We start from the raw sequence: 115,108 nt of genomic DNA, 5'->3' as shown, positions 1-115,108 counted from the left end.
GATCAACGTCGCGGGCGCGATCCGCATGGCGCGGGACATGGGGCCGGGGCATACCATCGTGACGGTGCTATGCGATTACGGCACGCGCTATCAGTCCAAGCTGTTCAACCCGGCGTTCCTGCGCGAAAAGGAACTGCCCGTTCCCGATTGGCTGGACCGGGACGCACCGGCACTGCCGACCGTGTTCGAGGACGCCTGATGAGCCCCGCCGCGGCCTTCCGGGCGGTGCGGCACGCGCTGGCGCTGGTCGGGCTGTTGCTGGCGTTGGTGGCCGGTCCTGCGCTTGCGCAACAACCGCTGCAGCCACCGCCCGAAGCCAACAGCGCGGCCGACCAGCAGCGCCCCGATTACGAGGAATGGTCGCGAACGGCCAACCGCGCCGAAGAGGCGATACAGGCGGGCCGTGCCTCGAACGTGGCGTTCGAGGCGCTGCGCGCACAGATCGCCGATTGGCGGCAGGTGTTCTTGGATGCGCAGAACGCCAACAAGGCGCGCATTGATACGATCAAGCAGCAGATCGATGCACTTGGCCCCGCGCCGGGGGAGGGCGAAAGCGAACCCGCCGAGATCGCCGAGCGCCGCAAGGAGCTGAACGCGCAGCTTGAGAAACTGCGCGCGCCGGTTGTCGCCGCCGAAGAAGCCTATGCGCGGGCCAATGGCCTGGTGTCCGAGATCGACAGGATCATTCGCGACCGCCAGTCGCGCGAATTGCTGTCGCGCGGGCCATCGCCGCTCAACCCCGTGCATTGGCCCGGCGCCCTGACCCAGGTGTCGGGCGCGTCGGGCGCGGTGATCCGCGAAGTGGCCAATGGATGGGGCAACACCGTGCAGCGCGACGCGGTCAAATCCGAGCTACCCAAGACGCTGGTGCTGGCGCTGGTGGGGATCGTGCTGCTGCTGCGGGGGCGGGCCTGGGCCAAGCGCATCGGCGAGCGGGCGCATCGCCAGCTGCACCGTGGGCGTGGCGTGTGGGAATTCCTGATCTCTCTGGGGCAGGTGGTGTTGCCGCTGCTGGGGATCGTGGTTCTGGAAGAGGCGCTGTTCTCATCAGGCCTGATCGGGTTGCGGAGCACTGTCATCGTTGACGGGCTGTCACGCTGGGGTGCGACGCTGTTGATCGGGTGGTGGCTGGCCGGGCGGCTGTTTCCCGAAGGGGACAAGCAGGCCGCGGTCAATATCGGCGAGGGATACCGGGCGGGGATCCGCTTCAACATCGAGGCGCTGTCGGTTCTGCTGGTGGTGCAGGACGTGATCGAACGCGTGGGGGAGGCCGTCGATTTCACCCCCGAAACCGACGCTGTTGCGGGGTTTCCTGTCATTGTTGTGTCCGCGCTGCTGCTATACCGGCTGACGCATGGCCTGCGGCTGGGGATCAGCGAGGTGTTCGGCGAGGATACCGAGGCCTCGGAAACCGCTATCGAGCAAAATTACCGCCTGCGCATCATTTCGGTGCTGTCGCGGCTGGGGATCCTGGTGGCCTATGCGGCGCCGCTGATGGCGGCGACCGGGTATGGCGCGGCGGCCACTGCCCTGATTTATCCTTCGATCCTGACCCTGGCCCTGTTTGGTGCGGTGCTGATCCTGCAACAGCTGGTGACTGACCTTTATTCGCTGGTGATGAAAACCGACGATGGCGCGGGCGAGGCCCTGCTGCCGGTGATCGTGGGGTTCATCCTGACGCTGGCGGCGCTGCCTGTTGTTGCGCTTGTCTGGGGCGCGCGGCTGACTTCGCTGTTGGAGATATGGACGCAATTCCGCGAAGGGTTCGTGATTGGCGATACGCGCATTTCGCCTACTGATTTCCTGACATTCGCCCTGGTGTTTGCCATGGGCTACGTGTTGACGCGGATGATGCAGGGGGCGTTGCGGGGCTCTGTCCTGCCGAAGACCAAGATAGACCAGGGCGGGCAGAACGCCATCGTCGCCGGCATGGGCTATGTTGGCATATTCCTGGCCGCCGTGATCGCGATCACGGCCGCGGGGATCGATCTGTCGTCGCTGGCGATCGTGGCCGGGGCGCTGTCGGTTGGTATCGGTTTCGGCCTTCAGAATATCGTGTCGAACTTCGTCTCGGGGATCATCCTGCTGATCGAACGGCCGATTTCCGAAGGCGACTGGATCGAGGTGGGAGGGCAGCACGGCTATGTCAAATCGATCTCGGTCCGCTCGACCCGGATCGAGACGTTCGATCGCACCGATGTCATCGTGCCGAACGCGGACCTGATCAGCGGAACGGTCACCAACTACACCCGTGGCAATACGGTCGGCCGGGTAATCGTGCCCGTGGGCGTGGCCTATGGCAGCGATACGCACAAGGTCGAGGAGATCTTGCTTGAGATCGGCAAGGCGCACCCGATGGTCGCGCTGAACCCGCCGCCATACGTCCTGTTCCGGGGCTTTGGGGCGGATGCGCTGAATTTCGAGATCCGGGCGATCTTGCGCGATGTGAACTGGGTGATGAACGTGCACTCAGAAATGAACCACCAGATCGCGGCCCGGTTCGCCGAGGAAGGCATCGAAATCCCCTTTGCACAGCGCGACGTTTGGCTGCGCAATCCCGAGGTCCTCAAAGGAGACTGAGACATGACAACGACACCTCTGTACCGACAGGATACCTACATGAAACAGACACCGGCCAGCGTGGTTGCGCACACGCCCGAAGGTGGCCTGATCCTGGATCAGAGCGTGTTCTACCCCACCGGCGGCGGACAGCCGGGCGACAGCGGAACGGTGGAATGGGACGGCGGTTCGATCGCCATAGCAACGGCCATCAAGGGCGAGACGCCCGAGCAGGTCGTCCTTGTCCCGTCCGAGCCCGGCGCGCTGCCCGCTGTCGGGGCCGAGGTGACGCAGACCCTTGATTGGGACCGGCGGTATCGGCACATGCGGGTGCACACGGCGCTGCATCTTTTGTCGGTTGTGATCCCGCTGCCGGTGACTGGCGGCTCCATCGGGGCGGAGAAAGGGCGGCTGGATTTCAACATGCCCGAGGCCCCCGGCGACAAGGCCGAGATCGAGGCTCGCCTGAACGAGATCATCGACCGCGACCTGCCGGTGAGCGAGGACTGGATCACCGACGCCGAGCTTGAGGCGCGGCCCGAGATGGTCAAGACGATGTCGGTCAAACCCCCCATGGGCGCAGGTCGCGTGCGCCTGATCCGTATTGGCGAAGGCGAGACCCAGGTCGATCTGCAACCCTGCGGCGGCACCCACGTGGCCCGCACATCCGAAATTGGGCGGGTGCGGATCGGTAAGATCGAAAAGAAAGGCCGCCAGAACCGGCGCGTGAACCTGCACCTGGACGACTGAACGGGCGGCCTAGCCCTTGTGGGGGGGCGGCTGATGCAGGACGCCCTTCTTGTGCAACTCGCTATCGGGCTCGGGCAGCCCCTCGCGCGACAAAAGGATCGCCACCGGGCGCAGCGCGGGCACGTGGCTGCACACGATCATCATCGCCACCATGATTGGCACCGACAGGAACATGCCGGGAATACCCCATACCGCCGCCCAGAACGCCAGGCTGATGATGATCCCGAACGATGACAGCCTGAGCGCCCGCCCCATCAGCATCGGATCGATCAGGTTGCCGTTGACGAACTGGATCGCGCCCACCGTCAGGAACACGATCAGGGTTACGCCGGGCTCGCCCAGTTGCACATAGGCCACCAGCGCCACCAGCACCGTCGCCACGATCGAGCCGACATTGGGGATGAAATTGAGCACGAAGGTCAGGATGCCCAATGCGCCGGCAAGGTCCAGTTCAAGGAACCGTGCAACTCCGTAGACCATGAGGCCGGTCACCGCACTGACGAGGGTTTTGACCAGGAGGTAGTAGTTCACCCGGTGAATGATCGAGCCGACGATCTGCGAGACCTTCTCGGCCTGCTCGGTGTTGCCAAAAAAGTTTTCCAGCTTGGTGGAAAACCAGATGCGTTCGGCGAACAGGAAGCTGACGAACAGGATCACCAGCACCGTGCCCTGCATCAGGTTGCCGGCCTGCGCCGCCAGCGCGCGCAGGTATCCCGACACATCCAGGGTGCTGACCGCGCTGAAAACGGCGCGCTCGGCGTCCTCGTTGACCCAGGCGAACAGCGACGCGATCGCCGCCGGCGCCTCTTCGGAATAAGCCAGTGTCGTGGTCAGAACGGTGTTGATCTGTGCCAGGATAATCGACGTCAGCGTCAGAAGTGCCGCGGAAATAAGCAAAAGCGCAACGATGCTGGCGATCCAGTTGGGCACCCGCACCGGCCCGATTCGCAGCCGCGCGATCGAGTTGATCGCATCGCTGGTCAGCGAAAACAGCACGATCGCCGTAGCCAGCGAAATCAGCAGGAAACGTGCCTGTACCAGCAAGAACAGCACCACGGCAAAGGCGATGACCGCCAAAGCCCCGGTTTGCAGGCGATAAGGGTCCGAGCGACGACTGTCCGCCAGCCGCGGCGGCGCGTCCCGGGACGCCGGGGCGATCTGTTCCGGGGAAGAACTGTCGTCGGTGTTCATCACTGATCCATGGTCCTGACTGCAACGCCTTGCGAAGCCTGATTATGTTGGATTGTGCCGCCGGATACAATTCCCCGCCACGGCGGTTTCAGGGTCTTGCATTCGGGTTGTGTGTAACGCTACAACGCGCCCGACGGAGAGGTGGCCGAGTGGTCGAAGGCGCACGCCTGGAAAGTGTGTAGGCGGGAAACCGTCTCGAGGGTTCGAATCCCTCTCTCTCCGCCAAAAAACTTCCCCTGCTTGAGTATTAAATTCAATAATTTCAGGCGCTTAGGCGACTGCTCTCTAAACAGGCAGTTGACAATTGACCACTTATTTGTCCACATTTTTGCTACATCGTCCGCCGCCGAGGTGTAGTCATGGCACTCAAGAAAATCGGGAAGACCTACCATTTGCGCCGCCGGGTGCCGAAGAGGTTCGCGCCCATAGAACCGCGTGAATTGGTTTCCCAGAGCCTCCACACGGACTCCGAGCAACTGGCAAAGCTCAAGGCGGAAGCCGCCTGGGCGGAGCTTATCGAAGCCTGGGAAGCGCGCCTTGCCGGGGATACCGAAGACGCGGAACGCCGTTTCCAGGCGGCGCGGGAGTTGGCCGAGCGTCGGGGCTTCCGCTTCCTGCCCGCCGCCAAGGTTGGAGCCCTGCCCGTCGCCGAGCTTCTGGAGCGTGTCGAGGCCGTGCCCGAACACAAGGGCGAACCAAACCCCGTGGAGGCGGCGGCGCTCCTGGGCGGTGTCTCCGAGCCGCCGGTCACGGTCACTCGGGCACTCGATCTCTATTGGGGACTGACCAAGGACAAGACCCTGGGCAAGAGCGAAGACCAGCTTCGCCGATGGAAGAACCCGAGGATCAAGGCCGTTAAGAATTTCGTGGACGTGGTAGGCGACAGGCCACTGCCCCAGATCACGGGCGACGATATGCTGGCCTTCCGGGACTGGTGGATTGACCGCATCGCCGATGAAGACCTGACGCCCAACAGTGCGAACAAGGACCTGATTCATCTGGGCGACGTGCTCAAGACCGTCAATCGCATGAAGCGCCTCGGGCTGGTTCTGCCCCTGTCCGACCTGTCCTTGAGAGAAGGCGAGGCCAAGAAACGCCCGCCGTTCTCGGTGACGTGGATTCGGGATCATCTGTTGAAGCCGGGGGCGCTGGACGGGTTGAACGATGAAGCTCGCGCAATCGTGCTGGTCATGGTCAACACCGGGTGCAGGCCGTCGGAGATTGCCAGCCTGACGCCCGAGACGATCCATTTGAAAGACAACGTGCCCCACATTTCCATTGAGCCGGTCGGGCGGCAACTCAAGAGCCGCCGCGCGCGCCGAAGGATCGCCCTGACCGGCGTGAGCCTTGAGGCCATGCGCGGCTTTCCGAACGGTTTTCCGCGATACCGCGACAAGGCGGGCTTGTCCGGGGCGGTGAACAAGTATCTTCGGGAAAACGGGCTCTTGGAGTCGGACAGACATTCTCTCTACTCATTGCGACACGCTTTTGAAGACCGCTTGCTTGCGGCCAAGGTGGACGAACGGGTTCGGCGGGACTTGATGGGCCACCGGCTCACCCGTGAAGAGTATGGTGACGGGGCCACGCTTGACTATCAGCGGGAGATTCTTGCACCGCTGGCCTTCTGAGCGACGGCCCGAGCGCGCGCCACAACGTCTTCCGCCGCCTCGGCCTCGGCGATCTCGGCTTCCAGGCGCTGGAAAATCGGCGCATAGACCGCATCGGCCACCACCAGACGCGCAACCTTGTCTCGCGCCCGGTGAAGGCGCAGCAGGTTGGACGTGATGGTGGCCGGGGCGTTCATCGGATCAGAAGGTGCCGTTCAAGCGGACGCGGACGGCGCTGGACGGGTTACCAGCGGCCATGATCGCCACGCCCACTTTGGTATTGCTGGTCGCCGTGGTCGTCACCAGCCCGTCGCTGGAGCGCCAGTAGACGGCGGCACCGACGGCGATGTCATCGGTCGCGACTTTCGGCATCTCGAACACGCCTTCGGTCACCAGCACCAGCGGGTCGCCGACCTCGGCGTCACCCGAGGCAATGCCGAAGAGGGTTCCGACCTTCACGCCGTCGCCAGACGACGCGGCGGCTTCTGCGGTCACGGTGATGTTCTCACCAGGTTGCACATAGTTCTTCATGTCAGGTTCCTTTCGAGGTTCTGAATCGGAGGGTTGTCGGTGCCGCCCGCCCCGTCGCCTGGGCGATCTCGCGGTCGAGCGCGGCCAAAGCGTTAGCCATCTCACGGTCGCCCTTGTAGGTGATGGACTCGCCGTTCTGGTCCCGCACTTCCCGGACGCCCGAAGCTCGGGCGTCCAGGAGCGCGTCACGCGCCGCGGTAAGCTGGTCGATGGTCAAGGCCATGGGTTACGCCCCCGGCACCTGGTGAGCCGCCCGCCAGTCGAGCCAGCCCGCGCCGAAGTCGAGGAAGGCCCGGAATTTCATCCCGAGCGTATCCCACGCCTCGGTGCGCTGGATTTGCACACCCTGGGCGCTGGAGAGGTAGGCGTATTGCATCGCCGCAAGTCGGGCGGTGTCCGCGAACACATACCAGGTGTCCGCCGGAAGCCGGGGCTCGACCAGAAGCGTGAGCTTGCCGCCGAACGGGTTCACGTCGCTGGTGGCGTTCGGCTGGATGGTGGCGAGAACCTGTTCGGCCTCGGTCTCCAGATCGGCAGGCACCAGAACATAGCGCGGGGTGGCGCTGATGATGGTCTTCCCGTCCAGGCCGGTGCGGGTCCGCATGGCCTGCCGTGCCGCCGTGAGTGCGAACACAGACGGCGCAGCGGCGGAACCGATGTTGCTCCGGCTGGCGTCGAACACTGCCGTGCCGTCCGACAAGTTCGGGTTGCTGGTGATGAGGTCGACCAGAATGTCGGCCTCGGTCTGAGCAGCGGCTTCGCCAAGGGCAGCGGTCGTGTCGCCGAGCATCCCCAGGTCATCGTCAATCAAGAGATTCCGGGAAACGGTGACGCCGCGCGCGAAGGTCTTGAGGCGCATGGTTTCGCCGTTCTCGGCCCGCGACGTGTGGGTGATCTCGCCATTTTCGGCGATCTCTTCCAGCCGCCCCATTTCGCCCAGGCGGATCGCTGTGGACTCCTTGAAGTTCGGCAGCGTGCGCTGACGGCAGAGGGTCTTGAGCGGGCTTTCGGCGGCCCGGTAGCTGTCCAGCGCAACCTTGCCCATGGCGTTCGATACCAGGAGCGGGAAGTCGGACGTGGTGTGGGCAGCGGCACGGGTGAACACCTCGTCGGCGCTCATGCCACGGGTCGAAACACCGGCCCGCTGGAGGCTTTCCGTCGCCACGTCCCGCATGGTCAAGCCCAGGTATTGCCGGGCATCCTCGGGGCACTCACCGCCCGCCATGCGGGTTGCCAGAGCATCCGATTGACGACGGGTAATGACCGCCGGGTCATCGTTCTGCGCCGTGTGGGTGCGAATGATCGGGGCCGAGCGACGGCGCTCCTGCACCGCGTCATAGACCTCGGCCTTGGCACGGGTCATGTCTGCCCCCGCGTCGATGAGGTCGTCAGCGATCTCGGGACCAAGCTGGGCTTCGCGCACCAGCGTGCGAATGTCGCTGCGCCGGGTCTGTTCCGCCGCTTCCGGCGAAACCGTTTCGGGGGTCGTGTCGGGCATGTCGTTTCCTTTCTGCCGGATTCTGGCGGACGGGTCCGCCGGGGATGAGGTCAAGGTGACCTCGGTGATGTGCCAGCGGGTCGGGGTCTTCACGCGCCCCTCTGGCGTGGTCTTTTCGGTCCATCCCGCCACGCGGTAGCCGATGCTGACTCCGGTGACGGTCCCGTCCGCGATCCGCTGCACCACGGGGGCGGCATCTTCGGCGGACGTGATCTCCAGGACGGCCACGATGTTGCCGTCCTCCTGGGCGATGGACCGAACCCGCCCAAGCTGGTCTCGAACCGACGCGGTTCGATGTGAGTCGAGGACGGGAAGGCTTTCGGACGCTGACAGGTCGAGCGTGTCAGCCGTCAGGACTTCGAAGAACGGCCCCCGAGCGTCCCGGCGCGGCACGGGCGTAGGGGTCGCGATGACCGCCGAAACCGTTCGAGTCTCGGGGTCGAATGAGTTTGGGCGGGTCCGGGCGTCACGGTGCAGGAGGTCATTCGTCATCGCTGGATTCCTTGTCTGTGAAGTTCAGGCCAAGGGCGCGCTCGCGTTCACGATCCGCCGCGATCTCGGCGTCGAGTCGGTCGACGTTCCAGCCAAGCGAGGCGACGGCCTGACGACGGCTTGTGAGCCCCATGGACAGGAGTTCCCGCACGGCCTGGGCATCCTTGGCCGGGTCGACCTGCATCGGGCGCGGGGCCAGCCATTCGACACGCAAGGCGGGCGTCAGGTCGGGAAGCTCCAGGCGTCCGGCCAGATATTCGTCGGTGATGACGCGCCGGAACACGGGGTCGAGGAATTGGGGAACCAAGGTGTGATAGACGAATTGTTCGACCTTGGCCCGAAACGGCAGGAGGCCCGCGCGGAGGCTCGAATAGTTCGCCCCCGTCAGATCGCCGTCGACTAGGTGTTGAGGCACGCCCAGGCCAGCGGCAATCTGCCCGAGGGTGAGCTTGGCGAAGCTGATTCCGTCCTTGGCTTGCTCCGGGGTGTTGAATTTCACGTCCAGGCCGCCGGGCAGAACCCGCATGGTGCCGGGCTCCAGGCTGATGTCGCCGAGCGCGTCGGCATCGGAGAACCCTTCGCCTGCGCCGCCCAGGTTGTTCACGTCGGTGACAAAGCCGGTGTGCATCGCGGCCACCTTGGCACCGACCAGAAGCGCGTCTTGAAGCTGGTCAAACTCATTGACCGTCAGGAGGATGGAAGCGAGTTGCGACACGCCCCGCACCTGCCCAGGCCCGAGCGGGCGGAAGATGTGCAACACGTCTTCGGCGGGAACCCGGATCGCCTCGCGCGCGGTCGGGAATAGATCGGTCGGGCGTGCGGGCCGGATGTGGAAGGCCACGCGCTCGCCCAGGGCGGAAAACTCGATACCGGCGACGATGTATCCGCCGCCCGAAAGCTCGGTCGTCATCGACTCGTCTACAAACTCGGCGGGAAGCTGGCGTAGCACGGCACGCCCGCCTCGGTCCTCCAGGATGAAGAACGCTTCGCCGTCGACAATCTCGGCTTGCACCGCCGCAGACATGAGGCCCCGCAGATCGGTGCGCCCCTCGGCGTCAATCCGCGCCGCCGCGTCCAGGAACGCCGAGTCGATCTCGGCACGGATCGTCAAGTCGGGGTGCGCCGAGGTCGCTTCGATACCGGCCCCCACGGCCTCGGCCACAATGGCGTTCACGCCGTTGCGGATGTAGCCATTGTTCGCATAGGCGTGCCGGGCTCGGGCTCGGATGGTCGGACCCGCCGCCTGCGTCTCCGGCCCGTGACTGGCATAGTTGGCCCGCGCGCCGAACCGCCGCCCGCTCTGGGCGTCGAAGCTCCGAGTTTGGGCGGGCGGTTCGGCGCGACGGTTCCCACGCCAAGAGGACAGGAGACGGGGAAGTCGCATCATTCGCCCCCAAGCTTGTCGAGGACGGGGCGGATCAGATCGGAGACGGGCAGGACGATTGAGGCGCGGACCTCATGCGAGGCGCGGCGCTTTTCATCCCGAACCATTCGAGCGGCCTCGGCAAGCTCGGACTCTGCCGGGGGCTCGGACAGGATGAAGCCCCAGGAAAGGCCGGGCTGGATCAATCGGCGATGCTCTACAGTGAGCGTGACGGCCTCACCCGCCTGCACACGGCGCACAATGGACTCGATCCGGCTCGGCGGCTGGTAGGTTTTCCCGACGGGGGCATCGGCGGACGGGTCCAGCGGGCGTTCGGCCAGCCAACGGCCCAGAAGGACGGAAACGTCCGCGCGCCGAGCGGTCTCATAGGTCGTGTAGACCAGCCGTGCGCCACAGACCGCCACCATGGAATATGCGCCAGCGCGCCCCGAGTCGGTCGGCAGATCGGGCGCGATAGCTCCGTTGTCCCGGATCGTGCGGAAGCGATTGAAGACGGCCTTGCGCCCTTCATCGTCGGCGATTCCGTCCAGATCGGCGGTGAAATCCGCTTGTTCGCGAAGGCTCATTTGGTGGGTCATGTTGTCGTTCTCCAGGCTGCGGTATTCCCAGAACATAACCGACAAACGAACCGCTCACAAGATGACGAAAGGGCCTAAGATGGTCACTCAACTCCGTGTTTACTGTTGTCTATCAATAGTTTAGTCGCACCTTTTCTTGTATCATATGCTTGCGGATTGAATGTTGATAGGCTATGTAGGGTGGGCATCTGATCGTCATAGATGCTTGTCCTTTCCTGACAGGTCCGGGGGCGGCGTGCCCGCCCCCGGACACCCCAAACCCCTACATTCAGGAGTCACGCAAATGCCCCGAGCGATTGTGTTCGATCTGACCGAAGATGGGCTTGTCTCCGTCCCCGCCGATGAGGTCGAGTGGGGCGAGCCCGAACCGCACTGGCCGCGCAAGACGCGGCGGAAGTTCAAGAAGGTCTTCCAATACCACTTGAAGGAATACAGGATGGAACCGGGCGTGGCGCACTACCACGCGCTCAAGAAGCTCAGGAATGAGATTCCGGGCGGTTTCTACAATCCTGGGAGAACCCTATGACCGACCCTCTGGAAGAGGCCCGAGAACAAGGCTTGGACGCCGGACTTCGGATCATCGCCGACTTCGCCGAGCATCGCCAAGAGGATCACGACACGGCCACCATTGAAGTCGTGGAAGCGATCCGCACCGCCGCCGCGACGGACTCCAAGTTCAACTTCCACCTTCTGGAACGCATCGCCATGCTGGCGGTCTTGGGATTTGAGGCCGCAAGCGGGTCGACCGACAGCGATGAATGATTTCGGCTTAGTCTGCCCGTGACCGCATGAGTTCGCCAATCGTCTCAATCTGTATGCTCAAGTGCAATCTGCCGCGTCCAGTTCGATGACCGCGAACACTTCTCCGGCAGTGTCAAGGTAGGCCAAGGCGACATCAATCCCATTTCTTTCAAACTCCATCAGAGTGCCTTCTGAGCAGAGGCTTGGTATTTGTTGTTCTGACGACCAACTCAAAAATGATTCTTGACCAGACGAAATGATTTCATCGGTGATTTCGTAAACGTAGAAAACCGTGCCTTCCAAATTTTCTGCGCCAACCAGTGTAGTGGTTCGGTCCAACTGAATAGGTGCGCCAGCTTGAACATTTTCAACGATTTGAGATCGCACAAATTCACGGGAAACTTCCGGGTTTTTAGCTTGAGCGATCAACATGCGATCCGCCAGCAAGATGTAAATCACCACCAAAAGCCCAAAGGTCAGCAGTGGTAGGGCGAAGGCTGCAAAAAATCGTTTTACGAAGTGCCCCCAAGTGGGGCTTGAAAACTCCTTGTCCTTTGGTGTGCCGAAAATTGTGAATAAATTGACCAATGGGAACCAACTGAAAGCCGCAAGAGCAGGTCCTTCGTTGCCCATATCATTTGTTCGCGCCAAGGCTAGCCATGCGCCCACAGAACCACCAATCAGGACAACTATGCCAAGGAAAGCAAGACCAAGATTCGGCTCAATTCCAGACAGTATCCAGAAAGCCGGTAGGCAGCCGCCAACCAGAAGGCCGGTTGTCATGACCAAAGACCAATAACGGAGCCTGGAAATTCTGCTGGGAAATCCGCCCAATCTTTTGAATATTACAAACGCGGCAATTAACCAAACGGGGGCCATTAGTTGCGCAATCGCGTATTCCTCTGTGGCGAGATAATTAAACAACGCTACGACTCCTCAATAATCTGTTTCTGCACCCGCGCAGTGAGAGCACCATAATCTCCTACAAATTAAAAGGGCTGACCTGTCAGCCACTTGCTCTTGACCACCGTAGCGGCTTTCGTCGGCCCGGTCACGCGCGACAGATCAGCCTCACGCCGCTCCAGGTCAACGCCGACAAGTTGGCGGGCCGCGAAGGCATAGACCAGGGTGTCGAGGGCCTCATTGCGCCGCCCGCTGATGACTTCCCATCTCCGCACCGAGTGCCCCCGGCTGAATTTCGTCACCAGCCGCTCGGCCCGTATCTGGTCGAAGTAATCCCCGCCTAGGGCCTCGGAAAACAGGATCGTCTCGCCATGGGCGAGGCGCTGGTGAAGCTGTTGCTTTATGCCGTCGATACCGACCAGCCCGAGCCGGAGCTTGCGGCTTGTGGAGAACGCCAGAGACGGGCGAGAGAACCCCGCCACCCCCTTGCCCGCCAGGACACGGCGAGCGGCACGGGGGCGACAGAACGCATAGACATGATCGGCCCAATTCCCGGAGTCGATGACCGCCGCGTCGACCGTCAGGAGCCCCCCGGCAGGGTGATGGAATTGACGCCGCAAGAGGTCGTCAACCTCGGCCCAGGTTTCGTTCTCGGTCGGTGCGCCCCAGACGGCCTCATGGCCGAGCACGCGCATGTCCCCGTCGCGTGTCCAGGCGACGAATGTCGCTTCGATGCGATCCGCCTGCACGTCGGCCCCTACGGTGACCAGGAGCGCGTCAGGAGGCACGGAGTCGAGCGAGAACGGGCGCTGGAGTGCCCCGAGGTCGGTCGCGTCCAGGTCGTCGCCCTCGCCCCTCCAGGGCTCGCCCAGGACGGTGTTCAGCCAGGGCTTGAGAGTAGTCGGGCTCCGCTTGGCCTGCACAAACTCGGCGGCCAGGCGCGGCCAGGAGGCGTTCGGCAGGGTCGAGGTCAGGGACGTGAGCTTGTATCCCCGGTGCCCCTCCACCTGGGGCGCTGTGGCCCTCCAGCGGCCCTCTGCGACCATGGGCGGCTTCTGGTGATCCTCCACCACCGACCCGCAAGACGGGCATACCCAATGCGCGGTCTCGGGCTTGTCCGCGTCCCACCGGATGTCCGCCCAGACGATCTCATGGAAATCCCCGCACCCCGGACAGGGCACTTCGAAGACCCGCTTGTCGGATTGTTCATAGGCCCGCAGAATCCGGCTGGTCTCGGCGTCGACGGGAGTCGAGGCCAGGACGATCCGCCGATTGCCGAAGGTCATCGTCCGCCGGATCGCTAGGTCGACGGGATCGCCCTCCACCCCGGCGCTGAGTTCATAGGCGTCGATTTCGTCGGCGAAGAGAACCCGCGCCGTGCGGGCGCGAAGGTTGCGGGGCGCGCGCGCCGAGACGATGGACAGTGATCCGCCCGCGAAATGCCGGTGCAAGAGCACGTCGCGGCCCGAGGCATCTGTTGTCAGGGCGGCCCGCAGCGCCGGAGACTCGTTGAAGGTCGGTTCCACCACGCTCACCATGAGGTGCCGCGCGTCGGCCTCTGCCGGGACGGTGCAGAGGACCGGCGACGGGTCGTTATGGACGAAATGCCCGAGCGCGCCGACCATGAGTTGGGTCGCACCGACGCGGGCCGATTTCAGGATCGTGACGCGCTCGACCGTATCGTCGCCGATGGAGTCGGCAATCTCTCTTTGCGGCTTCCAGAGACGCATACGCCCAGGCTGCGCGGCCAGGCTGGAAGGCAGGAAGACGCTGGACTCGATCCAGTCGGAGAGGCGCAGCTTGGCGGGCGGGCGGAAGGCTTCCAGCGCCTCGCGGCGCAGATCAGCGAAACGGGGATCAACGGTCATCGGCAATCGTCTCCATGGCATCTCGGATTTCGTTGTCGAGGGCTTGTGTCGCCTTTCGGTCGAGCCCCAGGCGCGCGGTCACGCGGCTCGGGATCGCCAGGACAGCGGCCCGAAGGTCGACCACCACGGCCCGCCATTCATGCGCGACCTGCCGGGCGTCCAGGAGTTCGCCCCGCGCCTTGGCGTTCGCGATCTCGACTTTCTCGGCGTTGGCCGTGGCGAGCCGGAGCTTCTGTTCGGCCAGGTCCGGGTTGCTGGTCAGGCGGCCTTTCTGCCCCGCCCGCAGATGCTCCACATAGGCGAGGATCGCGGGGCGCAGTTCGAAACGCCCGTCATGTCTCGGAATCACGCCTTCGCGGGCCAGGGCGTGGATGCGCGCGGGCGACAGGTTGAGCCATTGGGACAGATCGGCGGCGCTCACCGTTTCAGAGTTGTCCGGCGCGGGCCAATCGAAGCCAAGGAGGTCTTCGGGGTCGTTCATTTGGGTTTTCATGAGTCAACCACTCCAGAGTTGGATTCTATTTCTGGAAATTTCTGGAGTGAGCGAAATGCCGGGGCTCCGCGCCCCCCGCGACACGCCAACTCCAGGAGGGACCCGCCCCCGCCGCCCCCTGTCCCTGCGGTTCTGGGAAACTCCAGAGATTTCCAGAGATGCGGAGCGCGGGGCAGCGAGACCAGACAGCGAGACCACCCTAAAGGGTGTGGTCTCGGTCTGTCTCGGTCTCCGCAGCCATGCCGTGGTGAGACAATCGAGACTTGTCTCGCCTTGGTCTCGGTCTGTCTCGGTCTCATTGCTCTGCCCCTTCATCTTCCAGGTCTTCGAAATCGTCGTCAAAAACGCCCCCAGGATTGACCAGCCCCACTTGGTCGGTCCCGACTTCCAGCACGCCTTTCTGCGCCAGAGACCGCAGAGCGCGGTTGAACGTGTCCTTGCGGCTGGCCGGATTCTCCGCAGATGAAACCGCCCCGTCCGATAGGCACTTGTCGCGAAGGCCCTGCCGTTCGACGTGATCCGCGCCGCTGGCCAGTTCCGCGAAGTTGGCCATGACCGCGCGTTCGGTCGGTGAGAGTTGAACCGTTCGGGCCAGGGCATCGGACGAAATCTCACTGGCAAAGGGCGCTTCGATAGGGTCGCCATCTTCATCATGGCCGAACGTGCGAACGTCGATGGTGAACGCGATGTCGAGGTCGCAGGAACCGTTCCGGTTTTTGGTGAGGTGCCCCCGCACAATCCCGCCCTGGTCCTTCGCTTTCAGGTGAAGTGCCATGTCCAGCGCCCCGTTGAAGAGGCTATGGCCGCGTGGCGTGTTCCCCTCGGCCTTGGTGCCGTGGTGGACCAGGATCACCGCCGCGCCCCACTTGGTGAGCGCCCGAGCGACGGCCACCACGCGGCCCATGCCCTCGGCGCTGTTTTCGTCCATCCCAGGGAAGGCCATGGCCAGCGTGTCGATGACGATCAGGCTCGGGCGCTGGTCCTTCACGGCCCGGCGCAGCGCCTTGAGGTCGGGCGAGTCCTTGCGGAAGAGGTCGGAGACGCCGCCCACCAGCTTGAAGCCGTCGGCCTCGCCATGGTCGGCCCGGAGCGCGCGGACGCGCCCCCGCATCCCGGCTTCATCCTCGGCGGCGACATAGAAGACGGGCGCGGCCTTGGTCCGCATCCCGAAGGTCTCGCGTCCCTGGGCAACGGCATAGGCGATGTTCGGGGCGATCAGGCTCTTGCCCGCCCCAGGATCGCCGAAGATGCACCCGATTTGACCAGGGCCGATCAGCCCCTTGACCACATAGCCGCGCCGCGCCTCTTCCTCACATTCGCCGGGCGACATGAAGGTGAGCCCGCCGGTCTTGCTCTTGGCCGAGGGCTCGGGGATCGGCTGGCCGAGGACAAAGGCCGCCCATTCGTCCGGGTCTTCGAAATCCTCTTCGGTGCGAAGGTCTTCGAAATCGTCGTCGGTGACGGGCGGGTCTGGGGGATAGCGTGGACTCTCGCGTCCGCTCTTCCGCCCGCTGTTGATGGTGGCGCGGCAGGCTTCCTTGCCGTCTTCCCGCAAGAGCCCGTTCGCGGCGCAGGCGGCCAGGAGCCGATAGCCGATCTCCTGGGCGTCCAGGAGCCCAATGGCTTCGATACCGCCCAGGCGATGCGCCGCGCGGTTGAGGTCATGGTTGCGCCCGCCAGGCTCGGCGGCGGCCAGTTCGGCGCACACGTCGTCAAGCTCCTGCCGCGCCCAGGACAGATCATCGTTGGTCGCGTCCGGGGCCTTCGGGCTCGGGGCAGGCTCGGCCTCGCGGCGCACCTGCCGAAGCGTCTCCGGCCATCCCGGCAGGCCGAGCACGTCGTCTGCAAGGTGCGTGTCGAGGGCTTCGAAGACACCGGAGCCGTTGACAGCGCCGAGGGCATGGACGTAGCCGCCATCGCCCCGCACGTCGAGGCCAGGGGCGATCTCCGACGCCGAGTTCCTGAGCCCCCTCGGGTGCTGGAAATAGATGTGCTCACCACCGCTCGGGGTCTGCACCCGCACATGGCTGAGGGCGTCCGGGTCGAGCCCGATCTTGCGAAGCTCGGCGTAGCCGTCCTTCCCATTCTTGCGGTCGATGTCCAGGACGCTCACACCGCTTCTGGAGCCCGTCGGCATGGCGGGCATGGCGTCCGGCCACTTGCTCCACCAGCGCCGCACCTGGGCGGGATCGTCGGACGCGGCGTCCTTCCAGCGCACCAGGGGCTTGCGAGCCTGGGACACCGGGAAAACGGGGTATCCGGCCTCGGCCAATTGAAGCGCGGCGGCCATGTTCGGGTTGTTTTCCGGGGGATTAAGGGGTATTATCTTTGACATGGAAGTCTCTCCTTCGGGTTTTCTCGGGTCGGGGGCTGAGGGTTCTCGCTGTCACACGAAATACAGATTGCCGCCGCTCCGATTGCCCTCGGGGCGGCGGCTTTCATTTCAGGGAATTGGACTGTTCTGATTCGAGAGTTCGCAGAAACGCTTGTCCACATTGTTGTCCACAAATCTGACAACGTAGATTTGCAAGCTATTGATTTAATTTGGTGATTTTGAGGTGCGGCAAAGCAGGAGCGGACTCTCTCTCCGCCACTTGCCCCGCTTACTTCCCCGGATGGTTTTCGCCAATCTTCCCGTGGTCCCATGGCGCGGCGTTGGCGGAAAGTGGATGTCAGGGCCGCGATCCGGTGAGCCAGCTTTGCGGCCCGACAAAGGATTCGCGGAAATAGTCGTGCACCAGCGCCAGTGGCCCGGTGACCGGGGTGCCGCGCCGCCACGCAAGCCCCACATCCATCGACGGAATCTCAAGCGTGGTGGTGGCGGTGCCGATGCGTTTGCCTTCCAGCGACCAGGGCCGATACACCATATCCGACAAGATGGTGACCCCCTTGCCGTTGGCCACCATCGAGCGCACGGCCTCGACCGAGGCGGTGCGCAGTTTCACCTTGGGTTGGAAATTGGTCGCCGACCAGTATTTCATGGTGGTGTGTGCCGCTTCGTCCACGGTGAGCATGATGTAATCCTCTTGGGCGATGTCGGCGAAACTCGCCTTGCCCGCGCGGTGAAAACGGTGGTTCGACGGCACCCAGAGCCGCCGCGTGGACCGCAGAAGTGTTTCGGTCTCGATCTCGGGGTTGGCGAGGTTCGAGGTCAGAACCACGGCAAGGTCAAAGCGGTTCGACAGAAGCCCTTCCTCGATGCTTTCGCGGTTCAGCTCGCTGATGCGGATATCAATGCCGGGATAGAGATGCGCAAGGCGGTCAAGGTGGTAGGGAAGGAAATAGCCGATCACCGTATAGGTCGCCGCGATCGAGATCACGCCCTCCACCGTTGAGCGCCGATGCGTCAGGTTCTTGGCCTTTTCCACCTTGGCAAGGATATCCTGCGCCGAGGACAGGAACTCGCGTCCGGCATCGGTCATTTCCATGCCGTGCGCCGACCTTTGGAACAGATCGGCACCCAGTTCGGTTTCCAGATCGCGGATCGCCGTGGTGATCGCCGACTGCGAGATCGACAGCGCAGTCGCGGCGCGGCTGACCTGTCCTGATTCAGCGGTGGCCACGAAATACTTGAGATGACGGAAGTTCATGATGCGCTCATTTTTTACCCTTGGATAACGAATGTCAGATCACGTGATATCACGAAATCAGATACTGAAGGACGCGAAACGTTCAAAAGTCATGCAAGTTCAAATATTTCAGTCTCTTAGTGGGGTCGTGATTTCGCTTTGCGTTCTGATTTTTCTATACAGTATGAGCAAATATTAGAAATTTACAAGTTAATCCTTTCGCGGTGATCCTTTGAGCAACTCAAATGCGGGGATCTCGATATGAAGACAGCGGTCGATCTGAATTGCGACATGGGCGAAGGCTTTGGCCAGTGGGTTCTGGGCGAAGCGCCGGACGAAGAGCTCATGTCCCTGATCAGCTCGGCCAATATCGCGGCCGGGTTCCATGCGGGCGATCCCAACTCGATGGATCGGGTGGTGAAGCTGGCGCAGCAATACGGCGTCGGCCTCGGGGCGCATCCCGGCTATCGCGACCTGCAGGGCTTTGGCCGCCGCTACATCCGCACCAGCTCCGAGGAGCTGGTCAACGACATCGTCTACCAGGTCGGTGCGATACGCGAATTCGGCCGCCGCCACGGCATACCCTTGCAGCACGTCAAACCCCACGGCGCGCTGTACATGGAGGCGGCCGTGAACGAGGGGTTGTCGCAGTTGATGGTGGACACGCTGCAAAAGATCAGCAGCGACACGATCATCTTTTGCATGGGCATATCCAAGACCTACGAGATGGCCAGGCGGCTTGGCCATCCGGTGGTGCGCGAGTTTTACGCGGATCGCGACTATGACGATAGCGGCTCGATCGTGTTCAAGCGGCAAGTGACCCGCCCCGATCCGCAAGCGATAGCCGAGAAATGCGTGCGCGCCTGCAAGGAGGGCCGCGTTCGCACGGTCGAGGGCAACGATATCGATATCGAGTTCGAATCGATTTGCTTCCATTCCGACACGCCCGGCGCGTTGGAAATGGGGCGCGCCATCCGCAAGGGGCTGATCGACAACGGCATCACCGTCACGCCGGCCGCGACGGTCCTGGAAAACGCAAGCTGAGACAACAGACCGACAGGAGGACAAGAGACCATGTCAGACGTTCAAACCCCGCTCCCCGGAACCTTTTATCACCGGCCATCGCCCAATGATGCCCCCTACAAGGCCAAGGGCGATGCCGTGGCCGTGGGGGACGTGATCGGGCTGATCGAGGTGATGAAAACCTTTATCGAGGTCAAAGCCGAGGCCGCTGGCACCTTCGGCGGCTATGTCACCGAGAACGAGGCCGCGGTGACCGCCGGTCAGGTCCTGGCGACGGTGGACGCCTGAGCCATGGCCATTGAACGCCTTTTCATAGCCAATCGCGGTGAGATTGCCGTGCGGGTCATTCGGGCCGCGCAAGCCCTAGGCATCCACACCATTCAGGCCCATTCCGAGGCCGATGCCGACATGCTGGCGGTCAAGCTGGCCGACGAGGCGGTGTGCATCGGCCCAGCGGCGGCGAGGGACTCGTACCTGAACGTGGATCGGGTTGTGGCAGCCGCACAAAAGGCGGGCGCCGACGCGGTGCATCCGGGCTATGGCTTTCTGTCTGAAAGCCCGCGTTTTGCCCGCGCGCTTGAGGCGGCCGGGATCACCTATGTCGGCCCGTCGGCCGATACGATCGAGCGGATGGGCGACAAGGTGGCGGCCCGGCAGGCCGCCGAGGCGGCGGGAACGCCCGTCGTGCCCGGCTCGAAAGGGCGGATCGATGGCGTGGACGAGGCTGCGCAGGTGGCCGCGACCGTGGGCTACCCGGTGATGATCAAGGCCGCCGCGGGCGGCGGCGGGCGCGGCATCCGCATCGCTGACACCGAGGACGAGCTGCGCAAGCTTGCGCCGCAGGCCCAGGCCGAGGCGCAAGCCGCCTTTGGCGATGGCGGCCTGTACCTGGAGCGCGTGGTGCGCAATCCGCGCCATATCGAGGTGCAGATCCTCGGTGATGGCAGCCGCGCGGTGCACTGCTATGAGCGCGAATGCTCGCTCCAGCGGCGGCGGCAGAAGGTCTGGGAAGAGGCCGGAGCGGTCTGCCTGGACGAGGAGACGCGCCAGGCGCTGTGCGCCTCGGCGGTGGCTCTGGCCGAGGCCGTGAGCTACAGCGGCGCGGGCACGCTGGAGTTCCTATATGACGAGGCCAGCAACGAGTTCTTCTTCATCGAAATGAACACCCGCATCCAGGTCGAGCACCCCGTGACCGAGATGATCACCGGCGTCGATCTGGTGCAGGAGATGCTCCGCATCGCCGGCGGCGAGCCGCTGCGCCTGACGCAGGACCAGATCAAGGTGCACGGCCACGCGATCGAGGTGCGGATCAACGCCGAAGACCCCCTGATGCAGTTCATGCCGTTCCCCGGCCAGGTCGGCGCGCTGCGCCTGCCCGAGGGCGAAGGCATCCGCGTCGATCACTGCCTCTACGAGGGCTACCAAATCCCGCCGTTCTACGACTCGCTGATCGGCAAAGTGATTGCCCACGGGGCCGACCGCCCTGACGCCATCACCCGCCTGCGCGGCGCGTTGCGGGCCTTCGGGGTCGAGGGCCTCAAGACGACGATTCCCCTGCATCTGGCGCTGGCGGACGATCCGCAAGTGCAAGCGGGCACGTTCCACACCCAATGGCTGGAGCCGTGGCTGGATGCCGGAAACCTGACCCCCCTTGCAGCAACAGGAGGTGCATCGTGAAGACACGTTACACATACGGCGGAGATGAGCATGTCTACGTGGAGATGGACGAGGAGATGTCGCTTGAGGCGTTCTTCAAGTCCCTGTCCATGTCGAACGCCGTCCGCGAGGCCGACATCCCCGGCGTGACCGAGATTTGCCCGGCCAACGCATCGTTCCAGGTTCGCTTTGATCCCGACGTCACCGCGCCGTTGGAGATGCTCAAGCGGATCCAGGAGCTCGAGCATACGGCGGACAAGGCCGAAAAGCGCCTGACCACCCGGATTGTCGAAGTGCCGGTCTACTACCAGGACCCGTGGACGCATGAGACGGTGATGCGCTTTCGCGAGCGGCACCAGGACCCGAACGGTACCGATCTGGACTATGCCGCGCGGATCAACGGCTATGACAGCGTCGAGGCGTTCATCGAGGCGCACCATGCGCAGCCGTGGTTCGTGTCGATGGTGGGTTTCGTGTCGGGCCTGCCGTTTCTCTATCAACTGGTCGAGCGCGAAAAGCAGATCCAGGTGCCCAAGTACCTACGGCCGCGCACCGACACGCCCAAGCAGACCGTGGGCTATGGCGGCAGCTTTTCCTGCGTCTATTCGGTCCGGGGGGCGGGCGGATACCAGATGTTCGGCATCACCCCGATGACCATCTACGACCCCAAACAGGAGGTGTCGTACCTGCGCGATTTCCTCGTGTTCTTCAAACCCGGCGACATCGTCAAGTGGCGGCCGATCGACCGGGCCGAGTACGACCGCATCCTGTCAGAAGTCGAGGCCAACACCTGGACCCCGCGCGTGGCCGAGGTGGAGTTCAACCTGGAAGAGTTCAACAAGGACATGACCGGCTACAACGCCAAGCTGATGGAGGCACTCAATGACGCTTAAGATTGTCAAATCCGGCCTCGCCACCACCATTCAGGATATGGGCCGTCCCGGCTATTTCCACCTTGGCATCCCCGAGGGGGGCGCGATGGACCGCCTGTCGATGCGCGCGGCCAACATGCTGGTCGGCAACCCCGAGGGCGCCGCGGGCCTGGAGGCCGTGTTCATGGGCCCCGAGATCGAGTTCACACGCGACGCCAGCGTCGCCGTGACCGGCGCCGAGATGCCCGTGATGGTCGATGGCGAGGCGCGCGGGACCTGGACCGCGTTCACCGTGAAGGCGGGGCAGATCCTGAGCTTTGGGTTCCTGCAATCGGGCGCGCGGATTTATATCGCAGTGTCGGGCGGCATCACGACCGAGCCTGATCTGGGCAGCCGGTCCACCTATCCCATCGGCGCGCTTGGCGGCGTGGATGGGCGCGCGGTGCAGCCGGGCGACGAATTGCCGGTTGGCGATGCGCCGCTGGTGGCCGAGGGGCGCCGCGTGCCCGCCGCCCTGCGGCGCGGGCCGGCCAACCCGGCCGAGCTGCGCGTTCTGACGGGCCTCTACTGGTACCGCCTGACCGATACCGCCGGGCAGCAGTTTTTCGAGGATACCTGGACCGTCGCGGCCGAGGCCGACCGTATGGGATACCGTTTCAAGGGGGGGCGCCCGCTGGAATTCGTGGAGCGCGAGCAGCCCTTTGGCGCGGGGGCGGACCCCTCGAATATCGTGGACGGGTGCTATTCCTACGGCTCGATCCAGGTGCCGGGCGGGACGGAACCCATCGTGCTGCACCGCGATGCGGTGTCGGGCGGGGGGTATTTCACCCTTGGCGCGATCATCTCGGCGGACATGGACTTGATCGGGCAGTTGCAGCCCAACACGCAGGTAAAATTCGTCAACGTGGACATGGATACCGCCTTGGCCGCGCGCGCCGAGCGCAAAGTCACCATTCAGAAAATTCGCGAAGAGCTGGGTTAACAGCCGCATCTCGGCGGGGCGCAGCCGCGCCCTGCTCAACAAACCTGATCTGACAAGGAGGTCAAAACAATGAACAAGACCCTGAAACTGGTAACCGCGCTGACGCTGGCCACGGCCTTGCCCGCCGGCGCGATGGCGCAGGACGCCTGGTATCCCTATCCCGCCGAGGAAGTGGTGCCACCGTTCAGTGCCGATGGCGAGGTCAACGCAGTCACCTACACGCCGCTGGAGAGCGCCGCGCAGCCCTGGAACATCTGCGTTTCCTTCCCGCATATGAAAGATGCCTATTGGTTGGGCGTTGACTACGGCGTGGTGGACGAGGCCAAGCGCCTTGGCGTCAAGCTGAACGTGGTCGAGGCCGGCGGCTATACCGAGCTGAGCCGCCAGATCAGCCAGATCGAGGATTGCGTCTCGGGCGGGGCCGATGCGGTGATCATCGGCGCGATTTCCTATGAAGGGCTCAACAACGTGATCGCCGAGGCCGCGGGCAAGGGCATTCCGGTGATCGACGTCATCAACGGCGTCTCGTCGGCGGACATCGCGGCCAAATCGCTGGTGTCGTTCCGCACCATGGGGGCGGAAACCGGCAACTACCTGGCCGCCAAGCATCCCGCTGGATCCGATCCGGTCAAGGTGGGTTGGTTCCCCGGGCCGGCCGGCGCTGGTTGGGTCGAGGCCGCGCATGAGGGCTTCATGGCTGCCGTCGAAGGCTCGGCCGTCGAGGTCCTGGAGCCGCGCTTTGGCGACACGGGCAAGGAAACCCAGTTGAAGCTGGTCGAGGACGTGCTGCAGGCCAACCCCGACGTGCGCTACCTCGCGGGCACCGCCGTGACCGCCGAGGCGGCGCAGGGCGTGATCCGCGAGCGCGGCCTGAAAGGCGAGGTCGATCTGCTGGCCTTCTACATGACGCCAGGGGTCTACACCGGCATTCAGCGGGGCTTCATCCTGGCCGCGCCTGCGGATTCGATGGTTGTTCAGGGCCGGATCGCCGTGGACCAGGCCGTGCGTATTCTCGAAGAGAAGGAATACACCAAGCACGTCGGCCCCAAGATCTTTGTGGTCGATCCCGAGAACATCAACGATGTGCCGCGCCAGAACATCCTGCCGCCTGACGGGTTCCGCCCTGTCTTTTCGGTGGATTGATCCATAGCGCGTGATCATAGGCCGGGGCCGCCCAAGCGGCCCCGGCCCGCATTTCCCGGAGATTTCACCATGCCAACCCAACCGCTGATCCGCACCAATGGGCTGACCAAGCAATACCCGGGCGTTCTGGCGCTCGACGCGGTCGATTTCGATCTGAACCCCGGCGAAGTGCATGTTCTGTTCGGTGAAAACGGCGCGGGCAAATCGACGCTGATCTCGATGCTCGCCGGGGCCAATACCCCAAGCGGCGGCACGATCGAGCTGAATGGTCAGCCGCTGCGCCTCAGCTCTGTCGCCGATGCGCAGGCCAAGGGGATATACACCGTTTTTCAGGAATTTTCGCTGATCCCTACGCTGACTGTGGCCGAGAACATATTTCTCGGTTGGGAGCCGATGAAGGGCCCCTTCGTGGATCACCGCGAGATGCGGCGCCGCGCCGCCGAGATGTTCGAGGAACTGGATTTCGACATCGACCCGACCGAGATCACAGGCCGCCTGTCGCGCGCACGTCAGCAGATGGTCGAGATCACCAAGGCGTTTCATGGCGATCTGTCGGTGCTGATCCTGGACGAGCCGACCGCGTCGCTAACCGACCGCGAGGTGGATCACCTGTTTGATTTCATCAAGACGCTCAAGGCGCGCGGGGTCGGCATCATCTACATCTCGCACCGGATGCAGGAATTCGTCCGCATCGCCGACCGGGTGACGGTGCTGCGCGACGGGGCCAGGATCGGCACCGTGGCGATGGACGAGACCGACGATGACGCGCTGGTCGAGATGATGACCGGGCGCGCGATCTCCGAGATCTACCCGCATATCGAACACAAGCCCGGCGAGGTTCTGCTGCGCGCCGAGGGCCTGCGCACCAGCGGCGTGCACGCGGCGGATGTCGAAATTCGCCCTGGTGAAATCCTTGGCGTTGCTGGGCTGGTGGGCTGCGGCAAGTCGCGGCTCTTTCGGGCGATGATGGGCGTGGCGCCGCGGCTGGGAGGGCGTGTCACGCTAAGGGGCGTTGACATCACCCATGCCCCCACGCGCCAGATCATCCGGCAGGGCATGTATTACCTGTCACCCGACCGCAAGGCCGAGGGGCTGGACCTGCTGCGCACTGCAAATGACAACCTGGCGGTCAATCTCGTGATGGGCGGGCGTGGCGGCACTGGCCTGATCAACTGGCCCGCGGTCCGCGACGCCAGCACCCGAATCGCCGATCACGTGGAACTGCACGAGGGGTATCGCAACAAGCTGGTTTCGCAACTCTCGGGCGGCAACCAGCAAAAGGTGCTGTTCGGCAAATGCTTTGGGCAGGACGCCGATATCTACATCCTCGACGAGCCAACCGTCGGCGTGGACATGGGAACGCGCGCGGCGCTTTACCTGTTGATCAAGGAATTGGCCGAAGCGGGCAAGGCCGTGGTCGTGATTTCATCCGACCTGCCCGAGGTCATGCACCTGGCGCACCGGATGATCGTGATGGCGCATGGCGCACTGACCGCCGAGTTGAGCGGCGACGAGATGACCGAGGAGAACATCCTCAAACACTTCTTCGATGAAAGCGGAGCGACACAATGAGTTCAGACATCCAATCGACTGGCGCAAAGGCATGGATCACCCGGCTGTTCGTAAAGGTCGGCGTCCTGCCGTTCTTTCTGCTGGCGGCATTGGTGATCTTTACCGTGCTGTCGTCCAAGTTCCTGACCGGGCAGAACCTGATCAACGTGGCGCGGCAATCGGTTTACCTGGTGCTGGTGTCCATGGGACAGATGCTGGCGCTGGTCACGGGCGGGTTCGACTTGTCGGTCGGCACCGCGATCGCGCTGACCTCTGTCGTGTCGGCAATGGGGATGGTGTGGCTGTCGGGCCTTTTCCCCGATGCGATCTGGCTGGCCATTTTGCTGGGCTCGTGCCTGGGGTTCGGGGCGGCGCTGATGGTTGGTCTGGTGAACGGCATCGGCGTGGCCTTTTTCGATGTGTCCCCCTTCATCATGACGCTTGGCGTGTCCTCGGTCGGGGCGGGCTTTGCCCTGTTCCTGACCGGCGGTGTGCCGGTATCGGGCCTGCCGTTTGCGTTTGCCGACACGTTCGGGTTCGGACGGGTATGGGGTTTTCCTGTGCCGGTTCTCATCGCGCTTGCGTGCATCGCGGTGATGTGGCTGTTGATGGCGCGCACCCGGTTTGGCACCCAGATCTACGCCGTGGGCGGCAACATCAAGGCCGCGCATCTATCTGCCATCAACACCAAGCGCACGCTGTTGCTGGCCTACCTGGTGTGCGCGTTGATCGCGTCGCTGACGGGGCTTTTGCTGACCGCACGAGTGGAAACGGGCGAGGCCAACCTTGGCGGCTCGATCGCGCTTGAGTCGATCGCGGCCTGCGTGATCGCGGGCGTGTCCCTGCGTGGCGGGATAGGCCGGGTGGAAAACGTGGTGCTGGGTGCGTTCTTCATCGTGCTGGTGCAAAACGGGATGAACCTGGCGCAGGTCAGCTCCTACATGCAGATGGTGTTGCTGGGGGCGCTCTTGATCCTGGCGGTGATCTTCGATCAAGTGCGCTACCGGATTATCATGAGTGGACGCTGAGCGGGCGCATTTCGGCTGGCACGCGGGGGGCGCGCAGGCTATGCAGGCGGGCTAGGTCGGCCCTCGGCGCGCGGGCCGCAATGGGGAAAAGGCGCGATGATGGCACAGGCCGATGTCAGGCCAAGCATAGAGATCACGGGCGTAACCTGCCGTTTCGGTAGCCGCGTGGCCCTGCGCGATCTGACGCTGCGCCTGTCCGAACGGCGCATTGGCATCATTGGGCGCAACGGATCGGGCAAAACGACGCTGGCGCGCCTGATCGCCGGGCTGATCGCACCGGACGCGGGCGCCGTGAACGTGGGCGGTGTGGATGTGTACGCCGACCGCAAGGCGGCGATCCGCACCGTTGGCATCCTGTTTCAAAATCCCGATCACCAGATCATCTTTCCCACCGTCGAAGAGGAACTTGCCTTTGGCCTGCGACAGCTTGGCCACGACAAGCAAGGCGCGCGCGACGGCGCGCACGCGATGCTGGCGCGGTTTGGCCGTTCGGCGTGGCACGATCGCTCGGTCGATAGCCTGTCACAGGGGCAACGGCACCTGGTTTGCCTGATGGCGGTGCTGGCGATGGAGCCGTCGGTGATCCTGCTGGACGAGCCGTTTTCGGGGCTGGACATTCCCACCACGCGGGCGCTGACGGGGTATCTTGACGCGCTGCCCGCCACGCTGATCCACGTCACCCACGACCCCGCCGCCCTGAGCGGGTATGACCGCGCCATCTGGTTGGACGAGGGCCGCGTGGCCGGCGACGGGGGCGCCGCCGAAGTGGTGCAATCCTACCTTGGTGCGATGAAGGAGGCGGGCGATGCTGACGCTGACCTCTGACATACGCACGCCCTATCACGGGCTGCGCGCCGGGGTAAAACTGGCCGCGCTGTGCGGGGCCACGGTGGGGCTGTTCTGGCTGCCGAACCCGGTCGCCATGGCCGGCGGGCTGGCGGCTGTGGCCGGACTGTACCTGGTGCCGGGGTGGCAGTTCCTGCGCGAGGGGGTGCGCCTGCTGAAACCGATCTGGTTTTTCGTGGTATTGGTCCTTCTGTGGCATGTCTTCATGCAGCAGGCCATGACCGGCGCGGTCATCGCGCTGCGCCTTGTCGCGGCGGTGGCGCTGGCCAACCTGGTGACCATGACCACCCGCTTTGACGACCTGATCGACGTGGTCATGTGGCTGTTGACGCCGCTCCGGCGGGCGGGGCTGAACACCGCGCCGTTGGGCTTTGCCATCGTTCTGGTGGTGCGCTTCATCCCCGTCCTTATGGATAAGGCGAACAAGCTGATCGACGCCTGGCGCGCGCGCAGTGCGAGGCGCGTGGGCTGGCAGGTGGCACTGCCGATCACCCTGTGTGCCATCGATGACGCCGAGCATGTGGCCGAAGCCCTGCGCGCGCGCGGCGGACTAAACGCGCCGCAAGACCCCTGAAGACCTCAACAAACCACGAAGGACACGCGAAAATGGAACGTCAAATCACCCTCATCGCCCTCTTTGCCGCATTGATCGCGGTGTTGGGGCTTGTGCCGAAATTCACGCTGGCCTCGGGCATCCCGATCACGGCGCAGGGCATGGGGATCATGCTGTGCGGCACGGTCCTGGGCGCACGTCGCGGCGCGCTGGCCGTGCTGTTGTTTCTTGGGCTCGTGGCGCTTGGCCTGCCGCTGCTGGCGGGCGGGCGCGGCGGGCTGGGCGTGTTCGCCGGGCCGACCGTGGGCTTTCTCATCGGGTTTCCCATCGCGGCCTTCGTCACCGGCCGGATCACCGAGCGGATGAGCGGGGCGCCGGTCTTTCCCGCCGCGCTGCTTGCGGCGGTTCTGGGCGGGATCGTGGTGCTGTATATCCCCGGTATCCTTGGAATGACGGCGATGCTGGACATGACGGTGCAGCAGGCCACCATCTCGATGGCGCCGTTTATCCCCGGCGACTTGATCAAGGCGGGGCTTGCGGCCGCTCTGACGGCATCGCTTTACAAGGCGCGCCCCGCCAGCGTGCTATCGCGTCGCTGATTGCCAAGGGGGCGCGTCAGGCCTCGCCAGCCGCGTCCCCGTCTGCTGGCGCCGCAAAGATCACCGGGCATCTGGCGGCGTCGATGATGCGGCTGATTGGCGGCATGTCCGGGTGATAGGCCGTCATGATGACGGCGGCCGGGCTGAGCCGTTCAAGATGCCGCAGGACGGTTTGCGCCGTGTTGGCAAACAGCGCCTCGGGGCCTGTGCCATGGGACGCAAGATGCGCCACCGTGGCATTCTGCTGTCCGTACCTGAGCAATACCAGCCGCTTGCCAAGGGCCTTCGCTAGGGGCGCCGCGAATTCCGGAGCATCGTCTCGTTCCCCCAAAAGCAACACCAGGCTGCCGCTGTCGCGCGTGGCACGCCGAAAGCCGAACACCGCAAGGTCGCCCGCCCGCGCCGTTTGGCGCAACGCCTCGGCCAAGCCGCCGGCATCGGCCCTGAACGCCGCCGATACGGCCGCGGCCCGGGCTGCGGCGGTGATCATCTGCTCGAACCGCCTGGCATCGGCCTCGAATGCTCGCTGCATGGCATCTGCGGTGATGCCCGTCGTGCCCAGGCCGGAGTAGGACACCGCTTGTGCACGTGGGCGGTTGGCTGCGGACAGGATTGCTTCGTCCTGCACCAAGAGCCCGTGCAGGTCGGCTTTCATGCTGCGTGCAAGTGCCACGGCCAGGGAAAGCGCACCTTCGGCGTCGACATAGCATGTCGCGCCCAGAACCACCCGTGGGCCGCGCGATGTGTGCTCAGGATCGGTCATTTGAGTTGCCATGGCGCGCGTCGCTAACGAATGTCTTCCGGATATCGGCAAATCCCGACAAGCGATCCTCGACGCGCCGGTTCAGGCTCCCCTCTGGATATGCGCCGTCCTCACCGCGTTCGCCTGCGTCCATTCCGGTGAGCACCTCAAGCCCGTCGTTCACCGTGCGCATCGGGATAATGTGGAACTTGCCCTGCTCGACGGCATCTATCACCCGTTTGCGCAGGCACAGGTTCTTGGTGTTTGCGGCTGGGATCAATACCCCTTGGCGCCCGCTCAGCCCGCGTTCGGCGCAGATGTCGAAGAACCCCTCGATCTTTTCGTTGACGCCGCCGATCGGTTGAATATCCCCGAATTGGTTGACCGAGCCGGTGATCGCAAACGACTGATCTATCGGGGCCTCGGCCAGCGACGATAGCAGCGCGATCAACTCGGCGGCGGACGCGCTATCGCCATCGACACCGCCATAGCTTTGCTCGAACACCAGGCTGGCCCAAAGCGACATCGGCGCCTTGGTGGCATAGCTCGCGGCCAGGTACCCCTGCAGGATCAACATACCCTTGGAATGGAGCGGCCCGCCCAACTCGATCTCGCGCTCGATATCGATCAGCTTGCCGGTCCCCGGCCGTGTCCTCGCGGTCAGGCGCGACGGGCGCCCGAACATGTAGCCGCCGATCTGCATCACGGATAGGGCATTGATCTGCCCCGCGCGCTGCCCCTCGGTGTCGATCATCACGGTATCGCGCAGGATCATTTCCTGGCTCAATTCGCGCACCCGTCCGGCGCGGTATTCGCGTTCGATGATGACCTTGTCGATATCCTCGCGGGCGATCTGCTTGGCATCGCGCTTGTCAGCCCAGAACCCGGCCTCCTTGATGATGTCCGACAGGTGGCTGGTATTGAGCGTCAGCCGCTCCGCGTCGCCGGTAGTGCGCATGCTTTCGCCAAACAGCCGCGCAACCGCCCCGGTATCCAGCGCCTTGCCCCCCGCGCGCCGGGCCAGCGTCGCAATCAGCCGCGCGTACCCCTCTTTCGCGTCGTCCGCCAAGGGCATCTGGTCGTTGAAATCGGCCTCAAGCTTGAACAGATGCTTGAAGTCGGGATCGAGCGCCGACAGCAGGTAGTAGTGCAGGCGCTCGCCAATCAGGATCACGCGCGTCTTCAGCGGCACAGGGTCCGGGTCGAGCGAGACCGTCGAGATCATGCTAAGCCTTTCGCCCGGCGAATAGATCGAGATCTCGCCCGCCCGCAGGCTGCGCTTGAGCGCGTCCCACGCCAGCGGCTCGCTCAGAACCTGCAACGCGTCTAGGATCAGGTACCCGCCATTCGCACGATGCAGCGCGCCGGGCTTGATCATCGTGAAATTGGTGACCAGCGCCCCCATCTGCGAGGCGTATTCGATCCGTCCGATCAGATTCGCGAGCGTCGGCAAATCCTCCTTCACCACGGGCGCGCCGGTGTCGCCCTCGTCATGCGCAACGATGACGTTCACGGTATAGCGTTGGAACTGCGCCTTGGCGTAGTGCTTTGTCGTCGCGACGGGAAATGGCCCGGCCTCTGCGCCATCCTCGCGCTGCAGGAACAGCTCGGCGTTCTCGATCAGGTCGTCCCGAACCGCCTCAAGGAAATCCTGCACCGGCTTGTGCTGCGAGAACGCCTCCTTCACATCTCCGATCGCCTCATCGACGCCCTGGCTGGCCATGGAGTAATTCAGCTCTTCGATCTTGCGGCGATGGTCCTTTTCCTGCTTGGGCACGTCCCGCAGAACCGCCGAAAGCTCTTTCTGCGTCTTTTCTATCGCCTCTTCCAGCGCTTTGCGGTCTTCTTCGGACAGGTTCTCGTACTGCTCCTGGCTCATGACCTCGCCGTTTTGCAGCCCGGCAAAGGTAAACCCCATGGGCGTGCGCAGGATCGCGACCTTGCGGGTGCGGGCCTTCTCGAAAACCTCGCTCATGGCCTCTTCGTGGCCCGAGGTGAACGTGTCCTCGATCGATCGCCGCTGCGTCCGGTAGGTTTCCGATTCGAACAGGGCAGGGATGTCATTGGCCAACTCGTCGATCAGCGCTTCCATAGCAGCGCGCAGCCGGTTGGCGCCGCCCGGCGGCAACTCGATCGCGATCGGTTTGTGCGGGGCCTCGAAGTTGTTCACATAGACCCAGTCGCTGGGGCAGGGGGCGTCTTTGGCGGTGTCCGACAGGATCGACTGCGTGATCGTGTGCCGCCCACTGCCGGGGGTGCCAAGGACGAACGCGTTGAAATCGCTGTGCTGGATCGTGGCCGCCATGCGGATCGCATCGACGCTTCGCTCCTGCCCGAACCAGTCCTTCATTTCCTCAAGGTCGTCGGTGGTTTTGAAATCGAAATCAGCCTCGGCAATCGGCGCGGCAAGGGCGTGGGCTGATAATTCCTTGGGGCTAATCTTATGGGCCATATTCCCGTCCGTTCTTGGGCGTGGCATCCTTGAGCCACGCCTTCAGGTGGAATTGAAACTCATCCTAGCGTCAAGTGTTCCGTGAAAAAACGATCCAGGTCAAACGCGTTGGCACCTGCGCGGTGGGGGCTGCGGGTCGGCAGCTCCGCCTGTCACACCGGGTAGCCAAAGGCAGCGATGGTCTGCCAGATGTCCAGGTTGAGCTGCCTCAGCCGCGCGACGGACGCGTCGATATTTGCGATCTCGCGATCATCCGCCTTTTCCTGCTTGCCCACCAATATCTTGTCCTTGCGATCGGCGATGCGCATCATGATCGTGTTGGGCGGACCGCCTTCGGGATCGAAGGAATAGATGCAGTGATTGTACCTGTTTCGCAGGGTCGATTCCTTGCGAAATCGCGAGGTCAGCTCAAGGATCTTGTCGCGTTGCTCTGGCGAGGTACGCTCCATCTTGGCCAACCTGTCAACCAGATCAAGGCGCGCGCTGGTTGTGTTGAGCGTCAGGAAAATGACGACGGCCACGTCCTTTTCAACCTCGGCAAGGCCGGCGATCACATGGATGAACAGGCTTTCGGTGTTCGTCCATGTGTAGTTCATCTGCCCCACGCGAAGCAGGATATCGTTCAGGGCCTCCGTGCTGTCATCCGCGCCCCGCCTATGTGTTGGATTTGGCATAGATGATTGCGGCTTCCGTCCGGTTGTGAACACCAAGCTTCGAAATGATATGGTGTATGTGAAGCTTCACCGTGTTTTCCGACAGCGTCAGCATGGTCGCGATGATCTTGTTCTGATGCCCCTGCGTGACGAGTTCCAGAACCTGCCTTTCGCGGCAGGTCAGCCGCTCAAGAAGTGGGCGCACACCCGCGCCCTTGTCCTCTTGGGGCTTGGGTTGTGCCATGATCGGGTCGGCGGACCCGTTATTCGCGGCCTCGTTGGGCACCACCCCGAACAGCGATATCAGCTCGGGCGTCACATAGGCATGCCCGGCCAGGCACAGCTTCAACATCGAAATCCATGAGTCGAAATTCATGTTGACGGGAAACAGGCTTGAGACGCCATCCGGGTAAACCCTTGCGCACATGAGTTTCCTGACCTTTTCCGGGTCGGTGTAGGCACATGCGAAAATCACGCCGGACTGTGCTCGCATCCATTCCGCGAGGTTTATATCAAGCTGGGCCGCCGCGCTCTCGTCGAGGATGACCAGCCTCAGGTGCTCGTGCCATCGATGCAGCATGTCGACAACCTCGGGCACCGTGTCAAATCGTTTGACCCGCGCTGAATTGAGCTCAGATTCAGTGACCCGACAAAGTCGCTCGGAAAATGTCTGGTTCTTGGACACGAAGGCAATGACGCTATTCGTTGCCTTGTTTAGTTCAAATAACCCCTCCGTGCGGTTTCCCCGCACCTCGCTTATATGGTTCATAACAGTACCCCCTCACTGTATAATAACACGGTACTGCTCTTGTCACCTGCCCCAGATTTTTCCCCTCGTCAGTAAAAAGTGTATTTTTTATCATATCATTAACAATGATTAACCACAAGATATTGGCAGAACCATCCACATAAACCCTTTGGGTAGGGTGGGCATTTCGCGCACCGTGCGTGGGGGTTGCGAAATATGTCTTGAACCGACGTCCAGGCCAGATTGAAAGGTGTACAAAAACCACCCCGGAGATTTATGCCTAGCCCAATCGATCTAAGCGGGTATCAACAGGCCTAGGTTGCATGCCCCCCAGTGTTTACGTCTCGTGCCTCCACTTGCTCTGATATTCAGTGTTAGGTGCCTGTTATTAAACGAAAATATCAATTTCTCCCGCGGTTTAAACTTAATTGATGGCTGTTTTCCTCCCCCGATTCCCGGACATGTTCGACGTTGCACGGTTTCGTGCAGATGCAAGCGGGACATTGGCTTGTTTCAGGGGGGTTACGGATTGACGGGCAGATGATTTCACACGAAATATTTTGCCCGTTTCCTGACATTGTTATTCCTTGATCCAAGCCTGGCGTCCCGAGAAAGGACAGGGTCAGGACAGGTAAATCATGCGTTCAAATGACGGGTAAGCCTGGATCGAGACCTCGTCGAGGCACCCGAAGACCATCAAGAAAACTCAATAGCATTCGAAGACATGTCACTTGATAGAGAGCGGTGACGTTCGGATGCCTGAAACGGAGCACGAACAATGCCACTTCATAGACCACATCATCTTTTCGGCCTGCAGGCCCAAGGGCAACTGCAGGGTCAGGGCCAAGGCCAGCTTCAGGGCCAGGGCCAGGGTCAGGGCCAAGGACAGGGCCAAAGCCAGAGCCAAAGCAGTGAGAGCGTGAATCTCAACGGCAACGGCAACCTGAATGGCAACGGGAACCTGAATGGCAACGGCAACTTCAATGCCAACGGGAATGACAATGGGAATTCCAACGGCAACTACAACGCCAACGGGAATACCAACGCCAACGGCAACACCAATACCAACGGCAATTCCAACACCAACGGCAATTCCAACTCAAACTCCAACTCCAACACGAATACTAGTACGACGGATGTTGGCGTGGACGTGAACGTTGATGTTGGGCTTGGTGGCCTTCCCTCCGATGACGATTTCGGGGATTTCGACCTGTCCGGTGGTAGCTCCACGGGCTCGATCGCGATGGCCGACCATGGCAGCACCGCCATTACTGGCGCCGGCAACGACATCAACCTCAAGGATGCTCTGTCGGGGGCGCTGAACGGTGCGGGCAACGATGCCGGAATGGTATTGGCCCAATCTGCGACGATGGACGATCAAGACCACATCGACAACGCGCAGGTGACCAACAGCGCCAGCTTCCAGCAGAACAACACTGCAAGCGGGGGCACGGCGACGGCCGATGAAGGCATCGAAGCCGAGCCGGACGGCGGCTCCGGTGGTGGCGGCGCCACGACAGGCGGCGGTGCTGGCGGTAGTGCAGGCGCAACCGGCGGTGCCGGCGGTGCTGGCACTGGCGTTGGTCTGGGCTCAATTGGTGTCGGCGTTGGCACCGGTGGCACCACCGGTCGCGGCGGTGACGGCGGAGACGGCGGCAGCGGCAGCTCCAATGCAACCGGCGTGAGCGATGCTGACGGGGGCGGTGCCCTCGGTGTCGGTCTTGGCCTTGTCGGCATCGGTGCCGGCCTTGGCGGTGATGGCGGCGACGGCGGCAACGCTGGCTCGGGCGCACTGGGTGCCAACGATGGCGACGGTGGCAACAGCGGCGAAGCTGGCGCGCTTGGTGCGGGGCTCAGCTCCGGACTGGGTGCTGGGCTTGCTGCTGGCGGAGCCGGAGGCCACGCCGGAGCAATCGGCGGCGCTGGCGGCAATGCCGGGCACGCTACCAACGGTGATGGCGGCGCAGCAACAGGCGGCGCCTGGGGCTCGCACAATGGTGATGATGGCTTCGTGAACGGGTTCTCCGAAGCGCAGGCATCCGCTGTTGTCGATACCGACGCATTCAACCAAAGCATTGTCCAGGGCGCCAACGTCATGGGCAACACGGTTGACATGACCGTTGTCGGCGGATCGCTGTCTTCGACCATGATCGGCGAAGACGACGGGATGGCATAAGCCACCACCGGCTTTCCATGAAAATACCTGCGCGGCATGTGTCGCGCAGGTCTCATCCATCGGGGATTGGGCTGATCCTCGTGAGGAGTGGGGTATGGACAAATGGCCTATGATCTCACCACAGAGGCGATCGCGCATTTCATCGGGTCATTCGATCAAGTGGTTGAAGAAGCGCGCTGGCGCATCAGCTACGATCCGTTCAAGGGTGACGGACCCGAGTTCACGGACCCGGGAAACCTCCACACCGTAACACTCAATGTCTCGGCGCCGTATCAGTTGAACGGGTTCGATCCGGGGATTGACTATGACATTGATCTGCCGCCCCTGCCTGACCGCTTTGTGCCGATCTCGGTCTACCTCAAACCCGATTTCATGCCGAACAACCATACGCCTTTCGCGTTCGAGCTGGATAACCCGGCGCAATTGCCGCAATCGGCCAGCTTCGCAGAGGCGCCGGTGGTTTTCATACCCCCGCCGCCATCCTCCATCGCGACTGTTATCGTCCAAAGCAACTGGTTGTCGGATTCCGATACGCTGATGGGCCTGGACGGGGGCACATTCGTCTCGCCGGTGGCGCAGGATCTCGCGCTAGGTTGGCTTGCGTCCGTCGCGGACACGCTGGGCGGGCCCACGATGCCCGGCCCCCCCGCGAACGGCAATACCATCAAGGATACCGCGTATGACGCGAAGGACGCGGTCGCGGATTTCAAGGTCGCCGCAGCGGCCGAAGCCGGGATTTACACACTGACCGATGAGCAATGGGGCGGCACGCATGTCAATGGCACCCTTGTCGAGGGCGACGATGTGCCAACGCTCAAGGACGCGCTGCCCGAGTTGCCCGAGCCCAATGACGGCGTAGGCCCCGCGCACGAGGTTGTCCTGGGCGGCAACACGGTCGTGAACGAGGCATATATCGATCTTGCCATGGCCGACGCGCCGGTCATCGCGGCCATGGGCAACAGCCTGTCGGTGTCCAGCATCAGCCAGGTCAACGTCCTGAGCGATCACGACACCATCAACGGCGCGGTCCAGAGCGCAGGCGCCGCCAGCAACGTCATGATGAACATCAGCACTGCGCTCACTCTTGCGGCCAACTCAGGCACGGATTACACCGAGGACCAGCACAGCGATGAGGATCCGACATTCCCAAGCTTCGCGTCGGTGGTGCGCCTTGATGGCGATCTGGTCAACGTCAACTACCTGCGGCAAGACAACCACGTCGTGGACAACGACATCGTCAGCAAGGAGTTCGGCGCCTCCGAAACCTTCATCCAGACCGGCGGCAACCTTGTCCTGAACGCGGCCACCCTGGCGCAGATGACCTACTCGTACGATCTGATCGTCGTGGGCGGTGACATCATCAATGTCAGCATGATCAACCAGATCAACGTGCTGCTCGACGATGATTTCATCACCTATCCGCAGGACGCGGACTGGACCATATCAAGCGGCGAGAACGTCCTGTGGAACCAGGCCGCGATCCAGAGCGTCGGGCAGGACAATTACCAGGACATGCCCGCGATGTTCAAGGAACTGGGCAACAGCCTTGCCAGCGGGTCCGACAGCGTCTCGGGCGAAATTCGCTCGCTTGAGCAGTTCGAGGGGCGCGATTCCATCAATGTCCTTTACATCGAGGGGGATCTGATCAGCGTTCAGCTTGTCTACCAGATCAATGTCGTGGGCGATTCCGATCAGATCTGGCAAGGCGGCCCGCATATGGAAGGTGGCGGCACGGATGCGTCTGTCACCGCAGGTTCCAACACGCTGGCGAACCTCGCTGTTATCTCTGAATTTGGTTTTGATTCAGATATTTACGTGGGTGGCGATACCTATTCCGACGCGCTCATGCACCAGGCGGGCCTCGTCGTCATGGACGAAAGCGAGCTTGCTGGCGAAGGCGAGGGCGGGCTGGTGAACGAAGCGGTGGCCTTCCTCATGGACGGGACCGATCAGCAAACAGACGACGGTGCGACCGCGCAATCGGGGTATGTGCACGAAGATGCGCTCGGCAACGACCCGATGGGCGGGATGGTCGCCTGAATTGAAACACGCAATATTTGAGCATTGAACATGAACAAAGCTACCAGGATTACCCGGCCGACAGGCGACGCCTCCACTCACGAAGGGCCTCAGGGCTGCGCGGAAGAGGTGTTGACCTTGCGCGCACAGCAAAAGGTCGCCCAAGGCGAAACCGCCAGGTCCGACACGCCCAATTCCGACGCGCCCAATTCCGATGCGCCCAAATCCGATGCGCCCAGGTCCGACGCTCCCAAATCCGAGGCGCGCGCCAACCCGGACACCCCCATCGTCACCAAGACGCCCGATGTGGAGGGGGGTGAAAACCGCACCAACCGCGAGGTGACCGACAAAGGGGCCCAGCCCCCCGCGAACGGCGGCGGGGGCGGCGGCGGATCAGGCGGCGGCCGGTTTCACCGCCGCATGGGGCCCGTCGATTTTTCCGCTGACCTCAAATCGGGCATCGCCGCGGTCCGTAGCAACTTGTCGGTCGTCATGCTGTTTAGCTGCGCGACCAACCTTCTGATCCTGGCGATCCCCGTCTACCTGTTCCAGATCGCCGACCGCGTCCTGACCAGCCGGTCGATCGATACGCTGATCATGCTCACGGTGGTGATCGTGGGCGCGGTGCTGCTTCAGGCGTTTTTCGATGCGATGCGCCGGTTTGTGCTGATGCGAACGGCTGTGGAACTGGCCACGCGGCTTGGCTCTTCGATCCTGAGTGCGGCTGCGCGCGCCGCACTGTCCAGCAACGGGCGCGAATACCAGACGCTTGGTGATTTGCAGCAATTGCGCGGGTTCCTGGTGTCGGGCACGCTCCTGTCGTTCCTGGATGCGCCTTTCGCCCCGATCTTCATCGCGGTGATCTTCCTGATCCATTTCCATCTCGGGATGATCGTCATCAGCACGGCCCTGGTCTTGCTGGGGATCGCCCTGATCAACCAGCGCATCACCTCGGGGCCGTTCGCACAGGCCAACCGGCATCAAAGCATGGCCAACCTGCACCTCGATTCGATGTCGCGCAACAGCCAGATCATCAATGCGCTGGCGATGATCCCCGAAACGGTGTCGATCTGGGGGCGCGACACGGCGGCCTCGCTGACGGCGCAGGTGCGCGCGCAGGATCTCAATATCACCGCCGCCGCCTTTTCGCGCGGGGTGCGCCTGTTGGCGCAGGTCGGGATGCTGGGCTGGGGCGCGTTCCTGGCGCTGCAGGGGCAACTGACCGGGGGCATGGTGATCGCGGCGTCGATCATTGCGGGGCGTGCGCTTGCCCCGATCGAGGGCGCGATCGAAGGCTGGAACCAGTTCCTGCTGTCGCGCGCCGCCTATGGACGGATCGCCGACCTGCTCAAATCCTCGCCTCTCAACCGCGAGCGGCTGCGCCTTCCCCAACCCGAAGGGCGCCTGGACGTTGAGCGCCTTCTCTACGTCCCCCACGGCACCAAGAGCGTGGTGCTCAACGGGATCAGCTTCTCGCTTTCCCCTGGCTCTTCGCTTGCCGTGATCGGCAATTCCGGCGCGGGCAAGACGACGCTGGGCAAGATGCTGGTGGGGGCGATCCTACCGACCTCGGGGTGCGTCAGGCTTGACCTGATGGACCTGCGCAACTGGGATCAGCGCCAGTTCGGCGAAAACATCGGCTACCTGCCGCAGGATGTGCAATTGTTCCCCGGCACCATCAAGGACAACATCGCGCGAATGCGCTCGGACGCGACGGATGACCAGATTTATCGCGCCGCGCAGCTTGCCGATGTGCACAACATGGTCGCCAATCTGCCGCACGGGTATGAAACCGTGGTGGCCGCCGACGGCTCGCCGCTGTCGGGGGGCCAGAAACAGCGGATCGCCCTTGCGCGCGCCTTCTTTGGCGACCCCAGGTTGCTGGTGCTGGACGAGCCCAACTCGAACCTCGACGTTTCGGGCGATCACGCGCTGGAACAGGCCCTGCAACACGCCAAGCAGCAGGGCATGACCGTCGTCGTCGTCACGCAAAAGCCATCGCTGCTGGCGCATGTGGACAAGATCCTGCTGCTTGCCAACGGCAGCGTCGCCATGATCGGCGCCCGCGACGAGGTGCTCAAATCGCTCTCCGGCGGCGGCAACGGTCAGGGTCAGCAGGGCGGCAAAGGGCACGGTGGCAACATCACCGACGGCAGCAATTGATATGAAGCAGGAGAGTTCCCCGTGACTGTCACCAACACACAACCCGCCCCGGATCAGCGCCAATGGTTCTCGGACGTGCCCCGCTCGATCAAGCGCCTGAGCATAATCGGCATCCTGGTGATGCTGATCTCGTTTGGCGGGTTCGGTGCCTGGGCGTTCATGGCGCCGCTGGCCGCCGCCGTCATCACCCAAGGGTCATTCGTGGCGACCGGCAACAACCAGATCATTCAGCACCTCGAAGGCGGCATCATCCGCGAAATCCTCGTGTCCGAAGGGGACTTCGTCGAAAAGGGGGAGCCGATCATACAGCTTGACGAAACCGCCGCGCAGGCAAAGCTGCGCGAATATTTTCTCAGACGTGCGCGGCTTGAAACGATCACCGCGCGCCTCTTGGCCGAGTATAACGGCGACAAGGTCTTTGAAACGCCGGAATTCCTGCACGGCATTCCCATGGATTCCGAGATCGAACAGATCCTGACCAATCAGCGGCGCAGCTTTCAGGCGTCCAAGTCCAAGCTGTCCAAGGAAATCGGCCTGCTGGAAAGCACCATCCTCGCACTACGCAGCCGCAAGGAAGGGTATGTATCGCAGCTCGACGCGCTGGAAAAGCAGATCGATTTGCTGGACGAAGACATCTCGGCGCAATCGCAGCTTCTGGAAAAGGGGCTATCCCAAAGATCGCGGCTCAACTCGCTGTCGCGCGCCAAGGCCGATGGCTGGGGCCAGATCGGTCAGTTGAAAGCCGAGATCGCCGAGGCCAACGCCCTGTTGGAAAAACACGCCGGCCAGATCGAACAGATCATCGTCGAACACAAGAACGCCGCGCTGGACGAGTTGCAATCGGCGGAAAACGAACTGGACACCGTGCGCGAAAACTACAGCCGCGCCCGCGAGGTGTTCCAGCGCTCGACGATCAATTCGCCGGTTTCCGGAACCGTCGTTCACATGAACTACAACACGCCCGGCGGCGTCATCGAAAGCGGCAAACCCATCGCCGAGATCCTGCCCTCCGGCGCCCCGCTCATCATCGAGGCCAAGCTGGCACGCACGGATATCGACAGCGTCAAGGTTGGCCAGAAGGCGACCATCCGCCTCGTCGCCTTGAACCAGCGGACAACGCCGGTGCTCAACGGGACGGTGTATTACGTATCGGCGGACTCGCTCAAGGACGAGTCCGAGGAAACCCCGCAGGAAGTCTACCTTGCCCGTGTCCGCCTTTCCGCGGAAGAAATCGAAAGGGTCAAGGGCTTCTCACCCACCCCCGGCATGCCGGCGCAGGTGATGATCAAGACCGCCGAGCGGACGTTCGTCGAATACTTGTCCAAGCCGATAACCGACTCGATGGCACGGGCATTCCGCGAACAGTAGCAGGCGGCGCGCAATGCGCGCGGCCTGCTTATTGGTACCGAGGCGCGCGCAGGCGCTTTGCCTGCGCCTTGGCCCGCGCGATGGTGGGCAACTGCGCGGTCATGATCGCACCCGTGTGGGCCAATGGCCCGGCTGATACCTGTTGCGTAATGTGTTGAGCTGCGCCCTGTTTTCCTCATGCATGGTCTCGCATGTCTGGACGGAACCCGCGTTGCCACCCGCGCAAGACGCTATGAGGGTGACAGAAGAACGATCTCGGGCAGAACTTCACCAAAACGGCAATGCGTTAGCGGGTGGCAGGCGTTTGCGGCCAACGCGCCGATAACGCGGCCCGCTGTCCCCGGTCAAAGCTGCTATGGGGTGCGTACCGGCCCGCCGCGCTACGCCGCCCGGTCCAGCATGACCGACATGATCTGCGCCAGGTCGGCGCGGCTGAAGGGTTTGCTCAGGTGGCTGTCAAAGCCGGCGACGACATATTCGGCGATCTGATGCGCCATGGCATGCGCTGTCACCGCGACGATGGGCACCTGTTCGCCTGGGGTCATCGCCTTTTCCTCCTCGCGGATCTCGGCCAGCGCGGTCATGCCATCCTTCAGCGGCATCGAGATATCCATCAAGATCAAGTCGAACTTGCCGTCGCGCGCGGCTTGCACCGCCTCGACACCGTCATTGACCAGCTTGCAATCGGCGCCCATCGACTGAAGCATCGCCGCCATCAAATCGCGGTTCGTCCGGTTGTCGTCAGCCACCAGGATGCGATGCCCGGAAAAATCTTGCGGCGCGCTCGGCTCGGACTTGGGCTCGTTGATCTGGTTCGCGGCCATCGGCAGCGGTAGCGTGACCGTGATGCGCGTCCCCTCGCCGGGGGTACTGTCTACGTCTATCTTGCCATTCATCATCGTGACCATCTTGCGCACGATCGGCATGCCCAGGCCGGTGCCCCCGAACCGCCGCGAGATCGAACTGTCGGCCTGCACGAAATCATCGAACACCTGCTCGATCTGCTCGGGCGTCATACCGATGCCTGTGTCCTCGATCGTTATCTTCACCGGCTGATCCTCACGGGCCAGAACGGTCAGGGTGGCCGATCCCTCTTCGGTGAACTTGATCGCGTTGCTCAGAAGGTTGTGCAGGATCTGCTGCACGCGGTGACTGTCGCCCATGCGCGGCAGGTCGCAGCCCGATCCGATCATGACCTCGAACGACAGGCCCTTTTCCTCGGCCCTGAGAAGGTGGATGTCTTCCAGGCGTCGCAAAATCTCGTCTATGCGGAAGGGTCTGTTTTCCAAGTTCATACGCCCCGCTTCGATCTTGGACATGTCCAGAAGATCGTTGATGATGTTCAACAAGTTCTCACCCGAGGTGCGGATCGTGCGGATCATGCGCAGTTTTTCCGGGGTCTCGATACTGCCCTCAAGCAGCTCCGCCATGCCCAAAACACCATTGAGCGGCGTGCGGATTTCATGGCTCATGTTCGCCAGGAACTGCGATTTGCTGCGGTTGGCGGCCTGCGCGCGCTTCATCGCATCGACCAGTTCGGTCACGTCCGCGCCGATGCCGCGATACCCGGCGAACTGCCCGTCGCGGTCATAGAACGGCGCGCCCGAGGACCTGTACCACTTGTCCGGTTGCCCGTCGCCGCCCGGAACCATGTAGGTGAAATCCCGAAACGGCTCGTGCGCGGCGATTTTTCGCTGCAGCCCGTCCCAATCCGCGGCCTCCTGCGCCTCCTTGTCATCGCCCAGTAGCTCGGCGCGCGTCCTGCCGATCAGCATCTCCGCTGTCAGGTTGGACGTGCGCTCTACGCTGTCCGAGACGTAGGTAAAGCGCTGATCTGCGTCCTGCTCCCAATACCACATGTTTGAGACGTTGGTGACGTCGAAAAACCGCTGCTCCGCGTCGTCGCGTTCGGCGGTGGTGTCCTCCAGCGACTTCTTCGCAGCGCGCAGCGCCTCCTCGCGGGCTTTGTGCTCGCTGATATCCAGGTGGATGCCGGAGATCCGGGTCGGCTGACCGTTTTTGTCGCGGCGGGTGATCCGGCCACGGCTGAACACCCAGATATAATGCCCGTCCCTGTGGCGCATGCGCATGTCTCGCTCGAACACCTCGGCGCCGCTTTCATAGGCCGCGATCTGGTCATCAAATGTGCCGCGGTCGTCTGGATGAAGCATCTCACGGAACGTGTCGTAGTCTATCGGCTCAAGCTCCTCGCGCTCATAGCCCAGCATTTCCGCCCAACGGTCGTTTATGTGGTTCAGCCGCGTGGCAAGGTCCACCTCGAAGGTGCCAAGCCGCGCCGCCTCGATGATGTCGGACAGCCGCCTTTCGGCCTCAACCATGTCGGTCAGGTCGATGCGCAGACCGACGCGCCCGCCGCTTGGCGTCGCGTGTTCCAGCAACCTGATCGATCGTCCATCGGTCATCTGCACTATCTCGTCGCGCGTGGGGTCGGCGCTGCTCGCCGATCGCAGGGCACCCGGGTTGGCATATATGCCCAGTTCAATCCCCGTGCGCTGCGTCTCCAGCAGGGGCTGCCCGACTTCGATCTTGTGCTTCAGCTCGGGATACATGTTGCGGAAGGTCGAATTGAACAGCACCAGGCGCCCCTCGGCATCCGTCAGAACGAAGCCATCCGGCAACGCCTCGATCGCCTCGGTCAACTGGATTTGCGCCTCTTGCGCCTTTTCGTGGGCGGCTTCGCGCTCTGCCTCTTTCTGCATGTGGTCCCGCAGGTCGCAGACGAACAGCCACAGCATCTGCTTGCCGTAAACGTCGGGCCAAAGCTTGCCGCGCACATCCACCGGAAGGGACGAGCCGTCCGCGTCAATGAACGCCACCTCGAACGGCCCGACGGCGCTTTCGCTCATCGGGGAGGACATCATGGAGGCAAAGGAAAACTCGCCCGCGCGCGTGTCCACGAGATCGTCAAAACGCATGCCAAGCAGGTCGGATAACCCGTACCCGCTTATCTGCACCATCGCCGAATTTGCATGCGTGATCTCGCCATCGTCGCAGTCAACCTGAATGACGCCATTTGGCGCCATGTCAAAGACTTCCCGAAGTGCGGAGTCGTGATCGATATCTTGCTGGCCGGCGGCATCGCCTTTCTGACCGGCGTCACCAGTACTACTCATTCCCAGCCTTTCTCGCATAGGCGGAAAATGGTTAACATATATTCAGAATGGCTTAAATCCACTATTTTTGGGGATATTCGTGACAATCTCACCGGGTCCTCGGGCCCTAGGTATCTGAAATTTTGCTGCTTTTCAGTTGAAATTGCGAAACAGCTTGGTCGCGCTGAACATCGACTCCAGTTCTTCGATTCGATCCTTGCTATCCGCGCCGCGCGTGCCTTGGACCTTCGCGATCAGCGCCTCGATCAACAGCATGATGCTGATCGTGGAATCCCAGTTCGAAGGCGCCTCGACCAGCGCGTTGAAACAGAAATCCGCGACCTTGCTGATTGGCGATCCCCACTGATCGGTGAACAGCACGATCGTGGTGCCCCGGTCCGCCGCCAGCCGCGCCAGCTTGTGCAGATCGGATTCATAGCGCCGGATGTCGAATATGATCAGGACCGCGTTGTCATCCATATCCAACAGGTATTGCGGCCAAACGTTGGGCGAATGGCTCAGGTGCGTGACGTTGGGGCGGATGATCTGCAGGTGGTTGAACATGTAATCGGCGTTCGATCGCGTGATCCGCCCGCCCACCAGGTACGCGGGCTTGCCCGTATCGGCCAAAAGGGCGGCAACATCGTCGAACACCGACGCATCCAGCCGCTCCAGCGTGTGCCGCAAGTTCGAGATGACAGCCTGCGCAAAGGTGTTCAGGCTATGCGTATCTTCGCTCTGTGCATGCCACAGGTCATGTTTGGATGTTGGCTTCTTGATCTGCTCGGACAGCTCGTTGCGCAGGCTTTCCTGCATGTCGGGAAACCCGTCAAAGCCCAGCTTGCGCGCCATGCGGATCACCGTGGGCGTTGAAACCTTCGCCGCCTGCGCCAGCCGCGTCACCGACCGCAGGCCCGCCATCGGATAGTCCTGCAACAGCGTGTCGGCCAACTGCCGCTCCGACCGCGTCAGGCCCTCCATCCCGTCACGGATCATCTGTTTCACAAGCTTTGGCGATGTAGACATGAGCACTCCGTTTGAAGAATATAGTAAACCTACAAGTCAAATGTAAAGAATGCTACAAAATCATTGACACCGCCCCGTGTCGTCACCTTACCTAAGAGCATGAAAGAATCTTCTGGTTTGAAATTGGCACGTGGCGACGGCGCCGCGGTCGAGGTCGTCAATCCCGGCGGGGCAGGGGATGTCGTGCTGGTGTGCGAACACGCCAGCCACGCGATCCCGGCCGCCTTGGATGATCTGGGCCTGCGCCCCGAGGATCGTATGTCGCATGCGGTCTGGGACATCGGTGCGAAGGCGCTTGCGCTGCACCTGTCCGAGGTGTTCGATGCGCCGCTGGTCGCCGGCGGCCTTTCGCGGCTGGTCTACGATTGCAACCGCCCGCCCGAGGCCCCCGATGCCATCCCCGCGCGCAGCGAGGTGATCGAGGTGCCCGGCAATCGCGGCCTGTCCGATGCTGAGCGCGGCGCGCGCGTCGATGCCGTTTATCACCCGTTCCGCCGCACCCTGACCGAGGTGCTGGATGCGCACCAGGCGCCCTTTGCCCTGGTCACGGTCCATAGCTTCACGCCGGTTTTCAACGGCCAGGTGCGCGAGGTCGAGCTGGGGCTTTTGCACGATTCCGATTCCGATCTCGCGCACGCGATGATGCAGGCCGCCAAGGCCCGCGGGATCGATCTGGATACCCGCCTCAACGCCCCCTACGACGCGACCGATGGTGTCACCCACACCTTGCGCGAACACGGCGTCGCGCGCGGCCTTCCCAACCTGATGATCGAGGTGTCCAACGCCCTGCTGCGCGATGCCGAAGGGGTGGCGCGGATTGCCGCCATCCTGACGCCGCTTCTGCGCGACGCCATCAGCGACTGCCTGCCCGTCCAAAGCCATGACCAACAGGGGGCCGCCAGATGACAGGCACCGCGCAACATAGCCTCGGCGGCCGCCTCGTGCGCGGCTACGTACGGCGCGTCGATGGCATCAACCGGCGGATCGGCCGGGTCGCGATGTACCTGATCTTCGTGCTGATCGGTATCCTGCTGTGGTCCTCGATTTCCAAGACCTTGCTGGCGCCGTCGCCCTGGACGCTGGAAATGGCACAGTTCACCATGGTGGCCTACTACATCATCGGCGGCCCCTATTCGCTGCAATTGGGGGCGAACGTGCGGATGGATTTGTTCTACGGAAGCTGGTCACCGCGCACCAAGGCCTGGGTCGATGCCTTCACGGTGTTTTTCCTGCTCTATTTCCTGATGATCCTGTTCCTCGGCGGGATCGAATCCATGGCCTATTCGCTTGGCTATTTCGGGTCCGAGCCGTTCGTGTTCTTCGCTGATCTGCTCGGCGCGCTGCTGACCGGGGGCTTTGATGCCGCGCATGAGCAACTGGGATACATGGAACGCAGCCCGACCGCCTGGCGCCCCTATCTGTGGCCGATCAAGGCGGTCATGATCCTGGGAATTTGCATGATGATCCTGCAGGCATCCGCGGAGTTCGTCCGTGATATCTGTCGCATTCGCGGAGAAGAAATCTGATGCCTCACGAAATGATCGCCCTGGTTATGTTCGCCTCGATGATGCTGATGCTGATGACGGGGCAGCGCGTGTTTGCCGCCATCGGCTTTGTCGGCGCGCTGGCCGGCATGCTGCTATGGGGCACAGGCGGCGTTGCCATCCCGTTTTCGGCCGCCATGAAGCTGATGAAATGGTATCCGCTGCTGACGCTGCCGATGTTTATCTTCATGGGCTACGTCCTGTCGGAAAGCCGCATCGCCGATGACCTCTACAAGATGTTCCACGTCTGGATGGGCCCGCTGCGCGGCGGGCTGGCGATCGGCACGATCGGGCTGATGGTGCTGATCTCGGCGATGAACGGGCTGTCGGTGGCGGGCATGGCCATCGGCGCGACCATCGCGCTGCCCGAACTGCTCAGGCGGGGCTATGACAAGATCATGGTCACCGGCGTGATACAGGCAGGCTCAAGCCTGGGCATCCTGGTGCCGCCATCGGTGGTGCTGGTGCTCTATGCGATGATCGCGCGGCAGCCCGTGGGGCAGCTCTGGCTGGCCGGGGTGCTGCCGGGGCTGATGATGGCGGCGATGTTCGTGATCTACGTCGCGGTCCGCTGCCGGTTGCAGCCACATCTCGGACCGGTCCTGCCGCCCGAGGAACGCGCGCAATACACCCGCTCGGAAAAGATACGCCTGCTGGGCGCCGGCCTGCTGCCGCTGATCATCTTCGCGGCGATGATGGTGCCCTTCGTCAAGGGCTGGACCTCGCTGGTGGAAAGCTCGGCCATCGGCGCCATGACCGCGTTTGCCGCGGCGGTGCTCAAGGGGCGGATGACGCGCCAGGTGTTCGAGAACTCGGTGCGCAACACGCTGGGGATCTCGTGCATGTTCATGTGGATCATCATGGCCGCACTGGCCTTCGGGGCGATCTTCGATGGCCTCGGCGCGGTCCGCGCGATCGAGGGGCTGTTCACCGAACAGATGGGCCTTGGCCCCTGGGGCATCCTGATCGTGATGCAGCTCAGCTTCATCCTGATGGGCACGTTCCTTGATGATACCGCGATGCTGGTGATCGTGGCGCCGCTCTACGTGCCGCTGGTCGATCAGCTGGGCTTCGACCTGATCTGGTATGGTGTCCTCTATACGATCACAACGCAGATCGCCTACATGACGCCGCCCTTTGGCTATAACCTGTTCCTGATGCGGGCCATGGCGCCGCCGGAAATCGGCCTGCGCGACATCTACGCCTCGATCCTGCCGTTCGTGATGGTGATGGCGGGCGCGCTGGCCCTGATCATGGCTTTCCCCGAAATCGCCTTGTGGCTGCCGGGGATGGTCTACGGAAATTAACCCAAAGAACCCCGGCCAACGGGGCGAAATCAATAAAACCCAATAGGAGAGAAGACATGACAACGACAAGACGCAAGTTTCTAAGCACCGCCGGTGTCGGCGCGGTCGGCGCATCGCTTGGCGCGCCCGCCATCGCGCAATCCAAGATCACCTGGCGCATGCAGACCTATGCCGGTGCCGCGTTGGCCGAACACGTGGTCAAACCCGCGATCGACAAGTTCAACCAGATCGCCGGCGACGAGATGGAGATCGAGCTCTATTTCGCGGACCAACTGGTGCCCACGGGCGAACTGTTCCGCGCCATGCAGCGCGGCACCATCGACGCCGTGCAATCGGATGACGACTCGATGGCGTCGCCCACGCCGGTACGGGTGTTCGGGGGTTACTTCCCCTTTGGCACCCGCTACTCGCTGGATGTGCCGGTGCTGTTCAACCAGTATGGCCTCAAGGAGATCTGGGAAGAGGAATACGCCAAGGTCGGGGTCAAGCATATCTCGGCCGGGTCCTGGGATCCGTGCCACTTCGCCACCAAGGAGCCGATCAACAGCCTTGAAGACCTCAAGGGCAAGCGCGTCTTTACCTTCCCAACCGCGGGGCGCTTCCTGTCGCAGTTCGGCGTGGTCCCCGTGACCCTGCCGTGGGAAGACATCGAGGTGGCCGTGCAAACCGGTGAGCTGGACGGCATCGCATGGTCCGGCATCACCGAGGACTACACCGTCGGCTGGGCGGATGTGACCGACTACTTCCTGACCAACAACATCTCGGGCGCATGGATCGGGCACTTCTTCGCCAACATGGGCCGCTGGGAAGAGCTGCCGGACCACCTCAAGACGCTGCTGATGGTCTGCATGGAGCAGTCGCACTATTACCGCCAGTGGTGGTACTGGGGCGGCGAGGCGCGCCTGCGCGTCAACGGCGACAAGATGAAGCTGACCTCCATCCCCGACGCGGAATGGGCGCAGGTCGAAAACGCCGCCAAGGAGTTCTGGGGCGAACTGACCGAGGGCGACCCCGTCGCCGAGAAAGTGGTCGGCATCATCAAGGACTACAACGAGACGATGCAAAAGGCCGGCCGGCCGTATCGTTACGACACCTGATCGCGCGCGCCGCGCCCCCCCGGGTGCGGCGCCATGCAAACGTTACGGGCTCCGGCGCACGTCGCCGGGGCCCAGTCGATAAAACTCGTCGCTGAAAGATGAAAAAACAGGATACCCCAATGGCCGCTGCACTGACGTTCGACGCCCTCAAGACACAGGTCAACCAGGGCGAGATTGACACCGTTCTGGTCTGCCTGGTGGATATGCAGGGCCGCCTGATGGGCAAGCGGTTCCACGCCCGCCACTTCGTGGACTCGGCGCATGAGGAAACGCATTGCTGCAACTACCTGCTGGCAACCGATCTGGAAATGGCCACCCCCGAAGGGTACAAAGCCACCAGTTGGGCCGAAGGCTACGGCGATTACGTGATGAAGCCCGACCTGGACACCCTGCGCCCGGTGCCGTGGCTGGAAGGCACCGCGATGGTGCTGTGCGACGTGCTCGATCACCACACCCACGAGGAGGTGCCGCACAGCCCCCGCAGCATGCTAAAGCGCCAGATCGCGCGCCTCGCCGACATGGGCTACCAGACCGCCGCCGCGACCGAGCTTGAGTTCTTCCTGTTCGAGCAAAGCTATGAAGAGCTGCAAAAGACCGGCTATCGCACCCTGACCCCGATCAGCGGCTACAACGAGGATTACCATATCCTCCAGACCACCAAGGAAGAGCGCATCCTGCGCCCCTTGCGCAACCACCTCTATGCCGCCGGTATCCCCGTCGAGAACACCAAGGGCGAGGCCGAAACCGGGCAGGAAGAGCTGAACATCCGCTACGGCGCTGCCCTCGATTGCGCCGATTTCCACACCATCGCGAAACACGCCACCAAGGAGGTCGCCTGGGCACATGGCCACGCCGCCAGCTTCCTGCCGAAATGGCGCGCCGACAAGGTCGGCAGCTCAAGCCACGTGCACTTCTCGCTGCTCAAGGACGGACAACCGGCCTTTCACGACCCCAAGGGCGAATATGGCATGTCCGACGTGATGCGCCATTTCATGGCCGGACAGATCGCCTATGCCGCCGACTACACATGGTTCCTCGCGCCCTATGTCAACAGCTACAAGCGCTTCATGAAAGGCACGTTCGCGCCCACGCGCATGGTCTGGTCCGTGGACAACCGCACCGCCGGTTTCCGCCTGTGCGGCGAGGGGACAAAGGCGGTGCGCGTCGAATGCCGCATCGGCGGCTCGGACATGAACCCCTACTTGGCGCTGGCCGCGATGATCGCCGCCGGCATCAAGGGTATCGAGGACAAGATGGACCTGGCCCCGCCCATTCGCGGCGACGTCTACGAGGACGTCAGCGGCGGCGAAATCCCCGGCTCGCTGCGCGAGGCGACGGCGACGCTGCGCAACTCCGCGATGCTGCGGGCGGCGATGGGCGATGGCGTGATCGATCACTACACCCGCTGCGCCGAATGGGAACAGGAAGAGTTTGACCGCGTCGTGACCGACTGGGAAATCGCCCGAGGGTTCGAACGCGCCTGAACTGAACCGCGCCCAAGCGCGCGAAAACGCCACAGACAGGCAGAAAGGATTGCCGTGACCAAGACGTTAACCTGCATTTCGCCGATTGACGGCTCCGTCTACATGGAGCGCCCCGCGCTGTCGCGCGACGCGGCCGAGGCGCGCGTTGCCGCCGCCCGCGCGGCACAGCCCGAATGGGCCGCGCGACCCTTGGACGAGCGCGTCGCGCTGGTGCGCGCCGCCGTCGCCAAGGTGGGCGAGGATACCGCCCTGATGGCCACCGAATTGGCCCACCAGATGGGCCGCCCGGTGCGCTACGGCGGCGAGTTCGGCGGTTTTGAGGAACGCGCCTCCTACATGGCCGACATCGCGGACGACGCCCTCGCGCCGATGGTGATCGAGGACAGCGCCGCCTTCACCCGCAAGATCACGCGCGAGCCGCATGGCGTGGTGTTCGTCGTCGCCCCCTGGAACTACCCGTGGATGACCGCGATCAACACCGTCGCGCCGGCCCTGATTGCCGGCAACGCCGTGGTGCTCAAGCACGCCACCCAGACCCTCCAGGTCGGCGAGCGGCTGGCCGAGGCGTTCCATGCCGTCGGCGTGCCCGAGGACGTGTTCGCCAACGTCTTCCTCGATCACGACACCACAAGCGCCCTGATCGCGGGGCGGGCGTTCGATTTCGTCAACTTCACCGGCTCCGTGCGCGGCGGCCAGGAAATGGAACGCGCCGCCGCCGGCACCTTCACCCCCGTCGCGACCGAGCTGGGCGGCAAGGACCCCGGCTATGTGCGCGCCGACGCCGATGTCGCCGCGGCGGTTGATGGCCTGCTGGACGGCGCCTTCTTCAACTCGGGGCAGTGCTGCTGCGGGATCGAACGGATCTACGTGCACGAGGATCTGTTCGACGCCTTCGTCGAGAAAGCCGTCGAAACCGTGCGCGCGATGAAGCTGGGCAATCCGTTGGATCAGGACACCACCATCGGCCCGATGGCCAACCGCCGCTTCGCCGACGAGGTCCGCGCCCAGATATCCGAGGCCGTCGCCGAAGGCGCCACTGCCCATATTGACACGTTCCCCGAAGATGACGGCGGCACCTACCAGACGCCACAAATCCTGACCGGGGTCGATCACAGCATGCGCGTGATGCGCGATGAAAGCTTTGGCCCCGTCGTGGGCATCATGCCGGTCAGCGGCGATGACGAGGCGATCGCGCTGATGAACGACAGCGATTTCGGCCTCACCGCCGCGATCTTCACCCATGACGCGGACGCCGCCGAACGGATCGGCCAGCGGCTGCAAACCGGCACCGTGTTCATGAACCGCTGCGACTACCTCGATCCGGCATTGTGCTGGACCGGGTGCAAGGATACCGGGCGCGGGGCGGGCCTGTCGGTTCTGGGCTTCCATGCGCTGACCCGTCCCAAATCCTACCATTTGAAGAAGGGCTGAGTGATGAAACTTGTCGGGAACTGGACCTATCCCACCGCCGTGCGTTTTGGCGCCGGGCGCATTTCCGAAATTGCTGATGCCTGCACCGCGGCGGGCATGTCCAAGCCGCTGCTGGTCACCGATCGCGGCCTTGCCACGATGGACATCACCGAGAAAACCCTTGCCCTGCTGGACGAGGCCGGCCTTGGCCGCGCCATGTTCTCCGAGGTGGACCCCAACCCGAACGAGCGTAACGTCGCCGCCGGGCTCGAGGTGCTGCGCGAGGGCGGCTACGACGGCGTGATCGCCTTTGGCGGCGGCTCGGGGCTGGACCTGGCCAAGGTGCTGGCCTTCATGGCCGGGCAGCGCCGCTCGCTTTGGGATTTCGAAGATATAGGCGACTGGTGGACCCGCGCCGATGCCGATGCCATCCTGCCGATCGTGGCGGTGCCCACCACCGCCGGTACCGGCTCCGAGGTGGGGCGCGCGGGCGTCATCACCAATTCCGAGACGCATGAGAAAAAGATCATCTTCCACCCCCGGATGCTACCCGCGGTGGTGATCTGCGATCCCGAACTGACCGTCGGCATGCCGCCCGCGATCACCGCAGGCACCGGCCTTGATGCGTTCGCCCACTGCGTCGAGGCGTTCTGCTCGCCCCATTACCACCCGATGAGCCAGGGCATCGCCCTCGAAGGGATGCGCCTGGTCAAGGAGTACCTGCCGCGCGCCTACGCAGATGGCGCCGATATCGAGGCCCGCGCCCACATGATGAGCGCCGCCGCCATGGGTTCGACCGCCTTCCAGAAGGGGCTGGGCGCGATCCATGCCCTCAGCCACCCGATCGGGGCGCATCACCACACCCATCACGGCACCACCAACGCCGTGTGCATGCCCGCGGTGCTGCAGTTCAACCGCCCCGCCGCCGAAGGGGTGCTGACCGATGCCGCCAACTACCTTGGCATCGCGGGCGGCTTCGACGGGTTCGCGGCCTTCGTGGATCAGCTCAACGCCAGCCTCGGTATCCCCCGCACGCTAGGCGTGCTGGGCGTCACCAACCCCGACCTGGACGTGCTGACCCGATCGGCGCTGTCCGACCCCAGCGTCGGCGGCAACCCGGTCGAAATGACCTACGACAACACCCGCGCCCTGTTCGAGGCGTGCTTGTAGGGGGCAGGGGCAGGGGCAGGCTCTGCCCCCGCCCGAATAGCGCCCGAAGGGCGCAGGGCGAGCGCCTGCCCGTTCCGGCGGGCTGGCGCTTTGGCGGTGTAGCGCTGCCATTGAAATGTTGGAGGTATGTGGCGGGATAAAGTGCCTAGCTCGGTCGTCGCAGCGCCATCCCACGGGCAGGCGCTCGCCCGGCTTGCGCTATCTTCTCACGGGCATCTGCGTACGTCAGGTCAGCCTTCGTCGCCGCGCCGCAACGCCAACGCCGCGATCCCCACCCAGACCGCGCTGCGCAGGGTCATTGCTGCCACCGTTCGCATTTCGTAGGCGCCCCCGCTCATCACGTGACCCCCGAACGCCGCGAACACCAGAATCGTTGCCGCCGCGATGGCCAGCGCCAGCCGCCCCGCCCATTCGGCCCCGCGCAGCAGGCCCAGACCCGCCAGCACATAGGCGAACCCGGCGCCGAAGTTGAACCACAGGACAAAGCCCACGACATCGCCCATCGCGGCGCGGTTCAGCAGCGCCCTGCCGCCCGACACGACGGTCAGCGCCCCGAAAATCAGCGCGACACCCCCTGCAACGCGCACCGCTCTTTTGCGCATGCCCGGCCTCATGCGGCGTCTCCTTCATCCTCGCCACCCGCCCGCGCCAGCCCCAGATCGTCCAGGATGGCATAGAACGACGGCAGCACCATCAGAACCAGTACCGTCGAAACCAGCAGCCCGAACACCACCGAGATTACCAGCGGCTTTAGCGTCTGCGCTTGCGTGCTGGTCTCGGCCAACAGCGGCAAAAGCCCCATGATTGTGGTCGATACCGACACCAGGATCGGGCGGAACCTGTCGCGGCTGGCCTGGCCCGCCGCCTGTACCAGCGCCATGCCATCCGCCGCGCGTTCCTTGATCACCTGCACCATCAGGATGGCGTTGTTCACCACGATCCCCGCCAATGATGCCGCACCCACCAGCGATGGCATCGCGATGTTGTACCCCATCGCCATATGCCCCCAAACCACCCCGATCAGGGCCAGCGGAATGGTGATCATCACGATCACCGGCTCGGCATAGCTGCGGAACTGGTAGGATAGCACCACGTAGATCCCCACCAGCCCGACCAAGAACCCCCGCAGGATCGAGCCCACGGTTTCCGCCGAATTGGCGCTCTGCCCGCCGATCTCGTATCGCAGGCCCTCTGTCCGCTCGGCCAACGCCGGCAGGAACCCGGCGCGCAGTTCGCTCACGATGGCATCGGCGTTGCCGATGCGCCCGTCGACATCCGTCTGCACGGTCAGCGTGCGCACCCCGTCCACGTGGGTAACCGAGGCCCAGCCGCGCGCTTCCTCGATCCGCGCCACCGTGGTCAGCGGCACCGTGCCGCCGTCGGGCAGAGCGATGTTGAACTCCCGCAGATCCGCGCGCGAGTCGCGGTCCAGCGCATCGGTGCGCAGCTCCACCTCATGCGCGATGTCGCCCTCCTGCACCGTGCCGATCACCTGGCCCAGGAAGGCCGCGCCAAGCTGCCCCGCCACGTCCTCCGCGCTCAGGCCCAGTGACGTCGCCCCCTCGGCCAGCACCAGCCGCAATTCCGGCTTGCCGGGGCGCAGATCATGCGTGGCGTTGTAGACCCCGGCATAGCTGCGCACCTCGTGCAGCAGGGCGTTGCCCGCGCGCTCCAGCACCTCCAGGTCCGCCGCCATAAGGCGGATTTCCACCGCGATACCCTGCGGTCCCATGCCCGGCTCGGTCAGGATGATGTCCACCGGGCCGGGAATATTGCCCATCTCCGTGCGCCACTGCGCGATGATCTGGTCCAGCGTTGTCGCCCGTGTCTCGGCGCCCAGAAGATCGGCGCTGACCGTGGCGACATGCGCGCCACTGATCGCCGCCGTTGCGTTCTGGCTGAACCGTGTCTGCACGCTGCGCACCAGCGCCGCGCCACCCGGCTGATCGGGGCTGAAGCGGGTATTGACCGCTTCCAGCGCCTTGATCACCCGCGCGGCCACCGCCTCGGTCCGGTGCAGGGGCGTGCCCTGTGGCATCTCGATCCGCGCCTCAAGGACATCGCCGTCAATCGCCGGCATCGCCTCGCGCTTGATATACCCGCCCGCCAGCATGGCGATGGTCACGATCAGCACCGCGATCGTCCCCCCCGCCGTCAGGTAGCGCCAGCGGATCGCGAAATCGGCCATCCGCCCGACGCCCCCCTCGCGGACCCGCTCAAAGCCCCGGTCGAACCGCGCGCGCAGGTTTGAGGGCGGTGTTTCCGCCGATTTCAGGCCATGCGACAAGTGATGCGGCAGGATCCAGAACGCCTCGGCCAGCGACGCGATCAGCGCCGCGATCAGGACCACCGGCAGCACCTCCAGCACCGCGCCCAGCTCGCCCGACAGGAACGACAGCGGCCCGAACACCGCCACCGTCGTCGCAAAGGATGACAGAACCCCCGGCATCACCCGGCGCGCGCCCGCAACGGCCGCCTCCAGTCGCGTCGCACCGCCCGCCGAGGCATCGGCGATCGCGTCCGAGATCACGATGGAATCGTCCATCACGATCCCGATCGCCATCAACAGCGCCACCAGCGTGATCATGTTCACCGACAGCCCCATCAGCGCCATTCCCGCAAACGCCCCCATGAACGCCACCGGCAGGCCCATTGCCGCCCATATGGCGAAACCGGGGCGGAAAAACAGGCTCATCACCGCGACCACCAGGACCAGGCCGATAATCCCGTTCTGCACCAGCATGAACAGCCGTTCGCGCACGATGCTGGTCATGTCCTGTACCATTTCCACCCGCAGGCTGCCGGGAACGGCGGCCCGTTCGCGCGCCACCAGCGCGGTCACATCGTCCAGCACGTTCAGCGCGTCCGCCTCCAGCGGCTTGTGCACCTGCAGGAAAATCGCGCGCTGCCCGTCCATCTGCGCGCGCTGCTCGGGGGGCTCATAGGTTTCCTCGATCTGCGCGATCTCGCCCAGCATCAGGTCGCTGCCGCCGGCCCCCGACAGCACGATCAGTTCGGACAGCTCGGCCGCGCTGCGCCGCTCGTCGGCGAACCGCAGGCGAATGTCGCGCGCCGGGGTCTGCAGCGTGCCCGCCGGACGGTCCACGCTCTGCGCGCCGATGGTCCGCGCCAGCGCCGCCGCGCTTAGCCCGTGGCGATCCAGCTCGGCGCGCGGGATGGTGATGCGGAACTGCCGCTCGCCCAGCCCCGACATGTCGACTCGGGCGACCCCGTCCAGCGCGGCCAGACGGTCCTGCAATGCGCTGGCATAACGGTCCAGGTCGCGCAGCGGTATGTCGCCCGCCACCGCGACGGATGTCACGATATCGGTGCGATGCAACGCGCGGGTGATCGGCGGATCTGCGGCATCGGGCAGGTCGTCGATCGCCCCCACCTCGGTGCGCAGATCGTTGACAAAGCGTAGCGGATCGCCCCCCGGCATCATCGTGGCCACCGCGCGGGCGACATTGTCCTGCGCGGCGCAGGTCAGCTCCTCAAGGTTCTCGACCGGCTGCAACCCGTCCCAAAGCCGCCGGCAAATCGCATCCTCGACCTCGGCCGCCGAGGCGCCGCGATAGGTCACGGTGATCTCGGCCTCGGTGGCGCGGAAATCGGGGAATGTCTCGCGCTTCAGGGTGGGCGCCGCCATCACCCCCACCACCAGCATCAGCACCAACAAAAGGTTGGCCGCCGTCGGATGCGCGCCGAACCAGCGGATCATTGTCCGCCCTCCGTCGCCCCGTCCGGGGCGCCTTCAGCCACGCTTAGCGGCATGCCGGGCAGGGCGGGCACCAGGTCCTCCAGAACCACCTCCTCGCCGCCCTCAAGGCCCTCGGCGATCACCGCAAGGCCCTGCTGCCGGTAGGCGACGGTGACCTTGCGCAGCTCCAGCCGCCCGTCGCCGTCGCGCAGGTACACTGTGTCGCCGCCATGCACCGCGTGATCGGGCAGGGCAATGACCGGCGCGCCCTCGGGGCCGGTCAGCGTCAGGCGCACATACATGTTCGGCACCAGCGGCAGGCGCAACGGCGGCGCCGCCCCGGCATAGGGCGCGTCCACCACGACCACCACCGGCACCGTGCGCGCCCGCGGGTCCAGTGCGTTCTCGATCCGCTCGACCCGGCCCTGCCATTCCTGCCCCGGATCGGCCACCAGCGTCACCTTGGCATCGATCCGGCCCGCCGCGCGCTCCAGGGCGTCCTGCCCGGTGCCGTCGTCTGCGCGGGCCCCGGCCATCAGGCGCGGAAACGCATCCAGCGGCATCTGCGCGGTCACCTCGGCCCGCGCGATCCCGTCGCCCGAAACCAACGGCTGCCCCGCCGGCACGAACTGGAACTGCTGCACCGATACTTCCGCCACCCGCAGATCGAACGGCGCGGTGATGCGCGTCTTGCCCAAATCGCGCTCGGCCCGCGACAGGGCCGCCTTGGCGCGCGCGATCTGCGCTTGCAGGCGGGCGCGGCGGCTTGGGATCAGGCCCAGCGTGTTGGAAAGCTCCGCCACCCCCCGCTCGATTCCCAACGCGGCACGCTCTTGCTCGTCGGCGCGCGCCTTGGGCGCGGTGCCTTGCTCCACCAGGTTCCGGGTCCGTTCCAGATCGCCGCGCGCCAGCGACAGCCGCCGCTTTTCCAGCTCCAGAATGCGGGCGGTGTTGTCCTCTTCCACCTGCAACTGGTCCATCTCGGCGCGCAGCGCGGCCAAATCGGCCTTGGCCTGCGCGCGGGCCAACTCGTAACTGCTGGGATCGATGCTCAGGACATGCGTGCCCGCATCGATCACGTTGCCGGTGTCCAGGTCGGGATGCCGGTAGGTCACGATCCCCGCCACCTCGGACACCGAGGACCAGCGCCGCGCCGGGCGCACATTGCCAAATCCCTGAACCACCGGCGCCAGCGGCTCTGCCTCGGCGCGCAACGTGGTGACCACCGCGCCGCGCTCGGCCTGCTCCACGCGTTCGGGCGGCTCGCTGTTGATGATCAGCCAGGCGGCCACGCCCACGCCAATCGCGATGGGGGGCAGCAAACGCAACAAGCGCATGGGCTTCATGGCATCTCTCCACTGTCAGGCGCCCGCATCAGGCGCAATTGCAACTCTATCAGGCGGGCGGCCTCGGCTTCCAGATCGAAGCCGCGCTTCGACAGGGTCCACCGTAGGGCCAACCCCTGCAGCAGCCCCATCAGCAACAGCGTCGCATCCCCCGGCGCCACATCATCGCAGAGCGTGCCATCCCGCATCGCCCGCGTGATCAGCGCCTCGATCCGGGCGTGAAACCCGGCCATGATCCGCGTGTGAATGGGTCGCGTCACCGTCTCGGCGGCCAGGTGTCCGGGGCTGAAGATCAGGTTCGGTATCGCCGGGGTCCGCGCGATCAGGCCCGCCTGCGCCCTGAGTAGCGCGCGCAACTGCGCCGCGGGCGGTCCGCCTTGCGCCTCGGCCGCGTCCCACGCGGCGCGCGCGCGGGCCTCGATCTCGTCCATGACCCCGGCCCATAGCGCATCCTTGGTGGCGAAATGCCGAAACAGCGCCGAATGACTGACCCCGACATGCGCCGCGATTGCCGCCGTGCTCAGGCCACCCGGCGACTGCGTGTTCAGTAGCTCCAGGACCGCGCTGGTAATTTCGGCGCGCCGAATCTCGGCTGGCTTGCGGGTGCGTGACATGGCGGACTCGCGTTGTAAGTGATTGCTCACTAACATATCCACATCGAATTGCAATCACCCGGCCCGCGACAAATTGGCGGAAAATTCACGAACGCCCCTTGACCTTCCAGCTAGGGGAAGCCCCACCTGTTCTGCAAACGCCGGCGATCCCATCCGGGCCGCGCCGCCACATCGCAACGAACGGGGGAATACCCATGCCCGATACGACACAACTCCGCCTCTCGGTCGAAGGGATGTCTTGCGCCTCTTGCGTGGGCCGCGTTGAGCGCGCCCTCAACGCCGTCGATGGCGTTAGCGATGTCTCGGTCAACCTAGCCTCGGAAACCGTGCAACTGAGCCTCGGCGCCCCCGCCGATATCGCCAGTGTCGCCGCCACCCTGGACGAAGCCGGATACCCCGCGCGCCGCGGACGCGTGCGCCTGAGCGTCGCGTCGATGTCCTGCGCGTCCTGCATGGGGCGGGTGGACCGCGCGCTTGCCGCGGTGCCCGGCGTGCTGTCGGTTAACGTCAACCTGGCCTCGGAAACCGCGACCGTGGACTATGTTGAGGGCGCGGTCACCGTGGACGACCTGATCCGCGCGGCCACCGACGCGGGCTACCCGGCCGAAGCCACCGAAGACACCGCCGCCGCGCAAGACACCACCGACCGCAAACAGACCGAAGCGCGCGAGATGGCCCGCCACATGACGCTGGCCGCTGTGCTGGCGCTGCCGGTGTTCGCGCTGGAAATGGGCGCGCACCTGATCCCCGGCATGCACGAACTGATCGGCAGCACCATCGGCCATCAGACCAGTTGGCTGATCCAGTTCGTGTTGACCACGCTGGTGCTGATCGGGCCGGGGCGGATGTTCTACACCAAGGGCTTTCCGGCGCTTCTGCGCGGCGCGCCCGACATGAACAGCCTTGTCGCTGTCGGCACCTCGGCGGCGTATCTCTATTCCGTCGTGGCCACCTTCGCGCCCGCGTTGCTGCCCGAGCAATCCCGCGCCGTGTATTTCGAGGCCGCCGCCGTGATCGTCGTGCTGATCCTGCTGGGCCGCGCGCTTGAGGCACGCGCCAAGGGCCGCACCGGCGCCGCCATCCGCGCGCTTGTAGGCCTGACGCCCCGCACCGCCACCGTGCTGCGCAATGATACTCCGCACGAGGTCCCCATCGACGAGATCCAGACCGGCGATCTGCTGCTGGTTCGCCCCGGCGAGCGGATCGCGACCGATGGCGAAGTGACCCAGGGCAGCGCCCATGTCGACGAAAGCATGATCACCGGCGAACCGGTGCCGGTCCTCAAATCCCCCGGCGATCCGATCACCGGCGGCACCGTCAACGGCGCCGGCAGCCTGCGCTTCCGCGCCACCCGCGTGGGCGCCGATACCACCCTGTCGCAAATCATCCGCATGGTCGAACAGGCGCAGGGCGCCAAACTCCCCATTCAGGGGCTGGTGGATCGCGTCACGCTGTGGTTCGTGCCCGCCGTGATGACGGTTGCCGTGCTGACGGTGCTGGTGTGGCTGCTGATCGGGCCGGCCCCGGCGCTGACCATGGCGTTGGTTGCTGGCGTGTCGGTGCTGATCATCGCGTGCCCTTGCGCCATGGGGCTGGCCACGCCCACGTCGATCATGGTCGGCACCGGGCGGGCGGCCGAAATGGGCGTGCTGTTTCGCAAGGGCGACGCGCTGCAGGGGCTCGGCTCGGTCGACGTGGTCGCGCTCGACAAGACCGGCACGCTGACGCGCGGGCGCCCCGAGTTGACCGACATGATACTGACGGAATACAGCCCCCTTGACCGCCCCCGTGTCCTGTCCCTCATAGCCGCGCTCGAGGCGCAGTCCGAGCACCCCATCGCACAGGCCATCACCCGCGCCGCCGAGGCCGAGGATGCCACCGGCCCGCGCCCGAACGTGACCGATTTCGCTGCAATCACTGGCTACGGCGTGCGCGCAAACGTGGACGGGCACGATGTCCTCGTCGGCGCCGACCGCCTGATGACGCGCGAAGGCATCGACATCTCCGCGCTTCAGGATCGCGAAAAGGCGCTGGCCGAACGCGGCCGCACCGTGCTTTTCGCCGCGATCGACGGGCAGGCAGCGGCCCTCGTCGCCGTGGCCGACCCGCTCAAGCCCGCCAGCGGCGCCGCGATCGCCGCGCTGCACGATCTGGGGCTGTCGGTGGCTATGATTACCGGTGACAAGCCCGAAACCGCCCGTGCCATCGCCGCCGAGACCGGCATCGACCACGTCATCGCCGGGGTGCTGCCCGATGGCAAGGTGTCGGCGCTCGATGATCTCGCCAAGGGCGGGCGCCGGGTGGCCTTTGTTGGCGACGGGATCAACGACGCCCCCGCGCTGGCACGGGCCGATGTCGGCATCGCCATCGGAACCGGCACCGATGTTGCGATCGAATCCGCCGACGTGGTGCTGATGTCGGGCGACCTGCGCGGCGTGGTCAACGCGTTCCATGTCTCGCGCCACACCATGCGCAACATTCGGCAGAACCTGTTCTGGGCATTCGGCTACAACACCGCGCTGATCCCGGTCGCGGCGGGCTTGCTCTATCCCGCCTTCGGGCTGCTTCTGTCGCCGATCCTGGCCGCGGGGGCGATGGCGCTTTCGTCGATCTTCGTGCTGAGCAACGCGCTGCGCCTGCGTCGCCTGCGCCCGGTGATGGACGAGGGCCACAGCCCCGCCCACCCCGAGGGCCAAGGCGAGGCGACGGCCAAGGCCGAACCCGCCGCCGCCTGATCCCGGCGGGGCGGCATCGGGCCACTTCAGGTGCGGACACCTCCACATAGGGGCTGCTTGAGAGGGAAGGGCGGAGAGCCGTCATTCGCTGCAGGTTGCGCGAATGGCCGCAAGGCTCAAGAAGACGCGGTTGATGCGCAAGCTGCAGCCGTTTCGAGGCCGCGCTCTTCTCCTTGCGCGTCATCGTAAGGCGGAGCCCGTACCGAATGCACCACGCGCGCTTGGCGGGCTCGTGTCAAAGCGCAGAGCGCATACCCCAGACCTTAGACGCATCTCTTTCCAACATCGCCCGCTCGATCCTGCTGAGCCTCTCGCGGGCCGCCTTGGTGTCCCCGCCGTAGTCTTGCAGCGCGCGCTGCCAAGCGCGCCGCGCCGAACGGGGAAACCAAGGGAGCGCCGCCTCGGCCAGCCAGGCGCGGAGCTCCGGAGGAAGCCTGTCATAGGCCGCCATCGGATCGCCGATACGGGTTCGGCGACGCAGGCTGCTGCGTGCGTTCCCGCGCCGCGTGATCCGCGCCATCAGCCGGGCTCGACCGCGTCGATGACCAGCAGTAGACGTGTTTCACCGCGTCCGGCGATAGGCCGAGAGCGGTGGGTCAGCCCGCAGGGGGCATCCCCGAACCACGCCGCACCCCGAAAGAGTCCGACCCATCCGGACTTCATCCGGTTGATCTGTTCGGGCTCGCCATCGTTGCACGCCTTGCCGTACTCGGTGCCCGCTCCGCGATAGGTGCAGAGAAGCCGAGCCGGTACGTTGTCGAGGTGAAACTTCCGGCAGGCATCGTCGCGCACAACGTCGAGCCGCAGCGCCACCCGGCGCGCGCCCATCACCTCGGCGAACCGCATCGCGAGAGACTGAATATCCGGGCAGAGCCAGCCGCGGTCGGCGCCGCCAGGCAACTCGACCCGCGTGCAGGCGGCCTCAACGGCGTCGCGGACCGCATGCACCGGAATCTCGGTGCGCAGGGCAGGAAGCTGCCCGGGCTGCAGGCGGTCGAGCCAGCCTTGCGCCGCCGCACTCACGTGCCGTTCCCAGATCGCGGCAGCGCAGCCCCGGGCGTGGATGCGCTCAAGCACCTCCGGTACGTTATCGCTGAGGAAGGTTGCAGCCGTCTGCTGCATAGCCGCCCCCATCACGCCATCTCCGGCGCGCGCCGCCACGCGGGAAAGGGATCGTCGAGGCCTGTCCAAGCGTCGGGCGTGAAGTCCTCGGCGCCCTCCAGCAGGGCTGCATCCAGCGCGGCCGTTATCGCGGCCTTGTCCATACCTGCGCCGATGAAGACCAGTTCCTGCCGCCGGTCGCCGAAGGGGGCTTGCCAATGCCGTTCGATGTAGGCCACGGCCTGCGGGTGATCCGGCCGGCGCTCGGGCGGCACGGTGGCCACCACATTCCCAGCGGACGGATGCTGCTGAGCGCACCGGCGAGCGAGAATTCCGCCAACCAGTCAGGCCGCGTCGCAACCCAGAAATGCCCCTTGGCGCGCAGGACGCCCGGCAGCGGGCCGTTCAGGACATCGTGTAGCTTTTGCGGGTGGAACGGCCGCCGTGCCCGGTAGACGAAGGACGAGACGCCGTATTCCTCGGTCTCGGGCACGTGGTCGGCGAAGCCATAGAGCTCTTTCGCCCAGAGGGGGTGGCCATGAGCGCCTCGAAATCGAAGAGGCCCGTGTCAAAGATCCGCGACTGCGGGACGCGGCCGTAATCGGTCTCGAGGATCTGCGCGTCGGGATTGAGGACCCTGACGATCTTGCGCGCAGCGTCGAGTTTTTCCGCGTCCGCGTCGCTGACCTTGTTGAGGATCACGATGTCGGCGAATTCGATCTGGTCGACGAGCAGGTCGACCAAGGTGCGATCGTCGGCCCCGCCCATCTCCTCGCCACGGTCCTTGAGGAAATCGTGGCTGGCGTAGTCCTTGAGCAGGTTCACCGTGTCCACGACCGTGACCATGGTGTCGAGCCGCGCGACGTCCGACAGGCTCTCGCCGCCCTCGTTCCGGAACTCGAACGTGGCCGCGACGGGCAGGGGGTCGGAGACGCCGGTGGATTCGATCAGCAGGTAGTCGAACCGCCCCTCGGCGGCGAGGCGGCGGACCTCCTGCAGAAGGTCGTCGCGCAGGGTGCAGCAGATGCAGCCGTTCGTCATCTCGACCAGCTTTTCCTCGGTCTGGCTCAGATCGGCGCCGCCGTCGCGGACGAGGTCGGCGTCGATGTTCACCTCGGACATGTCGTTGACGATGACCGCAACGCGACGGCCTTCGCGATTGTTGAGCACCTGGTTCAGAAGCGTGGTCTTTCCGGCGCCCAGGAAGCCCGAGAGGACGGTGACGGGAAGGCGGGTGTCACTGGGGGGCATGTCGGTTCCTTCGGTGATGGCCGTCTCAGCGCGAAGGCGGCCCCGCGGGGCCGCCCGAGGGTATGGGCTCAGTGGGCCATCATCTCTTCGGCCACCTCTTCGCCGCCGAGGTCGGCGGGATAGTAGGTCGGCCAGTTGGTCACTTCCTTGAGCAGCGCCGCTCGGTCGTCGCCCCAGTAGAGGTGGAAGTGCCCGGCGTCGGTGGGGGCGATCGCGTGGTCGCTGAACTGGATGTAGTCGGGCGCCTCGGCGTCACCGCCGGTCTTCTCGAAGATGTAGCGGACGCCGCGGTTGCCGGCCTCGTAGGTCAGCACCTCATGCCCGTCGTCGGCATAGTGGCCCTGTAGAGGTGTCCCGTCCTCGAAGAAGGTGACGCTGTCGCCCTCGATGAGGATACGCTCGACCTTGGTCGCGTAGCCGGTCTGGTAATAGGCGGTGTATTCGGCCGCGATCTTGTCGCCATGCGCGGCCTTGTGCGCCATGACCGGGTCGAGTGTGCCGTCCTGCAGCAGCGGGAAGACCGACTGCCAGTCGCCGGCCCAGTCCGAGAGATCGCGGGCCTTGATCTGGTCGTCGTCGAAGTAGCCGTTGTAGATATCATCGTCGCTGTGCTCGTGGGCGTGCTCTTTCGAGTGGTCGTGATCGTGGTCCGTCGCACCGTCGCTGCCACTTTCCGCAAAGGCCTGCGCGGAGAGGGCGATCAGTGCGCCGGCGGCGAGCATGGTGACGTGCTTGGCGAATGCCTTCTGCATGAGTGTCTCCTGTGGTCCTAAGGTTCGGTTTTCCTGCGATTCGTTATGTTATGTCATAACGTTCCACCAGTAGCGACAATCGCTGGTACTGACAACCGCATGTCAGGATCGGGTCGGATGAGGGGCTACGCCACAAGAGCCAACCAAGAGGACAATGCGAGTTCGTCAGGAGAGCAAAGTAAAGACTACCACGCCAGCCTGACACACACGGGTTGGCCCCAATGTTCCCGCCGCGCGGCTAAGAGCAAAGCCGCCCTTGCCGGCTCCAGCGAGTTTCACGCCTTGACGGCCGCCGCGGGCCCATGCTGTTTGCAGCATGTCGGTTCTCCGAGAGGAGATGAAAAGGGAACACGGTGAGGCGTAGCCATCAAGCACCGAGACCGTGACTGCCCCCGCAACTGTAAGCGGATAGCGACGCCGGACAAAGTCACTGTTGCGCCAGAGCGCGACGGGAAGACCCGGCCAAGCGATGACCCGCAAGTCAGGAGACCTGCCGGCATGACAACCGTAGCACCGGGCGGGGTTGCCCGGGGGAAGGACTGCCGATGACCATGCCACACCCCGTAACGGGACCGCTTAGCGCGGGCCGCCGCGGGCTGACGTCCGGCCCATTCACGCCGCCTGCCAGCCCGAATGCCCGGATTGACTAGGTCCGGAGAGCTTTGATCTTGACCTGCAAAACCACCCTTATGGCCGCGCTGTTGAGTTGCGCCGCGGTGCCATTGGCGTTTGCCCATTCCACGGAATATCCCCTGGCTCTGCAGAACTGCGGCAGCGAGCTTCAACGGCGGAGCAACAGACTTTCCCTACATGTCAGGATTGATGGCTTGTCGAGGGCCAGGGACGGTGTGGACCATTCTCGACTGTGTGCGCTCCCTGGATCGTCGCGCCAACTACCAACCGAACAGAAGCGCATATGGCCGCCCAGGACTACGAAGGGCGGTTAGCGGTCTTTTGCTGCGGATGCGAGCTTACTGATGATAGCTACAGAAGCGGACTTTCAGCGCAAAGTCCCGCAATTCTAATGCCAGCTTTCATGCGACAGTCACCCACTCATTCTTGCGACGGTCACCAAGCGGCTGGCCGAGACAGTCGGCACTGCTGCCGCCGCTTTGGCAGCTCTCTCACCGCTTCAGCACTATGGCCAGCGCGAAGGTATAGGCGTCGCGCGGCAATTCGCGGGGCGCCGGGGGGAACCGACCCGCGCGGCGCACGGCGTCAAGGGCGGCCTGGTCCAGGACCGGATTGCCCGAGGAGCGCCGGAGATTGACGCCCAGCAACGCCCCGGTGCGCGAGATCGAGATTGCGAGGCTCACCTGTCCGGACGCATTCGTGCCGCGGGGATAGCGCTTGGCGCGTTCGATCCTGGACCGGACCTTGGCGCCCCAGACGGCTTGCGCCCTGGCCTGTTGGCCCTTCGATGCCGTGGCCGTATCCGCGCGCCCTTTTTGTCCCGCCTGGCTGCTGCCGCCGGATCCCGCGGCCCGCTGCGCGACGCGCCCGGGCGAGGTCTGCTCGGCCTTGCGCGCGGTCTTGGGCACATCTGTCGGCCGTGGTGCGTTCGGGCGCTGTGGCGGGCGCAGCGACGTGGTGGGGGCGACTTCTGACGGCTGGGGAGGCGCCGGCGCTGTGTCCACCGACGGTGCCCTGGTCATTTGTTGGGGCGGGCCGGCCCTTTTCGGCGCGTGCGTTTCCGGCGGCGACATTTCGGCCCGTGGCAGATCGGGCGCGGGCATCGGGGTCTCAGGAGCATTCGGACGGGCGATGTCCTGCTCGCTCGTCTGAGGGCGCGGCAGGGCGGCTTGCGGGTCGAGCTGGAGCGCCTCCGGTTCGGCCGGCGGCAGCGCGGTCATGCGCATCTCGGCCCGCGGCGCCTTTGCCAGATTCATGCGTGGCAACTGGGCGGCGGGGGCGGTCAGAGCAGGCGCAGGGCGCAGCTCCGGCTGATGAACCGGCGTCTGCGGGGGCGGGCGGTTCCAGGTCTCGACCATTTCGGCCACAGTCGCGTCGGCCGCCTTGAGCGAGACCAATGCCGTTCCGCCGGACCCGCCTGCGTCATGGCCCTCCTCGGAGGTCCGAGCAAACAGAGCGACATGAACCAGTATCGCAAGCGCTGAGAAGGCTGCCATTTCGACCAGGCGTTTCATTTATGTGCAACCACCAGTTCGACGCGTGACAGGCCCGCCTGCGACAGATCGCGTAGGATCGCGGCGAGCTTTTTCGCCTCCAGCCCGGAATCAGCGCGTAACTGGATGACGAAACCTTCTTCCTGCTGCCCGGCCAGGGCGGCGATTGCTTGCGACCCTTCATGTCCGTCAAAGACGATCCGACCCTCGGCGCTGACGAAAAGGACCGGTTCCGCCTCCACTTCCGCGTCTGTCTCCGCTTCCGGCGGTGTCACCTCGAAAGGTTCGGGCGAGGCCAGTTGCGAGGTCATCAGGAAAAAGATGAGCAACAGGAATACCACGTTGATCATGGGCACGATGGATTCGCCGCGGGGACGCTCGGGCGGTTCACTCAGATCCATGTCTCACTCCACCAGAACAAGCGCGGTAAACCCCGCGCCGCGCAGCTCTTCGCTGACGCTGACCACCCGCTGAAGTTCGGCGCCCTCTTGGCCGCGCAGGATCACCATGTCGGTGGGGCTGCTCATCAGCGGCTGTAACGCGGCTGGCAGGTCATCGACGGGCCGGCCATTAAGCGCCACCGAGGCCGGGGAGATGTCCACCAGGCGCGGCGGGCCGTTGTAGCTGTCCCCGCCGGACGCGGCGAGCGGGAGTGGCATCATCGCCTCTGTCCCGAAGCGCGAGGCCAGCATGAAGAAAACGAGGAGCAGAAAGACCACGTCGATCATGGGCGTAAGGCTGGGCTTGCGCCGGGGGCGGGCGGGGGACGTGAATTGCATCTCATTCGGCCGCGAGTTTCAGGGCCTCGGGTTGCGCGGCGATGAAGACGCGCACCGCATTGTCCTCGATGTCGCGGCGCATCCGCTCCACCACCGACTCGAACCATGTCAGCGCCGCCGAAGCCGGGATCGCCACGGCCATACCGGCCGCGGTGGTCAGAAGCGCCTCCCAGATGCCGCCGGCAAGCAGGGCCGGATCGGCGCGCGATCCCGCGGCCTGCAACGCCTGGAACGCGGCAATCATGCCCAGAACCGTGCCCAGAAGCCCCAGCAGAGGCGCGATGGTGGCGATCAGTTCCAGCGCCCCCAGCCCGTCGCGCGCCGAGGCCAACCGGCGTTTGGCGACGCGCGCGGTTTCTTCGCGCGCCGCCTCCCCGGAAAGCCGCTCGAGGCTGCGCAGGGTGGTCGCCATGACCTGCGAGCGGATTCCGCGCCGCCTCTCAACCAGGGCGAGCGCGCTGGCTGTGTCGCCGTGCTGATACGCCTCGACCGCGCGGTCGGCCTTGCCGCGCGACCACGCGCCCATGAGCGCAAGACGCCAGGCCTTCCATAAGATCAGCGCGAGTGTGGCCACGGACAGCGCGGCAATGGCCCAGATCGCAGGGCCGCCATTGCGCAGAAAGGTCAGCGCACGTTCCACTGCGGTTTCCATCGCCGTGAGGAACGGCTCGGCCGCCTCATCCGGCGCCACCGCGGGGGAGCCGGCGGCCTCGGGCGCGCTCTGCGCTCGGGAGGGGTCGGTTTGCGTCCCGCCGCTTGACCCGACGGATGTGGTTTCGGTCGGGGGCGTTACCGCGCCGTTTTCCGACGTCGCTTCGGCCGGCGCAATTTCTGTTTCGACCTGGGGCGCGGCGGCCTCCGGGGATGCCTTGGCAGGGCGATCTGCGGTTTCCGGTTCGGGAGCGGCCAGCGCCGGCGCCTCGCCGGTGATTTCGGGCGGTTGGGGCGCATCCTGAGCCAAGGCCGTGCCGGCAAGCGCCCATAGGGTCAAGACGGCGCAGGCCGTGGGGCTTGCGGTGGCTGCGTTGCGGCGCCCGAGCGCCGTATGAGGGCGGGAGGCCGTGCGGTGTCTAAAGAGAGTCATGACGTTGTTGATCTTCATGTCCAGTTACCTTGTGTCCAGAACGCGGCGACGTAGTGGTCGCGGAGATCGACCCCATTGGCCTTGCACCAGACGCGCAATTTCTGTGCGCCTGCCTTTTCGGCCGCAAACCACAAGCTGTGCGCTTCATGGGTTGCCCGCTCGGCAATGGCACGGTCGGCCAGTCGCGTGGACGACTCTCCCGCGCGCCAGTGCACCTGCACCCCCGGGTGGGTGGGCAAGGGGTATCCGCACGCCGCACCGACTCGGGCGCTCAGGACGGCGTGCCCGGTCGCCTCCGGCGGCAACGCTTCGAGAATGCGGGCCGCGGCAGGAAACCCGGTTTCGTCGGCGTAAAGCGTGATCCCGAAGGTTTTCGGTATCCCGCCGCCCCCCGGTCCGGTCAGCCCGACGCGAGAGCCGATACGGACGGACCGCGCCCAGTCGGTGGCCCGCCCGCCCTCATGAACGAATAGATCAAAGGTCAGCTCGCCGCGTGTCATGTCGATCTGGCGCACGGTGTAGACCGGCCGGTGCAGCGCTTTCTCACCTTTGGGCCAGATCGTCGCACCGTTGGCAGCGATACGGGGCCATTCGGGCTCGGCGTCACCCGGCGCCGGCAGGACCAGGCGGAAGTGGATCGCGTCATCGCCGAACGCCGACAGATCCTCTGCACCGACCGTGACGCGCAGAAAATCCCGACCGACCGCCGTGATCGCCCGGATCTCGACGAACTGGAAATTCGGGGGGCGGATTCCCTCCGGCAAAGCGTCCGACCATCGCATCTCCTCAACTGCGCCGGTGTGCAGGGCGGATACCTTTTCGGTCAGAGCTTCCTTGAGGGCGAAGAGCCAATCCGCCCGGGGCGATTCGATCGACGCGTGGGCCTTTCCGGCCTGAGACACCAACGTGTAGCGGCCATAAGCGGTCAGCACCGCCACGCCTCCGTTAGCTTCCTGCATGACCTCCAACCCATGCTCTAGGGCCTCCGCGATCATGGCCTCGCGCAGGCGTGCCGGGTCCAGACCCGGGAGCGCGGTCTCGGCGCGGTGGGCGAAATCGATATGTCGGGACATGGTCACGGGCATCTCCTTCAGGCGGGAATGACATGGGGGTGGCCGTGGACCGGATCGGAGATCACGGTGCAGGGCAGCGAGAAGATGTCTTGCATCATCTCGGCGTTGACAACTTCGGCGGGGGCGCCCTGGTGGCGCACCCTGCCGTCCCGGAGGGCGACCATGTGGTCGGCGAAGCGGGCGGCAAGGTTGATGTCGTGAAGCACCATCGCCACGGTGCGGCCGGTGTCGTGGTTGAGCTTGCGGATGAGCGTGAGAAGCTCGATCTGGTGGGGTAAATCGAGATAGGTCGTGGGCTCGTCCAGAAGCAGAAGATCGGTGTCCTGTGCCAACGCCATCGCGATCCACGCGCGTTGCCGTTGACCGCCCGACAACGTGGCAAGCGATTGAAAGGACATTCCTTTCAATCCGGTCAGGCACAAGGAGCGGTCCACCGCCTCGGCATCCTTGCGGGACCACTGACGCAATGCGGATTGGTGCGGGGTGCGCCCGCGGCGGACAAGGTCCAGAACGGTCAACCCCTCGGGCGCCAACGGCGACTGAGGCAGGATCGCGAGTTGCCGCGCAACGGTACGCGAGCGTTGTTTCCCGATGGGTTGTCCATCGAGCGAGACCTGCCCGCTCCCCACCGGCGTCAGCCGGGCCAGGGCCCGCAACAGTGTCGACTTGCCGCAGGCGTTGGGGCCGACGATGGCCGTTACCTTGCCGGCCGGAATGTCCAGCGACAGGCTGTCGAGCACCGATCGACCGGGATAGTCGACCGAGATCGCCTCGGCCCGCAGACGGCATTTCGTTCCGTTTGGTACCATACTCAAAGGACCCCTTGTCCGTTTTGTACACGCATCACAGCCGCCCCTTCCTCGCCTGAACCCACAGGAGCCAGACCAGAACGGGCGCGCCGACCATCGCGGTGAAGACACCGGCAGGCAGCTGAACCATCGGGATCGAGCGCGCCGCCAGGTCTGCGCCCAGCGTGACCGTTGCGCCCGTCAGCGCGGCGGCCGGAAGGGCGGGTCCGCCGCTTCCGGTCAGGCGCCTTGCGATTGGACCGGAGACGAAGGCGACGAACGGCAGCGGGCCCGCCACGCTCACCGCCAGCGCCACCAGTGCGACCGCCAGTGCGGTGACGGCCAGCCGGAGTGGCGCGAGCGGCAGGCCCAGGCCGACGACCGTGTCGTTCGAGAAGGTCATCCGCGCGAGCGGGAAGCCGAGCCAGAGCGCGATGGGTGCCAGCATGGCCAGACCGCCCCAGACCAGCGCGACCTCGGCCGGGCCGCGGGCATGCAGCGTGCCGGTAAGCCAACGGGCCATGTCGGCGGCGGTGTTCTCGTCGGTATAGCTCAGCAGCAGATCGGCCGCCGCGCCCAGCGACAGGCTGGCGCCGAGACCCACGAGGATCAGCCGGTACGTGTCTAGCCCGCCGCGCCAGGCGAGCGCGACGACGGCCATGGCCGCCAGCGCCCCGCCGGCCAGGGCGCCGGCCAGGATCATCCCCCCGGTTAGCAGCACCGCAAGGAGCGCGCCCGCGTTCGCGCCAGCGGTGAACCCGATGATGTCTGGCGCGGCCAGCGGGTTGCGCAGCATGGTCTGGACCATCGCGCCCGCAAGCCCCAGTGCCGCGCCGGCCCCGATCGCGGTCAGGATGCGCGGCAGACGGTGATCCAGAACGATCATGGCCGGGATCGCATCGGCGCGGCCGGTCAGCGCCTGCCATATGCCGCCGGGGGTGATCGGATAGCTGCCGATCAACAGCGCCGCCACGGCGGCCAGCGCCACGAGGGCCAGCAGCCCGACCCCGGCGATCAGCGGACGCCGGTGTACGGCAAGGGAAACGGGACCGAAACGGAGCGTCTGCATCACAGCCTGCGCCCCCCGGTTCTGCGGACCAGCCAGATTAGGATCGGTCCGCCGATCAGCGCCGACATCACACCCGCCTGCATGGTGCCTCCGAACAGCGCCGAGCGCCCGGCCAGATCGGCCAGCACCATCAGGCCCGCACCGAAGATCCCGGCACAGGGGGCGAGCCACAGAATGTCCTGACGCATCACGGCGCGCGCCATATGGGGTACGATCAGGCCGACAAAGGCAATCGGTCCGGCCAGGGCCACCGTGCTTGAAGAAAGCAGCACGATGGCCAGACCGCAGAGCAGTTTCGCCCCGCCCACATTCACGCCCAGCCCACGCGCGGTATCCTCGCCCAGAGCCAGCGCATCGATCAGCGTGGCGGCGGCCAGCGCGACCAGAACGCCCGCGACGAAGAATGGCCAGAGCGCGGCCAGCGTTCCAAGGGTGACGTCGTCGAACCCGCCAAGAACCCAGAAACGATAGGTCTCAAGGCTTTGCCGGCTCATCAACACGAGACCGCGGATCATGGCGAGGAAGAAGGCGGTCAGCGCGGCCCCCGCCAGCAAGAGCCGCGCAGGGCTGGCCTGCGTGCCGCCACCCAGGGCAAAGACCGCCGCGGCGCCGAGCGCCCCGCCGCCAAACGCCATCCAGACATATTGGCCGGGCGCGGCCATCCCCAGCAGGAAGGTTGCCCCGATCACGCCGGCCGCCGCGCCTGCATTGATGCCCAGAAGCCCCGGATCGGCCAGCGGATTGCGGGTCATCCCCTGGATCAGCGCGCCCGCGATCCCCAGGGCGGCTCCGGCGAGAAGCGCCCCGACGAGGCGCGGTAGGCGGATCTCGCGGATGACGATCTGTTCCGGGTCGGTCGGATCGAAGGCGGTCAGGGCCCCGACCAGATCGGCCCAGTCCACGGGGCGATAGCCCAACCGTAGCGCCAGCAGGGCGAGCAGAACCAGCGCGGCAAGCGAAGCCAGCAGGACGAGCGGCCGCCGATCGGTTGCGGCGCGAAGGTGCCAAGTGGTGTCAGCGCGCATCGGACGCCCCCGGGGGGAGAATGCCGGCCTCCTGCGAGGTGGAAACCACGGTCGCCGGATCGCCGTCCATCGCTGCTTCGAGCAGGGGCACGAAGCGATCCAGCGCGTAATCGAGGCTGAGCGGGCTGGAATGCGACAATGCGGCCGAGAGCATGAGGCCTGAATAGATCTCGCGCCCCTGGGTATAGGCGCGCATGGTATCGCGCAGAGGCAGGTTATTGAGACGGTCGACCGAGCCGCCCGCGTCGAGCCAGATCAATGCGTCCACGTCGATGGGCGACAGGTCCTCGGGCGGGATCTGAACATAGGCGCGGTTGAGGCTGCCGCGCGCGTCGATGGCCGCGGGCACGGTGAAGCCCAGGTCGCGCAGCAGGCGGCCACGGATGTCGCGCGAGGTATAGGCACCGGTGCTGCCGGCCCAGACCATCGCGGCACTGGCGCCCTGCCAGTCGGGGTGGGCCGCCCGGATGCGGGCGATGCGGGCTTCGAGCCGGGCGATTTCCGCCTCGGCCCGGTTCGGGCGGCCCGTCACCGCACCGAGGGTGCGCAGCATGCCCTGCCAGGGTGCGCCATAAGAACCCCATTCGGCGCGATGGGCAATGGTAGGGGCGATCCGGGACAGCAGGCGGTAGTCGTTTTGGCTCATGCCGCTCCACTGGCCCACGATGAGGTCGGGTTTCATGGCGGCGATGGCCTCGATGTCGATCTCGCCCTGCATGACGATGGGCTCGGCGTCGCCCAGCGCCTCCTGCGCCCAGGGCCAGACGCCGTGGGGGTGGTTGCCGTACCATTTGCGCAATGCGTAGGGCTTCACCCCGAGGGCCAGAAGGAAGTCGTGACCGATGAAGCTGAGCGAGACGACACGGGTGGGACGGTCGGGGATCGTCGCGGTGCCGAAGGCGTGGTCGATGCGCACGGGAAAATCCTGCGCCGCAACAGGGGCGGCGAGCAGGGTCAGGCAAACGAAAAGCGTGCACAGCATCGCAAGGGTCCTGGAAAAGGGAGGTGACCCCTGCAACTGGGGCCACCCGTCGGAGTTCAGAAGGTGGAGGAGAGGGTCAGAAGTGCGGTCCGGCCCTCGCCGAAATAGCACGCGCCGCTCTGGCAGGTGGTGACGTAGCGCTCGTCGGTGAGGTTCGTGATGTTGAGCGCCAGACGCCAGTTGTCCCGCTCGTAGCCGATCGAGGCGTCTAACAGGGTGTAGGCCGGTGTGGCCTGCGTTCCGCTTCCGTCCCAGGAGGTGCCGGTATAACGCATACCGCCGCCGAACTGCCAACCCGGCAACATGTCGGCCGGCTTGTAATCCACCCAGAGCGAGGCCGCATGGCTGGGTGCTTGCGCGATGTCGAACCCTGCCGCGTTTTCGGTGCCCAGATAGGTATAGGCCGCCTGAAGCGACACGTTGCCAAAGCTTCGATAGGCTTCGATTTCGAGACCGCGGGCCGTTGTCTCGCCGGTTTGGATCTGGAAGCCGGGGTTGGCAGGATCCTGCACCAGCATGTTCGACTTGGTCAGGTCGAACAGCGCCGCCGAGAGCAGCATGTCCGTGCCGGCGGGCTGGTACTTGACGCCCAGTTCAACCTGTTCGCCTTCGGTTGGATCGAAAGGGTTTCCGGCCGCGTCGGTGCCGATGGCGTCCTGCTGGAAGCTGGTGGCATAGCTGAGATAGGGGGCGAGGCCGTTGTCGAACCGGTACATCACCGCCGCGTTGCCCGTCAATTTGTCATCCTCGGCCGCCGGTGTGGTGGTGCCGAAGCTGCCGTTGGACGCGCCGGTCTCGATGGCGCCATAGCGCAGGCCGAAATCGACGATCCAGCGGTCGAAGCTGGCGCGGTTCTGGGCGTAGACGCCCCATTCATCCACCGAGGTACCCGGCGTGTCGGTCACGGTGATCGGGTTGAACCCCGCGTAGACCGGGTTGAACGGGTCGATGGGCGCGACCTGGGCCCCGTAGCCGATGTCGGAATCATGGGTGCCACGCGTGTAGCTGGCCCCCAGGATGGTCCGCATCTGCACCCCTCCCAACGCGTATTCGGCGGTGGCGTAGCTGTCGAGTGCAAGGGTCTTCAGGTCGTTCTCGGCGCGATAAAAAGTCCGGTTGATCGTGCCGTCGGGATTGTAGCGCCCGTTGGCGAAATTGTCGAAGGCCCACCAGGCGTGCTGGTACTCGGCCTCGCCTTCGAGATAGCGAAAGTTCGCATTCATGCTCCAGGTCGCGTTGAAGCGGTGCTTGAACATGGCGGTGATGCTGCGCTGCTCGGTTTCGAACGTGTCGAAATCCGGCTCACCGATGAAGAGGCTGTTGGGCAGGAAGGCGCCGTTGCCGAAGCCGGTGGCGGGCTGCAGCGTGCCGTAAAGCGAGGCGAACTGGATCAGCGGGCTGCGGTCGGCGTCCTGGTAGTTGGCCAGAACCGTCAGCTCGGTATCCTCGGACGGCCGCCATGTGATCGACGGGGCGAAGGCAAGAACCTCGTCCTGCGAGAAATCCACCTGCGTCTCGGAATCCCGCGCCAACCCGACGAAGCGATAGCGCAGCGTGCCGCTTGCGTTCAGATCGCCGCTGACATCGACCCCGCCCTGCAGCCGGTCATGCGAGCCGACCTGCAACTGCCACAGGTTCGGGGCGTCCTGTGCCGCGGTCTTGGACGTGGTATTGACCACGCCGCCGACCGAGCCGCTGCCATAGAGGCCCGAGGCCGGGCCGCGCAGTATGGCGACGCTGTCGAGCATGAAAGGTTCGGGCGTGGTGTCGTTGTAGTATCCATAGCGGGCGGGCAGACCATCATGCAACGTCGTGGGGCTGAAGCCACGGACCAGAGACCAGTCCGACCGCGCGTCTAGTCCCCACTGTCCGGCGGTCACGCCCGGGGTGTATTTTAGCGCATCCTCTATCGTGCGCGCGCCGCGCTGCTGCAGTTGCTGTTTTGTCACCACGCTGACTGAACGCGGGGTTTCAGCAATGGCATCGCCGGTCTTGGTGATGGTGCCGGTGCTGGTGGCCACTGCTTCGCCGAAGAACCCGTCGGTCGCCTCGCCTTCGATAGTGATCTGCTCAAGTTCGATGGTGCCTTGCGCCAAGACCGGCATAGCCGCGACCAAGGCGCAGACGGACACAGCCGCGCGCGTAAAGAACATATCCCGTTCCCGTATTCTGATTTTCGGATTTTGCCTGGCGTCGCGCTGGGTCTCGGACGGGTCGATAAAACAACTCTCGGGAAAAGTAAACAAAAATAGTAGGGATTATATTTCGCCGCCGCCTCCGAAAGAATACTTCTTGAAAGGGGGTGCTATGCATTACGTAACGCTACACGCTGCAGCATCTTCAAGCGTGAGTGGGGGCCGCTCAAGGCCGATAGCGTCCACGATACCCAGCCGCCCGCAATGCGGATTTCGCGCCCGCCAACGCTGCGCGTCCCGTCCGAATAGCGCCCGCAGGGCGTAGGGCGAGCGGCCATGCCAGAGGCATGCTTTCAGAATGACCCGTTCCGTCGCACCGAAGGTGCGCCATTGGTAGAGCACCGAAGGTGCGCCATTGGTAGAGTCGGCACGCCTCTGGCGTGACGGGCTGGCGCTTTGGAGGCCGGGCACTGCCATTGATATGGTGTAAGTATGTGGCCGGGATAAAGTGACCAGCTCGGTCGTTGCCGCGCCACCCCGCGGGCAGGCGCTCGCCCGGAATGGAAACAGACGCGCGGCGGGGGCCATTCCCCCACCGCGCGCCCGGTTAACCCGCGTCTTTCGCGGCATCCGTACGTATCGGACGCCCCACGCTGTGAAACGTACGCTATGTCCGATTCGCGCCGCGGCCTACTTCTCGGGGATCAGGCCGCGTGGACTGAACCTGAGCACCAGCAGCATGATCACGCCCATGGTCAGCAACCGCATGTGCGCCGTGCTGTCCAGCAGGTGCGCCCGCACCGCGCTATCCTCGGCCATACCGGCGGTGATCACGTCCATCACGAAGCCGCTGATCGGCTCGACCTGTACCCACAGGAACCAGATCAGGAACCCGCCAAGCACCGCGCCGAGGTTGTTGCCAGAGCCCCCGACGATCACCATTACCCAGATCAGGAAGGTGAACCTGAGCGGCTGATAGGTGCCCGGCGTTAGCTGGCCGTCCAGCGTGGTCATCATTGCACCGGCAATGCCGCACACGGCAGACCCAAGGATAAACACTTGTAAATGCCGGCCTTTTACGTCCTTGCCCATGGCTTCGGCGGCGGTCTCGTTGTCGCGAATGGCGCGCATCATGCGGCCCCAGGGGCTGTGCAAAGCCTTCTGTGCCAGCCATAGCAGGATCAGCAGAACGATGGTGAACAGCACCGCGTAGCCGAACTTGACATAGAGCGATGACGCCGTGACCGGGTCCAGTCCCAGCCCCTCCGCCGTTGACACGAAGCCGGGATCGTTCTGCAGATCGATCTCGTTGGGCACCGGGCGCGGCAGGCCGATCACGTTCTTCACCCCGCGCGACAACCAGTCCTCGTTCTTCAATATGGCGATGATGATCTCGGCAATCCCCAGCGTTGCAATCGCCAAGTAGTCGCTCCGCAACCCCAACGCCGATTTGCCGATGATCCAAGCCGCCCCCGCCGCCAGCACACCGCCCACCGGCCAGGCCAGCACAACAGGCAACCCCAGCCCGCCAAGATAGCCCGAGGTCGCCGGATTGACGGCCTCGATCGCCGCGACCGCCGGGTCGAACACGGCGCGATAGACGATGAAACCGATCACCAGGATGGCGCCCATGCCCAGAACGCGCACACGCCCTTTGGGCAGACGCGGGTAGGCCCAGATCGCAATGCCGATGCTTGCCGCACCCAGCAGCAACCCCAGCAAAACACCGGGCCCGCCTGCGGCCCAGGCCTCTGGAACCGGGGGCATCGTTATCAGGACCGAGGCCAGCCCGCCAAGCGCGACAAACCCCATCACGCCCACGTTGAACAGCCCCGCAAAACCCCATTGCAGGTTCACGCCAAGCGCCATGATCGCACTGATAAGACCCATGTTGAGGATCAGCAGCGCCGAATTCCAGCTTTGCACGATCCCCGTCAGCAGTAACAACACGGCCATGGCGATGAACAGAGCGGTGTTTTTCATGACTGGGTTCATACCGATTTCCCCCTGAACAGGCCCGTGGGGCGGAACAACAGAACGATCAGGAGAATGACGAAACTGACCGCGAATTTGTAATCGGTCGACAACAGCTGTACCAGGCCCGATGGCTCAAGGCTTTCTGGTAGCAGGTAGACCAGCACCTTTTTCCACGCATAGGTGATCGTCACCTCGGAAAAGGCGATGACGAAGCCGCCCGCGATGGCACCTAACGGGCTGCCGAGGCCACCGACGATGGCGCTGGCAAAGATCGGCAGCAGAAGCTGGAAATAGGTGAACGGCTTGAACGACTTGTCCAGCCCGTAAAGCGTGCCCGCCACCGTCGCCAGCGCCGCCACGATCAGCCATGTCACCAGCACAACGCGCTCTGGATTGATGCCGGACAGAAGCGCCAGATCCTCGTTGTCGGAATAGGCGCGCATGGATTTGCCCGTGCGCGTGTAGGTCAGGAACCAGAACAAAAGCCCCACCACGATGACGGCCGTCACCACGGTAATCCCCTGCGTCGACTTGATCGCCATGCCCTCGTCCAGCCCGGTCATCGTCTTGAAGTCGCGCGCGGTGATGACAAACCGCTCGCCATCGGCAAACCGCTGATCGCCGGGCCCGATGATGAAACGCACCAGCCCGTTCATCACGAACATGACGCCCATCGACACGATCACCAGGATCACCGGCTTGACCTTTTGCGCGCGGTAGAACCGGTACACCGTCCGGTCGGTCAGTAGCACCATCGCCGCGCAGCCCACGATGCCGAACGGCATCGCCAGCAGCGCCGTGGGCAGTGGGCCAAGCCCGATGCCGATAGATTGGAACCACCACGTCATCAGGATCGTGACCATGGTGCCAAAGGCCATCGTGTCTCCATGGGCAAAGTTGGAAAAGCGCAAGATCCCGTAAATCAGCGTCACCCCAAGCGCCCCGAGCGCAAGCTGACTGCCATAGGCAAGGGCGGGAATGACGACGAAGTTGGACAGCGCCACGATTGCGTTGAAAAATTCCATACCTCAGCCCCCCAGGAACGATTTGCGCACTTCGGGATCGGCCAACAGCTCTTTGCCCGTGCCCGTGTAGGCATTGCGCCCCTGCACCATGACATAACCCTTGTCGGCGATCTCCAGCGCCTGGCGTGCGTTCTGCTCGACCATCAGGATCGGGATGCCGGTGCGGGCCACCTCGATGATCCGGTCGAACAGCTCGTCCATGACGATGGGGCTGACGCCCGCCGTCGGCTCGTCCAGCATCAGCACCTTGGGCTGCGTCATCAAGGCCCGGCCCACGGCAACCTGTTGGCGCTGCCCGCCCGACAGCTCGCCCGCCGCCTGGCGCCGCTTGTCGCGCAGGATGGGAAACAGGTCATACACCTGCTCCATTGTCGGGCGGATATCGTCGCGCCGGATAAACGCCCCCATCTCGAGGTTCTCCTCGACCGTCATCGAGGTGAAGATGTTAGAGTTCTGCGGAACAAAGCCCATGCCCTTTGCCACCCGGTCCTGCGGAGACAGGTCGGTGATGTCCTCACCGTCCAGCCGCACCGATCCCTCCCGCAGGTCCAGCATGCCGAAAACGGCCTTCATCGCGGTGGATTTGCCCGCCCCGTTGGGGCCGACGATAACCGCGATTTCGCCGCGGTTCACCGCGATGGTGCACGCGTGCAGGATATCGGGCCCTTTGCCGTAGCCTCCTGTCATGCTGTCACCGATCAGGAACGCCTGGGACGTTTCCATCGGGTGGCCGGTGCCGGGATGCGCGCCAAGCTGGCTGGTGCCTTCGGGGCGGGTGATCGTCAGATCCTTGTTCCCCCGGTCGTCCTGATAGGGATTGTCGCTCATCTGCGTCCCTCTTCATCTTGCTTGAAATACTCCGGGGGGGTCGCCCGAAGGGCGACGGGGGCAGCGCCCCCTGGCAGCGACGAGGCTGGCGTGCGGTCGCGCTGCGGGGTGCAATGGGCCGGTCCTGTCATGCGTCCACCTTTTCCTTGTTCTTCAGGCCGGTGCCCAGGTACGCCTCGATCACCTGTTCATTGGCCTTGATCTCGGCCAGCGTGCCTTCGGCCAGAACCTTGCCCTCGGCCATGCAGATGACCGGATCGCACAGGCGTTCGATGAAATCCATGTCGTGCTCGATCACCACGAAGGTGTAGCCGCGTTCGCGGTTGAGCTGCACGATCGCGTCCCCGATGGTGTTGAGCAGGGTGCGGTTCACGCCTGCGCCGACCTCGTCGAGGAACACGATACGCGCGTCCACCATCATGGTGCGCCCCAGCTCCAGCAGCTTTTTCTGCCCGCCGGACAGGTTGCCGGCCTTCTCGTCGCGCAGGTGATCGATGGTCAGGAATTCCAGCACTTCGTCGGCCTTGGCCCTGAGGGCGCGTTCCTGATCGGCGATACGGCGGCGCCCGAACCAGGTGTTCCAGATCCGCTCGCCCGATTGGTCGCCGGGGACCATCATCAGGTTCTCGCGCACCGTCATCGAGGTAAACTCATGCGCGATCTGAAAGGTGCGCAGCAGGCCCTTGTGAAACAGGTTATGCGGCGGCAGGCCGGTGATGTCCTCGCCCGCCATTGTCACCTTGCCCGACGTGGGCGACAGAACGCCGGCTATTACATTGAAAAGAGTGGTTTTTCCCGCGCCGTTCGGTCCAATCAGTCCGGTGATCGTGCCCTCGGCGATCTCCAGAGAGGCACCGTCGACCGCGTGAAACCCTCCGAAATGCTTGTGCAGGTCTTCGACCTTGATCATGGGTGTTCCCCCAACCGCGCATTGTCTGCGCCTGTCTTGATATTGAAACAGCCCGGAGAGGTCCGGGCTGTTTGCGATTCTTGGCTGTTTCGACTCAGCGGAATTGCACCGTTTCGAAATCCGCGTCCTTGATCTCGTACTCGCGGTAGGTGCCAGCGGCTTCGCCGGGGCCGATCAGCTCCACGTTGGTGGCGCCTTCGTAGTTCACCTCACCGCCGTCGGCCAGGATCTTCAGCGCCTTGCCCAACTCGCCGGGATAGATCTTTTCGCCTGGCTCGTTGGCCACGTCCATCACGTGGGTTTTGTACTCGCCCGGCTCTACCGTTCCGGCCGACTGCATCGCCAGCGCAATAAGCGCCGCCGCGTCATAGCTTTCGCGGGTGAACGAGCTGCCGCCGTTGATGCCGGCCGCGTCGGTGATCTCGGCAAAGGCTTCGGCGCCTTGGCCCGAGCTCCACGGAACGGCCCCGAACGAGCCGGGCATTTCTGCCCCGACCTCGTCCATGAGGGCATCGCCATACATGCCGTCGCCCATCATGAAGGTGTCGAACGCGCCGGTGTCGAGCGAGGCGCGGATCATGCCCTTGCCGCCCGAATCAGCATAGCCCAGCACAACCAGGACATCTCCGCCGGCCGAGGCCAGCGCGCCAACTTCGGCCGAGTAATCCGCCTTGTTGTCCTCGTGCGGGGCGGCCAGCGTCACGGTGCCGCCGGCTTCTTCGAAGCTGGAGACAAAGCTGTCGGACAGGCCCTTGCCGTAGTCGTTGTTGGTGTAGGTTACCGCGACTTCGCTGATGTCACGCGACTTGAGGATGTCGGCCAGAACCTGGCCCTGGCGTGCATCCGACGGTGCCGTGCGGAAGAAGAAGCCGTTGTCCTCTGCCGTGGTCAGGCCCGGCGACGTGGCCGAGGGGGAAATCATCACCATGCCGTTCGACACGGCCACATTGGACAGGATCGCGCCGGTTACGCCGGAGCAGTCCGCGCCCATGATCCCCTTGATGCCTTCGGACGTGATCAGCCGTTCCGCCGCTGCGGTCGCGGCTGAGCTGTCGATACAGGTCGAATCCGCGCGTTCGGGCACCAGTGTCATGCCATCCATGAAAGCGCCGCTGTCGTTGATCTCGGACATCGCCAGTTCGGCGCTTTCGGCCATGTGCGGCGTGAGCGATTCAATCGGGCCGGTATAGCCCAGAATGACACCGATCTTGACGTCCTCGGCGGACACGCTGCCAGCCATCAGGGCCGTTGCAGCGGTTGCCATCATCATCATCTTTTTCATTTAACAATCTCCCTTATTGGAACGATAAGTCCGCCTCGGACCCTATTGCGCCTCGGATCAAAAGAAAAGTGTCTGTGTGGCGGCTTGTGCTGAAAAATGTGGCACTCCCCGTGGCGGACTTGCTCTTGACCGCGATTTTGCCACTTGCAGACCTATGTGTTGAGCTGTGCCTCGAAATCACGACGCCTTGGGGGATCGAGAAATGCATAGAAGAGCCATGATTTTAGCGATGTTGGCGGGGTGGGTTGCACCGGCAATCGCCCAGCAGGACCCGGCGCCGCGCCAACGGATCGAGCCCGAATTGATGGCCAAGGGGTTCGATGTGCCCTGGTCGATCGGGTTCCTGCCAGGTGGCGCGATGCTGGTGACAGAGCGCGGCGGGCGGCTGTGGTACCTGCCGGCGGATGGGGGCGCACGGCGGCAGGTTTCTGGCGTCCCGCAGGTTGCCGCGATCGGGCAGGGCGGTTTGCTTGATCTCATGGTGCCGCGCGATTTTGCCCAGACACGAGAGGTTATCATCAGCTACGCCGCGCCGCACGCCGGTGGCGGGGCCGTCACGGCATTGGCCGCAGGGCGGCTTTCGCGGGACGGGGCGCAACTGGAGGGACTGCGCGTTCTGTTCGAGGCCAAGACCGTCGGCCAAGGCGGGCGGCACTTTGGCGGGCGCGTCGTCGAGGGGCCGCAGGGGCACCTGTTTCTGACGATTGGCGAGCGCGGCACGCGCCCCTCCGCGCAGGATCCGGGAACGCATAACGGGACCGTGATCCGGCTTGCCCGCGATGGCTCCGTGCCGCCAGACAACCCGTTTGTCGGGCGAGAGGGGGCTTTGCCCGAGATCTGGTCCTACGGGCACCGCAACCCGCAGGGCGCCGCGTTCGATACGCAGGGAAGGCTATGGGTGCACGAACACGGGGCGCGTGGCGGCGACGAGGTGAACCTGATCCGCAAAGGGGCGAATTACGGCTGGCCGGTGATCGCCTATGGCCGTCACTATTCAGGCGCGCGGATAGGGGAAGGCACGCACAAGGAAGGCATGGAGCAGCCCGAATTCTACTGGGACCCATCCATTGCGCCGTCTGGTTTGGTCATTCACTCGGGCCAGGGCGCGCCGGAGTGGCGCGGGGATTTCTTCGTCGGTTCGCTCAAGTTCGACATGATCGCGCAGTTGCGCGGGGCGCCGCTGCGCGAGGTGGCGCGTTTGCACGCGCCCGAGACCCTGCGCATCCGCGCCTTGCACGAAGGGCCCGATGGCGCGCTATGGATCCTCAGCGAAGGGCATGGGGCCATCTACCGGCTAAAGCCGTGAAGATGACCCGGCGCATCATATCGACAGGCGCGTCGCGTGGCTTCCGCGCTCGCGATAGGGGGTGGTGTCGTAATGCGCGCGGTAGCACTTGGAAAAATGCGAGGGCGAGGCAAAGCCACATGCCAGCGCCACGTTGATCACGCTCATATCCGTCTGCATCAGCAGGTTGCGCGCCTTGGATAGGCGCAGTTCCATGTAATACCGCTTGGGGCTGCGGTTCAGATAGCGGCGAAACAGCCGCTCCAACTGGCGCGTGGACATGCCCACCTCGCGCGCCAGGATCGAGGGGCTGATCGGTTCCTCGATATTGGCCTCCATCATCTGGATGACCTGGCTGAGCTTTGGATGACGCACGCCGATGCGTGTCGGAACGCTCAGGCGCTGCGTGTCCTGATCGGTGCGTATCGAGGAATAGATCAGCTGATCGGCCACCGCGTTCGCCAATTCCTCGCCGTGGTGATTGGCAATCAGCTTGAGCATCAGGTCCACCGACGATGTGCCGCCCGCCGTGGTCATGCGGTTGCCGTCGATCACGAACACCGACTTGGTCAATGATACCTGGTCGAACTCCTCGGCAAAGCTGTCCTGGTTTTCCCAGTGGATCGTGGCGCGCTTGCCATCAAGAATTCCGGCGCATGCCATCGGGTAGGCCGCGGTGCACAGCCCGCCCACCATCAGGCCCTTGCGCGCCTCGCGGCGAATCCAGTTCAACAGCTTGCGCGTCGTAGCCTGCTGCACGCCGATGCCACTGCACAGCACCATGGTGTCGTCGCGCCGAAGCTCTGGCAGATCGCCATCAAGCTTGAACTCGATATTCGCCGAGCACACGATCGTGGTGCCGCCTTCGCCGACGACCTCCCATTCATAAAGGGTTTTGTTGGCCATTCTGTTGGCAATGCGCAGGCTTTCGACCGCTGCAGAAAACGACAGCAGCGTGAACTGCTCCATCAATACGAAGACAAAGCGACGCGGCTTGTCGCTTTCAACCTCGATCACCTGGCGTTGTGAGGTCATGTCGGCGCTGTCCTTTCGGAGCGGGAGGGGGGCGGCAATAACGCACAGCGTCTTGTATTATCCAGTTGGACCGAACGCCGCAATAAGGTCAAGAGGTTGAAAATCGCGTATGGCTTCTGACGAGGCAGTTTTGTATAAGCCGGTGCGTAAACGTTAGCCCGGAGAAGACAGATGACTGAATGGCAAAAGACCGATTGGCGCAGCAAGCCCCGGGTTCAGATGCCTGACTATACCGATGCCGCCGCTCTTGGCGCGGTAGAGGCGCAGTTGTCCAAGTATCCGCCGCTTGTGTTCGCGGGCGAGGCGCGCAAGCTGAAATCCGCCCTCGGGCAGGCCGCGCGCGGCGAGGCGTTCCTTTTGCAGGGCGGAGATTGCGCCGAAAGCTTCTCGGCCTTCAGTGCCGATGCCATTCGCGACACGTTCAAGGTGATGCTGCAAATGGCGATGGTGCTGACCTATGGCGCCAAGGTTCCGGTGGTCAAGGTGGGGCGCATGGCCGGGCAGTTCGCCAAACCACGAAGCGCCCCGACCGAGATGCAAGGCGATTTGGAATTGCCCAGCTACCGCGGCGATATCATCAACGAGCTGGATTTCACCGAGGCTGCCCGCATTCCCGATCCGGCGAAGATGCTGCAGGCCTACACGCAGGCGGCGGCCACGCTGAACCTGCTCAGGGCGTTCTCGACGGGTGGCTATGCCGACGTGCACCAGGTGCACCAGTGGACGCTTGGATTTACCGAAGGCGAGAAAGCCGCCAAGTATCGCGACATGGCCAGCCGGATCAGCGATACGCTGGATTTCATGAAGGCTGCTGGCGTGGACAGCGACCGCGCGCATACCTTGCAAACGGTCGATTTCTACACCAGCCACGAGGCGCTTCTGCTGGAATACGAAGAGGCGCTGACGCGTCTGGATTCCACGTCCGGCAAATGGCTTGCCGGCTCCGGGCACATGATCTGGATCGGCGACCGCACGCGCCAGCCCGATGGCGCGCACGTGGAATACGCGCGCGGCGTTCTCAATCCGATTGGCCTGAAATGCGGGCCGTCGATGACGCCGGAGGATCTGAAGGTGCTGCTGGCCAAGCTCAACCCAGACAACGAGGCCGGGCGCCTGACCCTGATCGCGCGGTTCGGGGCCGGGAACGTGGCCGAACATCTGCCGCGCCTGATCCGAACCGTGCAAGAGCAGGGCGCGAATGTCGTATGGGTTTGCGACCCGATGCATGGCAACACGATCAAGTCCTCGTCGGGGTACAAGACGCGCCCCTTCGATGCCGTGCTGCGCGAGGTGCAGGAGTTCTTTGCCGTTCATCGCGCGGAGGGCACCATTCCCGGCGGCGTGCATTTCGAAATGACGGGGCAGGATGTGACCGAATGCACCGGCGGCGTGCGTGCCGTCAGCGACGAGGACCTCTCGGCGCGGTATCACACCGCCTGCGATCCGCGGCTCAACGCCAGTCAGTCGCTGGAGCTTGCCTTTCTCGTGGCGGAAGAGCTGTCGTCGATGCGTGATGCGCGGGCCGCGCACGTCGGGTAAGCGCGCTCAGGTGTCGCTATCGATAAGGCGCAAGTGACGCGGCGCGCGGGCGGGTCGGAACGGGCGTGCCCGCTCGGCAATGCCTTGCGCGGGCTCTGCCCGGTCGGGTCTGGCCCCGATTTCCACGCGGGCGGGAACCCTTTGCAATCGCGCGGTCATCTCGTCAAAGCGTCGCGGAGATGGCCCCGCGATTGCCTCCGCATTCGGGTTCACCTCGATCGCGCCCAAGGCGTGGGTTATGGCCCCCGTGTGCCCCCGCAGTGGCAACATGATCATGCGCGCGCTCACCGGGGGCTGCCCGCTGTCGCCCTTCACCTTCAGTTCCAGATGGCATAGCGCGGGCTGCTCGAAGATTGCTGGCAGGACGGTGCGCAATTGCTCGCGGGTTGGCGGGGAAAACAGCGCGCTCAGCGGCATGCCTCGCAGTTCCATTCCGATCTGGTCGCACAGGGCGTGCCCGGCGACCCGAAACCGCACGACGTGATGCGCCACGCGCTCGATCACGAAGCAATGCTGCAGGGCGCCCTCGATTCCGCGCGGACTGATATCCGCCCGAACCGGTATGCCGCCTTGGGAATAGAGCGCGTGCCAGTAGGCATCGACCTGCGCCAGTGGACGCGTGCCGTTTCGCCCTTTGCGATGCGCTGCCAAGCTGACAACGCCCACTGTTTCATCCTGTGCAAAGCTCACGGCTCCGCCTCCACCCTTGTGTGTTGCTGGCGCGTGACATGCCGCCCCCCAGCGTTGCATATCAGATGTCGCGAGCCCGATTGCCGTTTGACAACAGGTTTTCGCGATGTCGTCGAAATACCATCCGATCCCAAATCTACCGCGATTTAAGAATAATTGCGCACAAATTCTTTACGGTTGGTTAATCCTGGCGACGGAATTCGGCGAGAGGCCGCGCGCGGCCCGTCTTGCCCTTCGGGGCGCAAATGGCTTAGGTCTGCCAAGACCGGGACGGGAGAGCCACGTGATACAGTCGATGACCGGGTTTGCCGCAGCCAAGAACAGCGGCGCAGGCGCCAGTTGGAGTTGGGAGCTGCGCAGCGTCAACGCCAAGGGGCTGGATCTGCGCATTCGGGTGCCGGACTGGATCGAGGGGCTGGAGGCGCAGCTTCGTGCCCGGGTGTCCCGGTCATTGTCGCGCGGGAGCGTTACCTTGAACCTGCGCCTTACCCGCGAAGACGCGGGCGGCGAGATGGCCCTCAATCAGCCGGCGCTTGGCGCGGTGCTGGATGCGATGACCGAGATCGAGGCGCAAGCGATGCAGCGGGGCCTGTCGCTGGCCCCTGCGACCGCTGCCGATGTTCTGTCGCAACGCGGCGTCCTAGAGGCGCGCAGCGCCGATGCGGATACCGGCGCCCTGCTCAAGGTGCTGCTGTCGGATTTCGAGACGCTGCTGGAGGCTTTTCGCAAAATGCGTGCGGACGAGGGGCGAGCCCTGCATGCTATTCTGGTGGACCAATTGGAACAGGTCGCCAGCCTGGTCGAACAGGCCAGCGCAGCCGCGCAGGCCCGAAGTGCCGAGCAACGCCAGACCATGACGACCGCGCTGGCGCGGGTGATGGACAACGTCGATACCGCCGACGAGGCCCGCGTGGCGCAGGAATTGGCATTGATCGCCGTCAAATCCGATATCACCGAGGAGTTGGACCGCCTGCGTGCACATGTCACCGCGGCGCGTGATCTGCTTGATGCCGATGGCCCGGTGGGCCGCAAGCTGGATTTCCTGTGCCAGGAGTTCAACCGCGAGGCAAACACCCTGTGCGCCAAGGCGCAGTCAACCGCCCTGACGCGCATTGGGCTGGACCTGAAGACGGTGATCGACCAAATGCGCGAACAGGTTCAGAACGTGGAGTGACACACCCATGCCCGCAACCCGCCGCGGCCTTTTGATCATCCTCAGCTCGCCCTCGGGCGCCGGTAAATCCACGTTGACCCGGCGGTTGCGCGACTGGGACCCGACCCTTTCCTTTTCGGTGTCGGCCACCACCCGGACCCCGCGTGAGGGGGAGGTGGACGGGACTGATTACCATTTCCTGACGGACGCGAAGTTTCAGCGCGATGTCGCGAACGGCGACATGCTGGAGCATGCGCATGTGTTCGGCAATTTCTACGGATCGCCGCGCGGGCCGGTGGAAAATGCGATCGATGCGGGGCACGATGTCCTGTTCGACATCGATTGGCAGGGGGCGCAGCAAATCCAGAATTCGGCACTGGGGCAGCACACGCTTTCGATCTTCATCCTGCCTCCGTCGATCAAGGAATTGCATCATCGGCTGGTCTCGCGCGGGCAGGATAGCGACGAGGTGATCGCAAAACGCATGCGCAAGAGCTGGGACGAGATCAGCCATTGGGCCGAGTACGATTACGTCCTGATCAACGACGATCTTGAGGAAACGAGCAGGCGGCTCCAGACGATTGTCGAGGCCGCGCGCCTCAAGCGGCTACAGCAACCGGGACTGAACGCGCATGTGAAGGCCCTGCACGAAGAATTCGAGGAGATGCAATGACTTACTACGCACTCGATGGCCATGTTCCCCAGATCGCCGATGACACTTGGGTTGCGCCCGATGCCAACCTGATTGGCAAGGTGGTGCTGGAAACCGCGGCGTCGGTCTGGTTCGGATGCACCCTGCGCGGCGACAACGAGGAGATCCGCATCGGTGCGGGATCAAACGTGCAGGAAAACTGCGTCATGCACACCGATATGGGCTTTCCGCTGACGGTTGGGCCCGGCTGCACCGTCGGGCACAAGGCGATGCTGCATGGCTGCATTATCGGTGAAAACAGCCTGATCGGGATGGGGGCGACGGTGTTGAACGGTGCGCGCATCGGGCGCAATTGCCTGATCGGTGCGGGTGCCTTGGTGACCGAGGGAAAGGAGATCCCGGACGGCAGCCTTGTGATGGGTGCGCCGGGCAAAGTGGTGCGCGCACTTGACGAGCAGGCGATCGAGATGCTGCGGGCCAGCGCCCTGCATTACCAGGAAAATATGCGTCGGTATCGCGTCGGTTTATCGACTGTATAATCCGTGCTTGTTTCACCGGCCTCCTGGCAAAGGCGCAGGGCAATGAGTGGGGCCGCCCGCGCATTGCTTGCTTGCCGGTGCCGTGCCCCTGTGGCACTGATCTGCGCAAAAGGAGATCCCTGATGCGCAATTCACGCCCTTCGCTCATTCGCCCTGTCGCCTTTCCCGATAGCGTGTCCACCCCTGTTGTCACACCGCTCAGCCCCTCGGTTGTCTACGCCTCCGACAGCCCCGATGAGTTGGATGCGCAATACGATGGGGACGTGCAAGGCTACACCTATGCCCGCGAGGGGCACCCCAATGCCGATGTGGTTGCCGCGCGCCTCGACGCGATGGAGGGCGCGAGTGGCGGTGTCGTGACCGGCTCGGGCATGGCGGCGGTCACGGCGGTGATGATGGGGCTGCTGAAGGCCGGCGATCATGTCGTTGGGGGCGATCAGCTTTATGGTCGCTCGCTGCGCCTGATGGGGCAGGATTTGCCGCGCATGGGGATCGAGACGACACTTGCCGACCCGACCGACGCCGCGCGCTTTGCCGAGGCGATCCGCCCCGAGACGCGGATGATCCTGATCGAGGTCGTCTCGAACCCGACGCTGCGGGTGGCCGACATGGAGGGCCTTGCGCGCCTTGCGCGAGAGAAGGGGATCCTGCTGGTCGTGGACAACACCTTTACCACGCCGCGCGGCTATCGCCCGTTCGAGGTGGGCGCCGACATCGTCATTCATTCGGTGACCAAGCTGTTGGCCGGGCATTCCGACGTGACATTGGGCTATGCCGTGGCCCGCGACGCCGAGGTGCAAAAGGCGATCTATGATTTCGCCGTCACCACCGGCCTGACGCCCAGCCCGTTCGATTGCTGGCTGGCCGAGCGCGGGTTTGCCACGTTCGACCTGCGGTTCGAGCGGGCGCAGGACAACGCGGCGGCGCTGGCGGATCACCTGGCCGGGTTGCCCGCGGTGAAGCGGGTGCTTTATCCCACGCGCGACGATCACCCCGACGCGGCCCGTGCGCGCGCGTTACTGGGGGGGCAGGGGTGCAACATGGTCAGCTTTGAGCTGACGGGCGGGCGCGCGGCGGCCAACGCCTTTACCCGCGCTGCCGATGGTCTGGCTTTCGCGCCGACATTGGGGGACGTGGGAACCACGCTATCGCACCCGGCCAGTTCGTCCCACCGCGCCATGAGCGCCGAAACCCGCGCCGCGCTTGGCATGTCTGAGGGGTTCTTTCGCGTCTCCGTCGGACTGGAGGACATCGGAGAACTGTGCAAGGTGTTCACCACCGCAGCCGAGGCCGCACAAACGGCGCAATCGGACTGATTGTCGGCCACAACAAAGGGCAGGGGCATGACGCAGGGGCTTGATGGATTGCTGGAGGCGGTGCCGATGCCCGCCCTGTTCGTTGGCGCCGATGACCGTATCGTTGCCGCCAACGCGGCGGCGGCGCGCCTGTTTGGGCAGCCCCCGGCGGGGCGGCTTCTGACTACGGTGGTGCGGCAGCCAACGGTGTTGCACGCGGTGGATGGCTGTCGCTCGTCGCTTGAGGCGCGCACGGCCCGGTACCTGACCAATGATGGCCAACAGGACGTGACGTATGCGGTCAACTGCGGGTTCGTAGCCCTGCAGGAGGGGCAAGGCGTTTTGACCTGTTTCGAAGACGTGACCCACATGGAACAGGTCGGCCAGATGCGGCGCGACTTCGTTGCCAATGTCAGCCACGAATTGCGCACGCCCCTGACTGCGCTGTTGGGCTTTATCGAGACACTGCGCGGCCCGGCGCGGGACGATGCGGCGGCGCGCGAGCGGTTTCTCGGGATCATGGAGCACGAGGCCGAGCGCATGAACCGGTTGGTGCGCGATCTGCTCTCGCTCAGCCAGGTCGAGGCGGAAGAGCGGATGCGCCCGGCCAACCCCGTGGATATCGTCGAGCTGGTGGAAGGCGCGTCGCGCACATTGACCCATTTGGCGGGCGGCTCGGATGTGACGATCGTACATGAGATGCCCGAAAGCGCGATCATGGTGCCGGCCGAGCCGGACCAGCTTCGCCAGGTCGTGACCAACCTTGTCGAGAATGCGATCAAGTATGGCGGCAGGGGTGGGACGGTGACGCTATCCATAACGGGGCCGGCGCAGGACCCTGCATTGCGCGCCGAGGCGGTGCGCATCTGCGTGCGCGATACCGGCCCCGGCATCGACCCGCTGCATATCCCGCGCTTGACCGAACGGTTTTACCGGGTCGACAGCCACCGCTCGCGCGAGAAGGGGGGGACGGGCCTTGGCCTTGCGATCGTCAAGCACATCGTGAACCGCCATCGCGGGCGGTTGTTGATCGACAGCGCGCCGGGCGAGGGCAGCACGTTCTGCATTGTTCTGCCGACATCATGAGTCATGCGATTATGTCGCAATTAGACAAGAATTTTTCCTATAAACCTTAATAATATTAAGTTTAAATCGCTTTTGTGATATTTATTATCTTGGCAGTGGATCCTCGTCCTCGCTCTGCGTGGCCAGCCAATCGCGAAAACGAGTCACTGCGGGGTCGTGGGCATGGCTTTTGGGCCAGACAAGGTAATAGGCGCCTTGCATCTCGATCGGACCGCCCCAAGCGCGCACAAGGCGCCCCGTGGCAAGATCCTGTTCCGCCAGGTAATCAGGCAAAAGCGCCACGCCCAGCCCATGCAAGGCCGCCTGCGTTATCGTTGAGAACTGGTCATACAGCGTCCCGGTCAGGGGGTCGCCGGCCACGCCATAGGCCGACAGCCATTCGGCCCAGGCATCGGGGCGGGTTTCGATGTGCAAAAGCGGTAGTTTGCCAACATCCTCGGGCCCGTTGATCTTGACCCCCTCAAGAAGCGGGGGCGCACACACGGCGATTACCCGCTCGGTCCGCAGGCGCATGTGATCGGTTCCCGGCCAATCCGGAGTTCCGAAATGTATAGCCGCGTCAAAGGGTTCCGACGCGAAGTTAAACGGTGAGAGGCGGGTGGACATGTTGATCGTGATGTCCGGATGAAGGCGCGCGAAGTCCGCCAGCCGGGGCACCAGCCACCGCATGCCAAAGGTGGGCAGGATGGCCAGGTTCACGGTACCGCCCTCCGGCTTGACCTGCAGTTTCAGGGCCGCCTGCGCGATTTTCTGCAACGCCGCGCGGACATCGGCGGCATAGGCCACGGCCGCGGGCGTCAGCGTCATCTGCCGCCGTGTTCGCGTGATGAGCGTCACTCCGAGCTGCGTCTCAAGCGTTTGCAATTGCCTGCTGACCGCGCTTTGCGTGAGGTTCAGTTCCTCGGCGACCGCGGTGGCGCTGCCAAGCCTGTCCAATGCCTCCAGCGCGCGGAGCGAGGCGATCGAGGGAAGGAAGCGTCGCGGGGCAATCATCTATGCGGTTTACTCATGAATAGATGCGGAAATCTTGCTTCAATATGCGCATATTGGTCTGTATGCTTCAACATAATCCGCAAAAAACTCATGTAGAAAACTCACTCGCGAGGCCACTATGACTGATACCAAACCCGCACTGCGCGCCAAGGATGCCCCGGACCTGGGGGCGTTTGACTGGCAAGATCCGTTTCGCATGTCCGACCAGTTGGCCGAAGACGAACGTATGATCCGCGACAGCGCCCGTGCCTATGCGCAGGAAAAGCTGCAGCCGCGCGTCACGGAGGCGTTTGCCGAGGAAAAGACTGACCCCGAGATTTTCCGCGAAATGGGCGATATGGGCCTTCTAGGCGTCACCACGCCCGAGGAATACGGCGGCCTTGGGTCCGGATACGTGGCCTATGGCCTTGTCGCGCGGGAGATCGAGCGCGTCGATTCCGGTTACCGGTCGATGATGTCGGTGCAGTCCAGCCTGGTGATCTATCCGATCTACGCCTACGGCTCGGAAGAGCAGCGGCGCAAGTACCTGCCAAAGCTGGTCAGCGGCGAATGGATCGGCTGTTTCGGATTGACCGAACCGGACGCCGGCAGCGACCCGGCAGGCATGAAAACCCGCGCGGTGAAAACCGACAACGGCTATCGCCTGAGCGGGTCCAAGATGTGGATATCCAACAGCCCGATCGCGGATGTGTTCGTCGTCTGGGCGAAATCCGAGGCGCATGGCGGCAAGATCCGCGGCTTTGTCCTGGAAAAGGGGATGGCGGGCCTGAGCGCGCCCAAGATCGAGGGCAAGATGAGCTTGCGCGCCTCGATCACCGGCGAGATCGTCATGGACGGCGTCGAGGTTGGCGAGGACGCGTTGCTGCCGCATGTCGAGGGCCTCAAGGGGCCGTTCGGCTGCCTGAACCGGGCGCGCTATGGCATCAGTTGGGGCGCTATGGGCGCGGCCGAGTTCTGCTGGCACGCGGCGCGGCAATACGGCCTGGACCGGCACCAGTTCAAGCGGCCGCTGGCGCAAACGCAGCTCTTTCAAAAGAAGCTGGCGGATATGCAGACCGAGATCGCGCTTGGTCTGCAAGGGAGCTTGCAGGTAGGGCGCCTGATGGATGCGGCCAACGCCGCGCCGGAGATGATCAGCCTGGTCAAGCGCAACAATTGCGGCAAGGCGCTAGACATTGCGCGCATGTCTCGCGACATGCATGGCGGCAACGGGATCAGCCTTGAATACCAGGTGATCCGCCACCTGGTGAACCTTGAGACGGTGAACACTTACGAGGGCGCGCATGATGTGCATGCGCTGATCCTGGGGCGTGCGCAGACGGGCTTGCAGGCGTTCTTCTGATCCTGTCTAACCGAAGGGAGGCGCATGGTTTTTTCGTTATGCGCCACATCTACGGTTCCGTTGGGAGGGGTGCATGGATCGCGCCGGCAAGATGCAAAACCTGTGGCAGGCCACCTGCGCCGAGCCGTTCGAGGCACCCGCGCTGGCCGAGGATATCGCCGCCGACCTGATCGTCATAGGCGGCGGGTTCACCGGGTGCTCGGCCGCGCTGACGGCCGCGCAATCGGGGATGAGCGTCGTCTTGATCGAGGCGGAAACGGTCGGCCACGGCGGATCGGGGCGCAACGTGGGGCTTGTGAACGCGGGGCTTTGGCTACCGCCCGACGCGGTGTGCGACGAGCTTGGGCAAGAGGCGGGCACGCGGCTGAACACGGCGCTGGCCAAGGGGCCAGACACGGTTTTCGACCTGATCGAAGAGCACGGCATTGAGTGCGAGCCCGTGCGCGGCGGCACGTTGCATTGTGCGCATGCCCCCGGCGGGTTTTCCGAGCTGCAAGAACGCTACCGCCAACAGGAGGAGCGCGGCGCACCCGTGCGCCTGCTGGGGGGCGAAGAGGCGCGCCGCCATAGCGGAATTACCGGCATACATGGCGCCCTGCATGATGCGCGCGCCGGCACGATCCAGCCGCTGGCCTACGCAAAGGGGTTGGCCCGCGCCGCGCAAGAGGCCGACGCACGGGTGTTCGAGAACACCTGTGCCATGCGCATCGCGCGGGATGCGGATCAATGGCGGGTCGAAGCGGCTGGCGGGACATTGACGGCGCCGCGTTTGCTGGTGGCGACGAACGCCTATCACCAACCCTTTGAAGGCGCAGAGCTGCCGACCCTGACGCCGGTCAACTTCTTTCAACTGGCCACCGCGCCCTTGGGCCACAACCAGGCCGCGCGCATTTTGCCGGGCGGCGAGGGGTGTTGGGATACGGGCAAGGTCATGAGCGCCTTTCGCACCGATCGCGCCGGGCGCGTGATATTTGGCGCCATGGGGTTGCCCGATGCGCTTGGGCTGCACGAGGCGTGGGCGCGGCGTGCGTTTTCCCGGCGGTTTCCCGACGTCGCGGAGCACCCGTTCGAGCATTTCTGGTCGGGGCGCATCGCGATGACGTCCGATCACCTGCCCAAGATTATGCGGATCGGGCAGGGGGGGTACGCGATTTTTGGCTATTCCGGGCGTGGCATCGGGCCGGGGACCCTGTTTGGTGATGCGATCGCGCGGGCCCTCATGTCTGGCGACGAGGGGGGGCTGCCCATTGCGCCGGTGAATAGCCACAAGGAGCGCCTGACATGGGCCAAGGGGCCGTTTTTCGAGGTTGCCGCGCGCCTGATCCACGGCGTTTCCGCGCGGTTGCGGTGAGCCGCGGCGTTTGCTTGAACTGTGTCAAATTCGGAACGATTTGTATGCGGTGATGTAACTTCACATGACAAGTTCTTGGATTCACTGACTCTTCGTTGTATCGTTAAGAGAACGAGTGGGAAAACCCACCGCTGTGCTATCGCCTCCGATTTTGCGGGGCGCGGGCACGAGGCAGGCAAGAATAGATCTAAGGGCAGTACTTGTGACCAAGGATATATTTACCGTCATTTCGACGATGAAAAACGAGGGGCCGTTCGTCCTTGAATGGGTTTCGCACTACAAGTCATTGGGATTCGATAATATTCTAGTGTGCACCAACGATTGTGAGGATAGCACGCGCGAGTTGCTGCGCGCGCTTGAGCGCAAGGGGTTGGTTCGGCACCACCCCACGCGGATCTGGCCGCGCGCGGGCATTCATCGCTCGGCCTTGAAGCAGGCCTTGCGGTATGACGAGGTCAAGCAAGCCGATTGGAATTTCGTCTGTGATGTTGACGAGTTCCTCAATATCAAGATCGGCGACGGATCGGTCAGGGCATTGGTCGAGGCATCCGGCCCCGGCGCGGATGTCATCGCGGTCCCATGGCGAAACTTCGGCCCCGGCGACGTGCGCCGGTTTACCGACAGGCCGGTGACGCATCAATTCCGCTTGGCTGAACACACGCCCGCCACGCGCAAGGAGGCGGGAAAGTTCGTTAAATCCCTGTTTTGCGGTCTGGAAAAGTATCGCCGGGTCGGCATTCATGCACCGATACCGCATGATGATTGGGAGGGGCGTATCAACACCGTTTCCCCCGGAGGGGTGCCAACTACCGTCGATGGGGAGCGCGTTCAGCCCTCTTTCGAAGTGGCCCAGGTTAATCATTATGCGCTACGTGCGATGGAAACCTTCCTGGTCAAGCGGGCGCGCGGGCGGGCCAATCACATGTCGCATACCCTTGGCATGCAGTATTGGAAGCGCTTTGATTTGAACGATGTTCCAGACAACAGCATCCGGCGCTACGACGCGTTGGTGAATGGATGGTTGTCGTCGTTTATGGCCGATCCCGAGTTGCGCAGCCTGCACGAGCAGTCGGTCGAGTGGTATGAGCGCAGGATTACCGAATTGCGGGCTGATCCCGAACTGGCGGATTTGGTAAGGGAAATCGACGAGTTTCGCGGCGTGCAGCCGAGGCGCCCTGCGCTGCGGGTGGTTGGGGCCGCCTGACAAGGTGCGCGTTAGCGGGCGGGCTTGCGCGCGACGAAATCTATCAGGGCAGAGTGGCCCGAATGGCCGCGCCCTTCTTGAACGTCCCGTTCATAGGCGCGGTTTTCCAGGATGTCCCAGCCGTCGAAATCGGTTGCCAGTTGGCCGTTTGTATACATGTTTTCGGCATGGGGCGGCCCGCCGGTGCCATAGGCGATCTGCTCGGGTGTGTATCCGTGCAGTAGCATCAGGCCGCCGGGCCGGACGCTGCGCTTCATTCCGGTGAAAAGCTGTTCGCGCTCCTCGGGGCCTGCGAATTGGATGAATATGCCAAGCACCGCGTCGTATTGATCCGCCCAGTGGTGGCGCAGGACATCGGCCTCTTGAATATCGATGGACACACCGGCGGCCTTCGCCAGATTCTGCGCCTTTGCGATCGCGGACGGCGCGTATTCAAGCGCCGTGACCTGTAGCCCCTGCTGCGCGAGAAAGACCGAATTGCGCCCTTCGCCGTCGGCGACGCACAGGGCGGTTTGCCCCGCATGCAGCAAATGCATGTGCTCTGTCAGGAACTGCGCCGGGTCCTTGCCGAAGACGTAATCAGGGGTGCTATAGCGCTCTTCCCACATCCCTTAACCTCCCTCCGCGCGGTGCCGGGATCGCCCCGCGCATACCTGGGGCAGGGCGATCCGGTCGCGCTTGTCTACTTGGAGGTCGGGCCGATCAGCATGATCATCTGCCGGCCTTCCATCTTGGGAAAGTTTTCGACCTTGCCAACGTCCTTGGTATCTTCCGCGACCCTCTCCAGAAGCTCGCGGCCAAGGTTCTGGTGCGCCATTTCACGGCCGCGGAACCTGAGCGTGATCTTGACCTTGTCGCCAGCTTCGAGAAACTTGAAAACGTTCTTCATCTTGACTTCGTAGTCGTGCGTGTCCGTGTTGGGACGGAACTTCACTTCCTTGATGTCGATGGTTTTCTGTTTCTTGCGGGCCTCGGATTCGCGCTTTTGCTGTTCGTACTTGAACTTGCCATAGTCCATGATCTTGCACACGGGCGGGGTGGCATTGGGCGAGATCTCGACCAGGTCAAGCGCGGCATCTTCTGCCATTTCCATCGCGCGCTCGGGCGTCACAACACCAACGTTTTCACCATCTGCGCCAATAAGCCGGATCTCCGGGGCGCGAATACGCTCGTTCACTCTAGGGCCGGTGTCGCGCGTCGGGGGCGCGTTATGAGGTCTGCGGGCTATGGCTTTCTTCCTTCAGTTTTTGGCAAATTTCAGATTGACAACGTACCCTTGCCTGCCGGTTACTTCAAGGCGCAATTGCTTCTTGTCCCGTGCAAAAAACACGTCATGCGCGACCCTTTCGCGGGGAAGGCGCGGCGGCATAGGTACATTGGCCGGGGCTGGTTCACCCGACAAAGGCCTTTTCGACGACATATTCGGCGGGTTCCGAGTTCGCGCCTTCGCGCAGGCCGAAGTCCTCAAGGATGGTTTTCACATCCATGTTGAACCCCAGGCTACCGCAGACCATGGCGCGGTCGGTCTCGGGCGACATGCCGTCCTTGAGGCCGAGATCCTTGAACACCTTGCCCGATTTCAGGTTGTCGGTGATCCGCCCCATATACGCCATTTCCTCGCGCGTGGTGGTCGGGTAGTAGCGCAGCTTGTCGCCAACAAATTCGCCGATCAACGGGTCCTTGGGCAGGCTTTCGACCAGTTGCTTGCCGTATTCCAGCTCTGCCGCGTCGCGGCAGGTGTGCATCATGATCACTTCGTCATACTGATCATAGGTTTCCGGATCGCGCATCAGCGAGGCAAAGGGCGCAATCCCCGTGCCGGTGGCCAGCATCCACAGGCGCTTGCCGGGCAAGAGGGCGTCCAGGACCAGCGTGCCCACCGGCTTGGGGCGCAAGATGATCTCGTCGCCCTCTTCGATATTCTGCAGCTTGGAAGTCAGGGGGCCGTCGGGCACCTTGATCGAATAGAACTCCAACTCGTCGGCCCAACTGGGTGATGCGATGGAATAGGCGCGCAGCAGGGGTTTGCCGTTGTCGCCCATCAGGCCGATCATCACGAACTCGCCCGACCGGAACCTGAGCGATCGGGGGCGCGTCACCCGAAAGGAAAACAGCCGCTCGGTCCAGTGTTTGACGTGAGTGATGGTTTGCGCGTCAGGCAGGGTGGGCACTTTGGGCACGGATTGTTCGGTCACGGTTTGCATCTCGCATTTGGGGTGCGCGGTTGCGCAACAGAAGTAGGGTGCGCGGTTGCGCGCAACATAGGGCGTTTGACGAGCCTTTGAAAGGTGCTCGCGGCTGTGTCGTGCGCGGCGGATCGTCGTAGGCTTGGCATCCAGCCGGTTCCCTTGGTGGGGTGGCGGCGGCGTGCTTGACGGTGCTGCAAATTTGGGAAATAATTTCGCATAGAAGGAATAGCACTGCAACCAAAAGAATTTTGTCATCGACAGTGCCGTGATGGCAAGATTTTGTCCTGCACATAGAAGGAGGAGCTTCATGACGGTTCGGCTCGATGCGACTGACCGGAAAATCCTGGCTGAACTGCAACGCGATGCGGGGCAGTCGCTGGACGAGATCGCGAAAAAAGTCGGGTCGTCCAAGACGCCGGTCTGGAACAGGATTCGCAAGATGCGCGAGGCTGGCATCGCCGGTCCGCAGACGGTTGTCCTAGATGCCGAGAAGCTGGGATTCGAGGCGTGTTTCTTCGTGCTGATCCGCACGTCCGAGCATGAGGCCGATTGGCAGGCCCGATTCCTGGAGGCGCTCAGAAGCCGCCCCGAGGTGCAGGAGGCGCACCGTCTGGCAGGTGAAATCGATTACATCCTCAAGGTACGGGTCAAGAATGCGCGGGCCTATGACGCGTTTTACCAGGCGTTGATCAGCGAGGTGAAGGTACACAACGTGACCGCCCTGTTGTCGATGGAAGAGATCAAATCCACCACCGCGCTGCCGCTTTAGGCGATGGCGGGCTATGGTCAGCGCTCGTGCGTCGCAGTAGTGTGCCCCGCATGAGAAGACCTGATGCAAGGCGTGCCGTGTTCCTCGGCCTGTTTGTGGTGGCGGTCGGCGCTTTTGCCGCGATCGTTTGGCGCACCGGCTATAACCAGGCGCTTGACCAATTGGCGCGCCGGGGGCAGGCGGATCTGACGCTGGCCGCCGATCGCCTGACCGGGCAATTGCAGCTGTATCAGCAGCTTGCGGTACTGATCGCGGATCATCCTTCGCTTGATGGTGATGACATGGCGGCAAAGCGTGCGTTTTTGCTGCAATCGGCGGACAAGACCGCCGCGCTGGATGTTGTGCTGGTTGATGAGCGGGGGCGTGTCGAGGTGTCCGCGACCGGCTCGGCCCCTGCCAACCTTGCCGGGACGGAGTATTTCCGGCGCGCGCTGCACGGGGCATTGGGCGAGGCGCATGGAACGAACTCGGCCACCGGGCAGCGGGCCTATTATTTCGCGGCGCCGCGCTTTGATGATCGCGGGCAGGTCATCGGGGCGCTTGTCGTCGTGGCCAATATCGAAAAGGTCGAGGCGGAATGGCGCGGGGCGCGCCCGGTGGTGTTTTTCACGGATCGCAGCGGCGAGGTGTTCATCACCAACCGCTCTGAGCTGCTGTATTGGCGCCGCGCGCCTGAGGGGGTTGGCCTGATCCCGCCGCGTGGACCTGCGCCGCGGTTTGAGACGGCAACCACCGGCCCGCACGAGATTTGGCACGAGAACTGGAGCCCGTATGTGCCGCAGGCCGCATTGCATTTGTCGCGGGAGCTACCCCGGATCGGGATGCGCGCGGAGGCGCTGATTGATGTCAGCGCGGCGCAGCGGATCGCGTGGTTGCAGGCGGCCGTGGTTGCGGCGGTGTGCCTTGCGTTCGGGGCAATCCTTTTTGTCGTGACCGAGCGGCGGCGCACCCTGGCGCTGGCGAACACGAAGCTGGAGGGGCGTGTGGCCGAGCGCACGGCCGAGCTGTCGCAGGCCAATGCCGCCCTGCGCCGCGAGGTGGCCGAGCGTAGCGCGGCGGAGGCGGCGTTGAAGAAGGCGCAGGATGATCTGGTGCAGGCGGGCAAGCTATCGGCGCTTGGCCAGATGAGCGCGGGGATCAGCCACGAATTGAACCAGCCGCTGATGGCGATCCAGCAATATGCCGAAAACGGCGCCCTGTTCCTTGAGCGCGGCAAGAGCGGGCCGGCGGCGCAGAACCTGTCGCGCATCGGGTCCATGGCGCGCCGCATGGCGCGGATCATCCGAAACCTGCGCGCATTCGCGAGGCAGGAAAGCGAGCCCGTCTCGCGGGTTGACCTGGTGAAGGTGGTCGATAGCGCGCTGGAGCTGAGCGAGGCGCGGCTGCGGTCGGACGCTGTTCATGTCGATTGGGACAGGCCCACAGCCCCCGTTTGGGTGACCGGCGGCGAGGTTCGCCTGTGCCAGGTGGTAGTGAACCTCATCGGCAATGCCGTCGATGCCATGGCGGCGCATGACGTTCAGCGCCTGGATATCGGCATTCGCAGGGATGGCGCGCGCGTCGAGCTTGAGGTGCGCGACACCGGCCCCGGTATCGAGGAGCCGGAAAAGATGTTCGATCCGTTTTATTCGACCAAGATCGTCGGCGATTCCGAGGGGATGGGCCTGGGCCTGTCGATCTCGTACGGGTTGGTCCAGAGCTTTGGCGGCGTGATCCGCGGACGCAACCACCCGGAGGGTGGGGCCGTGATGATCGTCGAGTTGGTCGCGGCTGACGCGGATGAGGCATCTGCACGACCGGAGGTGGCATGATCTGCAAGGTTCTTGTTGTCGATGACGATGCCGCCGTGCGCGAGGCGTTGGCGCAAACGCTGGAGTTGGCCGATCTTGAGCCGGTCGTGGCCGGGTCGTTCGTGGTGGCCAAGGATCACATCGCGGCGGATTTCCCGGGGGTCATCGTGTCGGATATTCGCATGCCGGGGCGCGATGGGTTTCACCTGTTGGACCACGCGGCCGAGATCGACCCGGACCTGCCGGTGATCCTGCTGACGGGCGAGGGGGATATACCGATGGCCGTCAGCGCAATGAGCAAGGGCGCGTTCGGGTTCCTGGAAAAGCCATGCGCGCCTGCCACCTTGGTGGCCGAGGTGGAACGCGCGCTCAACACAAGGCGGCTGGTTCTGGAAAACCGCCGGCTCAAGGCGCAGTTGCACGCAGGCGATCCGGCGGCGCGGCTGCTGTTCGGGCAATCGCCGCAGGCCGAGGCCCTGCGCGCGCAGGCGCGGCGCGCGGCGCAGGCGCAGACGGACGTGTTGGTGACCGGAGAGCCCGGCACCGGCATTTCCAAGGTGGCCGAGGTGGTGCACCTGCTGTCCCCCGTGGCCAAAGGGCCGTTCATCAAGCGCGCGGCGATGGGGCTGGGCGCGCAATCGGTCGCGGAGGCATTGCAGGAGGCGGCGGGCGGGAGCCTGTTTCTGGATGAAGTGGCGCAGCTTAGCCCCGAGGCGCAATTCGCCCTTCTGGACGGGCTGGAGCAGGGGGTTCAGGTGCGCCTTTTGGCCGGCAGCACGAGTGAGCTGCGCGCAGCACCGCCGCCCCAGGGCCTGAACCCCGATCTATTCTACCGGCTTGAGGTGATGCAGGTGCGCATCCCCGCCCTGCACGAGCGCCCGGAGGACATCCCGGTACTGTTCAAGCACTACGTCGCGCAAGCCAGCGAACAAGCCGGGCTGACGCCGCCCGAGATCACGTCGGACGTGCTGGCGGATCTCATGGCGCGGGAATGGCCGGGCAATGCGCGCGCCCTGATGAGCGCCGCGATGCGGTTCGCGCTTGGCCTGAGCGAAGGATTGGCGGCGGATACCGCGGAAGAGGACCAGCCGGGCCTGACCGAGCAGATGGCCCGCGTCGAGAGGTCCTTGCTGATCGCGGCGCTGAGGCGCGAAAAGGGGCGGGCCAGCCAGGCGGCGCAGGCGCTCAAACTGCCGCGCAAGACGTTCTACGACAAGCTGGCCCGATACGGATTGCGCCCCGAAGAGTTCAAATAGCGGCGCTCAGGCATTCCCGCCATGTGCGGAAATCCGCACATTCGGGGAAAACGGGTGTGCGGAATCTCGCACAATGCCGCTTCGCGGCATGGCAGGTATGCGCCGAGGGAATGGATAAGCACCTTTGATAGAACGGTTTTTCGATGTGCATATCGGCTGCTAAGCTTTTTCTTGAGCCAAACTGCGCGATTCGGAATCATTATCGCGCTTAGCCCGCAAAGGGCCCAATGAAATATCTCAATTTCTGGGAGGAGACCGAGATGAAATATCTGGCAACAGCCGCGACCGCGCTGGCCCTGAGTGTCACCGCACAAGCCGCAATGGCGTCGTGCGAAGATGGCGAGATCGTCATCAAGTTCAGCCACGTGACCAACACCGACAAGCACCCCAAGGGGATCGCCGCCACGCTTCTGGAAAAGCGCGTGAACGAGGAGATGGACGGCAAGGCTTGCATGGAGGTCTTCCCGAACTCGACGCTCTATAACGACAACCAGGTGCTTGAGGCGATGCTGCAGGGCGACGTGCAGATGGCCGCGCCCTCGCTGTCCAAGTTCGAGCAGTTCACCAAGAAGTTCCGCCTGTTCGACCTGCCGTTCATGTTCAAGAACATCGACGCCGTTGACGAGTTCCAGAACTCGAAAACCGGGCAGGAGATGAAGGAATCGATGACCCGCCGCGGCCTGCTGGGCCTGGCGTTCTGGCACAACGGGATGAAGCAGATGTCGGCCAACAAGCCGCTGCTTGAGCCCTCGGATGCCGAGGGCCTGAAGTTCCGTGTTCAGAACTCCGAGGTGCTGAAGGCGCAGATGGCAGCCCTTGGCGGCAGCCCGCAGCCGATGGCGTTCTCCGAGGTTTACGGTGCCCTGCAAACCGGCGTTGTGGACGGGCAGGAAAACACCTGGTCCAACATCTACGGCAAGAAGTTCTTCGAGGTGCAGGACGGCGTGACCGAAACCAACCACGGCATCATCGACTACCTGCTGGTGACATCGACCGAATGGTGGGACAGCCTGCCCGACGACGTACGCGAGCAGTTGGGCACCATCGTCGAAGAGGTGACCGCCACGCGTAACGCCGAATCCTACAAGGTGAACCAGGAGGCCAAGCAGGCGATCATCGATGCCGGCGGCACCGTGCGCACCTTGTCCCCTGAGCAGCGGGCCGCATGGGTCGACACGATGAAGCCCGTCTGGGAGGAGTTCAAGGACGACGTCGGCGAGGAAAACATCGCCGAAGCCCAGGCGATCAACGCCAAGCACTGATCCCGGCGATAGCCGCTTTGCCCGGCCCGATGCATGCGATGACATCGGGCCGGGTGTTTTAGGCATACCTGAATTAGGCCCGAACAAGGGAGGCGTGCATGCCTGTTCCCCCAGATCATCATGATACGGCGCTCGGACGGTTTGTGGACGAGTTCGAACGCACCGCCATTGCGGCCCTTCTTGGCGCGATGACCTTGATCACCTTCATCAACGTGGTGTTGCGCTACGGGTTCAATACCGGCCTCATCTGGGGGCTGGAGGCGGTGACCTTCCTTTTTGCGTGGCTGGTCCTGTTCGGCGTCAGCCACGCCGTCAAGATCACGGCCAACCTTGGGGTGGATGCCCTGATCAATTACTTCGCACCGCCCCTGCGGCGTGCGATCGGGCTGTTGGCGGTGGCGCTGTGCCTTGTCTATGCCGCGCTGCTGCTCAAGGGCGCGTGGGATTATTGGGCCAATTTCGCGAACCTGCCGCAAACCACCGGCCGGTGGTTCCCGACCGGGTTTGAGGAAATGGGGCGCACGTCGTACCGGGCGTGGTACGAGGTGATCGACATTCCCTTTCCCGAATGGCTCCGCTGGATCGAGCCGTTGATGAACGAGGGCGAGCATTATGAAAAGCTCCCGCGGTTCATCCCTTACGCCATCTTGCCGCTTGGCGCCGCGCTGTTGATGTTCCGCTTTGCGCAGGCGGCGGTGCGTCTGGTGCGCGGGCAGGCAACCGGCCTGATCGTCAGCCACGAGGCCGAGGACGCCGTATCGGACGTTCGCCACATGAACGAAGAGGACTAAACCATGGATGTCGCAGTTCTTTTCGCGATGGTGGTGGGGATGATGCTGATCGGGGTTCCGATCGCGGTGAGCCTGGGGCTGTCCTCCATCGTCTTTCTGTTGGTGCTTGGCGATACGTCGCTGGCGTCCATTGCGCAGACATTCTTTCAGGCCATGGCGGGGCATTACACGCTGTTGGCCATTCCGTTCTTCATCCTGGCGTCGTCGTTCATGTCCACGGGCGGCGTGGCGCGGCGGATCATCCGGTTCTCGATCGCGGTGGTGGGGCATTTCCACGGCGGTCTTGCGATCGCGGGGGTGTTTGCCTGCATGCTGTTTGCCGCCCTTTCCGGGTCCAGCCCGGCAACCGTGGTCGCCATCGGCTCGATCGTCATCGCGGGTATGCGGCAAGTTGGCTATAGCCGTGATTTCGCCGCAGGCGTGATCGCCAATGCCGGCACCCTTGGCATCCTGATTCCGCCCTCAATCGTGATGGTCGTCTACGCCAGCGCGACGGATGTGTCGGTGGGGCGGATGTTCCTTGCCGGTGTCATCCCGGGGATCCTGGCCGGTACCATGCTGATGAGCACGATCTATATCATCGCGCGGGTGCGCGATTTGCCCAAGGGCGAATGGCTGGGCTGGGGCGAGGTATTCGCCAGCGCCCGGGATGCCGCTTGGGGGCTGTTCCTGATCGTGATCATTCTTGGCGGGATCTATGGCGGAATATTCACGCCGACCGAGGCGGCCGCGGTCGCCGCAGTCTACGCGTTCTTCATCGCCAGCTTTGTCTATCGCGACATGGGGCCGCTTGCCCGCCCCGAGGGCGAAGGCAACCTGACCCTGATCCAAAAGCCGATCGCGCTGATTACCGCGTTTTTCCATCGCGACACGCGCGATACGCTGTACGAGGCGGGCAAGCTAACCATCACGCTGATGTTCATCATCGCCAATGCCCTGATCCTCAAGCATGTTCTGACAGACGAGCAAATCCCGCAGCAGATCGCCAGCGCGATGCTGGCGGCCGGGTTCGGCGCGGTGATGTTCCTTGTGATCGTCAACGTCATCCTGTTGATCGGTGGTCAGTTCATGGAGCCATCGGGCCTGATCGTGATCGTGGCGCCCCTGGTGTTCCCGATCGCGATTGAGTTGGGCGTCGATCCCATTCACCTTGGCATCATCATGGTCGTGAACATGGAGATCGGCATGATCACGCCGCCGGTGGGCCTCAACCTGTTCGTGACATCGGGGGTTGCGGGAATGCCGATGTTGCGGGTGGTGCGCGCGGCGCTGCCGTTCCTTGCGGTGCTGTTCGTGTTCCTGATCATGGTGACGTATATCCCGGCCATCTCGATCTGGTTGCCGACAACCTTCATGGGGCCGGAGATCATTACCAACTGACAATCGGGTCTGTTCGGGAATTGGATGACTGGTTGAGGTGCCGCGCATCGCCGTGCCGTCACGCCGGAGGCGTGCCGATGATGGGCGGCGCCCCTGCGGGGCGACGGGCGGCCCGGCGATGCGCGGCGGGCCTCGCCCTTGATTCCGCGCCGTTCCTTGGCGGGTGCCGCGTGCGGGCGGCAGGGGGCAGCCTCTAGCTCTACAGCTTCCGAAGCGGCTGCCGCAGAATGGTTTTCAGCTTTGCCGCTTCGGTTTTCCGAGGATCGCCAAGATAGATCTCGTGATGCGGTCCGTTGAAATCGACCCCCAGTGCCGGCATGACCTCGCCGTGGAGGTGCTTGAGCAACGGGCCTTCATCGTCGTAGCTGCCGACATGCAGGGCCTGCAAGACCCGGCCTTCGTCATAGGGCTCAAACCGCAAGGTGGGGGGCTTGTCGTCCCGTTTCGCGCCCGTCTTTTCGACGGCCTTGTCGAACATCTCGCGGTTTACGAAATCGGGCACCATGATCATGAGCGTCCACTGCCAGCGGTCTTTTTCGCGCCTGACGAAGGTGCCCGGGTCGTCCGACCACCACAGGCCTTCAAGGGGCGGGACGACATAGTCGCGACCAAGTTGCGCCTTTGCCGCGAATTTCATCGCGTAGCTGACACCGTAAAGCCACTGCACCGCCGTTTGAAATGCCTCGGTGGTGTTCGGGTCGCCCGCGCCGTCGACCTTTACGAAGGACAATTCCGGCACGATGGTTTCGACGAACTTCCCCTTGGGCGGATTGAATAGCTCGCGCAGGGACTTCTTCAGGTCGATCTTTTCCATCGCCCGCTCCGCAGTCTTGGAAAACTCCGGTATCGTGCCCGAAGGCGTGCCGGCCCACAAGGCGCGCAATGCCGCAGGCCGTGCGCTGAGTGAGCGGAACGCAGAGCGCCTGCCGGGCGTTCAGGAGGCCGACAGGGCCGTTATGATGGGCGTGAAATCGCTTTCTTTCAGGCTCGCACCGCCGACCAGGGCGCCATCTACATTGGGTACACCAAAGATCTCGGCGGCATTGCCGGGCTTGACCGACCCGCCATAGAGCAGCGGCACGGCCGCGGCGGCGGTTTCGCCATATCGCGCCTTGAGCTGTTCGCGCATGAAATCATGCACCTCGCCGATCTGGTCCAGCGACGGGGTGCGTCCGGTGCCGATGGCCCATATCGGCTCATACGCGATCACCAAGGCGGACGGCGGGCCATCGCTGCCCTCAAGCGCGCCGTCGATTTGTGCGCCGATCCGTTCCAGCGTCCGACCTGCGTCCCGCTCGGCCAGCGACTCGCCCACGCACAGGATAGGGCGCAGACCGGCATCGCAGGCCGCGACAAGCTTGGCCCGGATCAGGGCGTCATCCTCGCCGTGGTCGGTGCGCCGCTCGGAATGGCCAAGGATCACGTCGCGCGCGCCTGCATCCAATAGCTGCTGCGCCGCGATGTCGCCGGTATGGGCGCCGGACCCGGCGCTATGGCAATCCTGCGCGCCAATAGTGATGGGGTGGACGGCCACGTGCTGTGCCGCTTCGGAAATAAGCGTTGCGGGTAGGCACAGCGAGATATCGACGGCCGGGTCGGGATGGGCGGCGGCAAGCGCCATGATCTGCCCCAGATCGGCGCGTGTGCCATTCATCTTCCAGTTTCCGGCGGCGAGCTTGTGTGCCATGCGCGATATCCTCTGTCTGGATTTACGTGATCATCCACGCTTCATGCCACAACAGGGGCACAGGCCCAAGCGTGTTGTCTGCCGGTTCCGACGAAACCAAACCGCGCGGCGCGCCGGGATCACCCTTGGCTTTGTTCGGCAGTCAGTTCGTCCACGTCCTTGAACTTGATGGATTCCCCGCAACCGCAGGCATCGGCCACGTTAGGGTTGTTGAACTTGAAGCCAGACTCCAGCAATGACACTTCGTAATCGATCTGGGTGCCGAACAGGAACATCTGCGCCATCGGCGCGATCATCACGCGCGCGCCGTCCTGCTCAACAACCTCGTCGTTGGGGTCCACGTCCGAGGCGTAGTCCATGGTGTATTCCATGCCCGCGCAGCCGCCTTTCTTCACGCCGATGCGCAGGCCCTTGTGGCCTTCCTTTTCCATCAGCTTGGAGATTTGGCGGGCTGCCGCGTCGGTCATGGTGACAGCCTGTTTTCCGGGTATTCCGAACATGGTCTACATCCTGTCTGTTGCGCCTCGATCGAGGGGAGGGGCGATACGCTCCCCCTCAAGATAAGGCGGCTCAGCCCGTTGGTCAAAGCACGGCGCGCGATTCATTTCAAAAAGGGTGCGCGCGCGGCTACATGAAGCCCAGTTCGAGACGCGCTTCGTCGCTCATCATGTCCATGCCCCAGGGGGGCTCCCACGTGAGTTCCACGTCAACCTGCTTGACGCCTTCCAGCGGCTCGACCGCGTCGGCGACCCATCCGGGCATCTCGCCCGCCACCGGACAGCCCGGCGCGGTCAGGGTCATGACGATATGAACTTCGTTCTCGTCGTTTATCTCGATCGTGTAGATCAGGCCGAGATCAAAGATGTTCACCGGGATCTCGGGGTCGTACACGCTGCGGCAGGCCTCGACTATCTGCTCGTGCAGGGGGTGATCGGTGCTCGATGGCTTGATCAGCGGGGCACCTTCGAGAGGCTCTGCGTTCTGTGTCATTTCGGGCTCTCCGTCCGTCTTACCTGACTGAAGATATAAGGATATGGGCCGCCCGCGTCCAGTGCCCGGGCAGAAATCGCGGCGCGGACCGGGGCGGGCATTCCGCCGCACGGGGCGTGATCGCCCCCTTGGCAAGCGGGTGAAACTGTCCGATAGGAGGGGCGAAAGGACGCGCCATGCCCCCCAGATTCCAGTTCACGCTCAACAAGACCGACGGCGCCGCGCGCGCCGGGGTGATCAAGACCCCGCGCGGCGAGGTGCGCACCCCCGCCTTCATGCCGGTTGGGACCGCTGGCACGGTGAAGGGGATGCTGCCCGAAAGCGTCGCCGCGACGGGCGCCGATATCCTGCTGGGCAATACCTATCACCTGATGCTGCGCCCCGGCGCCGAGCGGGTGGAGAGGCTGGGCGGGCTGCATCGGTTCATGAACTGGGATGGGCCGATCCTGACGGATTCGGGCGGCTTCCAGGTGATGAGCCTGGCCGGCCTGCGCAAGCTGTCCGAGGAGGGGGTGCGGTTCAAATCCCATATCGACGGCGCGGTTCACGAGCTGACGCCCGAGCGCAGCATGGAAGTTCAGCGCCAGTTGGGCAGCGATATCGTTATGTGCTTTGATGAATGCCCGGCCCTGCCGGCGACCGACGAGGCGGTGGCCGAGAGCATGCGCCTGAGCATGCGATGGGCCGCGCGATCGAAGGCGGCGTTCGGGGACCGGCCGGGGCATGCCCTGTTCGGCATTCAGCAAGGCGGCGTCAATCGCGACCTGCGCGCCGAGAGCGCCGAGGCCCTGCGGGCGATCGAATTCGATGGCTACGCCGTTGGGGGTCTGGCCGTGGGAGAGGGGCAGGAGGCGATGTTCGGGGTGCTGGATTATGCGCCCGCGATGCTACCCGAGGACAAGCCGCGCTACCTGATGGGGGTGGGCAAGCCCGACGACATCGTGGGCGCCGTGGCGCGCGGGATCGACATGATGGACTGCGTCCTGCCGACCCGGTCGGGGCGGACGGGGCAGGCGTGGACGCGGCGGGGGATGGTCAACATCAAGAACGCCCGCCACCGCGACGATGCCCGGCCACTGGACGACGGATGCGCGTGCCCGGCCTGCCGGGGCTACAGCCGGGCCTACCTGCACCATGTTTTCAAGTCCGGCGAGATGATCAGCGGAATGCTTCTGAGTTGGCACAACCTGCAATATTTCCAGGACCTGATGGCAGACATGAGAACCGCGGTCGAGGCGGGCCGGTTTGAGGAGTTCAGGACCGGATTCGAGGCCGAATACCGGCGGGGCGACATCGAGCCGCTGTAGGCGTGAGTGGGGTGGCCTCGCTGTGGGATGGTTTTTTGATCGCTATATTACGAAGAAACTCGGGCGAACGGCGGGACACGTGAACGGACATTGATATCGCGCGCTATCGCGGGCGGGGGTATTTCGTGCTTTTGCTGATCCGGGGGCGGCGCGGCGCGAAGGCGGCACTGGCAACATGGGCGGCGGCAGGTATCGCCCCCGCTTGACCAATCTGCCCCGTCTTGCGGGCGCCGTGGGCCGGGGCGGGCGCTACTGTGCCGGATTCGCGGAAAATGGCGCTTGTGGCGTGGTCATGAGAACGGCATTGTGGGGGGCAGATAGCGTCGTGCGCGGTTGAATTCCGCCCCCGATCACCCCAGATTGTTTCGGACAGGAAACGGACAGGGTCGCCGATGATCGGGGCCGCCCCGTTTTGCCAAATGACAAGGAATGAGTATGCAAGAGCCGTTGAACGCATCCTATCCCGTGCTGCCACTGCGTGATATCGTGGTGTTCCCGCACATGATCGTGCCGCTGTTCGTGGGGCGCGACAAATCCGTGCGCGCCCTCGAAGAGGTGATGGGCGACGACAAGCAGATCCTGCTTGCCAGCCAGATCGACCCGGCGGTCGATGATCCGGACCGCGACGGGATCTACAAGGCCGGGGTTCTGGCCAATGTTCTGCAACTGCTGAAACTGCCCGACGGCACCGTGAAGGTGCTGGTCGAGGGGGTCAGCCGGGTGCGGATAGTCGAATACCTGGACAACGACTCGTTCTTCGAGGCGCGGGCCGAGTACCTGACGGAAATGCCGGGCGACGCGGCCACCGTGCAGGCGCTGCAACGGTCGGTGGCGGCGGAGTTCGAGCGCTACGCCAAGATCCGCAAGAACGTGCCCGAAGAGGCGATGGTCTCGGTCTCGGAGACGGAAGAACCGGCGCGGCTGGCCGATCTGGTGGCGGGCCACCTGGGCGTGGAAGTGGAGCAAAAGCAAGAGCTTCTGGAGACGCTTTCGGTGTCCGAGCGGCTTGAGAAGGTCTACGGCCTGATGCAGGGCGAAATGAGCGTTCTGCAGGTCGAGAAGAAGATCAAGACCCGCGTCAAGAGCCAGATGGAGCGCACGCAACGCGAATATTACCTGAATGAGCAGATGAAGGCCATTCAGAAGGAGCTGGGCGATGGCGAGGAAGGCGAAGGCGAACTGGCCGAGCTGGAAGAGCGCATCGCCAATACCAAGCTGAGCAAGGAAGCGCGCGAAAAGGCCGAGGCGGAGCTCAAGAAGCTCAAGAACATGAGCCCGATGAGCGCCGAGGCGACGGTGGTGCGCAACTACCTCGACTGGATGCTGTCGATCCCGTGGGGCACCAAGAGCCGTGTCAAGAAGGACCTTGGCCGCGCCGAAAAGGTGCTGGACGATGATCACTATGGCCTTGAGAAGGTCAAGGAACGGATCGTCGAATACCTGGCGGTGCAGCAGCGCAGCAAGAAGCTGAAGGGTCCGATCATGTGCCTTGTCGGTCCGCCGGGCGTGGGCAAGACGAGCCTGGGCAAATCGGTGGCGCGGGCCACTGGGCGCGAGTTTATCCGCATCTCGTTGGGCGGTGTGCGCGACGAGAGCGAGATTCGCGGCCACCGGCGCACCTATATCGGCTCGATGCCGGGCAAGATCATACAGGCCTTGAAGAAGGCCAAGACGACCAACCCGCTGATCCTGCTGGATGAAATCGACAAGATGGGGCAGGATTTCCGCGGCGATCCGGCCAGTGCGATGCTGGAGGTTCTGGACCCCGAGCAAAACAGCACCTTCACCGATCACTACCTTGAGGTGGAGTATGACCTGTCGAACGTGATGTTCCTGACCACGGCCAACAGTTATACCATGCCGGGGCCGCTTCTGGACCGGATGGAGATCATCCCGCTGGCGGGCTACACCGAGGACGAGAAGCGCGAGATCGCGAAGCAGCACCTGCTGGACAAGCAGATCAAGAACCACGGCCTGAAGAAGGGCGAGTTCGAGCTGACCGACGAGGCGCTGACCGCGATCATCAGGCACTACACCCGCGAGGCGGGCGTGCGGAACCTCGAGCGCGAGATCGCCAAGGTGGCGCGCAAGGCGGTGACGCAGATCGTGCGCAAGCAGGCCGATACGGTGACGGTGACGCCCGAGAACCTGAGCGATTTCCTGGGCGTGCAGAAGTACAAGTACGGCCTTGCCGAGGAAGAGGACCAGGTCGGTGTCGTGACCGGGCTGGCGTATACCTCGGTCGGCGGTGAGCTGTTGAATATCGAGGCGCTGCGCCTGCCGGGCAAGGGCCGGATGAAGACCACCGGCACGCTGGGCGACGTGATGAAGGAATCGATCGATGCGGCGTCAAGCTATGTCCGCTCGATCGCGCCCGAGATCGGGATCAAACCGCCGCGCTTTGAGAAGTGGGATATCCACGTGCACGTGCCCGAGGGCGCGACACCAAAGGACGGGCCAAGCGCGGGTTTGGCGATGGTCACGTCGATCGTGTCGGTCCTGACCGGTATCCCGGTGCGCAAGGACACGGCGATGACCGGAGAGGTCACGCTGCGCGGCAACGCCCTGCCGATCGGCGGCCTGAAGGAAAAGCTGCTGGCGGCGCTGAGGGGCGGCATCAAGCGTGTGCTGATCCCGCGCGAGAACGAGAAGGATCTGGCCGAGATCCCCGACAACGTCAAGGCGGGGCTGGAGATCATCCCGGTGAGCCACGTCAGCGAGGTTCTGGAGCAATCCCTGACCCGCAAGCCAGAAGCGGTGGAATGGGACGAAGAGGCCGAAGAGGCCGCCGCCGCGGCGCTGAAGGAAAGCGGGGGTACGCAGGCCACCGCGCATTGAGCGTGGCAGCCTGAGTAGCATACCGACGTAGCAAAGGGGCGGTGCCGATGGCGCCGCCCCTTATTTGCGTGGAACCTGGCAGGGCCCGGGTAGAGGCGCCGCCCCATCCGGTGACGTTACTGCGCGAGGACGGCAACGATGCCGATCAGCAGCGTGCCAAAGACCAAAACCGCGTCGGACGCGCTGGAGGTGGCAGCCTCCTCCTCGACCATGACCGGGGCCATGACGGCCGGTTCGGAATAGCCGCCAGCGTTGGCGGCGGGCGCGAGGCAGGCGGCAGACAGGGCCGCGGCGAGTGCAAGTTTCTTCATGTTATCCCCCATAGGCAAAAATGCCCCAGCAAATTCTTGTGGCAGTCCGCCGCACAGGTCAACTGCTTGCTATCGATTGAACATCTATGTTGCTATAGTGCTGCACGAATTGAAACAATAACAGGCAGAGTATCATGGCAAAAGCGAGCACACCCAAATCCACGTCGCGCACCGTGCGCAGCGCGGGCAGGTCCGCGACGGCCAAGACGGGGGCTACGACGAAACCCGCCTCGACCAAGAGCGCGACTCGCAGCGCGGCGGTGAAATCCGCGACCGAGGCCGCGCCGGCGCCCAAGGTGGTTAGCGAAAGCACGCCCACGGCGTCCTCGCCCGACATGAAGAAGAAAGAGCTGATCGACACGGTCGTAGAGCGCTCGGGCATCAAGAAGAAGGACGCCAAGCCGGTGGTCGAGGCGATGCTGGCGGTTCTGGGCGAGCAGATCGCGGCGGGGCGCGAGTTGAACCTGATGCCGTTCGGCAAGCTGCGCATCAACCGCGTCAAGCAGATGAGCAACGGCCGCGTGGTGGTGTGCAAGCTGCGCCAGAGCACGTCAGTCGTGAACGCCGCGCCGGAACTGGCGCCAGCGGATGAAACGCCGGACGAATAATGCGGCGTTGCCCTCTTGCGAAGGTCGGGCACTGCGGCTAAAAGGCCGCGCAACGGGTGATTAGCTCAGTGGTAGAGCGCTTCGTTCACATCGAAGATGTCAGAAGTTCGAATCTTCTATCACCCACCATTTCCCCTTCAAACGCGCCACAACCGGGCGCGTTTTGGTTTCCCCTCAGGTCAGGCGCAACAGGTACTTTTGCATGCCTTCGGCCACCAGGACGCTGTTTTGGTTATGAATGGTGAGCGCCAGCGTCATCACGCCGGTGGTGCTTCCGGGGGCGAGATCGGTGATCTCGAACGCGGTATAGAGGGTATCGCCGCAATAGACGGGCGCGAGGAAGCGGCTGGATTGTTCAAGAAACCCGATCAGCGCCTCGCCCATCTGGTGGGCCAACGGGGTGGCGCCTATGGCGGCCTGGCACAGGGTCATGTAGCCGTGGGCGTACAAATCGGGGTGCCCCAGCCGCGCCAAGTAGGCGCGATCGTAGTGAATGGGGTGATTGTCGCCGCTGGCGGCCTGGAACGCGGTGAATATGCCCTCGGTCATGGTGCGGGACGGGGCGAGGAACCGCTCGCCCACGCTGAAATCCGAGAACCGCCGGGCGGGGTGCATCTGGTGGTTTTGCGGATCGAATGACATGTGCGGGCGGACCTTTATCGGTGGCAGAGGGCATGGCCCGCCATCGTGCAGGGGCGGGGGGCGATGTCAACACGGCGGAATTGCACCATCCCTCTTGCGCCCCCCTCGCGCATTGGCTAAAGCAGCCGCTGAGGGTGATTAGCTCAGTTGGTAGAGCGCTTCGTTTACACCGAAGATGTCGGGAGTTCGAGTCTCTCATCACCCACCATCGTAAAGCATTGAAATCGCGAAAGTTCCTGATTATCAGGGGATTGCGCTGCCTCATCTGGTACATAGAGGCGGTACATCATGAGACGAGCGATGCCCAACCCGGTTCGGATACAATCGACATACTATCTACGGGTTCACGTCCCGAATGACGTAGCGAGTCGCGCGGTTGGAACCTCGATTGCGATCCCTATTGGGGATGCTTGGATAACCCGGACAGTGAAAGCCGGTAGTCCGGTGAAAGCATCGCTCAGGACCAAGGATTGGGGTGAAGCGCGGAGGCGGTTCCTGAACGCTTTGGCTGCGGTAGACGCACACTGGGACGCGATCAGGCGTGGCGATGCGGGGGTGACAGAGCTTACCCATAAGGATGCTCAGGCGCTTGCTGGAGAGGTTAGGGCGCTGTTCGTGCAGGTGCTGGATGAAGACCCCGGCGAACCAGAAGTGTGGTCCCGTGTGCTTGAAGCGGATCGCGCGGCGCTCACAGGGACGATGCACCCGCTCAAGGTGCCCACTAATGCGACCATTGCACATGATCTTGAAACACGGTTCGGCGGTTTTGCTGATGTCGTCCTCGCGAAGCACAGTTTGCGTGTCGACGCTGCTTCACGTCACAAGCTGCTAAAGGCTCTGGCGAAGGCGATGGCAGACGCTGCAAGGGTGAACCATTCCAAGGCTGAGGGTGACTATTCGGACAGCGGCGCGACGGACAGATACCCAGAGTACAAGTCGAAGGCCGCAGCAGCGGCCAACGGGAAGCGGCTCACCTTTGGGGCGGTGATCGACAGAGAGGTCACCACACGGGCCGCAGGGCGTGATGCTGCGCCATTGCCTGCCAGATCAGAGGGCAAATTCAGGCGGGCTGCGGAGGAGTTTTGTGCCCACCGCAAGGACGATTGCCTGACGAATGTCACGGCATTGCAAGGGGACGCTTGGAAGCAGTCCATGCTTGAGGCTGGCAAGCTGTCCAACGCCACTATTGCGCAGCGTCTACAGAACGTGATGACGGTGATCGAATGGGCAAGGGCGCAAGGCCTTGGCGCGGTATTTCCCGATGGCAATCCCCTGAGCTTGGTCAGAAGGCCGAAGGGCCAATCCGGGCTCTGTTGCACAAAGCGCGTGAGGGATTCATGTCGCGAATCCAGTGTGGTAGCTGGGCGACATGAGCAGACCCACACCCCCAACCTACAAGACCAGGAACTGGCCGGCCTATAACGAAGCGCTCAAGCGCCGTGGCTCGCTGACAGTCTGGTTTGACCCGGAGATGATCTGGGAGGCTGCGCCGACCGGTAAGCGCGGTCGGCAGCAGACCTACAGCGACACCGCTATCCAGACATGCTTGACGATGAAAGTGTTGTTCGGCATGGCGCTACGCCAGACCACAGGCTTCGTCGAGAGCCTGCTGCATTTGGTCGACCTGGACTGGCAGGTGCCCGACTTCAGCAC

Annotated in this window: 102 protein-coding genes, 3 tRNA genes, 1 pseudogene and 1 riboswitch (1 of these 107 cut by a window edge); of the genes and pseudogenes, 53 read left to right on the top strand and 53 right to left on the bottom strand. The window is 64.0% G+C overall.

Features of this window, described 5'->3' with window-relative positions; genetic code table 11:
* The 3 genes in view from G568_RS0108935 to G568_RS20250 are tightly spaced (at most 3 nt apart) and all read left to right on the top strand, a layout consistent with a single transcriptional unit that may run on beyond the window.
* Positions 1–199, top strand: the end of a protein-coding gene (locus G568_RS0108935; RefSeq protein WP_026757696.1) for a cysteine synthase A. Its footprint begins 836 nt before the window's first position; the window shows 199 of its 1,035 coding nt (coding positions 837–1,035); the start codon falls outside the window, past its left edge; the stop codon is at positions 197–199.
* Positions 199–2,580 (top strand): DUF3772 domain-containing protein, encoded by a 2,382-nt coding sequence (locus G568_RS18605; protein WP_051202887.1) that lies wholly within the window; start codon positions 199–201, stop codon positions 2,578–2,580. Before G568_RS0108935 ends, G568_RS18605 begins: the two co-directional genes overlap by 1 nt.
* A 3-nt stretch (positions 2,581–2,583) precedes the next feature.
* Complete coding sequence (locus G568_RS20250) at positions 2,584–3,309, top strand: alanyl-tRNA editing protein (protein ID WP_026757695.1); 726 nt, start codon at positions 2,584–2,586, stop codon at positions 3,307–3,309.
* A 9-nt stretch (positions 3,310–3,318) separates the two neighbouring features.
* Here the strand turns inward: G568_RS20250 and G568_RS18600 are convergent, their stop codons facing one another.
* Entirely contained in the window at positions 3,319–4,500 is a 1,182-nt protein-coding gene (locus G568_RS18600) for an AI-2E family transporter (RefSeq protein WP_084627371.1), read from the bottom strand.
* 135 nt (positions 4,501–4,635) lie between these two features.
* Here G568_RS18600 and G568_RS0108915 point away from each other — a divergent pair.
* Positions 4,636–4,725 (top strand) — tRNA-Ser (locus G568_RS0108915).
* Positions 4,726–4,859: 134 nt separating this feature from the next.
* Positions 4,860–6,128, top strand: coding sequence for a DUF6538 domain-containing protein (locus tag G568_RS0108910; protein WP_026757694.1), 1,269 nt, complete (start codon positions 4,860–4,862; stop codon positions 6,126–6,128).
* Here the strand turns inward: G568_RS0108910 and G568_RS0108905 are convergent.
* From G568_RS0108905 to G568_RS0108880, 6 genes are read right to left on the bottom strand one after another with little or no spacing between them, the layout of a single operon-like run.
* Positions 6,095–6,304 carry a hypothetical protein gene (locus G568_RS0108905; RefSeq protein WP_026757693.1) on the bottom strand — a complete coding sequence of 70 codons (210 nt, stop codon included), beginning with the start codon at positions 6,302–6,304 and terminating at the stop codon, positions 6,095–6,097. The genes G568_RS0108910 and G568_RS0108905 overlap by 34 nt on opposite strands.
* Positions 6,305–6,308: 4 nt before the next feature.
* Entirely contained in the window at positions 6,309–6,638 is a 330-nt protein-coding gene (locus tag G568_RS0108900) for a DUF2190 family protein (protein ID WP_026757692.1), read from the bottom strand.
* A gap of 1 nt (position 6,639) precedes the next feature.
* Positions 6,640–6,861, bottom strand: a complete 222-nt coding sequence (locus tag G568_RS0108895; protein ID WP_037373913.1) for a phage head-tail joining protein — start codon at positions 6,859–6,861, stop codon at positions 6,640–6,642.
* A 3-nt stretch (positions 6,862–6,864) separates the two neighbouring features.
* A complete protein-coding gene (locus G568_RS0108890) occupies positions 6,865–8,628 on the bottom strand; it encodes a prohead protease/major capsid protein fusion protein (protein WP_037373912.1) in 1,764 nt (587 codons plus the stop codon).
* Positions 8,618–10,015, bottom strand: coding sequence for a phage portal protein (locus G568_RS0108885; RefSeq protein WP_211222248.1), 1,398 nt, complete (start codon positions 10,013–10,015; stop codon positions 8,618–8,620). The genes G568_RS0108890 and G568_RS0108885 overlap by 11 nt, the downstream gene beginning before the upstream one ends.
* Positions 10,012–10,590 carry a hypothetical protein gene (locus tag G568_RS0108880; RefSeq protein ID WP_157084349.1) on the bottom strand — a complete coding sequence of 193 codons (579 nt, stop codon included), beginning with the start codon at positions 10,588–10,590 and terminating at the stop codon, positions 10,012–10,014. The genes G568_RS0108885 and G568_RS0108880 overlap by 4 nt, the downstream gene beginning before the upstream one ends.
* Positions 10,591–10,873: 283 nt before the next feature.
* Here G568_RS0108880 and G568_RS0108875 point away from each other — a divergent pair, with 283 nt between their 5' ends.
* Complete coding sequence (locus G568_RS0108875) at positions 10,874–11,116, top strand: hypothetical protein (RefSeq protein ID WP_026757687.1); 243 nt, start codon at positions 10,874–10,876, stop codon at positions 11,114–11,116.
* Positions 11,113–11,352, top strand: a complete 240-nt coding sequence (locus tag G568_RS0108870) for a hypothetical protein (protein ID WP_026757686.1) — start codon at positions 11,113–11,115, stop codon at positions 11,350–11,352. The genes G568_RS0108875 and G568_RS0108870 overlap by 4 nt, the downstream gene beginning before the upstream one ends.
* A gap of 57 nt (positions 11,353–11,409) precedes the next feature.
* Here G568_RS0108870 and G568_RS0108865 read toward each other — a convergent pair whose 3' ends face one another.
* From G568_RS0108865 to G568_RS0108845, 5 genes are all read right to left on the bottom strand, one after another.
* Positions 11,410–12,255 (bottom strand): hypothetical protein, encoded by an 846-nt coding sequence (locus G568_RS0108865; RefSeq protein WP_157084347.1) that lies wholly within the window; start codon positions 12,253–12,255, stop codon positions 11,410–11,412.
* A gap of 65 nt (positions 12,256–12,320) precedes the next feature.
* Positions 12,321–14,102, bottom strand: a complete 1,782-nt coding sequence (locus tag G568_RS0108860) for a phage terminase large subunit family protein (protein ID WP_026757684.1) — start codon at positions 14,100–14,102, stop codon at positions 12,321–12,323.
* Positions 14,092–14,583 (bottom strand): hypothetical protein, encoded by a 492-nt coding sequence (locus G568_RS0108855; RefSeq protein ID WP_157084345.1) that lies wholly within the window; start codon positions 14,581–14,583, stop codon positions 14,092–14,094. The genes G568_RS0108860 and G568_RS0108855 overlap by 11 nt, the downstream gene beginning before the upstream one ends.
* 307 nt (positions 14,584–14,890) lie before the next feature.
* Entirely contained in the window at positions 14,891–16,930 is a 2,040-nt protein-coding gene (locus tag G568_RS19690) for an AAA family ATPase (RefSeq protein ID WP_084627370.1), read from the bottom strand.
* A gap of 337 nt (positions 16,931–17,267) precedes the next feature.
* Complete coding sequence (locus G568_RS0108845; RefSeq protein WP_026757682.1) at positions 17,268–18,185, bottom strand: LysR family transcriptional regulator; 918 nt, start codon at positions 18,183–18,185, stop codon at positions 17,268–17,270.
* A gap of 240 nt (positions 18,186–18,425) precedes the next feature.
* Between G568_RS0108845 and G568_RS0108840 the strand changes: the two genes are divergently transcribed.
* From G568_RS0108840 to G568_RS0108790, 11 genes are all read left to right on the top strand, one after another.
* Entirely contained in the window at positions 18,426–19,208 is a 783-nt protein-coding gene (locus tag G568_RS0108840; RefSeq protein WP_026757681.1) for a 5-oxoprolinase subunit PxpA, read from the top strand.
* A 30-nt stretch (positions 19,209–19,238) separates the two neighbouring features.
* On the top strand, positions 19,239–19,475 hold the full coding sequence (locus G568_RS0108835) for an acetyl-CoA carboxylase (protein WP_026757680.1): 237 nt from the start codon (positions 19,239–19,241) through the stop codon (positions 19,473–19,475).
* 3 nt (positions 19,476–19,478) lie between these two features.
* Positions 19,479–20,864 carry an acetyl-CoA carboxylase biotin carboxylase subunit gene (locus G568_RS0108830; protein WP_026757679.1) on the top strand — a complete coding sequence of 462 codons (1,386 nt, stop codon included), beginning with the start codon at positions 19,479–19,481 and terminating at the stop codon, positions 20,862–20,864.
* Positions 20,861–21,736: a 5-oxoprolinase subunit B family protein gene (locus G568_RS0108825; RefSeq protein ID WP_026757678.1), complete on the top strand. Its 876-nt coding sequence runs from the start codon at positions 20,861–20,863 to the stop codon at positions 21,734–21,736. Before G568_RS0108830 ends, G568_RS0108825 begins: the two co-directional genes overlap by 4 nt.
* Positions 21,726–22,697, top strand: a complete 972-nt coding sequence (locus tag G568_RS0108820; protein WP_026757677.1) for a 5-oxoprolinase subunit C family protein — start codon at positions 21,726–21,728, stop codon at positions 22,695–22,697. Before G568_RS0108825 ends, G568_RS0108820 begins: the two co-directional genes overlap by 11 nt.
* 69 nt (positions 22,698–22,766) lie before the next feature.
* The gene (gene torT / locus G568_RS0108815) at positions 22,767–23,840 is read left to right on the top strand and encodes a TMAO reductase system periplasmic protein TorT (RefSeq protein ID WP_026757676.1); all 1,074 of its coding nucleotides are present in this window, start codon (positions 22,767–22,769) and stop codon (positions 23,838–23,840) included.
* Between the two features lie 69 nt (positions 23,841–23,909).
* Positions 23,910–25,412, top strand: coding sequence for a sugar ABC transporter ATP-binding protein (locus tag G568_RS0108810; RefSeq protein ID WP_026757675.1), 1,503 nt, complete (start codon positions 23,910–23,912; stop codon positions 25,410–25,412).
* A complete protein-coding gene (locus tag G568_RS0108805) occupies positions 25,409–26,419 on the top strand; it encodes an ABC transporter permease (RefSeq protein WP_026757674.1) in 1,011 nt (336 codons plus the stop codon). Before G568_RS0108810 ends, G568_RS0108805 begins: the two co-directional genes overlap by 4 nt.
* A gap of 96 nt (positions 26,420–26,515) precedes the next feature.
* Entirely contained in the window at positions 26,516–27,244 is a 729-nt protein-coding gene (locus tag G568_RS0108800) for an energy-coupling factor ABC transporter ATP-binding protein (protein ID WP_425423403.1), read from the top strand.
* Positions 27,225–27,839 (top strand): energy-coupling factor transporter transmembrane component T family protein, encoded by a 615-nt coding sequence (locus G568_RS0108795; RefSeq protein WP_026757672.1) that lies wholly within the window; start codon positions 27,225–27,227, stop codon positions 27,837–27,839. Before G568_RS0108800 ends, G568_RS0108795 begins: the two co-directional genes overlap by 20 nt.
* A 32-nt stretch (positions 27,840–27,871) precedes the next feature.
* The gene (locus tag G568_RS0108790; RefSeq protein WP_026757671.1) at positions 27,872–28,417 is read left to right on the top strand and encodes a biotin transporter BioY; all 546 of its coding nucleotides are present in this window, start codon (positions 27,872–27,874) and stop codon (positions 28,415–28,417) included.
* Positions 28,418–28,433: 16 nt separating this feature from the next.
* Here G568_RS0108790 and G568_RS0108785 read toward each other — a convergent pair whose 3' ends face one another.
* From G568_RS0108785 to G568_RS20570, 4 genes are all read right to left on the bottom strand, one after another.
* Complete coding sequence (locus tag G568_RS0108785; protein ID WP_026757670.1) at positions 28,434–29,180, bottom strand: hypothetical protein; 747 nt, start codon at positions 29,178–29,180, stop codon at positions 28,434–28,436.
* Positions 29,167–31,611, bottom strand: a complete 2,445-nt coding sequence (locus G568_RS0108780) for a Lon protease family protein (RefSeq protein ID WP_026757669.1) — start codon at positions 31,609–31,611, stop codon at positions 29,167–29,169. Before G568_RS0108780 ends, G568_RS0108785 begins: the two co-directional genes overlap by 14 nt.
* 152 nt (positions 31,612–31,763) lie before the next feature.
* Positions 31,764–32,285 (bottom strand): hypothetical protein, encoded by a 522-nt coding sequence (locus G568_RS0108775; protein WP_051202882.1) that lies wholly within the window; start codon positions 32,283–32,285, stop codon positions 31,764–31,766.
* Positions 32,266–33,033 (bottom strand): response regulator transcription factor, encoded by a 768-nt coding sequence (locus G568_RS20570; RefSeq protein ID WP_084627369.1) that lies wholly within the window; start codon positions 33,031–33,033, stop codon positions 32,266–32,268. The genes G568_RS0108775 and G568_RS20570 overlap by 20 nt, the downstream gene beginning before the upstream one ends.
* A gap of 898 nt (positions 33,034–33,931) precedes the next feature.
* On the opposite strand from G568_RS20570, the gene G568_RS18585 reads away from it, so the two are divergent.
* The 4 genes from G568_RS18585 (at position 33,932) to G568_RS0108750 (ending at position 40,738) form a co-directional block, all read left to right on the top strand.
* On the top strand, positions 33,932–35,188 hold the full coding sequence (locus G568_RS18585; RefSeq protein WP_051202877.1) for a hypothetical protein: 1,257 nt from the start codon (positions 33,932–33,934) through the stop codon (positions 35,186–35,188).
* 102 nt (positions 35,189–35,290) lie between these two features.
* A complete protein-coding gene (locus G568_RS0108760) occupies positions 35,291–37,228 on the top strand; it encodes a hypothetical protein (RefSeq protein ID WP_026757667.1) in 1,938 nt (645 codons plus the stop codon).
* A 30-nt stretch (positions 37,229–37,258) separates the two neighbouring features.
* Entirely contained in the window at positions 37,259–39,370 is a 2,112-nt protein-coding gene (locus tag G568_RS18580; RefSeq protein WP_084627367.1) for a type I secretion system permease/ATPase, read from the top strand.
* A gap of 21 nt (positions 39,371–39,391) precedes the next feature.
* Positions 39,392–40,738: an HlyD family type I secretion periplasmic adaptor subunit gene (locus G568_RS0108750; RefSeq protein ID WP_026757666.1), complete on the top strand. Its 1,347-nt coding sequence runs from the start codon at positions 39,392–39,394 to the stop codon at positions 40,736–40,738.
* 380 nt (positions 40,739–41,118) lie between these two features.
* Here G568_RS0108750 and G568_RS19680 read toward each other — a convergent pair whose 3' ends face one another.
* A complete protein-coding gene (locus tag G568_RS19680; RefSeq protein WP_051202875.1) occupies positions 41,119–43,872 on the bottom strand; it encodes a PAS domain S-box protein in 2,754 nt (917 codons plus the stop codon).
* 132 nt (positions 43,873–44,004) lie between these two features.
* Positions 44,005–44,877 (bottom strand): MurR/RpiR family transcriptional regulator, encoded by an 873-nt coding sequence (locus G568_RS0108735; RefSeq protein ID WP_037373930.1) that lies wholly within the window; start codon positions 44,875–44,877, stop codon positions 44,005–44,007.
* 99 nt (positions 44,878–44,976) lie between these two features.
* Here G568_RS0108735 and G568_RS0108730 point away from each other — a divergent pair, with 99 nt between their 5' ends.
* The 7 genes from G568_RS0108730 to G568_RS0108700 all read left to right on the top strand — a co-directional run bounded on the left by G568_RS0108730 (position 44,977) and on the right by G568_RS0108700 (position 52,889).
* On the top strand, positions 44,977–45,783 hold the full coding sequence (locus tag G568_RS0108730) for an N-formylglutamate amidohydrolase (protein WP_037373910.1): 807 nt from the start codon (positions 44,977–44,979) through the stop codon (positions 45,781–45,783).
* Entirely contained in the window at positions 45,780–46,403 is a 624-nt protein-coding gene (locus tag G568_RS0108725; protein WP_037373908.1) for a TRAP transporter small permease subunit, read from the top strand. Before G568_RS0108730 ends, G568_RS0108725 begins: the two co-directional genes overlap by 4 nt.
* Positions 46,403–47,728, top strand: a complete 1,326-nt coding sequence (locus G568_RS0108720) for a TRAP transporter large permease (protein ID WP_026757662.1) — start codon at positions 46,403–46,405, stop codon at positions 47,726–47,728. The genes G568_RS0108725 and G568_RS0108720 overlap by 1 nt, the downstream gene beginning before the upstream one ends.
* Before the next feature lie 56 nt (positions 47,729–47,784).
* Positions 47,785–48,825, top strand: a complete 1,041-nt coding sequence (locus G568_RS0108715; protein ID WP_026757661.1) for a TRAP transporter substrate-binding protein — start codon at positions 47,785–47,787, stop codon at positions 48,823–48,825.
* Positions 48,826–48,944: 119 nt separating this feature from the next.
* Positions 48,945–50,309, top strand: a complete 1,365-nt coding sequence (locus tag G568_RS0108710) for a glutamine synthetase family protein (RefSeq protein WP_026757660.1) — start codon at positions 48,945–48,947, stop codon at positions 50,307–50,309.
* Positions 50,310–50,363: 54 nt separating this feature from the next.
* Positions 50,364–51,740 carry an aldehyde dehydrogenase family protein gene (locus tag G568_RS0108705; RefSeq protein WP_026757659.1) on the top strand — a complete coding sequence of 459 codons (1,377 nt, stop codon included), beginning with the start codon at positions 50,364–50,366 and terminating at the stop codon, positions 51,738–51,740.
* Positions 51,741–51,743: 3 nt separating this feature from the next.
* Entirely contained in the window at positions 51,744–52,889 is a 1,146-nt protein-coding gene (locus G568_RS0108700; RefSeq protein WP_026757658.1) for an iron-containing alcohol dehydrogenase, read from the top strand.
* Positions 52,890–53,119: 230 nt separating this feature from the next.
* On the opposite strand, the gene G568_RS0108695 is transcribed toward G568_RS0108700, so the two are convergent.
* Genes G568_RS0108695 through G568_RS0108680 form a run of 4 tightly spaced genes read right to left on the bottom strand, consistent with a single transcriptional unit; the run spans position 53,120 to position 58,549 of the window.
* Complete coding sequence (locus tag G568_RS0108695; RefSeq protein ID WP_157084343.1) at positions 53,120–53,503, bottom strand: hypothetical protein; 384 nt, start codon at positions 53,501–53,503, stop codon at positions 53,120–53,122.
* Positions 53,500–56,610, bottom strand: coding sequence for an efflux RND transporter permease subunit (locus tag G568_RS0108690; protein WP_026757656.1), 3,111 nt, complete (start codon positions 56,608–56,610; stop codon positions 53,500–53,502). The genes G568_RS0108695 and G568_RS0108690 overlap by 4 nt, the downstream gene beginning before the upstream one ends.
* Positions 56,607–57,935: an efflux RND transporter periplasmic adaptor subunit gene (locus tag G568_RS18570; protein WP_051202874.1), complete on the bottom strand. Its 1,329-nt coding sequence runs from the start codon at positions 57,933–57,935 to the stop codon at positions 56,607–56,609. The genes G568_RS0108690 and G568_RS18570 overlap by 4 nt, the downstream gene beginning before the upstream one ends.
* On the bottom strand, positions 57,932–58,549 hold the full coding sequence (locus G568_RS0108680) for a TetR/AcrR family transcriptional regulator (protein ID WP_051202871.1): 618 nt from the start codon (positions 58,547–58,549) through the stop codon (positions 57,932–57,934). The genes G568_RS18570 and G568_RS0108680 overlap by 4 nt, the downstream gene beginning before the upstream one ends.
* Before the next feature lie 194 nt (positions 58,550–58,743).
* On the opposite strand from G568_RS0108680, the gene G568_RS18565 reads away from it, so the two are divergent.
* On the top strand, positions 58,744–61,284 hold the full coding sequence (locus tag G568_RS18565) for a heavy metal translocating P-type ATPase (RefSeq protein WP_051202869.1): 2,541 nt from the start codon (positions 58,744–58,746) through the stop codon (positions 61,282–61,284).
* A gap of 235 nt (positions 61,285–61,519) precedes the next feature.
* On the opposite strand, the gene G568_RS20685 is transcribed toward G568_RS18565, so the two are convergent.
* The 19 genes and pseudogenes from G568_RS20685 to G568_RS0108580 all read right to left on the bottom strand — a co-directional run bounded on the left by G568_RS20685 (position 61,520) and on the right by G568_RS0108580 (position 81,471).
* Positions 61,520–61,804 carry a DUF6525 family protein gene (locus G568_RS20685; RefSeq protein WP_026757654.1) on the bottom strand — a complete coding sequence of 95 codons (285 nt, stop codon included), beginning with the start codon at positions 61,802–61,804 and terminating at the stop codon, positions 61,520–61,522.
* Positions 61,804–62,406 carry a DUF1826 domain-containing protein gene (locus tag G568_RS0108665; RefSeq protein ID WP_026757653.1) on the bottom strand — a complete coding sequence of 201 codons (603 nt, stop codon included), beginning with the start codon at positions 62,404–62,406 and terminating at the stop codon, positions 61,804–61,806. Before G568_RS0108665 ends, G568_RS20685 begins: the two co-directional genes overlap by 1 nt.
* 11 nt (positions 62,407–62,417) lie before the next feature.
* Positions 62,418–63,636, bottom strand: a pseudogene (locus G568_RS18560) (GTP-binding protein).
* A gap of 68 nt (positions 63,637–63,704) precedes the next feature.
* On the bottom strand, positions 63,705–64,388 hold the full coding sequence (locus G568_RS0108655; RefSeq protein ID WP_026757652.1) for a ZinT family metal-binding protein: 684 nt from the start codon (positions 64,386–64,388) through the stop codon (positions 63,705–63,707).
* A gap of 303 nt (positions 64,389–64,691) precedes the next feature.
* Positions 64,692–64,900, top strand: a riboswitch (cobalamin riboswitch).
* A gap of 612 nt (positions 64,901–65,512) precedes the next feature.
* Positions 65,513–66,535: a TonB family protein gene (locus G568_RS0108650; RefSeq protein ID WP_026757651.1), complete on the bottom strand. Its 1,023-nt coding sequence runs from the start codon at positions 66,533–66,535 to the stop codon at positions 65,513–65,515.
* The gene (locus G568_RS0108645; RefSeq protein ID WP_026757650.1) at positions 66,532–66,915 is read right to left on the bottom strand and encodes an ExbD/TolR family protein; all 384 of its coding nucleotides are present in this window, start codon (positions 66,913–66,915) and stop codon (positions 66,532–66,534) included. The genes G568_RS0108650 and G568_RS0108645 overlap by 4 nt, the downstream gene beginning before the upstream one ends.
* Positions 66,916–66,918: 3 nt before the next feature.
* Entirely contained in the window at positions 66,919–67,293 is a 375-nt protein-coding gene (locus tag G568_RS0108640; RefSeq protein WP_026757649.1) for an ExbD/TolR family protein, read from the bottom strand.
* Between the two features lies 1 nt (position 67,294).
* Positions 67,295–68,395, bottom strand: a complete 1,101-nt coding sequence (locus tag G568_RS20680; RefSeq protein WP_245582921.1) for a MotA/TolQ/ExbB proton channel family protein — start codon at positions 68,393–68,395, stop codon at positions 67,295–67,297.
* Positions 68,392–69,450 carry a siderophore-interacting protein gene (locus G568_RS0108630; RefSeq protein ID WP_026757647.1) on the bottom strand — a complete coding sequence of 353 codons (1,059 nt, stop codon included), beginning with the start codon at positions 69,448–69,450 and terminating at the stop codon, positions 68,392–68,394. Before G568_RS0108630 ends, G568_RS20680 begins: the two co-directional genes overlap by 4 nt.
* 17 nt (positions 69,451–69,467) lie before the next feature.
* On the bottom strand, positions 69,468–70,259 hold the full coding sequence (locus tag G568_RS0108625) for an ABC transporter ATP-binding protein (RefSeq protein WP_037373905.1): 792 nt from the start codon (positions 70,257–70,259) through the stop codon (positions 69,468–69,470).
* A gap of 34 nt (positions 70,260–70,293) precedes the next feature.
* Positions 70,294–71,307, bottom strand: a complete 1,014-nt coding sequence (locus tag G568_RS0108620; RefSeq protein WP_245582920.1) for a FecCD family ABC transporter permease — start codon at positions 71,305–71,307, stop codon at positions 70,294–70,296.
* The gene (locus G568_RS0108615) at positions 71,307–72,332 is read right to left on the bottom strand and encodes a FecCD family ABC transporter permease (RefSeq protein ID WP_026757644.1); all 1,026 of its coding nucleotides are present in this window, start codon (positions 72,330–72,332) and stop codon (positions 71,307–71,309) included. Before G568_RS0108615 ends, G568_RS0108620 begins: the two co-directional genes overlap by 1 nt.
* Positions 72,322–73,314 carry an ABC transporter substrate-binding protein gene (locus G568_RS0108610; RefSeq protein ID WP_026757643.1) on the bottom strand — a complete coding sequence of 331 codons (993 nt, stop codon included), beginning with the start codon at positions 73,312–73,314 and terminating at the stop codon, positions 72,322–72,324. Before G568_RS0108610 ends, G568_RS0108615 begins: the two co-directional genes overlap by 11 nt.
* 56 nt (positions 73,315–73,370) lie before the next feature.
* Entirely contained in the window at positions 73,371–75,467 is a 2,097-nt protein-coding gene (locus G568_RS0108605) for a TonB-dependent siderophore receptor (RefSeq protein WP_026757642.1), read from the bottom strand.
* Positions 75,468–76,139: 672 nt separating this feature from the next.
* Positions 76,140–77,444: a branched-chain amino acid ABC transporter permease gene (locus G568_RS0108600; protein WP_026757641.1), complete on the bottom strand. Its 1,305-nt coding sequence runs from the start codon at positions 77,442–77,444 to the stop codon at positions 76,140–76,142.
* Positions 77,441–78,451 carry a branched-chain amino acid ABC transporter permease gene (locus G568_RS0108595; RefSeq protein WP_026757640.1) on the bottom strand — a complete coding sequence of 337 codons (1,011 nt, stop codon included), beginning with the start codon at positions 78,449–78,451 and terminating at the stop codon, positions 77,441–77,443. The genes G568_RS0108600 and G568_RS0108595 overlap by 4 nt, the downstream gene beginning before the upstream one ends.
* Positions 78,452–78,454: 3 nt before the next feature.
* Entirely contained in the window at positions 78,455–79,279 is an 825-nt protein-coding gene (locus G568_RS0108590) for an ABC transporter ATP-binding protein (protein ID WP_084627363.1), read from the bottom strand.
* Between the two features lie 127 nt (positions 79,280–79,406).
* Positions 79,407–80,189 (bottom strand): ABC transporter ATP-binding protein, encoded by a 783-nt coding sequence (locus G568_RS0108585; RefSeq protein WP_026757638.1) that lies wholly within the window; start codon positions 80,187–80,189, stop codon positions 79,407–79,409.
* A gap of 94 nt (positions 80,190–80,283) precedes the next feature.
* Positions 80,284–81,471 (bottom strand): ABC transporter substrate-binding protein, encoded by a 1,188-nt coding sequence (locus tag G568_RS0108580; RefSeq protein ID WP_026757637.1) that lies wholly within the window; start codon positions 81,469–81,471, stop codon positions 80,284–80,286.
* Positions 81,472–81,688: 217 nt separating this feature from the next.
* Between G568_RS0108580 and G568_RS0108575 the strand changes: the two genes are divergently transcribed.
* Positions 81,689–82,777, top strand: coding sequence for a PQQ-dependent sugar dehydrogenase (locus tag G568_RS0108575; RefSeq protein ID WP_245582919.1), 1,089 nt, complete (start codon positions 81,689–81,691; stop codon positions 82,775–82,777).
* Between the two features lie 15 nt (positions 82,778–82,792).
* On the opposite strand, the gene G568_RS0108570 is transcribed toward G568_RS0108575, so the two are convergent.
* On the bottom strand, positions 82,793–83,791 hold the full coding sequence (locus tag G568_RS0108570; protein WP_026757635.1) for a GlxA family transcriptional regulator: 999 nt from the start codon (positions 83,789–83,791) through the stop codon (positions 82,793–82,795).
* A 171-nt stretch (positions 83,792–83,962) separates the two neighbouring features.
* Here G568_RS0108570 and G568_RS0108565 point away from each other — a divergent pair, with 171 nt between their 5' ends.
* Entirely contained in the window at positions 83,963–85,330 is a 1,368-nt protein-coding gene (locus G568_RS0108565) for a class II 3-deoxy-7-phosphoheptulonate synthase (protein ID WP_026757634.1), read from the top strand.
* A 6-nt stretch (positions 85,331–85,336) separates the two neighbouring features.
* On the opposite strand, the gene G568_RS18550 is transcribed toward G568_RS0108565, so the two are convergent.
* A complete protein-coding gene (locus tag G568_RS18550; protein ID WP_169576947.1) occupies positions 85,337–86,020 on the bottom strand; it encodes a PAS domain-containing protein in 684 nt (227 codons plus the stop codon).
* Positions 86,021–86,303: 283 nt separating this feature from the next.
* Between G568_RS18550 and G568_RS0108555 the strand changes: the two genes are divergently transcribed.
* From G568_RS0108555 to G568_RS0108535, 5 genes are all read left to right on the top strand, one after another.
* The gene (locus G568_RS0108555) at positions 86,304–87,194 is read left to right on the top strand and encodes a YicC/YloC family endoribonuclease (protein WP_245582918.1); all 891 of its coding nucleotides are present in this window, start codon (positions 86,304–86,306) and stop codon (positions 87,192–87,194) included.
* A gap of 7 nt (positions 87,195–87,201) precedes the next feature.
* Entirely contained in the window at positions 87,202–87,846 is a 645-nt protein-coding gene (gmk, locus tag G568_RS0108550) for a guanylate kinase (RefSeq protein ID WP_026757632.1), read from the top strand.
* The gene (locus G568_RS0108545) at positions 87,843–88,364 is read left to right on the top strand and encodes a gamma carbonic anhydrase family protein (protein ID WP_026757631.1); all 522 of its coding nucleotides are present in this window, start codon (positions 87,843–87,845) and stop codon (positions 88,362–88,364) included. Before gmk ends, G568_RS0108545 begins: the two co-directional genes overlap by 4 nt.
* 122 nt (positions 88,365–88,486) lie before the next feature.
* Positions 88,487–89,680 carry a trans-sulfuration enzyme family protein gene (locus G568_RS0108540; RefSeq protein WP_026757630.1) on the top strand — a complete coding sequence of 398 codons (1,194 nt, stop codon included), beginning with the start codon at positions 88,487–88,489 and terminating at the stop codon, positions 89,678–89,680.
* A gap of 27 nt (positions 89,681–89,707) precedes the next feature.
* Complete coding sequence (locus G568_RS0108535; protein ID WP_026757629.1) at positions 89,708–90,745, top strand: sensor histidine kinase; 1,038 nt, start codon at positions 89,708–89,710, stop codon at positions 90,743–90,745.
* Positions 90,746–90,829: 84 nt separating this feature from the next.
* Here the strand turns inward: G568_RS0108535 and G568_RS0108530 are convergent, their stop codons facing one another.
* Entirely contained in the window at positions 90,830–91,738 is a 909-nt protein-coding gene (locus G568_RS0108530) for a LysR family transcriptional regulator (protein WP_026757628.1), read from the bottom strand.
* Between the two features lie 118 nt (positions 91,739–91,856).
* Between G568_RS0108530 and G568_RS0108525 the strand changes: the two genes are divergently transcribed.
* From G568_RS0108525 to G568_RS18545, 3 genes are all read left to right on the top strand, one after another.
* Positions 91,857–93,080, top strand: a complete 1,224-nt coding sequence (locus G568_RS0108525; RefSeq protein ID WP_026757627.1) for an acyl-CoA dehydrogenase — start codon at positions 91,857–91,859, stop codon at positions 93,078–93,080.
* A gap of 73 nt (positions 93,081–93,153) precedes the next feature.
* Positions 93,154–94,431 (top strand): NAD(P)/FAD-dependent oxidoreductase, encoded by a 1,278-nt coding sequence (locus G568_RS0108520; protein WP_026757626.1) that lies wholly within the window; start codon positions 93,154–93,156, stop codon positions 94,429–94,431.
* 202 nt (positions 94,432–94,633) lie between these two features.
* Entirely contained in the window at positions 94,634–95,635 is a 1,002-nt protein-coding gene (locus G568_RS18545) for a glycosyltransferase family 2 protein (RefSeq protein WP_051202864.1), read from the top strand.
* Positions 95,636–95,646: 11 nt separating this feature from the next.
* Here G568_RS18545 and G568_RS0108510 read toward each other — a convergent pair whose 3' ends face one another.
* The 3 genes from G568_RS0108510 to G568_RS0108495 form a co-directional block, all read right to left on the bottom strand.
* Positions 95,647–96,243, bottom strand: a complete 597-nt coding sequence (locus tag G568_RS0108510; RefSeq protein WP_026757625.1) for an SAM-dependent methyltransferase — start codon at positions 96,241–96,243, stop codon at positions 95,647–95,649.
* Positions 96,244–96,317: 74 nt separating this feature from the next.
* Entirely contained in the window at positions 96,318–96,812 is a 495-nt protein-coding gene (infC, locus tag G568_RS0108505; RefSeq protein ID WP_245582917.1) for a translation initiation factor IF-3, read from the bottom strand.
* A gap of 214 nt (positions 96,813–97,026) precedes the next feature.
* Positions 97,027–97,839 (bottom strand): ferredoxin--NADP reductase, encoded by an 813-nt coding sequence (locus tag G568_RS0108495; RefSeq protein ID WP_037373901.1) that lies wholly within the window; start codon positions 97,837–97,839, stop codon positions 97,027–97,029.
* Positions 97,840–98,131: 292 nt separating this feature from the next.
* Between G568_RS0108495 and G568_RS0108490 the strand changes: the two genes are divergently transcribed.
* From G568_RS0108490 to G568_RS0108465, 6 genes are all read left to right on the top strand, one after another.
* A complete protein-coding gene (locus G568_RS0108490) occupies positions 98,132–98,593 on the top strand; it encodes an Lrp/AsnC family transcriptional regulator (RefSeq protein ID WP_026757622.1) in 462 nt (153 codons plus the stop codon).
* A 50-nt stretch (positions 98,594–98,643) separates the two neighbouring features.
* Positions 98,644–100,404, top strand: coding sequence for a sensor histidine kinase (locus G568_RS0108485; protein WP_037373900.1), 1,761 nt, complete (start codon positions 98,644–98,646; stop codon positions 100,402–100,404).
* Positions 100,401–101,639, top strand: a complete 1,239-nt coding sequence (locus tag G568_RS0108480) for a sigma-54-dependent transcriptional regulator (protein WP_026757620.1) — start codon at positions 100,401–100,403, stop codon at positions 101,637–101,639. Before G568_RS0108485 ends, G568_RS0108480 begins: the two co-directional genes overlap by 4 nt.
* A 260-nt stretch (positions 101,640–101,899) precedes the next feature.
* On the top strand, positions 101,900–102,901 hold the full coding sequence (locus tag G568_RS0108475) for a TRAP transporter substrate-binding protein (RefSeq protein WP_026757619.1): 1,002 nt from the start codon (positions 101,900–101,902) through the stop codon (positions 102,899–102,901).
* Positions 102,902–102,999: 98 nt separating this feature from the next.
* Positions 103,000–103,692, top strand: a complete 693-nt coding sequence (locus G568_RS0108470) for a TRAP transporter small permease (protein WP_026757618.1) — start codon at positions 103,000–103,002, stop codon at positions 103,690–103,692.
* Positions 103,693–103,695: 3 nt separating this feature from the next.
* On the top strand, positions 103,696–105,072 hold the full coding sequence (locus tag G568_RS0108465) for a TRAP transporter large permease (RefSeq protein WP_026757617.1): 1,377 nt from the start codon (positions 103,696–103,698) through the stop codon (positions 105,070–105,072).
* Positions 105,073–105,271: 199 nt separating this feature from the next.
* Here the strand turns inward: G568_RS0108465 and G568_RS0108460 are convergent, their stop codons facing one another.
* The 4 genes from G568_RS0108460 to G568_RS0108445 all read right to left on the bottom strand — a co-directional run bounded on the left by G568_RS0108460 (position 105,272) and on the right by G568_RS0108445 (position 107,749).
* On the bottom strand, positions 105,272–105,886 hold the full coding sequence (locus G568_RS0108460; RefSeq protein ID WP_026757616.1) for a GyrI-like domain-containing protein: 615 nt from the start codon (positions 105,884–105,886) through the stop codon (positions 105,272–105,274).
* Positions 105,887–106,006: 120 nt separating this feature from the next.
* The gene (tpiA, locus tag G568_RS0108455; RefSeq protein WP_026757615.1) at positions 106,007–106,759 is read right to left on the bottom strand and encodes a triose-phosphate isomerase; all 753 of its coding nucleotides are present in this window, start codon (positions 106,757–106,759) and stop codon (positions 106,007–106,009) included.
* A gap of 119 nt (positions 106,760–106,878) precedes the next feature.
* Positions 106,879–107,259 carry a HesB/IscA family protein gene (locus tag G568_RS0108450; RefSeq protein ID WP_026757614.1) on the bottom strand — a complete coding sequence of 127 codons (381 nt, stop codon included), beginning with the start codon at positions 107,257–107,259 and terminating at the stop codon, positions 106,879–106,881.
* Positions 107,260–107,386: 127 nt separating this feature from the next.
* A complete protein-coding gene (locus tag G568_RS0108445; RefSeq protein ID WP_026757613.1) occupies positions 107,387–107,749 on the bottom strand; it encodes an SUF system Fe-S cluster assembly protein in 363 nt (120 codons plus the stop codon).
* A gap of 176 nt (positions 107,750–107,925) precedes the next feature.
* On the opposite strand from G568_RS0108445, the gene tgt reads away from it, so the two are divergent.
* Together tgt and lon are read left to right on the top strand one after the other, a co-directional pair.
* Positions 107,926–109,056, top strand: a complete 1,131-nt coding sequence (tgt, locus tag G568_RS0108440) for a tRNA guanosine(34) transglycosylase Tgt (protein ID WP_026757612.1) — start codon at positions 107,926–107,928, stop codon at positions 109,054–109,056.
* Between the two features lie 435 nt (positions 109,057–109,491).
* Positions 109,492–111,894: an endopeptidase La gene (gene lon, locus G568_RS0108435; protein ID WP_026757611.1), complete on the top strand. Its 2,403-nt coding sequence runs from the start codon at positions 109,492–109,494 to the stop codon at positions 111,892–111,894.
* A gap of 116 nt (positions 111,895–112,010) precedes the next feature.
* Here lon and G568_RS0108430 read toward each other — a convergent pair whose 3' ends face one another.
* Positions 112,011–112,205, bottom strand: a complete 195-nt coding sequence (locus tag G568_RS0108430; RefSeq protein WP_026757610.1) for a hypothetical protein — start codon at positions 112,203–112,205, stop codon at positions 112,011–112,013.
* Positions 112,206–112,339: 134 nt separating this feature from the next.
* On the opposite strand from G568_RS0108430, the gene G568_RS20675 reads away from it, so the two are divergent.
* Positions 112,340–112,813, top strand: a complete 474-nt coding sequence (locus G568_RS20675; RefSeq protein ID WP_245582916.1) for an HU family DNA-binding protein — start codon at positions 112,340–112,342, stop codon at positions 112,811–112,813.
* Positions 112,814–112,867: 54 nt separating this feature from the next.
* Positions 112,868–112,942, top strand: a tRNA-Val gene (locus tag G568_RS0108415).
* Between the two features lie 45 nt (positions 112,943–112,987).
* Here the strand turns inward: G568_RS0108415 and G568_RS0108410 are convergent.
* A complete protein-coding gene (locus G568_RS0108410; protein WP_026757608.1) occupies positions 112,988–113,455 on the bottom strand; it encodes a MaoC family dehydratase in 468 nt (155 codons plus the stop codon).
* Positions 113,456–113,587: 132 nt separating this feature from the next.
* Here G568_RS0108410 and G568_RS0108405 point away from each other — a divergent pair.
* The 3 genes from G568_RS0108405 to G568_RS18535 form a co-directional block, all read left to right on the top strand.
* Positions 113,588–113,663: transfer RNA gene (locus G568_RS0108405), tRNA-Val, on the top strand.
* A gap of 236 nt (positions 113,664–113,899) precedes the next feature.
* A complete protein-coding gene (locus tag G568_RS0108400) occupies positions 113,900–114,877 on the top strand; it encodes a hypothetical protein (protein WP_157084339.1) in 978 nt (325 codons plus the stop codon).
* Positions 114,825–115,108: IS5/IS1182 family transposase (locus G568_RS18535; protein WP_037373917.1), on the top strand; the 284-nt coding region annotated here is incomplete at its 3' end. The genes G568_RS0108400 and G568_RS18535, both read left to right, overlap by 53 nt.

Source organism: Sediminimonas qiaohouensis DSM 21189 (assembly GCF_000423645.1).
Taxonomy (GTDB): Bacteria; Pseudomonadota; Alphaproteobacteria; order Rhodobacterales; family Rhodobacteraceae; genus Sediminimonas; species Sediminimonas qiaohouensis.
The sequence above is the reverse complement of the archived record's forward strand: the minus strand, read 5'-3'. Positions and strand labels throughout refer to the sequence as shown.

Bases quoted from the DNA above. Each gene is read 5' to 3' on its own strand.
- G568_RS0108790 (WP_026757671.1), top strand. From the start codon at position 27,872: ATGGAACGTCAAATCACCCTCATCGCCCTCTTTGCCGCATTGATCGCG.
- G568_RS0108575 (WP_245582919.1), top strand. From the start codon at position 81,689: ATGATTTTAGCGATGTTGGCGGGGTGGGTTGCACCGGCAATCGCCCAG.
- G568_RS0108485 (WP_037373900.1), top strand. From the start codon at position 98,644: ATGAGAAGACCTGATGCAAGGCGTGCCGTGTTCCTCGGCCTGTTTGTG.
- G568_RS0108470 (WP_026757618.1), top strand. From the start codon at position 103,000: ATGCCTGTTCCCCCAGATCATCATGATACGGCGCTCGGACGGTTTGTG.
- G568_RS0108780 (WP_026757669.1), bottom strand. From the start codon at position 31,611: ATGGCCCATAAGATTAGCCCCAAGGAATTATCAGCCCACGCCCTTGCC.
- G568_RS0108410 (WP_026757608.1), bottom strand. From the start codon at position 113,455: ATGTCATTCGATCCGCAAAACCACCAGATGCACCCCGCCCGGCGGTTC.
- G568_RS20250 (WP_026757695.1), top strand. From the start codon at position 2,584: ATGACAACGACACCTCTGTACCGACAGGATACCTACATGAAACAGACA.
- G568_RS18570 (WP_051202874.1), bottom strand. From the start codon at position 57,935: ATGAAGCCCATGCGCTTGTTGCGTTTGCTGCCCCCCATCGCGATTGGC.
- G568_RS18600 (WP_084627371.1), bottom strand. From the start codon at position 4,500: ATGAACACCGACGACAGTTCTTCCCCGGAACAGATCGCCCCGGCGTCC.
- G568_RS0108525 (WP_026757627.1), top strand. From the start codon at position 91,857: ATGACTGATACCAAACCCGCACTGCGCGCCAAGGATGCCCCGGACCTG.
- G568_RS0108585 (WP_026757638.1), bottom strand. From the start codon at position 80,189: ATGATCAAGGTCGAAGACCTGCACAAGCATTTCGGAGGGTTTCACGCG.
- G568_RS0108610 (WP_026757643.1), bottom strand. From the start codon at position 73,314: ATGCTGTGCACGCTTTTCGTTTGCCTGACCCTGCTCGCCGCCCCTGTT.
- G568_RS0108695 (WP_157084343.1), bottom strand. From the start codon at position 53,503: ATGAGGCCGGGCATGCGCAAAAGAGCGGTGCGCGTTGCAGGGGGTGTC.
- G568_RS0108625 (WP_037373905.1), bottom strand. From the start codon at position 70,259: ATGGTACCAAACGGAACGAAATGCCGTCTGCGGGCCGAGGCGATCTCG.
- tpiA (WP_026757615.1), bottom strand. From the start codon at position 106,759: ATGGCACACAAGCTCGCCGCCGGAAACTGGAAGATGAATGGCACACGC.
- G568_RS0108715 (WP_026757661.1), top strand. From the start codon at position 47,785: ATGACAACGACAAGACGCAAGTTTCTAAGCACCGCCGGTGTCGGCGCG.
- G568_RS0108605 (WP_026757642.1), bottom strand. From the start codon at position 75,467: ATGTTCTTTACGCGCGCGGCTGTGTCCGTCTGCGCCTTGGTCGCGGCT.
- G568_RS0108895 (WP_037373913.1), bottom strand. From the start codon at position 6,861: ATGGCCTTGACCATCGACCAGCTTACCGCGGCGCGTGACGCGCTCCTG.
- G568_RS0108810 (WP_026757675.1), top strand. From the start codon at position 23,910: ATGCCAACCCAACCGCTGATCCGCACCAATGGGCTGACCAAGCAATAC.
- G568_RS0108835 (WP_026757680.1), top strand. From the start codon at position 19,239: ATGTCAGACGTTCAAACCCCGCTCCCCGGAACCTTTTATCACCGGCCA.
- G568_RS0108655 (WP_026757652.1), bottom strand. From the start codon at position 64,388: ATGCAGAAGGCATTCGCCAAGCACGTCACCATGCTCGCCGCCGGCGCA.
- G568_RS0108795 (WP_026757672.1), top strand. From the start codon at position 27,225: ATGCTGACGCTGACCTCTGACATACGCACGCCCTATCACGGGCTGCGC.
- G568_RS0108540 (WP_026757630.1), top strand. From the start codon at position 88,487: ATGCGCAATTCACGCCCTTCGCTCATTCGCCCTGTCGCCTTTCCCGAT.
- G568_RS18580 (WP_084627367.1), top strand. From the start codon at position 37,259: ATGAACAAAGCTACCAGGATTACCCGGCCGACAGGCGACGCCTCCACT.
- G568_RS0108460 (WP_026757616.1), bottom strand. From the start codon at position 105,886: ATGGAAAAGATCGACCTGAAGAAGTCCCTGCGCGAGCTATTCAATCCG.
- G568_RS0108735 (WP_037373930.1), bottom strand. From the start codon at position 44,877: ATGTCTACATCGCCAAAGCTTGTGAAACAGATGATCCGTGACGGGATG.
- G568_RS0108845 (WP_026757682.1), bottom strand. From the start codon at position 18,185: ATGAACTTCCGTCATCTCAAGTATTTCGTGGCCACCGCTGAATCAGGA.
- G568_RS0108870 (WP_026757686.1), top strand. From the start codon at position 11,113: ATGACCGACCCTCTGGAAGAGGCCCGAGAACAAGGCTTGGACGCCGGA.
- G568_RS0108830 (WP_026757679.1), top strand. From the start codon at position 19,479: ATGGCCATTGAACGCCTTTTCATAGCCAATCGCGGTGAGATTGCCGTG.
- G568_RS0108590 (WP_084627363.1), bottom strand. From the start codon at position 79,279: ATGAGCGACAATCCCTATCAGGACGACCGGGGGAACAAGGATCTGACG.
- G568_RS0108860 (WP_026757684.1), bottom strand. From the start codon at position 14,102: ATGACCGTTGATCCCCGTTTCGCTGATCTGCGCCGCGAGGCGCTGGAA.
- G568_RS0108510 (WP_026757625.1), bottom strand. From the start codon at position 96,243: ATGTGGGAAGAGCGCTATAGCACCCCTGATTACGTCTTCGGCAAGGAC.
- G568_RS0108665 (WP_026757653.1), bottom strand. From the start codon at position 62,406: ATGCAGCAGACGGCTGCAACCTTCCTCAGCGATAACGTACCGGAGGTG.
- G568_RS0108785 (WP_026757670.1), bottom strand. From the start codon at position 29,180: ATGACCGATCCTGAGCACACATCGCGCGGCCCACGGGTGGTTCTGGGC.
- G568_RS20570 (WP_084627369.1), bottom strand. From the start codon at position 33,033: ATGAACCATATAAGCGAGGTGCGGGGAAACCGCACGGAGGGGTTATTT.
- G568_RS0108430 (WP_026757610.1), bottom strand. From the start codon at position 112,205: ATGAAGAAACTTGCACTCGCCGCGGCCCTGTCTGCCGCCTGCCTCGCG.
- G568_RS0108450 (WP_026757614.1), bottom strand. From the start codon at position 107,259: ATGTTCGGAATACCCGGAAAACAGGCTGTCACCATGACCGACGCGGCA.
- gmk (WP_026757632.1), top strand. From the start codon at position 87,202: ATGCCCGCAACCCGCCGCGGCCTTTTGATCATCCTCAGCTCGCCCTCG.
- G568_RS0108615 (WP_026757644.1), bottom strand. From the start codon at position 72,332: ATGCGCGCTGACACCACTTGGCACCTTCGCGCCGCAACCGATCGGCGG.
- G568_RS0108570 (WP_026757635.1), bottom strand. From the start codon at position 83,791: ATGACCTCACAACGCCAGGTGATCGAGGTTGAAAGCGACAAGCCGCGT.
- G568_RS20680 (WP_245582921.1), bottom strand. From the start codon at position 68,395: ATGAAGATCAACAACGTCATGACTCTCTTTAGACACCGCACGGCCTCC.
- lon (WP_026757611.1), top strand. From the start codon at position 109,492: ATGCAAGAGCCGTTGAACGCATCCTATCCCGTGCTGCCACTGCGTGAT.
- G568_RS0108645 (WP_026757650.1), bottom strand. From the start codon at position 66,915: ATGGATCTGAGTGAACCGCCCGAGCGTCCCCGCGGCGAATCCATCGTG.
- G568_RS0108725 (WP_037373908.1), top strand. From the start codon at position 45,780: ATGACAGGCACCGCGCAACATAGCCTCGGCGGCCGCCTCGTGCGCGGC.
- G568_RS0108630 (WP_026757647.1), bottom strand. From the start codon at position 69,450: ATGTCCCGACATATCGATTTCGCCCACCGCGCCGAGACCGCGCTCCCG.
- torT (WP_026757676.1), top strand. From the start codon at position 22,767: ATGAACAAGACCCTGAAACTGGTAACCGCGCTGACGCTGGCCACGGCC.
- G568_RS0108875 (WP_026757687.1), top strand. From the start codon at position 10,874: ATGCCCCGAGCGATTGTGTTCGATCTGACCGAAGATGGGCTTGTCTCC.
- G568_RS20685 (WP_026757654.1), bottom strand. From the start codon at position 61,804: ATGGCGCGGATCACGCGGCGCGGGAACGCACGCAGCAGCCTGCGTCGC.
- G568_RS0108620 (WP_245582920.1), bottom strand. From the start codon at position 71,307: ATGCAGACGCTCCGTTTCGGTCCCGTTTCCCTTGCCGTACACCGGCGT.
- G568_RS0108480 (WP_026757620.1), top strand. From the start codon at position 100,401: ATGATCTGCAAGGTTCTTGTTGTCGATGACGATGCCGCCGTGCGCGAG.
- G568_RS0108690 (WP_026757656.1), bottom strand. From the start codon at position 56,610: ATGATCCGCTGGTTCGGCGCGCATCCGACGGCGGCCAACCTTTTGTTG.
- G568_RS0108490 (WP_026757622.1), top strand. From the start codon at position 98,132: ATGACGGTTCGGCTCGATGCGACTGACCGGAAAATCCTGGCTGAACTG.
- tgt (WP_026757612.1), top strand. From the start codon at position 107,926: ATGCCCCCCAGATTCCAGTTCACGCTCAACAAGACCGACGGCGCCGCG.
- G568_RS0108475 (WP_026757619.1), top strand. From the start codon at position 101,900: ATGAAATATCTGGCAACAGCCGCGACCGCGCTGGCCCTGAGTGTCACC.
- G568_RS0108720 (WP_026757662.1), top strand. From the start codon at position 46,403: ATGCCTCACGAAATGATCGCCCTGGTTATGTTCGCCTCGATGATGCTG.
- G568_RS0108775 (WP_051202882.1), bottom strand. From the start codon at position 32,285: ATGCCAAATCCAACACATAGGCGGGGCGCGGATGACAGCACGGAGGCC.
- G568_RS0108710 (WP_026757660.1), top strand. From the start codon at position 48,945: ATGGCCGCTGCACTGACGTTCGACGCCCTCAAGACACAGGTCAACCAG.
- G568_RS0108885 (WP_211222248.1), bottom strand. From the start codon at position 10,015: ATGATGCGACTTCCCCGTCTCCTGTCCTCTTGGCGTGGGAACCGTCGC.
- G568_RS0108890 (WP_037373912.1), bottom strand. From the start codon at position 8,628: ATGACGAATGACCTCCTGCACCGTGACGCCCGGACCCGCCCAAACTCA.
- G568_RS0108905 (WP_026757693.1), bottom strand. From the start codon at position 6,304: ATGAACGCCCCGGCCACCATCACGTCCAACCTGCTGCGCCTTCACCGG.
- G568_RS0108760 (WP_026757667.1), top strand. From the start codon at position 35,291: ATGGCCTATGATCTCACCACAGAGGCGATCGCGCATTTCATCGGGTCA.
- G568_RS0108820 (WP_026757677.1), top strand. From the start codon at position 21,726: ATGACGCTTAAGATTGTCAAATCCGGCCTCGCCACCACCATTCAGGAT.
- G568_RS0108600 (WP_026757641.1), bottom strand. From the start codon at position 77,444: ATGAACCCAGTCATGAAAAACACCGCTCTGTTCATCGCCATGGCCGTG.
- G568_RS0108700 (WP_026757658.1), top strand. From the start codon at position 51,744: ATGAAACTTGTCGGGAACTGGACCTATCCCACCGCCGTGCGTTTTGGC.
- G568_RS0108545 (WP_026757631.1), top strand. From the start codon at position 87,843: ATGACTTACTACGCACTCGATGGCCATGTTCCCCAGATCGCCGATGAC.
- G568_RS20675 (WP_245582916.1), top strand. From the start codon at position 112,340: ATGGCAAAAGCGAGCACACCCAAATCCACGTCGCGCACCGTGCGCAGC.
- G568_RS0108535 (WP_026757629.1), top strand. From the start codon at position 89,708: ATGACGCAGGGGCTTGATGGATTGCTGGAGGCGGTGCCGATGCCCGCC.
- G568_RS0108730 (WP_037373910.1), top strand. From the start codon at position 44,977: ATGAAAGAATCTTCTGGTTTGAAATTGGCACGTGGCGACGGCGCCGCG.
- G568_RS0108840 (WP_026757681.1), top strand. From the start codon at position 18,426: ATGAAGACAGCGGTCGATCTGAATTGCGACATGGGCGAAGGCTTTGGC.
- G568_RS0108445 (WP_026757613.1), bottom strand. From the start codon at position 107,749: ATGACACAGAACGCAGAGCCTCTCGAAGGTGCCCCGCTGATCAAGCCA.
- G568_RS0108565 (WP_026757634.1), top strand. From the start codon at position 83,963: ATGACTGAATGGCAAAAGACCGATTGGCGCAGCAAGCCCCGGGTTCAG.
- G568_RS0108465 (WP_026757617.1), top strand. From the start codon at position 103,696: ATGGATGTCGCAGTTCTTTTCGCGATGGTGGTGGGGATGATGCTGATC.
- G568_RS0108530 (WP_026757628.1), bottom strand. From the start codon at position 91,738: ATGATTGCCCCGCGACGCTTCCTTCCCTCGATCGCCTCGCTCCGCGCG.
- G568_RS0108595 (WP_026757640.1), bottom strand. From the start codon at position 78,451: ATGGAATTTTTCAACGCAATCGTGGCGCTGTCCAACTTCGTCGTCATT.
- G568_RS18605 (WP_051202887.1), top strand. From the start codon at position 199: ATGAGCCCCGCCGCGGCCTTCCGGGCGGTGCGGCACGCGCTGGCGCTG.
- G568_RS0108650 (WP_026757651.1), bottom strand. From the start codon at position 66,535: ATGAAACGCCTGGTCGAAATGGCAGCCTTCTCAGCGCTTGCGATACTG.
- G568_RS0108580 (WP_026757637.1), bottom strand. From the start codon at position 81,471: ATGAAAAAGATGATGATGATGGCAACCGCTGCAACGGCCCTGATGGCT.
- G568_RS0108640 (WP_026757649.1), bottom strand. From the start codon at position 67,293: ATGCAATTCACGTCCCCCGCCCGCCCCCGGCGCAAGCCCAGCCTTACG.
- G568_RS0108680 (WP_051202871.1), bottom strand. From the start codon at position 58,549: ATGTCACGCACCCGCAAGCCAGCCGAGATTCGGCGCGCCGAAATTACC.
- G568_RS19680 (WP_051202875.1), bottom strand. From the start codon at position 43,872: ATGAGTAGTACTGGTGACGCCGGTCAGAAAGGCGATGCCGCCGGCCAG.
- G568_RS18565 (WP_051202869.1), top strand. From the start codon at position 58,744: ATGCCCGATACGACACAACTCCGCCTCTCGGTCGAAGGGATGTCTTGC.
- G568_RS0108900 (WP_026757692.1), bottom strand. From the start codon at position 6,638: ATGAAGAACTATGTGCAACCTGGTGAGAACATCACCGTGACCGCAGAA.
- G568_RS0108495 (WP_037373901.1), bottom strand. From the start codon at position 97,839: ATGCAAACCGTGACCGAACAATCCGTGCCCAAAGTGCCCACCCTGCCT.
- G568_RS0108520 (WP_026757626.1), top strand. From the start codon at position 93,154: ATGGATCGCGCCGGCAAGATGCAAAACCTGTGGCAGGCCACCTGCGCC.
- G568_RS19690 (WP_084627370.1), bottom strand. From the start codon at position 16,930: ATGTCAAAGATAATACCCCTTAATCCCCCGGAAAACAACCCGAACATG.
- G568_RS0108880 (WP_157084349.1), bottom strand. From the start codon at position 10,590: ATGACCCACCAAATGAGCCTTCGCGAACAAGCGGATTTCACCGCCGAT.
- G568_RS0108855 (WP_157084345.1), bottom strand. From the start codon at position 14,583: ATGAACGACCCCGAAGACCTCCTTGGCTTCGATTGGCCCGCGCCGGAC.
- G568_RS0108910 (WP_026757694.1), top strand. From the start codon at position 4,860: ATGGCACTCAAGAAAATCGGGAAGACCTACCATTTGCGCCGCCGGGTG.
- G568_RS0108800 (WP_425423403.1), top strand. From the start codon at position 26,516: ATGATGGCACAGGCCGATGTCAGGCCAAGCATAGAGATCACGGGCGTA.
- G568_RS0108805 (WP_026757674.1), top strand. From the start codon at position 25,409: ATGAGTTCAGACATCCAATCGACTGGCGCAAAGGCATGGATCACCCGG.